101 protein-coding genes, 4 tRNA genes, 1 pseudogene and 1 riboswitch (2 of these 107 only partly in view) are annotated in these 113,037 nt (G+C 59.6%); of the genes and pseudogenes, 56 read left to right on the forward strand and 50 right to left on the reverse strand.

Features of this window, described 5'->3' with window-relative positions; genetic code table 11:
* The 5 genes from odhB to brnQ all read left to right on the forward strand — a co-directional run.
* Window positions 1–1,007, forward strand: the 3' portion of a protein-coding gene (gene odhB, locus V8J63_RS05630; protein WP_024012151.1) for a 2-oxoglutarate dehydrogenase complex dihydrolipoyllysine-residue succinyltransferase. 220 nt of this gene lie to the left of the window's left edge; 1,007 of the gene's 1,227 nt are visible here — the last part of the coding sequence; the start codon falls outside the window, past its left edge; its stop codon occupies window positions 1,005–1,007.
* Between the two features lie 108 nt (window positions 1,008–1,115).
* A complete protein-coding gene (gene lpdA / locus V8J63_RS05635; protein ID WP_016773678.1) occupies window positions 1,116–2,552 on the forward strand; it encodes a dihydrolipoyl dehydrogenase in 1,437 nt (478 codons plus the stop codon).
* 182 nt (window positions 2,553–2,734) lie between these two features.
* Complete coding sequence (sucC, locus tag V8J63_RS05640) at window positions 2,735–3,901, forward strand: ADP-forming succinate--CoA ligase subunit beta (RefSeq protein WP_016773679.1); 1,167 nt, start codon at window positions 2,735–2,737, stop codon at window positions 3,899–3,901.
* Window positions 3,901–4,785 carry a succinate--CoA ligase subunit alpha gene (gene sucD, locus V8J63_RS05645; protein WP_016773680.1) on the forward strand — a complete coding sequence of 295 codons (885 nt, stop codon included), beginning with the start codon at window positions 3,901–3,903 and terminating at the stop codon, window positions 4,783–4,785. Before sucC ends, sucD begins: the two co-directional genes overlap by 1 nt.
* Before the next feature lie 482 nt (window positions 4,786–5,267).
* Entirely contained in the window at window positions 5,268–6,581 is a 1,314-nt protein-coding gene (gene brnQ / locus V8J63_RS05650; RefSeq protein ID WP_125927002.1) for a branched-chain amino acid transport system II carrier protein, read from the forward strand.
* Between the two features lie 96 nt (window positions 6,582–6,677).
* On the opposite strand, the gene V8J63_RS05655 is transcribed toward brnQ, so the two are convergent.
* On the reverse strand, window positions 6,678–7,907 hold the full coding sequence (locus V8J63_RS05655) for a hypothetical protein (RefSeq protein WP_336463733.1): 1,230 nt from the start codon (window positions 7,905–7,907) through the stop codon (window positions 6,678–6,680).
* 232 nt (window positions 7,908–8,139) lie between these two features.
* On the opposite strand from V8J63_RS05655, the gene V8J63_RS05660 reads away from it, so the two are divergent.
* Complete coding sequence (locus tag V8J63_RS05660) at window positions 8,140–8,877, forward strand: DUF599 domain-containing protein (RefSeq protein WP_016773682.1); 738 nt, start codon at window positions 8,140–8,142, stop codon at window positions 8,875–8,877.
* A complete protein-coding gene (locus tag V8J63_RS05665; RefSeq protein ID WP_016773683.1) occupies window positions 8,877–9,278 on the forward strand; it encodes an MAPEG family protein in 402 nt (133 codons plus the stop codon). Before V8J63_RS05660 ends, V8J63_RS05665 begins: the two co-directional genes overlap by 1 nt.
* A 61-nt stretch (window positions 9,279–9,339) precedes the next feature.
* Here the strand turns inward: V8J63_RS05665 and V8J63_RS05670 are convergent, their stop codons facing one another.
* A complete protein-coding gene (locus V8J63_RS05670) occupies window positions 9,340–9,576 on the reverse strand; it encodes a hypothetical protein (protein ID WP_007959016.1) in 237 nt (78 codons plus the stop codon).
* A 158-nt stretch (window positions 9,577–9,734) separates the two neighbouring features.
* Between V8J63_RS05670 and V8J63_RS05675 the strand changes: the two genes are divergently transcribed.
* The 4 genes from V8J63_RS05675 to V8J63_RS05690 all read left to right on the forward strand — a co-directional run bounded on the left by V8J63_RS05675 (window position 9,735) and on the right by V8J63_RS05690 (window position 13,445).
* Window positions 9,735–10,211 carry a PaaI family thioesterase gene (locus V8J63_RS05675; RefSeq protein ID WP_024012154.1) on the forward strand — a complete coding sequence of 159 codons (477 nt, stop codon included), beginning with the start codon at window positions 9,735–9,737 and terminating at the stop codon, window positions 10,209–10,211.
* The gene (locus V8J63_RS05680) at window positions 10,208–10,660 is read left to right on the forward strand and encodes a PaaI family thioesterase (RefSeq protein WP_016773686.1); all 453 of its coding nucleotides are present in this window, start codon (window positions 10,208–10,210) and stop codon (window positions 10,658–10,660) included. The genes V8J63_RS05675 and V8J63_RS05680 overlap by 4 nt, the downstream gene beginning before the upstream one ends.
* Before the next feature lie 82 nt (window positions 10,661–10,742).
* A complete protein-coding gene (gene htpG, locus V8J63_RS05685; protein ID WP_336463734.1) occupies window positions 10,743–12,647 on the forward strand; it encodes a molecular chaperone HtpG in 1,905 nt (634 codons plus the stop codon).
* A gap of 69 nt (window positions 12,648–12,716) precedes the next feature.
* The gene (locus V8J63_RS05690; RefSeq protein WP_336463735.1) at window positions 12,717–13,445 is read left to right on the forward strand and encodes a dienelactone hydrolase family protein; all 729 of its coding nucleotides are present in this window, start codon (window positions 12,717–12,719) and stop codon (window positions 13,443–13,445) included.
* 200 nt (window positions 13,446–13,645) lie between these two features.
* On the opposite strand, the gene V8J63_RS05695 is transcribed toward V8J63_RS05690, so the two are convergent.
* Both V8J63_RS05695 and V8J63_RS05700 read right to left on the reverse strand, forming a co-directional pair.
* Window positions 13,646–14,512 (reverse strand): pirin family protein, encoded by an 867-nt coding sequence (locus tag V8J63_RS05695; protein WP_130902186.1) that lies wholly within the window; start codon window positions 14,510–14,512, stop codon window positions 13,646–13,648.
* 61 nt (window positions 14,513–14,573) lie between these two features.
* Window positions 14,574–14,990: an OsmC family protein gene (locus tag V8J63_RS05700; RefSeq protein ID WP_130902185.1), complete on the reverse strand. Its 417-nt coding sequence runs from the start codon at window positions 14,988–14,990 to the stop codon at window positions 14,574–14,576.
* 129 nt (window positions 14,991–15,119) lie between these two features.
* On the opposite strand from V8J63_RS05700, the gene V8J63_RS05705 reads away from it, so the two are divergent.
* The 3 genes and pseudogenes from V8J63_RS05705 to V8J63_RS27715 all read left to right on the forward strand — a co-directional run bounded on the left by V8J63_RS05705 (window position 15,120) and on the right by V8J63_RS27715 (window position 17,930).
* Entirely contained in the window at window positions 15,120–16,166 is a 1,047-nt protein-coding gene (locus V8J63_RS05705; RefSeq protein WP_130927498.1) for an amidohydrolase family protein, read from the forward strand.
* Window positions 16,167–16,304: 138 nt separating this feature from the next.
* Window positions 16,305–17,075, forward strand: a pseudogene (locus tag V8J63_RS27710) (MCP four helix bundle domain-containing protein); the annotation flags it as partial.
* Window positions 17,067–17,930: a methyl-accepting chemotaxis protein gene (locus V8J63_RS27715; RefSeq protein WP_442963513.1), complete on the forward strand. Its 864-nt coding sequence runs from the start codon at window positions 17,067–17,069 to the stop codon at window positions 17,928–17,930. The pseudogene V8J63_RS27710 and the gene V8J63_RS27715, both read left to right, overlap by 9 nt.
* A 238-nt stretch (window positions 17,931–18,168) precedes the next feature.
* On the opposite strand, the gene V8J63_RS05715 is transcribed toward V8J63_RS27715, so the two are convergent.
* The 3 genes from V8J63_RS05715 to purM are packed head-to-tail and all read right to left on the reverse strand — an operon-like array spanning window position 18,169 to window position 20,599.
* Window positions 18,169–18,882 (reverse strand): DUF3108 domain-containing protein, encoded by a 714-nt coding sequence (locus V8J63_RS05715; RefSeq protein WP_016773693.1) that lies wholly within the window; start codon window positions 18,880–18,882, stop codon window positions 18,169–18,171.
* Between the two features lie 8 nt (window positions 18,883–18,890).
* Window positions 18,891–19,541: a phosphoribosylglycinamide formyltransferase gene (purN, locus tag V8J63_RS05720; RefSeq protein WP_024012162.1), complete on the reverse strand. Its 651-nt coding sequence runs from the start codon at window positions 19,539–19,541 to the stop codon at window positions 18,891–18,893.
* Window positions 19,541–20,599: a phosphoribosylformylglycinamidine cyclo-ligase gene (gene purM / locus V8J63_RS05725; RefSeq protein ID WP_016773695.1), complete on the reverse strand. Its 1,059-nt coding sequence runs from the start codon at window positions 20,597–20,599 to the stop codon at window positions 19,541–19,543. The genes purN and purM overlap by 1 nt, the downstream gene beginning before the upstream one ends.
* A 373-nt stretch (window positions 20,600–20,972) precedes the next feature.
* Here purM and V8J63_RS05730 point away from each other — a divergent pair, with 373 nt between their 5' ends.
* The 5 genes from V8J63_RS05730 (at window position 20,973) to V8J63_RS05750 (ending at window position 25,611) form a co-directional block, all read left to right on the forward strand.
* Window positions 20,973–22,031, forward strand: a complete 1,059-nt coding sequence (locus tag V8J63_RS05730) for a DUF2066 domain-containing protein (protein ID WP_122611622.1) — start codon at window positions 20,973–20,975, stop codon at window positions 22,029–22,031.
* A 34-nt stretch (window positions 22,032–22,065) separates the two neighbouring features.
* Window positions 22,066–23,139 (forward strand): AI-2E family transporter, encoded by a 1,074-nt coding sequence (locus V8J63_RS05735; protein ID WP_016773697.1) that lies wholly within the window; start codon window positions 22,066–22,068, stop codon window positions 23,137–23,139.
* Window positions 23,140–23,345: 206 nt separating this feature from the next.
* On the forward strand, window positions 23,346–24,050 hold the full coding sequence (gene hda / locus V8J63_RS05740) for a DnaA regulatory inactivator Hda (RefSeq protein ID WP_007919828.1): 705 nt from the start codon (window positions 23,346–23,348) through the stop codon (window positions 24,048–24,050).
* Between the two features lie 191 nt (window positions 24,051–24,241).
* Window positions 24,242–24,859, forward strand: coding sequence for a C40 family peptidase (locus V8J63_RS05745; protein WP_130927494.1), 618 nt, complete (start codon window positions 24,242–24,244; stop codon window positions 24,857–24,859).
* Window positions 24,860–25,074: 215 nt separating this feature from the next.
* Window positions 25,075–25,611, forward strand: coding sequence for a C40 family peptidase (locus tag V8J63_RS05750; RefSeq protein WP_041479547.1), 537 nt, complete (start codon window positions 25,075–25,077; stop codon window positions 25,609–25,611).
* Window positions 25,612–25,739: 128 nt separating this feature from the next.
* Here the strand turns inward: V8J63_RS05750 and V8J63_RS05755 are convergent, their stop codons facing one another.
* On the reverse strand, window positions 25,740–27,053 hold the full coding sequence (locus tag V8J63_RS05755) for a PQQ-dependent sugar dehydrogenase (protein ID WP_206420823.1): 1,314 nt from the start codon (window positions 27,051–27,053) through the stop codon (window positions 25,740–25,742).
* Window positions 27,054–27,119: 66 nt separating this feature from the next.
* Window positions 27,120–27,704 (reverse strand): hypothetical protein, encoded by a 585-nt coding sequence (locus V8J63_RS05760; RefSeq protein ID WP_336463737.1) that lies wholly within the window; start codon window positions 27,702–27,704, stop codon window positions 27,120–27,122.
* Window positions 27,705–27,867: 163 nt separating this feature from the next.
* Window positions 27,868–28,097, forward strand: a riboswitch (cobalamin riboswitch).
* Between the two features lie 83 nt (window positions 28,098–28,180).
* On the opposite strand from V8J63_RS05760, the gene cobO reads away from it, so the two are divergent.
* The 14 genes from cobO to V8J63_RS05830 all read left to right on the forward strand — a co-directional run bounded on the left by cobO (window position 28,181) and on the right by V8J63_RS05830 (window position 39,721).
* Complete coding sequence (cobO, locus tag V8J63_RS05765) at window positions 28,181–28,792, forward strand: cob(I)yrinic acid a,c-diamide adenosyltransferase (protein WP_016773703.1); 612 nt, start codon at window positions 28,181–28,183, stop codon at window positions 28,790–28,792.
* The gene (locus V8J63_RS05770) at window positions 28,789–30,171 is read left to right on the forward strand and encodes a cobyrinate a,c-diamide synthase (RefSeq protein WP_130887141.1); all 1,383 of its coding nucleotides are present in this window, start codon (window positions 28,789–28,791) and stop codon (window positions 30,169–30,171) included. Before cobO ends, V8J63_RS05770 begins: the two co-directional genes overlap by 4 nt.
* Window positions 30,168–30,818 (forward strand): 5,6-dimethylbenzimidazole synthase, encoded by a 651-nt coding sequence (gene bluB / locus V8J63_RS05775; RefSeq protein ID WP_024012169.1) that lies wholly within the window; start codon window positions 30,168–30,170, stop codon window positions 30,816–30,818. The genes V8J63_RS05770 and bluB overlap by 4 nt, the downstream gene beginning before the upstream one ends.
* Window positions 30,815–31,723, forward strand: a complete 909-nt coding sequence (gene cbiB, locus V8J63_RS05780; protein WP_130902178.1) for an adenosylcobinamide-phosphate synthase CbiB — start codon at window positions 30,815–30,817, stop codon at window positions 31,721–31,723. The genes bluB and cbiB overlap by 4 nt, the downstream gene beginning before the upstream one ends.
* The gene (cobD, locus tag V8J63_RS05785; RefSeq protein ID WP_073472676.1) at window positions 31,716–32,708 is read left to right on the forward strand and encodes a threonine-phosphate decarboxylase CobD; all 993 of its coding nucleotides are present in this window, start codon (window positions 31,716–31,718) and stop codon (window positions 32,706–32,708) included. Before cbiB ends, cobD begins: the two co-directional genes overlap by 8 nt.
* Window positions 32,705–34,156, forward strand: a complete 1,452-nt coding sequence (locus V8J63_RS05790; protein ID WP_130887140.1) for a cobyric acid synthase — start codon at window positions 32,705–32,707, stop codon at window positions 34,154–34,156. Before cobD ends, V8J63_RS05790 begins: the two co-directional genes overlap by 4 nt.
* Window positions 34,157–34,276: 120 nt before the next feature.
* Entirely contained in the window at window positions 34,277–34,798 is a 522-nt protein-coding gene (gene cobU, locus V8J63_RS05795; RefSeq protein ID WP_336463738.1) for a bifunctional adenosylcobinamide kinase/adenosylcobinamide-phosphate guanylyltransferase, read from the forward strand.
* Complete coding sequence (cobT, locus tag V8J63_RS05800; protein WP_336463739.1) at window positions 34,795–35,850, forward strand: nicotinate-nucleotide--dimethylbenzimidazole phosphoribosyltransferase; 1,056 nt, start codon at window positions 34,795–34,797, stop codon at window positions 35,848–35,850. The genes cobU and cobT overlap by 4 nt, the downstream gene beginning before the upstream one ends.
* Window positions 35,847–36,422, forward strand: coding sequence for an alpha-ribazole phosphatase family protein (gene cobC / locus V8J63_RS05805; RefSeq protein WP_336342397.1), 576 nt, complete (start codon window positions 35,847–35,849; stop codon window positions 36,420–36,422). The genes cobT and cobC overlap by 4 nt, the downstream gene beginning before the upstream one ends.
* 1 nt (window position 36,423) lies before the next feature.
* Window positions 36,424–37,146 carry an adenosylcobinamide-GDP ribazoletransferase gene (locus tag V8J63_RS05810; protein ID WP_336463740.1) on the forward strand — a complete coding sequence of 241 codons (723 nt, stop codon included), beginning with the start codon at window positions 36,424–36,426 and terminating at the stop codon, window positions 37,144–37,146.
* A 175-nt stretch (window positions 37,147–37,321) separates the two neighbouring features.
* Complete coding sequence (locus tag V8J63_RS05815; protein WP_016773714.1) at window positions 37,322–37,726, forward strand: MarR family winged helix-turn-helix transcriptional regulator; 405 nt, start codon at window positions 37,322–37,324, stop codon at window positions 37,724–37,726.
* 52 nt (window positions 37,727–37,778) lie between these two features.
* Window positions 37,779–38,987 carry an MFS transporter gene (locus V8J63_RS05820; protein WP_056783951.1) on the forward strand — a complete coding sequence of 403 codons (1,209 nt, stop codon included), beginning with the start codon at window positions 37,779–37,781 and terminating at the stop codon, window positions 38,985–38,987.
* Entirely contained in the window at window positions 38,984–39,106 is a 123-nt protein-coding gene (locus V8J63_RS05825; RefSeq protein WP_024012178.1) for a hypothetical protein, read from the forward strand. Before V8J63_RS05820 ends, V8J63_RS05825 begins: the two co-directional genes overlap by 4 nt.
* Before the next feature lie 54 nt (window positions 39,107–39,160).
* Window positions 39,161–39,721, forward strand: coding sequence for a glutathione peroxidase (locus V8J63_RS05830; RefSeq protein ID WP_071171497.1), 561 nt, complete (start codon window positions 39,161–39,163; stop codon window positions 39,719–39,721).
* Between the two features lie 210 nt (window positions 39,722–39,931).
* On the opposite strand, the gene V8J63_RS05835 is transcribed toward V8J63_RS05830, so the two are convergent.
* The 3 genes from V8J63_RS05835 to V8J63_RS05845 all read right to left on the reverse strand — a co-directional run bounded on the left by V8J63_RS05835 (window position 39,932) and on the right by V8J63_RS05845 (window position 42,328).
* Window positions 39,932–41,203 carry an OmpP1/FadL family transporter gene (locus tag V8J63_RS05835; protein ID WP_130902173.1) on the reverse strand — a complete coding sequence of 424 codons (1,272 nt, stop codon included), beginning with the start codon at window positions 41,201–41,203 and terminating at the stop codon, window positions 39,932–39,934.
* A gap of 146 nt (window positions 41,204–41,349) precedes the next feature.
* On the reverse strand, window positions 41,350–41,832 hold the full coding sequence (locus V8J63_RS05840) for a hypothetical protein (protein WP_024012180.1): 483 nt from the start codon (window positions 41,830–41,832) through the stop codon (window positions 41,350–41,352).
* A 271-nt stretch (window positions 41,833–42,103) separates the two neighbouring features.
* Complete coding sequence (locus tag V8J63_RS05845; protein ID WP_016773719.1) at window positions 42,104–42,328, reverse strand: hypothetical protein; 225 nt, start codon at window positions 42,326–42,328, stop codon at window positions 42,104–42,106.
* A gap of 911 nt (window positions 42,329–43,239) precedes the next feature.
* Between V8J63_RS05845 and V8J63_RS05850 the strand changes: the two genes are divergently transcribed.
* Window positions 43,240–43,563, forward strand: coding sequence for a hypothetical protein (locus V8J63_RS05850; protein ID WP_024012181.1), 324 nt, complete (start codon window positions 43,240–43,242; stop codon window positions 43,561–43,563).
* Between the two features lie 175 nt (window positions 43,564–43,738).
* The gene (gene rmuC, locus V8J63_RS05855; protein ID WP_163012219.1) at window positions 43,739–45,103 is read left to right on the forward strand and encodes a DNA recombination protein RmuC; all 1,365 of its coding nucleotides are present in this window, start codon (window positions 43,739–43,741) and stop codon (window positions 45,101–45,103) included.
* Between the two features lie 430 nt (window positions 45,104–45,533).
* On the opposite strand, the gene V8J63_RS05860 is transcribed toward rmuC, so the two are convergent.
* Complete coding sequence (locus V8J63_RS05860) at window positions 45,534–49,004, reverse strand: hybrid sensor histidine kinase/response regulator (RefSeq protein ID WP_130927491.1); 3,471 nt, start codon at window positions 49,002–49,004, stop codon at window positions 45,534–45,536.
* Window positions 49,005–49,228: 224 nt separating this feature from the next.
* Window positions 49,229–49,771 (reverse strand): TetR/AcrR family transcriptional regulator, encoded by a 543-nt coding sequence (locus tag V8J63_RS05865; RefSeq protein WP_336463741.1) that lies wholly within the window; start codon window positions 49,769–49,771, stop codon window positions 49,229–49,231.
* Window positions 49,772–49,874: 103 nt separating this feature from the next.
* On the opposite strand from V8J63_RS05865, the gene V8J63_RS05870 reads away from it, so the two are divergent.
* The 3 genes from V8J63_RS05870 to V8J63_RS05880 all read left to right on the forward strand — a co-directional run bounded on the left by V8J63_RS05870 (window position 49,875) and on the right by V8J63_RS05880 (window position 54,297).
* The gene (locus V8J63_RS05870; RefSeq protein ID WP_125927024.1) at window positions 49,875–51,062 is read left to right on the forward strand and encodes an MFS transporter; all 1,188 of its coding nucleotides are present in this window, start codon (window positions 49,875–49,877) and stop codon (window positions 51,060–51,062) included.
* 115 nt (window positions 51,063–51,177) lie between these two features.
* A complete protein-coding gene (locus V8J63_RS05875) occupies window positions 51,178–52,329 on the forward strand; it encodes a TDT family transporter (protein WP_122698966.1) in 1,152 nt (383 codons plus the stop codon).
* Window positions 52,330–52,425: 96 nt separating this feature from the next.
* A complete protein-coding gene (locus V8J63_RS05880; protein ID WP_336463742.1) occupies window positions 52,426–54,297 on the forward strand; it encodes an MFS transporter in 1,872 nt (623 codons plus the stop codon).
* Window positions 54,298–54,411: 114 nt separating this feature from the next.
* On the opposite strand, the gene sugE is transcribed toward V8J63_RS05880, so the two are convergent.
* From sugE to rdgC, 3 genes are all read right to left on the reverse strand, one after another.
* Window positions 54,412–54,726 carry a quaternary ammonium compound efflux SMR transporter SugE gene (gene sugE, locus V8J63_RS05885; protein WP_024012188.1) on the reverse strand — a complete coding sequence of 105 codons (315 nt, stop codon included), beginning with the start codon at window positions 54,724–54,726 and terminating at the stop codon, window positions 54,412–54,414.
* A 120-nt stretch (window positions 54,727–54,846) separates the two neighbouring features.
* Window positions 54,847–55,812 carry a bile acid:sodium symporter family protein gene (locus V8J63_RS05890; protein ID WP_041479525.1) on the reverse strand — a complete coding sequence of 322 codons (966 nt, stop codon included), beginning with the start codon at window positions 55,810–55,812 and terminating at the stop codon, window positions 54,847–54,849.
* Between the two features lie 144 nt (window positions 55,813–55,956).
* Window positions 55,957–56,877 (reverse strand): recombination-associated protein RdgC, encoded by a 921-nt coding sequence (gene rdgC / locus V8J63_RS05895; RefSeq protein WP_024012190.1) that lies wholly within the window; start codon window positions 56,875–56,877, stop codon window positions 55,957–55,959.
* A gap of 159 nt (window positions 56,878–57,036) precedes the next feature.
* On the opposite strand from rdgC, the gene V8J63_RS05900 reads away from it, so the two are divergent.
* The 4 genes from V8J63_RS05900 (at window position 57,037) to V8J63_RS05915 (ending at window position 57,570) form a co-directional block, all read left to right on the forward strand.
* Window positions 57,037–57,112 (forward strand) — tRNA-Val (locus V8J63_RS05900).
* Window positions 57,113–57,131: 19 nt separating this feature from the next.
* Window positions 57,132–57,208 (forward strand) — tRNA-Asp (locus tag V8J63_RS05905).
* Between the two features lie 190 nt (window positions 57,209–57,398).
* A tRNA-Val gene (locus V8J63_RS05910) sits at window positions 57,399–57,474 on the forward strand.
* A gap of 19 nt (window positions 57,475–57,493) precedes the next feature.
* Window positions 57,494–57,570 (forward strand) — tRNA-Asp (locus tag V8J63_RS05915).
* Between the two features lie 89 nt (window positions 57,571–57,659).
* On the opposite strand, the gene V8J63_RS05920 is transcribed toward V8J63_RS05915, so the two are convergent.
* Window positions 57,660–58,829 carry a catalase family protein gene (locus tag V8J63_RS05920; protein ID WP_336463743.1) on the reverse strand — a complete coding sequence of 390 codons (1,170 nt, stop codon included), beginning with the start codon at window positions 58,827–58,829 and terminating at the stop codon, window positions 57,660–57,662.
* Window positions 58,826–60,637, reverse strand: coding sequence for a di-heme-cytochrome C peroxidase (locus V8J63_RS05925; RefSeq protein WP_336463744.1), 1,812 nt, complete (start codon window positions 60,635–60,637; stop codon window positions 58,826–58,828). The genes V8J63_RS05920 and V8J63_RS05925 overlap by 4 nt, the downstream gene beginning before the upstream one ends.
* A 269-nt stretch (window positions 60,638–60,906) precedes the next feature.
* Between V8J63_RS05925 and V8J63_RS05930 the strand changes: the two genes are divergently transcribed.
* The 8 genes from V8J63_RS05930 to V8J63_RS05965 all read left to right on the forward strand — a co-directional run bounded on the left by V8J63_RS05930 (window position 60,907) and on the right by V8J63_RS05965 (window position 70,156).
* Window positions 60,907–61,623, forward strand: coding sequence for an FKBP-type peptidyl-prolyl cis-trans isomerase (locus V8J63_RS05930; RefSeq protein WP_016773732.1), 717 nt, complete (start codon window positions 60,907–60,909; stop codon window positions 61,621–61,623).
* Window positions 61,624–61,915: 292 nt separating this feature from the next.
* Window positions 61,916–62,371, forward strand: coding sequence for a YkvA family protein (locus V8J63_RS05935; protein WP_016773733.1), 456 nt, complete (start codon window positions 61,916–61,918; stop codon window positions 62,369–62,371).
* Window positions 62,372–62,483: 112 nt separating this feature from the next.
* Window positions 62,484–62,825 (forward strand): helix-turn-helix domain-containing protein, encoded by a 342-nt coding sequence (locus V8J63_RS05940; protein ID WP_016773735.1) that lies wholly within the window; start codon window positions 62,484–62,486, stop codon window positions 62,823–62,825.
* Window positions 62,822–63,193 (forward strand): hypothetical protein, encoded by a 372-nt coding sequence (locus tag V8J63_RS05945; RefSeq protein WP_003223109.1) that lies wholly within the window; start codon window positions 62,822–62,824, stop codon window positions 63,191–63,193. Before V8J63_RS05940 ends, V8J63_RS05945 begins: the two co-directional genes overlap by 4 nt.
* Window positions 63,194–63,601, forward strand: coding sequence for a sel1 repeat family protein (locus V8J63_RS05950; RefSeq protein WP_125926977.1), 408 nt, complete (start codon window positions 63,194–63,196; stop codon window positions 63,599–63,601). It abuts the gene before it with no gap.
* Window positions 63,602–63,840: 239 nt separating this feature from the next.
* Complete coding sequence (locus V8J63_RS05955) at window positions 63,841–68,628, forward strand: RHS repeat-associated core domain-containing protein (protein ID WP_336463745.1); 4,788 nt, start codon at window positions 63,841–63,843, stop codon at window positions 68,626–68,628.
* A complete protein-coding gene (locus V8J63_RS05960) occupies window positions 68,625–69,041 on the forward strand; it encodes a hypothetical protein (protein ID WP_166554571.1) in 417 nt (138 codons plus the stop codon). The genes V8J63_RS05955 and V8J63_RS05960 overlap by 4 nt, the downstream gene beginning before the upstream one ends.
* Window positions 69,042–69,760: 719 nt before the next feature.
* Window positions 69,761–70,156 carry a hypothetical protein gene (locus V8J63_RS05965; protein WP_336463746.1) on the forward strand — a complete coding sequence of 132 codons (396 nt, stop codon included), beginning with the start codon at window positions 69,761–69,763 and terminating at the stop codon, window positions 70,154–70,156.
* A 111-nt stretch (window positions 70,157–70,267) separates the two neighbouring features.
* On the opposite strand, the gene V8J63_RS05970 is transcribed toward V8J63_RS05965, so the two are convergent.
* Together V8J63_RS05970 and V8J63_RS05975 are read right to left on the reverse strand one after the other, a co-directional pair.
* Complete coding sequence (locus V8J63_RS05970; protein ID WP_336463747.1) at window positions 70,268–72,049, reverse strand: bifunctional diguanylate cyclase/phosphodiesterase; 1,782 nt, start codon at window positions 72,047–72,049, stop codon at window positions 70,268–70,270.
* A gap of 118 nt (window positions 72,050–72,167) precedes the next feature.
* The gene (locus V8J63_RS05975; RefSeq protein WP_336463748.1) at window positions 72,168–74,252 is read right to left on the reverse strand and encodes a carboxy terminal-processing peptidase; all 2,085 of its coding nucleotides are present in this window, start codon (window positions 74,250–74,252) and stop codon (window positions 72,168–72,170) included.
* A gap of 138 nt (window positions 74,253–74,390) precedes the next feature.
* On the opposite strand from V8J63_RS05975, the gene V8J63_RS05980 reads away from it, so the two are divergent.
* On the forward strand, window positions 74,391–75,353 hold the full coding sequence (locus tag V8J63_RS05980) for a zinc-binding dehydrogenase (protein ID WP_110601207.1): 963 nt from the start codon (window positions 74,391–74,393) through the stop codon (window positions 75,351–75,353).
* Window positions 75,354–75,450: 97 nt separating this feature from the next.
* On the opposite strand, the gene V8J63_RS05985 is transcribed toward V8J63_RS05980, so the two are convergent.
* From V8J63_RS05985 to V8J63_RS06010, 6 genes are all read right to left on the reverse strand, one after another.
* Complete coding sequence (locus V8J63_RS05985) at window positions 75,451–76,104, reverse strand: HAD family hydrolase (RefSeq protein WP_110645117.1); 654 nt, start codon at window positions 76,102–76,104, stop codon at window positions 75,451–75,453.
* Window positions 76,105–76,216: 112 nt separating this feature from the next.
* Window positions 76,217–77,206: an ABC transporter ATP-binding protein gene (locus V8J63_RS05990; protein WP_110601211.1), complete on the reverse strand. Its 990-nt coding sequence runs from the start codon at window positions 77,204–77,206 to the stop codon at window positions 76,217–76,219.
* The gene (locus tag V8J63_RS05995; RefSeq protein WP_016773742.1) at window positions 77,203–78,003 is read right to left on the reverse strand and encodes an ABC transporter permease; all 801 of its coding nucleotides are present in this window, start codon (window positions 78,001–78,003) and stop codon (window positions 77,203–77,205) included. The genes V8J63_RS05990 and V8J63_RS05995 overlap by 4 nt, the downstream gene beginning before the upstream one ends.
* Entirely contained in the window at window positions 77,990–78,826 is an 837-nt protein-coding gene (locus tag V8J63_RS06000) for an ABC transporter permease (protein WP_161984092.1), read from the reverse strand. The genes V8J63_RS05995 and V8J63_RS06000 overlap by 14 nt, the downstream gene beginning before the upstream one ends.
* 5 nt (window positions 78,827–78,831) lie before the next feature.
* Window positions 78,832–79,638 carry an alkaline phosphatase family protein gene (locus V8J63_RS06005; protein ID WP_336463749.1) on the reverse strand — a complete coding sequence of 269 codons (807 nt, stop codon included), beginning with the start codon at window positions 79,636–79,638 and terminating at the stop codon, window positions 78,832–78,834.
* Between the two features lie 133 nt (window positions 79,639–79,771).
* The gene (locus tag V8J63_RS06010; RefSeq protein ID WP_336463750.1) at window positions 79,772–80,839 is read right to left on the reverse strand and encodes an ABC transporter substrate-binding protein; all 1,068 of its coding nucleotides are present in this window, start codon (window positions 80,837–80,839) and stop codon (window positions 79,772–79,774) included.
* A 352-nt stretch (window positions 80,840–81,191) separates the two neighbouring features.
* On the opposite strand from V8J63_RS06010, the gene phnR reads away from it, so the two are divergent.
* On the forward strand, window positions 81,192–81,905 hold the full coding sequence (gene phnR, locus V8J63_RS06015) for a phosphonate utilization transcriptional regulator PhnR (protein WP_336463751.1): 714 nt from the start codon (window positions 81,192–81,194) through the stop codon (window positions 81,903–81,905).
* A 36-nt stretch (window positions 81,906–81,941) separates the two neighbouring features.
* Here phnR and V8J63_RS06020 read toward each other — a convergent pair whose 3' ends face one another.
* From V8J63_RS06020 to minC, 10 genes are all read right to left on the reverse strand, one after another.
* Window positions 81,942–83,276, reverse strand: coding sequence for an amidohydrolase (locus V8J63_RS06020; RefSeq protein WP_110645121.1), 1,335 nt, complete (start codon window positions 83,274–83,276; stop codon window positions 81,942–81,944).
* Between the two features lie 63 nt (window positions 83,277–83,339).
* The gene (locus tag V8J63_RS06025; RefSeq protein ID WP_016773746.1) at window positions 83,340–85,493 is read right to left on the reverse strand and encodes a mechanosensitive ion channel family protein; all 2,154 of its coding nucleotides are present in this window, start codon (window positions 85,491–85,493) and stop codon (window positions 83,340–83,342) included.
* Between the two features lie 74 nt (window positions 85,494–85,567).
* Window positions 85,568–85,744, reverse strand: coding sequence for a hypothetical protein (locus V8J63_RS06030; RefSeq protein WP_016773747.1), 177 nt, complete (start codon window positions 85,742–85,744; stop codon window positions 85,568–85,570).
* Between the two features lie 232 nt (window positions 85,745–85,976).
* Window positions 85,977–87,266, reverse strand: coding sequence for a M18 family aminopeptidase (locus V8J63_RS06035; protein ID WP_016773748.1), 1,290 nt, complete (start codon window positions 87,264–87,266; stop codon window positions 85,977–85,979).
* Window positions 87,267–87,344: 78 nt separating this feature from the next.
* On the reverse strand, window positions 87,345–88,439 hold the full coding sequence (locus tag V8J63_RS06040; protein ID WP_336463752.1) for a hypothetical protein: 1,095 nt from the start codon (window positions 88,437–88,439) through the stop codon (window positions 87,345–87,347).
* A gap of 93 nt (window positions 88,440–88,532) precedes the next feature.
* A complete protein-coding gene (locus V8J63_RS06045; RefSeq protein ID WP_125918591.1) occupies window positions 88,533–89,375 on the reverse strand; it encodes a hypothetical protein in 843 nt (280 codons plus the stop codon).
* Window positions 89,376–89,527: 152 nt separating this feature from the next.
* A complete protein-coding gene (locus V8J63_RS06050; protein WP_313869604.1) occupies window positions 89,528–90,163 on the reverse strand; it encodes an RluA family pseudouridine synthase in 636 nt (211 codons plus the stop codon).
* Between the two features lie 90 nt (window positions 90,164–90,253).
* On the reverse strand, window positions 90,254–90,508 hold the full coding sequence (gene minE / locus V8J63_RS06055) for a cell division topological specificity factor MinE (RefSeq protein ID WP_003223146.1): 255 nt from the start codon (window positions 90,506–90,508) through the stop codon (window positions 90,254–90,256).
* Complete coding sequence (minD, locus tag V8J63_RS06060) at window positions 90,508–91,320, reverse strand: septum site-determining protein MinD (protein WP_007913953.1); 813 nt, start codon at window positions 91,318–91,320, stop codon at window positions 90,508–90,510. The genes minE and minD overlap by 1 nt, the downstream gene beginning before the upstream one ends.
* A 169-nt stretch (window positions 91,321–91,489) precedes the next feature.
* The gene (gene minC, locus V8J63_RS06065) at window positions 91,490–92,227 is read right to left on the reverse strand and encodes a septum site-determining protein MinC (protein ID WP_263469726.1); all 738 of its coding nucleotides are present in this window, start codon (window positions 92,225–92,227) and stop codon (window positions 91,490–91,492) included.
* Window positions 92,228–92,344: 117 nt separating this feature from the next.
* Between minC and V8J63_RS06070 the strand changes: the two genes are divergently transcribed.
* Window positions 92,345–93,277: a lipid A biosynthesis lauroyl acyltransferase gene (locus V8J63_RS06070; protein ID WP_041479319.1), complete on the forward strand. Its 933-nt coding sequence runs from the start codon at window positions 92,345–92,347 to the stop codon at window positions 93,275–93,277.
* A 34-nt stretch (window positions 93,278–93,311) separates the two neighbouring features.
* Window positions 93,312–94,484 carry a patatin-like phospholipase family protein gene (locus tag V8J63_RS06075; RefSeq protein ID WP_122751787.1) on the forward strand — a complete coding sequence of 391 codons (1,173 nt, stop codon included), beginning with the start codon at window positions 93,312–93,314 and terminating at the stop codon, window positions 94,482–94,484.
* Between the two features lie 91 nt (window positions 94,485–94,575).
* Here V8J63_RS06075 and V8J63_RS06080 read toward each other — a convergent pair whose 3' ends face one another.
* The 8 genes from V8J63_RS06080 to puuE all read right to left on the reverse strand — a co-directional run bounded on the left by V8J63_RS06080 (window position 94,576) and on the right by puuE (window position 102,725).
* A complete protein-coding gene (locus V8J63_RS06080) occupies window positions 94,576–95,361 on the reverse strand; it encodes an outer membrane protein OmpK (RefSeq protein ID WP_056784020.1) in 786 nt (261 codons plus the stop codon).
* Between the two features lie 371 nt (window positions 95,362–95,732).
* On the reverse strand, window positions 95,733–96,518 hold the full coding sequence (locus V8J63_RS06085; protein ID WP_336463754.1) for an outer membrane protein OmpK: 786 nt from the start codon (window positions 96,516–96,518) through the stop codon (window positions 95,733–95,735).
* 161 nt (window positions 96,519–96,679) lie between these two features.
* Window positions 96,680–98,032, reverse strand: coding sequence for a nucleobase:cation symporter-2 family protein (locus V8J63_RS06090; RefSeq protein WP_336463755.1), 1,353 nt, complete (start codon window positions 98,030–98,032; stop codon window positions 96,680–96,682).
* A 161-nt stretch (window positions 98,033–98,193) separates the two neighbouring features.
* Entirely contained in the window at window positions 98,194–99,507 is a 1,314-nt protein-coding gene (locus V8J63_RS06095; RefSeq protein ID WP_130902538.1) for a urate hydroxylase PuuD, read from the reverse strand.
* Window positions 99,508–99,558: 51 nt separating this feature from the next.
* A complete protein-coding gene (locus V8J63_RS06100) occupies window positions 99,559–100,062 on the reverse strand; it encodes an ureidoglycolate lyase (RefSeq protein ID WP_093103207.1) in 504 nt (167 codons plus the stop codon).
* A 141-nt stretch (window positions 100,063–100,203) separates the two neighbouring features.
* On the reverse strand, window positions 100,204–101,199 hold the full coding sequence (gene alc, locus V8J63_RS06105) for an allantoicase (RefSeq protein WP_016773759.1): 996 nt from the start codon (window positions 101,197–101,199) through the stop codon (window positions 100,204–100,206).
* Between the two features lie 87 nt (window positions 101,200–101,286).
* Window positions 101,287–101,802: a 2-oxo-4-hydroxy-4-carboxy-5-ureidoimidazoline decarboxylase gene (gene uraD / locus V8J63_RS06110; RefSeq protein WP_016773760.1), complete on the reverse strand. Its 516-nt coding sequence runs from the start codon at window positions 101,800–101,802 to the stop codon at window positions 101,287–101,289.
* Complete coding sequence (gene puuE / locus V8J63_RS06115) at window positions 101,799–102,725, reverse strand: allantoinase PuuE (RefSeq protein WP_336463756.1); 927 nt, start codon at window positions 102,723–102,725, stop codon at window positions 101,799–101,801. Before puuE ends, uraD begins: the two co-directional genes overlap by 4 nt.
* Before the next feature lie 420 nt (window positions 102,726–103,145).
* Between puuE and uraH the strand changes: the two genes are divergently transcribed.
* Window positions 103,146–103,499: a hydroxyisourate hydrolase gene (uraH, locus tag V8J63_RS06120; protein ID WP_024012214.1), complete on the forward strand. Its 354-nt coding sequence runs from the start codon at window positions 103,146–103,148 to the stop codon at window positions 103,497–103,499.
* Window positions 103,500–103,626: 127 nt separating this feature from the next.
* On the opposite strand, the gene V8J63_RS06125 is transcribed toward uraH, so the two are convergent.
* The 5 genes from V8J63_RS06125 to V8J63_RS06145 form a co-directional block, all read right to left on the reverse strand.
* Window positions 103,627–105,480: a hypothetical protein gene (locus V8J63_RS06125; protein ID WP_130902536.1), complete on the reverse strand. Its 1,854-nt coding sequence runs from the start codon at window positions 105,478–105,480 to the stop codon at window positions 103,627–103,629.
* A 95-nt stretch (window positions 105,481–105,575) separates the two neighbouring features.
* On the reverse strand, window positions 105,576–109,235 hold the full coding sequence (locus V8J63_RS06130; RefSeq protein ID WP_336463757.1) for a calcium-binding protein: 3,660 nt from the start codon (window positions 109,233–109,235) through the stop codon (window positions 105,576–105,578).
* Between the two features lie 61 nt (window positions 109,236–109,296).
* Window positions 109,297–109,926 carry a LysE family translocator gene (locus V8J63_RS06135; RefSeq protein ID WP_016773765.1) on the reverse strand — a complete coding sequence of 210 codons (630 nt, stop codon included), beginning with the start codon at window positions 109,924–109,926 and terminating at the stop codon, window positions 109,297–109,299.
* An 85-nt stretch (window positions 109,927–110,011) separates the two neighbouring features.
* The gene (locus tag V8J63_RS06140; RefSeq protein WP_024012217.1) at window positions 110,012–111,361 is read right to left on the reverse strand and encodes an NCS2 family permease; all 1,350 of its coding nucleotides are present in this window, start codon (window positions 111,359–111,361) and stop codon (window positions 110,012–110,014) included.
* Window positions 111,362–111,652: 291 nt separating this feature from the next.
* The gene (locus V8J63_RS06145; protein ID WP_336463758.1) at window positions 111,653–112,099 is read right to left on the reverse strand and encodes a MarR family winged helix-turn-helix transcriptional regulator; all 447 of its coding nucleotides are present in this window, start codon (window positions 112,097–112,099) and stop codon (window positions 111,653–111,655) included.
* An 81-nt stretch (window positions 112,100–112,180) separates the two neighbouring features.
* Here V8J63_RS06145 and V8J63_RS06150 point away from each other — a divergent pair, with 81 nt between their 5' ends.
* On the forward strand, window positions 112,181–113,037 hold the 5' portion of the coding sequence (locus tag V8J63_RS06150) for an aminotransferase-like domain-containing protein (protein WP_336463759.1). It continues 310 nt past the right edge of the window; the window shows 857 of its 1,167 coding nt (coding positions 1–857); it begins with the start codon at window positions 112,181–112,183; the stop codon falls past the right edge of the window.

Genomic DNA, 113,037 nt, shown 5'->3' on the forward strand with positions numbered 1-113,037 from the left:
GCTCGATCGAAGAGGGCGGCGCTGCTGCTGCCGCTCCTGCCGCCGCTGCTGCTCCGGCTGCTACTGCCGCTGCCGCACCAGCTGCTGCCGATGGCGAAGATGACCCGATCGCAGCTCCTGCCGCTCGCAAGCTGGCTGAAGAGAACGGCATCAACATCGCTTCCGTTGCCGGTACCGGCAAAGGTGGTCGTGTGACCAAGGAAGACGTGGTAGCAGCAGTTGCTGCGAAGAAAGCCGCTCCGGCTGCCGCGCCTGCCAAGGCTGCTGCTCCTTCGGCTGCTGCGCCTGTGTTCGCTGCCGGCGACCGCATCGAGAAGCGCGTACCGATGACTCGCGTACGGGCCACCGTGGCCAAGCGTCTGGTTGAAGCCCAGTCGAACATGGCGATGCTGACCACGTTCAACGAAGTCGACATGACCGAAGTCATGGCCCTGCGTTCGAAGTACAAGGACCTGTTCGAGAAGTCCCACAACGGCGTACGCCTGGGCTTCATGTCGTTCTTCGTGAAAGCGGCCACCGAAGCGCTGAAACGCTTCCCGGCTGTCAACGCGTCGATCGACGGCGGCGACATCGTTTACCACGGCTATGCGGACATCGGCGTTGCCGTTTCCAGCGACCGTGGCCTGGTGGTACCGGTTCTGCGTAACGCCGAGCTGATGAGCCTGGCTGAAATCGAAGGCGGCATCGCAACATTTGGCAAGAAAGCCCGTGACGGCAAACTGTCGATGGACGAGATGACCGGTGGTACCTTCACCATCACCAACGGTGGTACCTTCGGTTCGATGATGTCGACACCGATCGTCAACCCGCCGCAGGCAGCGATTCTGGGCATGCACAACATCATCCAGCGTCCGATGGCCATCAACGGTCAGGTCGTGATCCGTCCGATGATGTACCTGGCTCTGTCCTACGATCACCGCCTGATCGATGGCAAAGAAGCTGTGACCTTCCTGGTGACCATCAAGAACCTGCTGGAAGATCCGGCTCGTCTGTTGCTGGATATCTAAAAAGCAGCTGCAAGCTTTCAGCTACAAGCCTCAAGCTCAAGGCGAGCGGGTGGACTTGCAGCTTGAAGCTTGCGGCTTGTAGCTTTATTGCTAAAGAGGATTTTTTGAATGTCGCAGAAATTTGACGTAGTAGTGATCGGTGCCGGCCCTGGTGGCTATGTAGCGGCCATCAAGGCTGCTCAGTTGGGCCTGACCACTGCCTGCATCGAGAAGTACACCGACGCAGAGGGCAAGCAAGCCCTGGGCGGTACCTGCCTGAACGTGGGTTGCATTCCTTCCAAGGCGCTGCTCGACAGCTCGTGGAAATACAAGGAAGCCAAAGAGAGCTTCAACGTTCACGGTATCTCGACCGGCGAAGTCAAAATGGACGTCGCTGCGATGGTTGGCCGCAAGGCTGGCATCGTCAAGAACCTGACCGGCGGCGTTGCCACCCTGTTCAAGGCCAACGGCGTTACTTCGATCCAGGGCCACGGCAAGCTGCTGGCCGGCAAGAAAGTCGAAGTCACCAAGCCGGACGGTTCGGTTGAAGTCATCGAAGCGGAAAACGTCATCCTCGCGCCAGGTTCGCGTCCGATCGACATTCCACCGGCTCCGGTTGACCAGAAAGTCATCGTCGATTCGACTGGCGCTCTGGAATTCCAGTCCGTACCTAAACGTCTGGGCGTGATCGGCGCTGGCGTGATCGGTCTGGAGCTGGGTTCGGTATGGTCGCGTCTGGGTGCAGAAGTGACTGTTCTCGAAGCACTGGACACTTTCCTGATGGCAGCGGACACCGCTGTTTCCAAGGAAGCGCTGAAAACCCTGACCAAACAGGGTCTGGACATCAAGCTGGGCGCTCGCGTTACCGGTTCGAAAGTCAACGGCGAAGAAGTCGTCGTCAACTACACCGATGCCAACGGCGAACAGACCATCACTTTCGACAAGCTGATCGTAGCCGTTGGTCGCCGTCCGGTGACCACTGATCTGCTGTCTGCCGACTGCGGCGTGGAAATCGACGAGCGCGGTTTCATCGCGGTCGATGACCATTGCGTCACAGCTGTACCGGGCGTCTTCGCCATCGGTGACGTGGTTCGCGGCATGATGCTGGCCCACAAGGCCTCGGAAGAAGGCATCATGGTTGTCGAGCGCATCAAGGGCCACAAGGCTCAGATGAACTATGATTTGATCCCTTCGGTTATTTATACTCACCCGGAAATCGCGTGGGTTGGCAAAACCGAGCAGGCGCTGAAGGCCGAAGGCGTTGAAGTCAACGTCGGCACCTTCCCGTTCGCCGCTTCCGGCCGTGCCATGGCTGCCAACGATACCGGTGGTTTCGTCAAGGTCATCGCCGATGCCAAGACCGACCGCGTATTGGGCGTGCACGTGATTGGCCCGAGCGCTGCAGAACTGGTTCAGCAGGGCGCGATCGGTATGGAATTCGGCACCAGCGCTGAAGACCTGGGCATGATGGTTTTCTCCCATCCGACCCTGTCCGAAGCCTTGCACGAAGCTGCTCTGGCAGTGAATGGCGGCGCCATTCACATTGCCAACCGCAAGAAGCGTTAAGACATAATAAGAAACCACGGCGGTAGCGGCCCGTCGTGAGCCTTGCGAGCAAGACTCACCGCGGAATGTCCGCCGGACGCAGTCTTGCGTAGCCCAGCTACGCAAGCAGCAGTCACAGGTGGCGCGGCACTCAAACGAGCGCAGCGCCGAATGCGCAGTACCTAACGAAGACGGTAAAAAGCATGAATCTTCACGAGTATCAGGGTAAGCAGCTGTTCGCTGAATACGGCCTGCCAGTTTCCACTGGTTATGCAGTAGACACCCCGGAAGCAGCAGCAGAAGCTTGCGACAAGATCGGCGGCAACGAGTGGGTCGTCAAAGCCCAGGTTCACGCCGGTGGTCGCGGTAAAGCGGGCGGCGTAAAGCTGGTTCGCAGCAAAGAAGACGCCAAAGCCTTCGCACAGCAGTGGCTGGGCAAGCGTCTGGTGACTTACCAGACTGACGCCAATGGCCAGCCAGTCACCAAGATCCTGGTTGAATCGTGCACTGATATCGCTAAAGAGCTGTACCTGGGCGCTGTCGTTGACCGTTCGAGCCGTCGCATCGTGTTCATGGCTTCCACCGAAGGTGGCGTGGACATCGAGAAAATCGCTCACGACACTCCAGAAAAAATTCTCAAGGCCACTATCGATCCACTGGTTGGCGCTCAGCCATCCCAGGGTCGCGAGCTGGCATTCCAGCTGGGTCTGGAAGGCAAGCAGGTCACTCAGTTCGCCAAGATCTTCGTAGGTCTGGCCAAGCTGTTCAAAGACCACGACCTGGCTCTGCTGGAAGTGAACCCGCTGGTGATCAAGGCTGACGGCGATCTGCACTGCCTCGACGCGAAGATCAACATCGACGCCAACGCCATGTACCGTCAGCCTAAGCTGAAGGCTTTCCACGATCCGTCGCAGGACGATCCGCGCGAAGCGCACGCTGCCAAGTTCGAACTGAACTACGTAGCCCTGGAAGGCAACATCGGCTGCATGGTCAACGGTGCCGGTCTGGCCATGGGTACCATGGACATCGTCAACCTGCATGGCGGCAAGCCAGCCAACTTCCTCGACGTAGGTGGTGGCGCTACCAAGGAACGCGTTACTGAAGCGTTCAAGATCATCCTGTCCGACCAGAACGTCGCGGCAGTACTGGTCAACATCTTCGGCGGCATCGTTCGCTGCGACATGATTGCCGAAGGCATCATCGGCGCTGTGAAAGAAGTCGGCGTGAAGATCCCGGTTGTTGTTCGCCTTGAAGGCAACAACGCTGAGCTGGGCGCTAAAGTACTGGCAGAAAGCGGTTTGAATATCATCGCTGCTACCAGCCTGACCGACGCTGCTCAACAAGTTGTCAAAGCTGCGGAGGGCAAATAATGAGCGTCCTGATCAACAAAGACACCAAAGTTATCTGCCAGGGTATTACCGGTTCGCAAGGTAGTTTCCACACCCAGCAAGCCATCGAATACGGCACCAAGATGGTTGGTGGCGTAACTCCAGGCAAGGGCGGAACCGAGCACCTGGGTCTGCCAGTGTTCAACACCGTTAAAGACGCAGTAGCTGCCACTGGCGCTACCGCCAGCGTGATCTACGTTCCGGCTCCGTTCTGCAAGGACTCGATCCTGGAAGCGGCATTCGGCGGCATCAAGCTGATCGTCTGCATCACCGAAGGCATTCCTACCCTGGACATGCTGGACGCCAAAGTTAAGTGCGACGAGCTGGGCGTAGTCCTGATCGGCCCTAACTGCCCAGGCGTGATCACCCCAGGCGAATGCAAGATCGGCATCATGCCAGGTCACATTCACTTGCCAGGCAAGGTCGGTATCGTTTCGCGTTCCGGCACCCTGACCTACGAAGCTGTGAAGCAGACCACTGACGCCGGTTTCGGTCAGTCGACTTGCGTCGGCATCGGCGGTGACCCGATCCCGGGTTCGAACTTCATCGACATCCTGAAGCTGTTCCAGGAAGACCCGAAGACCGAGGCGATCGTGATGATCGGCGAGATCGGCGGTTCGGCTGAAGAAGAAGCGGCTGCCTACATCAAGGCTAACGTGACCAAGCCGGTTGTTTCCTACATCGCTGGTGTGACTGCTCCTCCGGGCAAGCGCATGGGCCATGCTGGCGCAATCATCTCTGGCGGCAAAGGCACTGCAGACGAGAAATTCGCTGCGCTGCAAGACGCAGGCGTTAAAACCGTGCGTTCGCTGGCAGACATCGGCAAGGCCTTGGCCGAGCTGACTGGCTGGGAAGTGAAGAAGTAAGCTTCGGCTGACTTTTTAGCTCCAGCAGCAAAGGCCACCTTCGGGTGGCCTTTGTCGTTTCTGGCGTATGAGAATTTTGAGCGCTGTTGTGGCGAGGGGATTTATCCCCGCTGGGCTGCGAAGCGGCCCCTATGCTAGCGTCCATGATCAGTCAGGCAGTTCCAGCTCGGATTCTTTGGGACTGCTGCGCAGTCCAGCGGGGATAAATCCCCTCGCCACAGGTTTGCTGTGATGAATACGTGTTCTCTGTATGAAAAATAGATATGTAAACGCGACACGGAAACGTCGCGTATCGGATAGTTCGCCCTCCAACAGTGCGTTTGTCAGCCAAATTCGTTAGGCTGGCCGCCATTTTTGCGTCCGCCGCCCACAAGGCAGTCACGCGCTTTAAGGGTCAGTCCCATACGGATCGACAGCATTTCCCTAATCCAACAGGGCAATCCCCCTCTAAATTCCGATTTCAGTAGTGTGGTATTTCCTTAATGAAAGTTTTGAAAGGTCAGGACATCCTGGCACTTGGTTTTATGACGTTTGCCCTGTTTGTCGGGGCCGGTAACATCATTTTCCCGCCGATCGTTGGCTTGCAGGCCGGGCCTCATGTCTGGATGGCCGCGCTGGGCTTTCTGATTACCGCCGTCGGTTTGCCGGTGGTCACCGTGGTGGCGCTGGCCAAGGTCGGCGGCGCGATGGATGCGCTGAGCAGCCCGATCGGCAAGATCGCCGGCGGTATCCTCGCGGCGGCATGCTATCTGGCTGTGGGTCCGCTGTTCGCCACTCCGCGTACCGCGACCGTTTCCTTCGAAGTGGGTCTGGCGCCATTGACCGGTGAGAGCCCGCTGGCGCTGTTCCTCTACAGCTCGGTGTACTTCCTCTTGGTGTTCTTCATTTCGCTCTACCCTGGGCGTTTGCTGGATACCGTGGGCCGCTTCCTCGCGCCGCTGAAAATCATTGCGCTGGCAGTACTGGGCATTGCCGCGTTCGCCTTGCCGGCGGGTAACATCGGTCACGGCACTCCAGAGTATGTGGCGGCACCGTTTTCCCAAGGCTTCATCAATGGTTACCTGACCATGGATACCCTCGGCGCACTGGTATTCGGCATCGTTATCGTCAACGCGATCCGCTCCCGTGGCGTCGAGTCGCCAGCGCTGATCACCCGTTACGCGATCATTGCCGGGCTGATTGCCGGCGTCGGTCTGGCGCTGGTCTACGTCAGCCTGTTCCGCCTCGGTTCCGGCAGCCATGAAGTCGCGGTCGGCGCCACCAACGGCGCGGCGGTGTTGCATGCCTACGTGCAGCACACCTTCGGTTCGCTGGGCAGCGGTTTCCTTGCGGTGCTGATCTCGCTGGCGTGTCTGGTCACGGCGGTTGGCCTGACCTGTGCCTGTGCTGAGTACTTCAGCCGTGTGCTGCCACTGTCCTACAAGACGCTGGTGATTATCCTCGCAGCGTTCTCGCTGCTGGTCTCCAACCTTGGTCTGACCAAGCTGATTGCTTTCTCGATTCCAGTACTCACCGCGATCTACCCGCCGTGCATCGTTCTGGTCGCACTGAGCTTCTGCAAGGATTTCTGGCATGAGCACGGGCGCATTCTTGGCCCGGTGATGCTGGTTTCCTTCGTTTTCGGCACCATCGACGCCCTGAAAGGCGCTGGTCTGGCCGACTGGATGCCAACTCAGCTGACCCACCTGCCGCTGAGCGAGCAGGGTCTGGCGTGGCTGGTGCCGTGCGTGATGACCCTGGTGGTGGCCGTGGTCTGCGATCGCCTGCTGGGCAAGCGCAGCGAAGTCACTGCCTGACGGGGTTCGGACCCGCCACAAGTGGGTCAGCCCCGGTTAAACAGAAATGCCCCGTATCAATCGATACGGGGCATTTTTTATCAGAGCTGATAATCCTCAGCCCAGATAACGTACGACCAGAGCTCCCACATTGACGTTGTCGCTGTCACGGCTCAGGAGTATTCGCTTGTCGGGCTGTACTGCCACCGAGATCCATTGCATACCGGGCCCCATAGAGTGAGTTACGTATCCCTTGCCATCTCCAAAGGTTGTGTCCAGTTCACCCGTTGCCAGATAGCGGCAGGCAAGCATTTGCTCCCTGGTTATTTGCCCTGTACTCCCCACCACAACCAAGCCATCCTCAGGCTCTCCACTTAGATCGAACAAAGTGCAACCGTCGGTTAATCCAAGATCAGTGACAACAGGCTTACCCTGATTGAATGCGAGATTTGGTCTACCGTTCGGGTTGTACGCGGCCATCATTGCTTTGCGTCCTTTACCCCAAACGTCGTCAGGAGATGTGTCGACTTGGCCGGCAACAAAGAAGCTGCCGTCAGCACGTAACATCAGGCTTCGTACGCTGGCCGGGTAATCCGATGGAATGTAGACGGTCCCGGTGCCATCATCGCCGAAGTCTTTATGGGGTGTTCCATCGACGTTCAGGCGCACAATCTTTCCTTCTCCAGCCCTCGAACCTGTGACTGTGATTACTCCATCCTCTGCTACTGAAACCGAAGCAATGCCCATTGCAAGATCCAGCCAGCCTTGGTTGTTGAAAGCGGTATCGAAATCTCCTTTCTGATCAAGTCTGAACAGTCGGTCGCTTTGACCGACGAGTATTTTTTCATCAGCAGTCAGTACTAACCTGGTTCTGGATTGCGACTTGATGGAAGCTTCCGGTTTTGGCAATTGCGATTCGGACTGTGGCAGGAAAGGGACGTAAACCGTCCCATCGGGACCGAAATCGCGATCTCTTTCACCATCAGCGAAGAATCTGGCAAGCGCAAATCGGGTTCCTTGGTCCTCATCATATTGATACCCAAAAAGCAGCGCCTTACCGTCTTTATAAAGACAGGCGCCAGTGCCGCTGGCTTGTCCCGAACCTGTAAACGTACCTACGATCAAACCGTTTTCGTTGAAGCCAGTATCGTTAGTACCGTCTGCCAGTAATTGCGCCAAATGAAAACTGGCCTTGCCCTCTACAAAAGTTTGTCCCACGAGAAGGATCTTTCCATCCGGGCGCAAGCCTGCGATGTTCAAAGCCTGGCTTCCCGCAGCAAATGACTCGGCGTACCCCCGGTTGCCAAACGTTGTGTCAATGGGCAGCGCAGCGTTCAAAGGTGTCATGCTCAAATCCTTGTCTGATAGGGAAGCGGTCAGTGTTCTCGTTTGAGAAAACGACCTTATGCCTCGCCATACCCTCGGCGCTACTGTCAGAGTTGACAGGTATAAGCCTTTGAAAGCTGATAGCTGCGGTCTATTTTGAATGTATTTGACTCTTCAATGAGCGTGTCTTTTTACGAGCCAACACGTCGAAACGAAGTGTTCCCTCCATCATTCCTCTTGCTCAGGACAACGAATGTCGTTCATCCAAGCCAATCTGATCCACCTGCTCGCCGCCGTCTGGTTTGTCGTCTGCTGGGGCGGTTACACCCGTTATGCCACCTGGAAGGCCCGTGATACGGCGTGTCTGGCCAGCGTGTTGCACCTTTACCGCGAAGACTGGATGCGCCGCATGCTGCTGCGTGACAACCGCATCGCCGATGCCAGCGTGATCGGCAATCTGGAGCGCAACGCCTCGTTCTTCGCATCCAGCACGCTGATCATCCTCGCCGGTATTCTCACCGTGCTCGGTGCGTCCGACCGAGCCGTGTCGTTGTTGGCGGATATTCCGATGGTGCAGCAGGCGTCGCAGGGCATGTCGGAGATCAAGTTGCTGTGCCTGGCACTGGTGTTCGTCTATGCGTTCTTTACTTTCAGCTGGTGCATGCGCCAATACAACTTCGCGGCGATTCTGGTCGGTTCAGCGCCGATGATCGGCGAGCGCCAAGTGACCGAGCAGGAACGCAAGGCCTTCGCTTCACGGGCGGCGCGGGTGATTTCGATGGCGGCCAACCAGTTCAACTTCGGCCTGCGCTCTTATTACTTCGGCATGAGCATGCTGGCGTGGTTCGTCAGCCCGTGGCTGTTCATGATCATGAGCGCGGGCGTGGTGGTGGTGTTGTATCGCCGCGAGTTTCATTCCGACGTTCTCGATGTCATGGTCTATACCCCTACAGAGGCGCCCGTCCCTGAGGCGAACAAAGAGGCTGTTTGATGAGTATTCCGTTCTGGTGTGTGTTTATCAGTGCTTTATTGATCTACGTGGCGCGCATGCCGGTGGCCAAGGCCATGAAAGAGCAGGGCGGGTATGACAATCACTTGCCTCGGCAGCAGCAGGCGCAGTTGACCGGCTTCGGTGCGAGGGCGCTGGCGGCCCATCAGAACAGCATCGAGGCCTTCATTCTGTTCGCGGTCGGTGTGCTGATGGCGCACACCACGCAAACCGCGGGTTGGCTGATCGATGCGCTGGCGATCATCTTCGTGATCTCGCGAGTGTTCTATCTGTGGTTCTATCTGGCGGATCTGGCGAAGTTGCGCAGCCTGATGTGGCTAGTTGGCTTCATCTGTTCGTTGTTGCTGATGATTAGTCCGACTTTTAGAACCGTGTTGCTCTAACCGGTAAATCGCAGGCAAAAGAAAACCCGCACTTGGCGGGTTTTCTTTCACACCACAAAGCTTATTGCTTTTTGGCGGCTTCTTCTTGAGCAGCGGCGTTCGATTCAGCCTGAGCTTTGGCAGCTTCGGCGTTTTCTTTTGCTGCGTCGTTCACTTTATCCTGAGCTTTGTTCATGTCTTGCTGAGCTTGCTCAGCATGTTGGTTGGCATCTTGAGCTTTGTCCTCGGATTTTTTATCGCAGGCAGCGAGACCGAGGGAAGCGGTCAACATCAAGGCAATAGCTAAAGTCTTACGCATGGGGTGTATCTCCTTATGGAAAATAACTACTGGCCTTAAGAACTCGGCGCTACGGGTTAAGTTCCTCAATTGTTTCAGATATATAAGTTTGTTTTATCACGGAACTTTTGCCGCTTTTCTCACTACTGGCATAAGGCCCAAACGCGAGTAATTATCACATGGCCGAAAACCCCGTTTTTGAGCGCGCGACGCGCTTTTTATCGGCATTGCGCCACTGTCAGGTCTTGGGTCTGCAAGTGCACAGTGCCTCCAGCGAAGGGCTGACGGTGATCCTGCCGTACAGCGAAAAAATCGTCGGCAATCCCGAAACCGGAGTCATCCACGGCGGTGCCATCACTTCATTGATGGACACTGCATGCGGCATGTCGACCCTGTGCGTGCTGCCGGAGTTCGAAGTCTGTCCGACCCTCGATCTGCGCATCGACTACATGCACGCCGCTGAACCGAACAAAGCGGTGTACGGTTTTGCCCAGTGCTATCGCGTCACCACCGACGTGATCTTTGCCCGTGGTTTTGCTTACCAGGACGATCCCGAGCAACCGATTGCCCACGTCGTCGGCACATTCATGCGCATGGGCATCGGTCTGAAGGGCAGCAAGGGTTTCGCGGGCGCGATCAAGGGAGCGAGCCAATGAGCAACGATCTCAGGGAGCAGCTGCAACAGGCTCACGCGCAGGGCGATTACGCGCCGCTGCTGGCGTTGATTCCTTATGCCGGGCTGATCGGTATCGAATGTTCGCGGGTTGGCGATGAGCTCTTGTTCAAGCTGCCGGCGAACAAGGACAACATTGGTAACCCTTTATTGCCGGCCATCCATGGTGGCGTGATTGCCGGCTTCATGGAGCTGGCCGCAGCCCTGCATTTGCTGATTTTCACCGGCACGCCGGGTGTGCCGAAGATCATCGATTTTTCCCTCGATTACCTGCGCGCCGGGCAGTTTCGCGACACTTGGGCCAGGTGTCAGGTCTGCCGTCAGGGCCGTCGCGTCGCTAACGTAGCGGTAACTGCCTGGCAGAGTACCGAGGCCGAACCGATCGCCACCGCCCGCGCGCACTTCAAAATTGATGAGCCCTTGAAATCCTGAACAGCGCCCCCAACTCAGATGACAACCCGCCGCAGACCATTTCGGGTCGCGGCCACTGCCATCTGATTGGAGTTTGATGACCATGAGTGTGGAAACTCAAAAGGAAACCCTGGGCTTCCAGACCGAGGTAAAGCAGCTGCTGCACCTCATGATCCATTCGCTGTATTCGAATAAGGAAATTTTCCTTCGCGAATTGATCTCGAACGCCTCTGACGCTGTCGACAAGCTGCGCTTCGAAGCCCTGGCCAAGCCTGAGTTGCTCGAAGGTGGCGCTGACCTGAAAATCCGTGTGAGCTTCGACAAGGACGCCAAGACCGTCACCCTCGAAGACAACGGTATCGGCATGAACCGTGACGATGTGATCACCCACCTGGGGACCATCGCCAAATCCGGCACCGCCGACTTCATGAAAAACCTGTCCGGCGATCAGAAGAAAGATTCGCACCTGATCGGCCAGTTCGGTGTCGGCTTCTATTCGGCCTTCATCGTCGCCGACAAGGTTGATGTTTACAGCCGTCGCGCCGGCACTGCCGCCAGCGAAGGCGTGCACTGGTCGTCGAAAGGCGAGGGCGAGTTCGAAGTCGCCACCATCGACAAGCCAGAGCGCGGCACCCGCATCGTCCTGCACCTGAAATCCGGCGAAGACGAATTCGCTGATGGCTGGCGTCTGCGCAACATCATCAAGAAGTACTCCGACCACATCGCTTTGCCGATCGAACTGCCGAAGGAAGTCACTGCGGCCGAAGGCGAAGAGGCTCCAGCCGTTGAATGGGAAACCGTCAACCGTGCCAGCGCCCTGTGGACCCGTCCGCGCACTGAAGTCAAAGACGAGGAATACCAGGAGTTCTACAAACACATCGCTCACGACTTCGAAAATCCGCTGTCGTGGAGCCACAACAAGGTTGAGGGCAAACTCGAGTACAGCTCTCTGCTGTACGTGCCGGCCCGCGCACCGTTTGACCTGTACCAGCGTGAAGCGCCGAAAGGCCTGAAGCTGTACGTGCAGCGTGTGTTTGTGATGGATCAGGCCGAGTCGTTCCTGCCGCTGTACCTGCGCTTCATCAAAGGCGTGGTCGATTCCAACGACCTGTCGCTGAACGTGTCGCGTGAGATCCTGCAGAAAGACCCGATCATCGATTCGATGAAAACCGCGCTGACCAAGCGTGTGCTCGACATGCTGGAAAAACTGGCGAAGAACGAGCCTGAGCAATACAAAGGCTTCTGGAAAAACTTCGGTCAGGTCATGAAAGAAGGCCCGGCAGAAGATTTCGCCAACAAAGAAAAAATTGCCGGTCTGCTGCGTTTCGCATCGACCCAGGGCGACGACGGCGAGCAGGTTGTCGGTCTGGCTGACTACCTGGCCCGCGCCAAGGAAAGTCAGGACAAGATCTACTACCTCACCGGCGAAACTTACGCGCAGGTCAAGAACAGCCCGCACCTGGAAGTCTTCCGCAAGAAAGGCATCGAAGTGCTGCTGCTGACCGATCGCATCGACGAGTGGCTGATGAGCTACCTCAGCGAATTCGACGGCAAGACGTTTGTCGACGTGGCGCGCGGTGACCTCGATCTGGGCAACCTGGATTCGGAAGAGGACAAGAAAGCCGCAGAAGAAGTCGCCAAGTCCAAAGAAGGCCTGGTCGAGCGTCTGAAAACTGCTCTGGGTGATTCCGTGGCTGAAGTCCGCGTATCCCATCGTCTGACCGATTCGCCGGCCATTCTGGCCATCGGCGAACAGGACCTGGGCCTTCAAATGCGCCAGATCCTCGAAGCCAGCGGGCAGAAAGTCCCGGATTCGAAGCCGATTTTCGAATTCAACCCAAGCCACCCGCTGATCGAGAAACTCGATGGCGAGCAGAGCGAAGAGCGTTTTGGCGACCTGTCGCACATCCTCTTCGATCAGGCCGCCCTGGCGGCGGGCGACAGCTTGAAGGATCCGGCCGCTTACGTGCGCCGGCTGAACAAGCTGCTGGTTGAACTGTCGGTTTGATCACGTTGTAGGAAAAACCCGCTTCGGCGGGTTTTTTCGTTCTGGTGTTTACTCAATCAGGAGTCAGAAATGAGCCAAGTCACTGTACGTTCCGTGGTCTATCAGATTGACGGCCAGGCCTATGAAGGTCGCCTGGCGTTCGATGCCGAGCATAAGGCTGCGCGCCCGGGTTTGCTGATGGCGCCGAACTGGATGGGCGTCAGCGCCGGTGCCGAAGACATCGCCAAAGCGGTAGCGGCCAAGGGTTACGTGGTGCTGATCGCGGATGTCTACGGCCAGAGCGTGCGTCCGCAGAACGCTGATGAGGCGCTGGCAGCGATGATGCCGCTCAAGGACGACCGCGCGCTGTTGCGCAAACGTCTGCAAGTGGCTTTCGAGCAATTGCAGAGCCAGGGCGAAGCCGCGGTGGATACTTCGAAACTGGCGGTGTTCGGTTTCTGCTTCGGTGGTTGCTGTGCGCTGGACCTGGCCCGCACGGGTGCGCCGGTGAAAGCGGCGGTGTCGTTCCACGGCACGCTGGATTCGCCGAACCCGGCGGATGCGAAGAACATCAAGGGCTCGGTGCTGGTGCTGCATGGCGCATCCGATCCGTTGGTGCCGAAGGAGCAACTGCCAGCGTTCGAAGAGGAAATGAACGCAGCGAAGGTCGACTGGCAACTGTTCAGCTACGGCGGCGCGGTGCACTCGTTTACCGATCCGCACGCCAACGTACCGGGCAAGATGATGTACGACGAAAAGACCGCCAAGCGCGCGTTCAAGTCGATGCATGATCTGCTGGATGAAGTGTTCAACGGTTAAAAGCGAAAAGCGAAAAACCCCTCACCCTAGCCCTCTCCCGGAGGGAGAGGGGACTGATTGGGGGGGCTCGGGAGTGGCGTCGACCTGAACGTGAATAGGCGAATCCATAATCGCCGAGATTTTTCAGGTCGATGTATAACGCAAGACACCTCACCCCAGCCCTCTCCCTCTGGGAGAGGGCTGGGGTGAGGGTAAGCGGCCTAGCGCGGTAATTCGATCCGCTCGACTTCCCCCGGCACCGTCGGCCAATCCTTGGCCGCCCACTTGCGCCGTGCCTCATCAATCGCCGCCGGATCACTAGCAACAAAATTCCAATTGATCCGTCTCGGTCCGTCCAGTGCCGCGCCGCCGAACACCACCGCGTGCACATCGCTTTCGGCAAACAGGCTCATCTCTTCGCCGGCCGGCAACACCACCAGCGCATGCGGCTCGATCGCCTCGCCATTCAACTGCGCATCCCCGCTCAACACATACACCGCGCGTTCTTCATGCTCGGCCGGAATCAGCAATGTGGTCGCGGTCTGCATCTTCACTTCCGCATACAACGTAGGAGAAAGCACCGGCACCGGCGATTCCAGGCAAAAGCCTGACCCGGCAATCATGCGAATCTGCACGCCAAGGTTATCGCTGACCGGCAACGTCGCTGCCGGGTGATGGCTGTAATGCCCCGGGCCCTGTTCGTGCGCCTTGGGCGAGGCCAGCCAGACTTGCAGGCCGTGCAGGGTGAAGGTTTCGGCGAGCAGTGGCGCAGGCGTGCGCTCGACGTGGGCGATGGCGCTGCCAGCGGTCATCCAGCTGACATCGCCGGCGCCGACCACTTGATCGGAGCCCAGACTGTCCTTGTGCTGCAATTGCCCTTCGAACAGATAGGTAAGTGTCGACAGGCCAATGTGCGGATGCTGTCGGATGTCCATACCTTTGCCCGTCGGATAAATCGTTTCGAGCATGTGGTCGAAAAACACGAAAGGCCCGACGTTGCGGCATTTGGCTGACGGCAGCGGGCGCAGAATCGGCTGGCCTTCAACGTCTTCGGCGCGCGGGCGGATGATCAGGAGTGGCGTGTCCATGGTGCATTCCAGGCTGAGCGGGTGATGCCAGAAGCATAACCCGCCGCTGGCATCGGGAGGATTATTGGCTGTCGAAGCCTTGTGGTGCGTGAGTTTCGATGCTGACTTCGCTGGTGGTCATCAATTTGTGAATCGGGCAGCGATCGGCCACACGCAGCAGTTCCTCGCGCTGGGCGTCGGTGAGTACGCCTTTAAGGGTAAGGGTGACATGCAGGGCGTATTTGCCTTTCTGTTCCTGGCTGTTGTCGCGCTTTACCTCGACTCCCACGCCTGTCAGCGGGATGTTTTTTTTCTTCGCATACATCTTCACAGTCAGCGCTTTGCAGGCGCCCAGCGCAGCGTCGAAGTAATCGTGTGGCTCTGGTGCGGTGCCTCCACCTCCGGCGGTTTTCGGTACATCGGCAAACAATTCGTGGTCGTCGATCTGGACGGTGTGACGAAAACCTTCGGCAGAGACGGTATTGACGGTAACAGTCATGGAAACCTCACAGGCGGCAGGAGAAATCGTTCGATCAAAGCAGACCTTGCAGTTATAGAGCATTCGCGGCAGTGGGCGTTCCGCTTTTCGGCAGGGATGAACCCTTGTCGTTCGGGCGCGGTCTAGGCTATGCCCATCTGCCGGAGATTACTTGTGTCCTTGTCTCGTCTGAGTCTTGCCTGTCTGCTGCTGTTCGCTGGCAGCGCCAGTGCCCGCGAATACACCTACAGCGATGCGCACCTGCATTACGTGGATTTTTTCCAGGAAAGCGCCGGCATGCAGAAATTGCTCACGGCCATGAAAGAAAATTCCATCGAGCACGTCATGATTTCCGGTATTCCCGTGGCGAAGAAATGGCATGAAGACGAACCCAAGCGCCCGCGTTATTACGCCGGCGATGACGCCGATGCCTATTGGTACAGCGCCACCGATGTGATCATTGCCGATGCGGTGCAGAAACTCGCGCCGGAGCAGCGCCAGTACTTTCATCCGTTCCTGTCCGGCTTCAATCCCAATGACAAGAATTCCGCCGCGCACATCCAGCGCATGCTCGACCTGTATCCGGGTTTGTGGCAGGGCATCGGCGAGGTGTTCACCCGGCACGATGACCTGACCGCGCTGACCTCCGGCGATACACCCCGGGCCAACAACGAGGCGATGACCAAGATCTATCACCTCGCCGCGGAAAATGATCTGCCGGTGATGCTGCATTCCAACATCACTTCCAAGCGTGAGAAAAATCCGCTGTACCTGAAGGAGGTCGAAGAGCCGCTGCGCAATCATCCGCACACGCGATTCATCTGGGCGCACGCCGGCACCAGCGCCGAGATCCATCGGCATCAGACCCAGTTGCCGTTTCTCCTGCCAACCCTGACGCGCATGCTTGAGGTTTATCCGAATCTGTTTATCGACCTGTCGTGGAGCATGCTCACGCCGTACTTGCTGGACGAGCAGGGCAAGCCCCGCGCCGAATGGCTGGCGCTGGTGGAAAAGTATCCCGAGCGCTTCATGCTCGGCTCTGACGTAGTAGGACGGTTCAACAAACTCGGTCAGGAAATGCACAGCTACAAGCCGTTTCTCGATGCGCTGCCGGAAGCGGTGGCGCGCAAAGTCGCGCGGGATAACTTCCTGGCGATATTGCCGCGCAACACGGAAAAACCCGCTGCTCCGCGCTGAAACGTCAAAGCCAGGGGTTCGGACTAGCCGCTCGTCTGCCTATCGCCTTTTCGTCTTACGCAATTTCACGGCAATGCCGATACCTTCTAAAGCAACCCGCTGCAGGCTGATGCAGCGCTTTTGGAAGGAGCCAGAGTGATGAATATCCGTAGTCTCAATATTGCCCCGCGTGCCGGTCTCGGTTTTGGCCTACTGGCCTTGATGGTGTTCGCCCTTGGCGCGTTCGCCTTGCTGCAAATGTCGAACATGCGTGCGCAGTCCGATGAAGTCGACAACAACTGGCTGCCAAGCGTGATGGCGGTCGGTGAGATGAGTCAGGACATGCTGCGCCTGCGCGCACTGACCATGCGCCTGTTGCTCAACCGTGACCCCAAGGCACTGGAGCAGAATGTCGCCAAGCTCGACGAGCTGCGCAGTGGCTTGAGCGAAGCGCAGCAGCGTTATGACGCGTTGATCGTTTTGCCGGAAGAGCGCGTATTGTTCGAACGCTTCAAGGGCACCGAGCACAAATACCTTGAGCTTCAGGCACAAGTCCTACAGCTGTCAGCGCAGAATCGGGTGGCAGACGCTTCGGCGATTCTCAATGATCAGATGAGTCCGCTGGCCGATGAAATCGCTGCCACCCTGCGTCAGCTGGTCGAGTTGAACAAGCAAAATGCCGGTCTCGCCACTGAGGCAGCGCGCTTGGTCTTCAAGCAATCGAGGCTGTGGGTTGCAGTAATGATCGCCATGGCTGCGCTGATTACCGTCGGCCTGGCGTTGCTGCTGACGCGCAGCATTGTCGTGCCGTTGTCGCAATCGCTCAGCGTGGCCGAAGTCGTGGCCGGCGGTGATTTGACCTGTGACATTCAGATCACTGGCAAAGACGAGCCGGCGCGCCTGCTGCAAGCGCTGAAAAGCATGCAGCACAATCTGCGCGACACGATCCGGCGCATTTCCGAGTCGTCGACCCAGTTGGCCTCGGCCGCCGAAGAACTCAGCAGCGTCACCGAAGATGCCACTCGCGGCTTGCATCAGCAAAGTCAGGAAATCGAACAGGCCGCCACTGCGGTCAACCAGATGACGGCGGCGGTGGAAGAGGTGGCGAACAACGCCGTGGCCACGTCTGAAGCTTCCCGCGAATCCGACCGCATCGCCCGCCAAGGGCGCGAGCAAGTGCAGCAGACGGTGACGTCGATCGAGTTTCTCGCTGGCGATGTCACCAATAATGCCGCGCAGGTCGAGGCGCTGGCACAAAAGGTTCATGGCATCAGCAAAGTGCTGGACGTGATTCGCTCGATTGCCGAACAGACCAACCTGCTCGCCCTCAACGCCGCGATCGAAGCCGCGCGCGCCGGCGATGCCGGGCGTGGCTTTGCGGTGGTGGCTGATGAAGTGCGGGCGCTGGCTCATCGCACCCAGCAGTCGACCCAGGAAATCGAGCAGATGATCGGCGGGATCCAGCAGGGCACCGATTCGGCGGTCAGTTCGATGCAGCAGAGCAACTCAAGGGCGCGCTCGACCCTCGAGCTGGCGAAGAGCGCAGGCTCGGCCCTGGACGAAATTGCCTCGGCGTTTACCTTGATTAACGAGCGCAATCTGGTCATCGCCAGCGCCTCGGAAGAGCAGGCAGCGGTGGCGCGCGAGGTGGATCGCAATCTGATGAATATTCGTGATCTGGCAATGCAGACATCGGCAGGGGCCAATCAGACCAGTGCGGCCAGTCAGGAGTTGTCGAAGTTGGCGGTGGATCTGAACGGGATGGTGGCGCGGTTTTCGGTGTGAGTTTGACCTTCAAAAGCCCCTCACCCTAACCCTCTCCCGGAGGGAGAGGGGACTAATCCTGCGATGCTTTGGAATCCATATTCGACTCGGTTTCTCAGGTCGATGGTTAGCGGCAGACACCTCGGTCGGCTCCCTCTCCCTCGGGAGAGGGCTGGGGTGAGGGGTAGGCCGCCGCGCAGTATCATCGAACAGATAAACAAAAGCCCCGCGTTCGCGGGGCTCTTTGTTCTGCTATGGATCAGCTGCCTTTAACGGTTTTGCCGTTAACCGTGCCGTCCTGGAGCATGATGTTGTACTCCTTGCCGTCAGTCTCGACCTGTTGCAGACGCACCAGCAGGTAATCCCAGTCCTTGGCGAACCACAGCACGGTGATGCGCTTGCTTTGTGTCGGATCGCGCACGCGTTCGACCTTGATCGCGTCGATCTGGCCGGCCTTGGTGTCGACCTTTTCCGAACCCAGCACGCGGAAGTCATAGGTATCGACTTCGCCATCATCAACCACCTGATAGCTCATGCTTTTCTTGCCGGCGGCAACGTCGTGCTGCAGCGCCAGTTGGTAGGTCGACTTGTCGACCATGCCACGGTTCAGCGGGATTTTCACCGCGTCGCCACGGTCGGTGCCGGTCACCAGTTTGTTGGCCCAGTCGAAGTCCAGATCAGCTTTTTTCGCTTTGCCCAGACCGCCACGTTCAAAGTGGTAGGACTGCGGCAGCAGGGTGTCCTTGTCCAGCTTCAGGGTGCTTTCTTCAGTCAGGCTGGCGATCATCATCGAGGCCTTGAAGCTGAGTTTCCAGACGCCGTTGGCTTCCTTGGTCAGGCTGCGTTCGGCGGTGCCGCTCATGGGCAGCTGCTTCCAGTCGGCGGTGTAACTTGCGGAGAACGGTTGAAGGTCCGCTGCCTGCGCGAAGGGCAGGGCGAGCAGAGCGCAAGCGAAGAGCAGGGCGCGACGCATAATATCTCCTAGTGTCGAATCAAGTGGCCGCTGGCGGCGAGTAACTGGCCGTCGAGTAAAGCACCCTGGTCACCGAGTGTCAGCCTGCCTTCGGCAAACCAGCGTACTGCCATCGGGTAGATCAGGTGTTCCTGAGCGTGGACTCGTTGCGCCAGACTCTGCGGCGTGTCATGCAACTCTACCGGTAATACTGCTTGTACGACCAGTGGTCCGCCATCGAGTTCCTCGGTGACGAAGTGCACGGAGCAGCCATGTTCCGTGTCGCCGGCCTCCAGCGCACGCTGATGAGTGTGTAACCCCTTGTATTTGGGCAGCAGCGACGGGTGGATGTTGAGCAGGCGACCCTGGTAGTGGCGCACGAAATCAGCGCTGAGAATGCGCATGAAGCCGGCCAGTACCACGAGTTTGGGGTTGAATTGGTCGATCAGTTCGATCAGTGCGGCATCGAAGGCCTCGCGGCCCTCGAATGCCTTGTGATCCAGCGAGCGTGTGGCGATACCCGCATCGCGGGCGCGTTGCAGGCCGTAGGCGTCGGCGCGGTTGGAAATCACCGCAGCAATGCGGACCGGGCTGTCGCCGGTCCGCGTGCTGTCGATCAGAGCCTGCAAGTTACTGCCGGTGCCGGACAACAGCACCACGACATCACAGGACTTTGGCATCAGTGAGCCTTGAGGTTCTTCAGCTCGACCTGCGCAGCGCCCTCGGCGGCCACGGCGATCTGACCGATGACCCAAGGCTGCTCGCCAGCGTCACGCAGAGTGTTCAGGGCCACTTCGACGTGCTCCTGAGCTACGCAGATGACCATGCCGACGCCGCAGTTCAACACGCGGTGCATTTCGGTTTCATCAACGTTGCCTTTCTCTTGCAGCCAGTCGAACACGGCCGGGCGAGTCCAGCTGGCCACATCAACTACAGCCTGAGCGCCTTTTGGCAGTACGCGCGGGATGTTGTCGAGCAGGCCGCCACCGGTGATGTGGGCCATGGCCTTCACAGCGCCAGTGTCCTTGATCAGCTTGAGCAGTGGCTTGACGTAGATGCGGGTCGGGGCCATCAGCAGGTCGGTCAGCGGTTTGCCGTCGAGCTGGGTGTTTTCGATGTCGGCGCCGGAGACTTCGATGATCTTGCGGATCAGCGAGTAGCCGTTGGAATGCGGGCCGGACGATGGCAGGGCGATCAGCGCGTCACCGGTGGCGACTTTCGAGCCATCGATGATTTCCGCCTTTTCCACGACGCCGACGCAGAAGCCGGCCAGGTCGTAGTCTTCGCCTTCATACATGCCTGGCATTTCAGCGGTTTCGCCGCCAACCAGCGAGCAACCCGACAGTTCGCAGCCAGCGCCGATGCCGGTAACCACTTGGGCAGCGGTGTCGACATTCAGTTTGCCGGTGGCGTAGTAGTCGAGGAAGAACAGCGGCTCGGCGCCGCACACCACCAGATCGTTGACGCACATGGCGACCAGGTCGATGCCGATGCTGTCGTGCTTGTTCAGGTTCAGCGCCAGACGCAGCTTGGTGCCGACGCCGTCGGTGCCGGAGACCAGCACTGGCTGCTTGTAGCCGGCCGGGATTTCGCAGAGGGCGCCGAAACCGCCCAGGCCGCCCATGACTTCCGGGCGCGCAGTGCGCTTGGCGACGCTCTTGATGCGTTCGACCAATGCTTCACCGGCGTCGATGTCTACACCGGCGTCCTTGTAGCTCAGGGAGGGTTGCTTGCTCATGATCCAGGCCTTTAGGGGAGGGGATTCAGGGGGTAACGACCGAGTTCAGCGGGAACATCGAACTCGATGGGCGATCGCCTCACGCGAGTTTCGAGGGGCCCGGCTGTTGCCGGTCTGCGAAGGCGCGCGATTTTATCAGGCTTGAGGGGCAGCGGCCATCCTCGCACCGACGGGCAGGGCCATATCGGCGGAAATTTTTTGCAATCGCAGGGTATGAGTGCCTGTATAAGGTGTGGCGATTAACCGTCTATCGTTAGGACTGTGCAAAAACTTACCGCCACCGTGTGAATGTTTTGCCAGGGGTGGGGGTCACAGCCTTGCTCAAACGGTTCACGCGGCGTGTTCCAGCCGCTCCTGTCGACGGGAATTTTCCATGCGTTTTTGTAAATTATTGTTTGTAGGCTGCCTGACGCTGGTCAGCCTGGCGAGCCATGCCGAAAACCTCAAAGGTCTGTATCAGGTGCGTCAGCCAGTCAACGGCCAGGCGCCGCAAGAGCGCGATCGCGCCACGCAGGCGGCGCTCGATACCTTGGTGCTGCGCCTGACCGGCGACCCGAAAGCCGCGCAGAACCCGGGGCTGGCGCCGATTCGCAAGGATCCGCAGCAGATCATCAGCCAGTTCGGTTTCGATGCCGGGCCACCGGAAGTGCTGAAAGTCGACTTCGATCCGGCAACCACCGAGCAGGCCTTGCGCCGGGCCGGGTTGCCGGTGTGGGGCGCCAGTCGACCGTCGATCCTCGGCTGGTGGCTGAACGATTCAACTGAAGGTGCGAGCCTGGTCGGTGACGGTCAGGCCGCAGCCGCAACGTTGCGCACGGCCGCACAACATCGCGGTTTGCCACTGCGTTTGCCACTGGCTGATCTCAGTGAGCAACTGGTCGCCACCGCACCGGCGCTGGAAAGCGCTGATCCCGCGCCTCTACGCAGTGCTTCGGAACGCTACAACGCTGACGCCTTGCTGGCGGTGCACGCGCGCGAAGAGGGCGGGCAGTGGCAGGCAAAATGGCGCTTGTGGCTCGGTGATCAGAAAGAGGCCGGCAGCGTACAGGGCGCCGATCAGGCAGCTGTCGCCGATGCGGTGATGCTGGCGGTGGCCGAGCGTCTGGCACCGCGATTTGTCGCCAAGCCCGGCGCATCGGGTCAGCAGACCCTGGAAGTGCAGGGCATGAATCTGGAGCATTATGCGGCGCTGCTGCGGTTACTCGAACCGTTCGGCGTGCGTCTGCAAAGCGTGCAGGGTGATCGGATCGTCTACCGGGTCAATGGCAGCGTCGATCAATTGCGCGCGCAATTGTCGCTGGCGAAGTTGCAGGAACTGCCGGCCGAAGCGCCGGCCCCGGTGGCGCCTGCCCAGCCAGCGGCGGATGGTACGCCTGCGGTCGCAGCGCCAACCCCGGCAGCGGCGGCACCGTCGTTGCGGTTCCGCTGGTAAGTCTTTCCTTATATAGAAGCATCAGGAGTGGTAAATGGCCGATACGCGGCGTTGGTTCTGGCTCGGTGGGGTAGTCCTGCTTTGCGCGTTTGTATGGTTGCTGCACCCGATCCTCACGCCGTTTCTGGTCGCGTTGTTGCTGGCTTATCTGTTCGACCCGCTGGTGGATCGTCTGGAACGGCTCGGGCTGTCGCGAACCTGGGGTGTGATCGCCGTGTTTGCCTTGTTCACCTTGATCGTCACGGCGTTGCTTCTGGTGCTGGTACCAATGCTCGCCAAGCAGTTGCTGCGTCTGTACGAGCTGGCGCCGCAGATGCTCGACTGGTTGCAGCACACCGCTGTGCCGTGGGCGCAAGCGAAACTGGGGCTGTCGGACGGCTTCTGGAAATTCGATAAGGTCAAAGCTGCGATCAGCGAGCACATGGGCCAGACCACCGACATCGTCGGCGTGGTGCTGAGTCAGGCGACGGCCTCGAGCCTGGCGCTGATCGGCTGGCTGGCAAACCTGGTGCTGATTCCGGTGGTGAGCTTCTACCTGCTGCGCGACTGGGACGTGATGATGGGCAAGATCCGCAGCCTGCTGCCCCGTGATCGCGAAGAGCGCGTGGTTGCGCTGGCGGGCGAGTGCCACGAAGTGCTCGGCGCGTTTGTGCGCGGGCAGTTGCTGGTGATGGTTGCGTTGGGGGTGATCTACGCGGCAGGCCTGATGATCGTCGGTCTCGAGCTGGGGCTGTTGATCGGCCTGATTGCCGGACTCGCGGCGATAGTGCCGTACATGGGTTTTGTCATTGGCATTGGCGCGGCGCTGATCGCCGGATTGTTCCAGTTCGGTGGCGATCTGTACCCGATGGTCGGGATCGTCGCAGTGTTCATGGTCGGTCAGGCACTGGAAGGCATGGTGCTGACGCCTCTACTGGTCGGGGACCGCATCGGCCTGCACCCGGTGGCGGTGATCTTCGCGATCCTTGCTGGCGGCGAGCTGTTCGGTTTCACCGGCGTTCTGCTGGCGTTGCCGGTGGCGGCGGTGATCATGGTGCTGGTGCGTCATGTCCACGACTTGTATAAGGATTCCGGGATCTACAGCGGCGTCGACGAACCCGAGCTGTGATGCGAGGGCCAGCCCGGCGCTTGGCCGGGCTGGCCCGTGTCGTGCAGGCGAGGGCGCCAGAGAATCCGTCACAAAACCGCTGCGTCAACGCAAACCTTTGATTTTGCTTGGGGTCTGTCGCATTGTGCGCTCAGCCTCACGGGTATAAACTTCGCCAACTTTACACAGAGGCCACTAACGGTTCCTTTGAGAACTGTTCAGTCAGCATGAAACCGATTCAGCTGCCCCTAGGTGTGCGTCTGCGTGACGACGCCACCTTCATCAACTACTACCCAGGCGCCAATGCCGCTGCACTCGGCTATGTCGAGCGTCTTTGCGAAGCCGACGCCGGGTGGACGGAGAGCCTGATCTACCTGTGGGGCAAGCACGGCGTCGGGCGCACGCATCTGTTGCAGGCCGCGTGCCTGCGCTTCGAGCAGATGGGCGAACCGGCGGTGTATCTGCCGCTGGCCGAGTTGATGGACCGCGGCGTGGAAATCCTCGACAACCTTGAACAGTACGAACTGGTCTGCCTGGATGACTTGCAGGTGATTGCCGGCAAGGCCGACTGGGAAGAGGCGATGTTTCATCTGTTCAACCGTCTGCGTGACAGCGGCCGGCGCCTGCTGATCGCCGCGTCCACTTCACCGCGCGAACTGCCTGTGAAGCTGGCTGACCTGAAATCCCGTCTGACCCTGGCGCTGATATTCCAGATGCGCCCGCTCTCCGATGAAGACAAATTGCGTGCGCTGCAATTGCGCGCGTCACGTCGTGGGTTGCACCTGACCGATGAAGTCGGGCACTTCATTCTCACTCGCGGCACGCGGAGCATGAGCGCGCTGTTCGATCTCCTCGAGCAGCTTGATCAGGCGTCCCTGCAAGCGCAACGCAAGCTGACCATTCCCTTCCTCAAGGAAACTCTTGGCTGGTAGTAGTGGGCTTTTGCCAGCTTTCAGGCGCCAGAAAACCCGCGTATCTGCGGCGATCCACCGGCCAGACGAGTTACGCGCTTAGATGTAAACGCGAAACCGGGAAGTCACATAAAGTTCGATTGAATTTGCAAATGAGGACGATAGCGGGCATAGTCTCGGCTTCTTTACAACTATCAGCCACGGTCGTGCCCATGCTAAAGCGCTTCGCACCCCTCGTGCCTCTCGCACTCGTTACCCTGTTATTCGGTTGTGCTGCTCATTCTCCGGTTCAAGAGCCGCCGCAACAGGTCAAGAATTCTGCTACCGCCCAGTCTTCCGTTATTTCCCAGGAAGAGCTGGACACCGAAAAAGAACTCAACCAGTTCAACGGCAGCAAGCCTTATCAGCTTCCTGTACTGGCTGACAGCATCCTCGAACGCGGCATGTCCCTGATCGGTACCCGTTACCGTTTCGGCGGTACTTCTGAAGCCGGCTTCGATTGCAGCGGTTTCATCGGTTACCTGTTCCGCGAAGAGGCCGGCATGAACCTGCCGCGCTCGACTCGCGAAATGATCAACGTTGATGCGCCACTGGTTTCGCGCAGCAACCTTGAGCCGGGTGATCTGCTGTTCTTCGCCACCAATGGTCGTCGCGGTCGTGTCAGTCACGCCGGGATCTACCTGGGTGACAACCAGTTCATTCACTCCAGCAGTCGTCGCAGCGGCGGTGTTCGCATCGACAGCCTGGGTGACAGCTACTGGAGCAAGACTTTCATCGAAGCCAAGCGTGCACTCGCCATGGCGCCGACCGTGGTCACCGCTCGCAAGTAAGCCCGAGGTCGCTGCGTTCGCGGCGACAAAACGGCACGGCAACGGAGTAGACCTAAACTTTACAAGGTGAAGTTAAAGTCTTACTTGAAGTTTGCCGCGTAGCCGCTAGAATCCTGAATTTATATTGATGGCAAACCGCCTGCGTGATGACGCAGGCGGTTTTGTTTCTGTCCATTCGGCAGAGAAAGCCGCAGCCAGATCAGGATGTTCTGCTTATGACGATGTCGGCCCGCCTCACCTTGATCCTTTGCGCCGCGCTGCTCAGCGCCTGCGCCAGCCGTACACCGCCGCCAGCCCCCGTGGTTCGCGCGCCAATCGTGTTCGCTCCTTCCCAGGCTTTTTCCCCCGTTGCTGAAGACGTGCTGTTCCGCGCCCTCGGCCTGGTCGGCACGCCGTATCGCTGGGGCGGCAACACGCCAGATTCCGGTTTCGATTGCAGTGGTCTGATCGGTTTCGTCTACCGCGACGCGGCGGGAATTTCGCTGCCACGCTCGACCCGCGAAATGATCGTCATGCAGGCGCCGAATGTCGGCAAGGAAGGCTTGCAGACCGGCGACCTGATTTTCTTCGCCACCAATGGCGGCTCGCAGGTCAGTCATGCGGGGATTTACGTCGGTGAGGGGCGCTTCGTGCATGCACCGGCCACGGGTGGCACGGTCAAGCTCGATAGCCTGTCGAAGGCCTATTGGCAGAAGGCGTATCTGAGCGCCAAGCGGGTGTTGCAGCCGGGGCAGCTGGCGCATAACCCCTAGCGCGTATGCATAACTAATTGTGGGAGCGAGCCTGCTCGCGAAGGCGGAGTGTCATTCGACAATGATTTGACTGATACACCGCTTTCGCGAGCAGGCTCGCTCCCACATTTTTTTACGTCGTGCTTAGCTTATTTGCTGGCCGACACACGCCACACTTTGTTCCCGACATCATCCGCCACCAGCAAGCCACCTTGCTGATCGATGACCACGCCAACTGGGCGGCCCAGCGCATTCTCGTCCTTGTCGAGGAAACCGGTCAGCACATCCACCGGTTGCCCGGTCGGTTTGCCGCCAGTGAACGGCACGAAAATCACCTTGTAGCCACTGTGCGGTTTGCGGTTCCACGAGCCGTGCTGGCCAATGAACGCGCCTTCCTTGAATTGCGCCGGCAAGCGGTTGCCCTCGGCGAAGGTCAGGCCCAGCGAAGCGGTGTGCGGACCGACCGCGTAATCCGGAGCGATGGCCTTGGCCACCAGATCCGGATTCTGCGGTTTGACTCGCACATCGACGTGCTGGCCATAGTAGCTGAACGGCCAGCCATAGAAGCCGCCGTCCTTGACTGACGTGATGTAGTCCGGCACCAGGTCGCTGCCGATTTCGTCACGCTCGTTGACCGCTGTCCACAAGGCGCCGCTGGTGGGTTCCCAGGCAAGGCCGTTGGGGTTGCGGATGCCCGAGGCGAAGATCCGGTGATTGCCGGTCGCCCGATCCACTTCCCAGATCGCCGCGCGGCCTTCTTCCTGATCCAGACCGTTTTCGCCGACGTTACTGTTCGAGCCGACGGTGACGTAGAGCTTGTTGCCGTCCTTGCTGGCGATGACGTTCTTGGTCCAGTGGTGATTCAGCGTGCCGCCGGGCAAGTCGACGACTTTGATCGGTTGGGTTTTGATCTCGGTGGCGCCCGGCTCGTAGTTGAAGCGCAGCAGGCGGTCGGTGTCGGCAACGTACAAATCATTGCCAACCAGCGTCATGCCAAACGGCGAATTGAGGTTCTGCAGGAACACCGTGCGGGTTTCCGCGACGCCATCGTGGTCGGCATCACGCAGCAGGGTGATGCGGTTCGGGCTGGGTACGCCGGCACCGGCCTTGCCCATGACTTTCTTCATCACCCAGCCACGAATGCCTTTGCTGTCATCGGGCTTGGGCGGCGCATTGGTTTCCGCCACCAGCACATCGCCGTTGGGCAGCACGTAGAGCCAGCGCGGGTGATCGAGGCCTTCGGCAAACGCGGCGACCTGGGTGCCGGCCGCTGCGGTCGGTTTCGCGCCGTCCGGCCAGCCCACCGCCGGGGCGATGTTGACTGTCGGGATCAGCGTCTTGTTCGGTTCGGGCAGTTTCGGTGACGGACCGGTGCCGTCGGAGACTTGCAGGCTGGAGGTTTCACCGCAGGCAGCGAGCCCGCCAGCGACGGCGATGATGAGAGCGAGTGGGGCCTTGCGCATTGCTGATCTTCCCTATGAATGCATTCCTAAACATAGAGGAGGGCGCAGGCCCGATGGTTCAACTGCTCAACCGCGGGCTTCCTTGAACAGCACGGCGATGCCCGGATGATAGTTGCCCGCGTCGCTGTGCAATTTGCGATAGGCGTAGGGGAAATACCAGGCCACGGCGCAGGTGTGTTCCTTTTGCAGGTCGTCGACCATGTCCTGCAGTTCCTCGGGGCTGGCGCTCTGCTGGACCTTTTGCGGGGCGACGAAGAGGCAGCCGAGCTTGAGATCGCTGGCGTAGCTGATGCGCTTGGCATCAGCGGTGATGTCGAGCAGGGCCTGGGTCAGGTTGAGGTTGTTGACCCGTGGCCAGCGTTGCGTGGCCTGGATGAACGCGCGGTCTTCGGCGCCAGCGATCAGCAGATCTGCGCGAGCATTGCGTTCGCCTTCTTCGTTCTGTTTGCGCGTGGCCGTGTCGTTCAGCGTGACCATTTCAGCCATCCACGCCGCTGCCGCGAGCAGACCGAGATTGGCTTTCTCGTCGTGCCAATATGGCGTGTCGTTGTCGCCGCGAACGGTGTTGTAGCGATCGATACAGTCAAACCAGCGTTCCAGCATCGGGCGCAGGAATTCCAGGCGCGGGTTGCTGATGATCATGCCTTGCATCGTCGTCATCCTTATTGTTGTAGTGGGCTTTTTTGGAAAAAGCATGGCTCTTTGATATCACTTGTCACAGTCTGGCACAAGATTGCCGCTGCACATTTGATCAGCGGCAGTTATTCGCGCGCAAAGCGCCTCTTCAATTGACGCTCCACCCCCAACCCTCTAACCTTCGCCGCTTGTTTCAGGTGCTCTGTGGCCCCGCGTCGACAGAGTGAAACAGGGAAGCCGGTGAGGGTGGTCTTCAAGCGAAGCCACGACGATCCCGGCGCTGCCCCCGCAACGGTAAATGAGTGAAAACTGCGCCTTCAGCCACTGCCTCGAAAGAAGCGGGAAGGCGCGCAGTCCGGCGAAACGCCGCTCATGAGCCCGGAGACCGGCCTGATCCATCTCAGCGGCATCACGGTGGGCGATGCCAGGCTTTTTGCCGTCTATTCTTGTGCCTGCCCGCCGTTATCCAGCCTCAACGGAGAGCTCCCCCCATGACTGATTCCCCCGAGCGTGACGAACGCCATCTGGCGCGTATGCAGCGCAAGAAAGCCGTGATCGACGAACGCATCGCCAACTCGCCCGACGAATGTGGCCTGGTGCTGGTGCTGACCGGCAATGGCAAAGGCAAAAGCAGTTCGGCGTTCGGCATGCTCGCCCGCGCCATGGGCCACGGCATGCAATGCGGCGTGGTGCAGTTCATCAAGGGCCGCAACAGCACCGGCGAAGAATTGTTTTTCCGCCGCTTCCCCGAGCAGGTGCGTTTCCACGTCATGGGCGAAGGCTTCACCTGGGAAACCCAGGATCGTCAGCGCGACATCGCCGCGGCGACCGCCGCTTGGGAAGTCTCGCGCGAATTGTTGCGCGACCCTTCGATCGGTCTGGTAGTGCTCGATGAGTTGAACATCGCCCTCAAGCACGGCTACCTCGATCTCGATCAGGTGCTCAGCGATTTGCAGGCGCGTCCGCCGATGCAGCACGTGGTGGTCACCGGTCGCGGCGCCAAGCCGGAAATGATCGAGATGGGCGACACGGTCACCGAGATGGGCATGCTCAAGCACGCCTTCCAGGCCGGGATCAAAGCGCAGAAAGGCGTCGAACTTTGAAGCAACCACGTCACTGCCCGGCGGTATTGATTGCCGCGCCGGCCTCCGGTCAGGGCAAGACCACCGTCACCGCTGCACTCGCCCGTTTGCATCGCAACCAGGGGCGCAAGGTGCGCGTGTTCAAATGCGGCCCGGACTTTCTCGACCCGATGATCCTCGAGCGCGCCAGCGGTGCGCCGGTGTATCAACTGGACATGTGGATGGTCGGCGAGCAGGAAAGTCGCCGGCTGTTGTGGGAAGCCGCCGCCGAAGCCGACCTGATTCTGATCGAGGGCGTAATGGGCCTGTTCGACGGCACGCCGTCCAGCGCTGATCTGGCGCGCCACTTCGGTGTGCCGGTGCTCGGCGTGATCGATGGCACCGCCATGGCGCAGACCTTTGGCGCCTTGGCGCTGGGCCTGGCGAAGTATCAGCCGGACTTGCCGTTCGCTGGCGTGCTGGCCAACCGCGTCGGCACCCTGCGCCATGCGCAATTGCTCGAAGGCAGCCTCACCGAAGGTTTGCGCTGGTACGGTGCGCTGTCCCGCGAGACCGGCATCGAATTGCCGAGCCGCCACCTCGGTCTGGTCCAGGCCAGCGAATTGAATGATCTGGATCTGCGTCTCGACGCGGCTGCCGATGCGCTGGCCAGCAGTTGCCAAGTCGCGCTGCCACCGGCGGTTGAATTCGCCGCGCCTGACCTCATCGCCGCCGAGCCTTTATTGAATGGTGTGCGCATCGCCGTCGCCCGCGATGAAGCCTTTGCCTTCACCTATGGCGCCAGCCTCGATCTGCTGCGGGCGATGGGCGCCGAGCTGCAATTTTTCTCGCCGATCCGCGACACGCAATTGCCCGAGGCGGACAGCCTGTATCTGCCGGGCGGCTATCCAGAGTTGCATCACGTCGCGCTGGCGCAGAACACCTCGATGCTTGCAGCAATCCGCGCGCACCACGCGGCGGGCAAGCCGTTGCTCGCCGAATGTGGCGGCATGCTTTACCTGCTTGATTCGCTGACCGACGTGGAAGGCACCCGTGCTGAGCTGGTCGGTTTGCTCAAGGGCGAGGCGGTGATGCAGAAGCGTCTGGCGGCGCTGGCGTTGCAGGCGGTTGAGCTGCCGGAAGGGGAGTTGCGTGGGCATACCTATCATCATTCGCTGACCACCACCGAGCTGACGCCTATTGCCCGTGGGCTGAGTCCCAATGGCGGGCGCGGCGCTGAGGCGGTTTATCGCGAGGGACGGATGACGGCGTCGTACGTGCACTTTTATTTCCCATCGAATCCGACTGCGATTGCGTCATTGTTTGCGCCAGACAGTGAGGCCGGCTTCGCGAGCAAGCTCGCTCCCACAATGGATGACCTGAACCCTGCGGGAGCGAGCCTGCTCGCGAAAGGGCCATGACCGACAACACATTCTCCGAAGCCGAACGCGCGGCGGTCTACAAGGCCATCGCCGAACGCCGCGACATGCGCCACTTCACCGGCGGCAGCGTCGAACCGCAGCTGCTGCGTCGTCTGCTCGAAGCCGCTCATCAAGCGCCGAGCGTCGGCCTGATGCAGCCGTGGCGCTTCATCCGCATCAGCGATCGCGCTCTGCGCGGGCAGATCCGCGATCTGGTGGAAGAAGAGCGCATCCGCACCGCCGAAGCCCTTGGCGAGCGCAGCGATGAGTTCATGCAGCTCAAGGTCGAAGGCATCAACGACTGCGCTGAGGTGCTGGTCGCGGCGCTGATGGACGATCGCGAAAAACACATCTTCGGTCGGCGCACGTTGCCGGAAATGGACATGGCCTCGTTGTCCTGCGCGATCCAGAATCTGTGGCTGGCCTCCCGCGCTGAAGGCTTGGGCATGGGCTGGGTCTCGCTGTTCGAGCCGCAAGCGTTGGCGGATTTGCTCAAGTTGCCGGCCGGTGCCAAGCCGCTGGCGGTGTTGTGTCTCGGCCCGGTCAAGGAATTCTACCCGGCGCCGATGCTGGTACTTGAAGGCTGGGCGCAGGCGCGACCGCTGAACGAGCTGCTGTACGAAAATTATTGGGGAGTGAGTCAATGAGTGTGGCGTTGCTGAGTGTCGCTGCGGTAGCGCTGGATGCGCTGCTCGGTGAACCGAAACGCTGGCATCCGCTGGTGGCGTTCGGCAATTTTGCCGGACGCATTGAGCAACGCTTCAACGCCGGCGGCCGTGGCTGGCGCAGCCATGGCGTGACCGCGTGGGTTATCGCGGTACTGCCGCTGACCTTGCTCGCCACGGCATTTTCCTGGGCGCCCTATGTCGGCTGGATTGTCGAGATTCTCGCGTTGTATTGCGCCCTCGGCATGCGCAGCCTCGGCGAACATGTTGCGCCGGTTGCGGCGGCGTTGCGCGCCGATGATCTGGACGAGGCGCGCAAGCGTGTCGGTTATCTGGTCAGCCGCCAGACCGATGAACTCGACGGCACTGCGGTTGCCCGCGCCGCGACTGAGTCGGTGCTGGAGAACGGCAGCGATGCGGTGTTCGCTGCGCTGTTCTGGTTTGTCGTCGCCGGCGCGCCGGGCGTGGTCCTGTATCGCTTGAGCAATACCCTCGATGCGATGTGGGGTTATCGCAACGAACGCTTCGAGCGTTTCGGCTGGGCGGCGGCGAAAATCGACGACGTGTTGAACTACATTCCTGCGCGTCTGGTGGCATTGACCTACGCGCTGCTCGGCAAAACCCGACTCGCGCTCAAGTGCTGGCGCACCCAGGCGCCAAAGTGGGACAGCCCCAACGCCGGCCCGGTGATGGCGGCCGGTGCCGGTGCACTGGGCGTCGAGTTGGGTGGCCCGGCGATCTATCACGGCGAACTGCATGAACGTCCGCAACTGGGCGAAGGTGCGCCGGCTGATGCCGATTCCATCGACCGTGGCTGGCAATTGGTCCAGCGCGGCGTATGGTTATGGCTGCTGATGCTTTGCCTGGGGGCGGAATTTTATGCTTGAGCACGGTGGCCGGCTGCGCAAGGCTGCACTCGATTACGGGATTGCCGAAGCCGACTGGCTCGACCTGTCCAGCGGCCTCGCGCCGTGGCCGTTCCCGATCCCGGAGATCCCGCTACGCGCCTGGGCGCGCTTGCCGGAAACCGATGACGGTCTGGAACAGGCCGCCTGCGATTATTACGGCGCCGCGCAGGTGCTGCCGGTCGCCGGCTCGCAAATGGCCATCCAGTTGCTGCCGCGTCTGCGCCGGGCCGGCAAGGTCGGCGTGTTGTCGCCGTGCTATGCCGAGCATGCCGAAGCCTGGAGGCGCAGCGGTTACATTGTCCGTGAAGTGCTCGAGCAGGAAGTCGAGTTCTTTCTCGACAGTCTTGATGTGCTGGTGGTGGTCAATCCGAACAATCCGACCGGCCTCAGCCTGACCCCGGCGCGCCTGCTCGACTGGCATGCGCGGCTGGCGCAACGTGGCGGCTGGCTGGTGGTCGACGAAGCGTTCATGGACAACACGCCGCAACTGAGCCTGGCGCCCTATGCGCATCAGGTCGGGCTGGTGGTGTTGCGTTCGTTCGGCAAGTTTTTCGGTCTGGCCGGGGTGCGCCTCGGTTTCGTTCTGGCCGAGCGCAAGTTGCTCAAACTGCTCGCCGAACAGGTCGGGCCGTGGGCGGTGAGCGGGCCGACGCGGGTGCTCGGTACGGCGTGCCTGCAAGACACCGAGGGTCACACCCGTCAGCGGATTCGCAGCGATGAAGCGAGTGAACGGTTGGCGGCGCTGCTGACCCGTTGCGGTTTTGCACCGCAGGGTGGCTGCGCGCTGTTTCAGTGGCTGATCACCGAGCACGCCGAAGCGCTGCACGAATTCCTCGCCCGGCGCGGCATCCTCCTGCGCCTGTTCAGCCACAACAGTAGTGTACGTTTCGGCCTGCCAGCGGATGCCGCGCAAGCGCTGCGTCTCGAACAGGCTTTGCAAGCTTTCACCAAGGACCATCCATGACCACTCTGATGGTGCAAGGCACCACGTCCGATGCCGGCAAAAGCACTTTGGTGACGGCGTTGTGCCGCTGGGCCACCCGCCAGGGTGTGGCGGTGGTGCCGTTCAAGCCGCAGAACATGGCGCTCAACAGCGCAGTCACCGCTGACGGCGGCGAGATCGGCCGCGCGCAGGCAGTGCAGGCGCAAGCGGCCTTTCTCGAACCCCACACCGACATGAACCCGGTGCTGCTCAAGCCCAACAGCGACACCGGCGCGCAGGTGATCATTCATGGCCGCGCGGTGACGACGATGAACGCCGTCGCCTATCACGATTACAAGGCCATCGCGATGCAAGCGGTGCTCGCCTCGCACGAGCGACTCAGCGCTGCGTATCCGCTGGTAATGGTCGAAGGCGCCGGTTCGCCGGCGGAGATCAATCTGCGCGCCGGCGACATTGCCAACATGGGCTTTGCCGAAGCGGTGGATTGCCCGGTTTTGCTGATCGCCGACATCAATCGCGGCGGCGTGTTTGCGCATTTGGTCGGCACCCTGGAATTGCTTTCGCCGAGTGAACAGGCGCGGGTCAAAGGCTTCATCATCAACCGCTTTCGCGGCGATATCGCCTTGCTGCAACCGGGCCTCGACTGGCTGGAGCAGCGCACCGGCAAATCGGTGGTCGGCGTGTTGCCCTACGTGATGGACCTGCACCTCGAGGCCGAGGACGGCATCGACCAACGCCAGACCGACAAGGCCGAGCAGGTGTTGAAAGTGGTGGTGCCGGTGCTGCCGCGCATCAGCAATCACACCGATTTCGACCCGCTGCGTCTGCACCCGCAGGTGGATCTGCAATTCGTCGGCCCGGGCCAGGCAATTCCCGCCGCCGACCTGATCATCCTGCCGGGCTCGAAAAGCGTGCGCAGTGATCTGGCTTATCTGCGCGCCAACGGCTGGGACGCGGCAATCAATCGGCATCTGCGCTACGGCGGCAAGGTGCTGGGGATTTGCGGCGGTCTGCAGATGCTCGGCGAGCAGGTGCACGATCCGCTTGGGCTCGAGGGTGCTGCCGGCTCGAGCGCCGGTCTGGGTCTGCTGGCGTTCGAAACCCAGCTCGAAGCCGAAAAGCAACTGCGCAACGTGCGCGGGCGGCTGGCACTGGAAAACGCCGCAGTCAGCGGTTACGAAATTCATGCTGGCGTAACCAGCGGGCCGGGGCTGGAAACCCCGGCGGTGCATCTGGACGACGGTCGTTGCGATGGTGCGCAAAGTGCCGATGGCCAGGTGTTCGGCACCTATCTGCATGGCTTGTTCGAATCCCCCGAGGCGAGCGCGGCGTTGTTGCGCTGGGCCGGGTTGAGTGATGTGCAGGAAGTCGATTACCACGGCTTGCGCGAACGCGACATCGAGCGGCTGGCGGATCTGGTGGAGAAGCATCTGGATACCGGGCTGTTGCGTCAGCTCTGCGGGATTTGAGTTGTCCTGGCTGGCCTCTTCGCGAGCAGGCTCGCTCCCACAGGGAACTGCGATCAACGGTGGGAGCGAGCCTGCTCGCGAAGGGGGCGGCTGCCTTACCACACATTTTTGGATGAACCCATGCTCCAACTGATCCTCGGCGGCGCCCGCTCCGGCAAGAGTCGTCTAGCGGAAAAACTCGCCAGCGACAGCCATCTGGCGGTCACCTACATCGCCACCAGCCAGCCGCTGGACGGCGAAATGAATCAACGCGTCGCCCATCATCGCGCGCGTCGCCCGGCCGAATGGGCGTTGATCGAAGAGCCGCTGGAACTGGCCCGCGTGCTGCGCGAATCCGCCGGCGCCGAGCGCTGCCTGCTGGTCGATTGCCTGACCCTGTGGCTGACCAATCTGCTGATGCTCGACGACGCCGAACGTCTCGCCTCCGAGCGTGAAGCCTTGCTCGACTGCCTGGCGTCGTTGCCGGGTGAAATCATTTTTGTCAGCAACGAGACCGGAATGGGTGTCGTGCCGCTGGGCGAATTGACTCGCCGCTATGTCGATGAAGCCGGTTGGCTGCATCAAGCTCTGGCCGAGCGCTGTCAGCGAGTTGTCCTGACCGTCGCCGGCCTGCCCCTGACTTTGAAAGGACCTGCGTTATGAGCCCGACCTGGTGGCTGAACCCGTGCAAAACCGAGAACGCCGAAATCGTTGCGCAAGCGACCGAGCGCCAGCAGCAACTGACCAAACCGGCCGGTTCGCTGGGGCGCCTTGAATCGGTGGCCGTGCACCTGGCCGGTCTGCAAGGTCAGCTCAAGCCAACGCTGGATCAAGTCTGGATCGCGATTTTCGCTGGCGACCATGGCGTGGTAGCCGAAGGCGTATCGGCTTATCCGCAGGAAGTCACCGGGCAGATGCTGCTCAACTTTGTCAGCGGCGGCGCGGCGATCAGCGTGCTGGCGCGTCAGCTCGGCGCGCAGCTGGAAGTGGTCGATCTGGGCACGGTGAATCCGGCGCTGAATCTGCCCGGCGTGCGCCATCTGAACATCGGCGCGGGAACGGCGAACTTCGCTCAGGGCGCAGCGATGACTCAGGCGCAGGGCGAATCGGCCTTGCAGGCCGGTCGCGACAGCGTCTTGCGCGCGAAAGCCGCCGGCACGCAGTTGTTCATCGGCGGCGAAATGGGCATCGGCAACACCACGGCGGCCAGTGCGCTGGCCTGCGCCTTGCTCGATTGCCCGGTGGCGCACCTCACCGGTCCCGGCACCGGGCTGAATGCCGCTGGCGTCAGCCACAAGGCGCAAGTGATCGAACGCGCGCTGGCGCTGCATGCCGCACAGCGTGGCGATGCCTTGCAGACGCTGTTCAATCTCGGCGGGTTCGAGGTTGCCGCGTTGGTTGGCGCCTATCTGGCCTGCGCGCAGGAAGGCATTGCGGTGCTGGTCGACGGCTTCATCTGCACGGTCGCGGCACTGGTCGCGGTGCGCTTGAATCCAGCCTGTCGTGAGTGGCTGTTGTTCGGCCATCGCGGTGCCGAGCCGGGCCATCGCCATGTGCTGGAAACCCTGAGCGCCGAGCCGCTGCTCGAGCTCGGCCTGCGCCTCGGCGAGGGCAGTGGCGCGGCGTTGGCGGTGCCGTTGCTGCGTCTGGCCTGTGACCTGCACGGGCAAATGGCGACATTCGCCGAAGCAGCCGTGGCGGATCGCCCGGCATGAGCCTGCGCCTGGATCTGCTGCGCCACGGCGAAACGGAACTCGGCGGCGGCTTGCGCGGCAGCCTCGACGATGCTCTGACCGCAAACGGCTGGACGCAGATGCGTGCGGCGGTGGTCGACGGCGGGCCGTGGGATCGTATCGTCAGTTCGCCATTGCAGCGCTGCGCGCGCTTCGCTGCTGAACTCGGGGAGCAACTGAACCTGTCCGTGCATCTGGACAAGGATCTGCAGGAACTGCATTTCGGCGCGTGGGAAGGGCAGAGCGCGGCGGCGCTGATGGAAACGGATGCCGAAGCGCTGGGGCTGTTCTGGGCGGATCCCTATGGCTTCACGCCACCGCAGGGGGAGCCGGTCAGCGCGTTTTCCGCGCGGGTGTTGGCGGCGGTCGCGCGATTGCACGCGGCTTACGCCGGCGAACGGATTCTGCTGGTCAGCCACGGCGGCGTGATGCGCTTGTTGCTCGCGCAGGCACGAGAGCTGCCACGTGAACAGTTGCTCAACGTCGAAGTCTGCCACGGCGCGCTGTTTGCGCTAACAGTCGCTGCGGACGGCGCGCTCAAGGAAGGTCACTGAGATGTTGCCGCTGTGGATCGCCTTGCAGTTTCTCAGCAGTCTGCCGATTCGCCTCCCGGGCATGCCCGCGCCGCAACAGCTTGGCCGTTCGCTGCTGTTTTATCCGCTGGTGGGATTGCTGTTCGGGCTGATCCTCTTCGCGTTGAATCTGTTGTTGGCCAGCGCGCCGATGTTGCTGCATGCGGCGCTGTTGCTGACCGTGTGGGTATTGCTCAGCGGCGCGCTGCATCTCGATGGCTTGGCCGACAGCGCCGATGCCTGGCTCGGCGGTTTTGGTGATCGCGAGCGCACGTTGACGATCATGAAAGATCCGCGCAGCGGGCCGATTGCGGTGGTCACGCTGGTGCTGGTGTTGTTGCTCAAATTTGCCGCACTGCTGGCATTGATCGAACAAGGGCATACCCTGGCGCTGATCATCGTGCCGGTGCTCGGGCGAGCGGCGCTGTTGGGGTTGTTTCTGACTACGCCGTATGTGCGTGCGGGTGGCTTGGGTCAGGCACTGGCCGATCATCTGCCGCGTAGAGCGGGGTGGTGGGTGCTGGGGTTGAGTGCGCTGGGCTGCGTGTTCATCGCGGGTATTGGCGCGGTGCTGATTTCGCTGGTCGGGTTTGTCTGGCTGCGGCGTTTGATGATGCGGCGGTTGGGCGGGACTACCGGGGACACGGCGGGGGCGTTGCTGGAATTGCTGGAGATGGGGGTGTTGGTGGGGCTCGCTTTGGTCTGAAGGATTTGCGGAGATGATGCCGGCCCCTTCGCGAGCAGGCTCGCTCCCACCTTCGAAATGCAATCCCCTGTGGGAGCGAGCCTGCTCGCGAAGGCGGCCTCACCGGCAACAATGATGTGCAGAGTAAACTCATCTGTAACTTGATTTAACACACTCGCGGGTATATACACGCATCATGCTTCCTTCTCAGTGTTTGTGCACCAACCTGCGTCGCGCCGCGCGTGGCGTCAGCAGGCATTACGACGGCGCTCTCGACGGCTTCGGGATCAACGTTGCCCAGTATTCTCTGCTGTGTAATCTGCAGCGGCTGGAGCAACCGAGCATTTCCGAACTGGCCGAAGCCATGGGCCTGGATCGCAGCACTCTCGGGCGCAATTTACGTGTGCTGGAGGGCGAAGGTCTGGTGGCGCTGGCCGAAGGCGAGGACATGCGCAACCGTATCGTGCGCCTCACCGAAACCGGCGTGCAGCGCCTGGCAGCAGCATTGCCGGCGTGGGAAGCGGCGCAACAGCGGCTGATCGACCGTCTCGGTGCCGAGAAGCGCGAAACTTTGCTCAAACTGCTCGACGAACTGGCCTGACGCCGGTTTTTTCGCGCTCAAGCGGGTATATACCCGCGACTGGAGAATAACAATGACATCGATGTGGCGTACGTGCGGTTGGGTGTTGCTGGGGAGTGCGCTGATCCTGGCATTGTCATTGGGCGTGCGCCACGGGTTCGGCCTGTTCCTGTCGCCAATGAGCGCGCAGTTCGGCTGGGGTCGCGAAGTGTTTGCCTTCGCCATCGCCCTGCAAAACCTGATCTGGGGCCTGGCGCAGCCATTCACCGGCGCCCTGGCCGACCGCTTCGGTGCGGCGAAAGTGGTGTTGGTCGGTGGGATCCTCTACGCGGCGGGCCTGGTGTGCATGGGCCTGTCTGATTCGGCAGTGACTCTGTCACTGAGTGCCGGCCTGCTGATCGGTATCGGTCTTTCGGGCACTTCGTTTTCGGTCATTCTTGGTGTTGTGGGTCGCGCTGTGCCGCCAGAGAAACGCAGCATGGGCATGGGTATCGCCAGCGCCGCCGGTTCGTTCGGCCAGTTTGCGATGTTACCGGGCACGCTGGGCCTGATCGGCTGGCTCGGCTGGTCGGCCGCGCTGTTGGTGCTGGGCCTGTTGGTGGCGATGATTGTGCCGCTGGTGAGCATGCTCAAGGACAAGCCGCTGCCGGTGCTTGGCCATGAACAGACTCTTTCCGAAGCGCTGCGTGAGGCCTGCTCGCACTCCGGTTTCTGGCTGCTGGCGTTCGGCTTTTTCGTCTGCGGGTTTCAGGTGGTGTTCATTGGCGTGCACTTGCCAGCGTATCTGGTCGATCAGCATCTGCCCGCCAGTGTCGGCACTACGGTGCTGGCGTTGATCGGACTGTTCAATATCTTCGGCACTTACACGGCCGGCTGGCTTGGTGGCCGCATGTCCAAACCGCGTCTGTTGACTGCGCTGTATCTGTTGCGCGCAGTGGTGATCGTGCTGTTCCTGTGGTTGCCGGTGACCACCACCACGGCTTATCTGTTCGGCATGGCCATGGGTTTCCTGTGGCTGTCGACGGTGCCGTTGACCAACGGTACGGTGGCGACCTTGTTCGGCGTGCGCAATTTGTCCATGCTCGGTGGCATTGTCTTTCTGTTCCATCAGCTCGGCTCGTTCCTTGGTGGCTGGCTGGGCGGGGTGGTGTACGACCGTACCGGGAGTTATGACTTGATCTGGCAAGTGGCGGTTCTCTTGAGCCTGCTCGCGGCGGCGCTGAACTGGCCGGTGCGCGAGCGTCCGGTGGCGCGCCTGCAAGCTGCGGCGAGTGCAGCATGAGCCGGATCTGCGCGCGATTCGCCGTGACCGCACTGGCTGCTGCGCTGTTGGCGCTGGTGTGGTGGGGCTGGCAACGCGGCGGTCTGGCGCTGATGCAGTTGGGCATGAGTATTTGCTAGATGGCAGCGTGGCGAGTAACGTCGAAGCCTGATGACTGCCCAAGGAAATTCGACATGTTGATGCGCTGGTGTGCTGTTCCCGCGTTGCTGATGGCGTTGACTGGCCTGGCCCAGGCCGCCGATTGTCCTGAGCTGCTGCAAGGCTCGCTGCCCAAGCTGCGCGCCAAGGAATCCATCGATCTGTGCAAGCAGTACGCCGACAAGCCGCTGGTGGTAGTCAATACCGCCAGCTTCTGCGGTTTCGCCCCGCAGTTCGAAGGCCTCGAGGCGCTGAACAAGCGCTACAAGGCGCAAGGGCTGGAGATGCTCGGCGTGCCGTCCAATGACTTCAAGCAGGAGTCCAAGGACAGCGCCGAAACCGCCAAGGTCTGCTACGCCAACTATGGCGTGACCTTCAACATGACCGAGCCGCAGAAGGTTCGCGGCGACGACGCCACGCATCTGTTCCAGGTGCTGGCCGCGCAGAGCAATGCGCCGAAGTGGAATTTCTACAAGTATGTGGTCGACCGGCAGGGCAAGGTGGTGGCGAGTTTTTCCAGTTTGACCAAACCGGATGATCCGGAATTTATTGCGGCGATCGAAAAGGCCATTGCCTCCAAACCGCTGAAGCCCTGATTAATGCTGTTCTCTGTGGGAGCGGGCCTGCTCGCGAAGCGATGTGTCAGTTAGCACATCAACATCTAACATACCGCCTTCGCGAGCAGGCTCGCTCCCACAAGGGTGATTTTGTCGTTCCAGTGAAAAGTTGCAGGCAAGAAAAAGCCCCGCCTCTGTAAAGAGAGCGGGGCTTTTTGGTGGGCGAGGGGTTAGCCTCGCCACGGTGCATCAGAAGCGGTAAGTCGCGCCGACACCGAAGCCGTTTGCCGAGTTTTCATACTTGGCATCGTAAGTCTGGCCACGCGCGTTTTCGTTGCGGATGTTGACCGACTCTTCTTTGAGGTACGAGTACGCGACGTCGATGGTCAGGTCGTCGGTCGGGCTCCAGCCGGCACCGATACTGAAGATGGTGCGGTCGCCAGTCGGGATACGTGGCGAGCGGTCTTCGTTATTGGTTGGCGACTGGTCGAAGGTCAGACCGGTACGCAGTACCCATTCCTTGTTCAACTGGTACGAGGTACCCACGGCGTACGCCCAGGAGTCATGCCAGTTCTGGTCTTCGTTGATCGAACCGAACTGACCGGCCAGCAGAGGCTGCACGCCGGAGTTCTTCACGGTGATCTTTTCCAGTTGGCTCCAGCGGGTCCAGGTGGTACCGGCGTAGACGTTCCAGCGATCGTTGATCGCCTGGGTGACCGACAGGTCCACGGATTCCGGCGTGGTGATCTTCAACGAAGCGTCGTACTTCTGGTTGGCGCCAACGCCCACCAGCGCCAGAGCGTTGTAGTTGACCTTGGTGTCGCCTTCGAGCTTGTAGTCGACCTTGGAGTGGTAGGTCAGGCCGACACGGGTGGTGTCGGTGGCCTGGACCAGCAAGCCGACGTTGTAGCCCAGCGCGGTGTCGTCACCCTTGATCTTGACCTTGCCGTCCGGCAGTGCCTGGGTGATCGACAGGTTGGATTCCAGCGAGCCGTCGATGCGGTTGATGGTCGGGCCGAAACCGATCGACACCTTATCGTTGAAGGCGTAGCTGACGGTTGGCTGGAAAGTGATGACTTGCACTTCGGACTTGCTGCCGAAGTAACGACCGGCGAAGCCGTTTTCGTAATCCGTGATCAGACCGAACGGTACGTACACACCGAGACCGAATGCCCAGTGGTCATCGATCGGTTTTACATAGAAGCCCATAGGTACAGCGGTGAAGGGCACCATGTCGCCTTTGTTGCTGCCGCCGTTAGGGCTGGAGCTGGCGTTGCTGATATCGGTGTGTGCATCGACAACGGCGACACCACCGGTGACTTGTTCGCGCTTGATGCGCGCCATGCCGGCCGGGTTGCCATAAACAGTGCTTGCGTCGTCGGCAGAAGAAGATCGCCCGGCAAAACCAGTCCCCATCCCACTGATGCTTTGTTCGTTGAGGGCAAAACCTGCCGCGAAGATTTGTGTGGAGGCAAGGGTAACGGCGAGGCTAAGGGTGGTTTTGAGCATGACTTTTTTCATTATTAGAACTCCTGGTGATCACCGGGGCGAAAATTACCAACATTTTCGTCCCAGCGCTATAGCCTGTATGCCTTGAGTTAGAGCGGTTTTGTAGGACAATCCGACCAAAATGGCGACCTGATGGTAGAACTTGTGAAACCGCCCGGTCAGCAAGCGACCTGATTCAGCGGTGAAACACAGGTTTGCCAGGCATAGGTGAAGTCGCGCAAACGGCCTTGCGGTTGAAAGGTCTGGCGCCAGATACGCGCCATGCCGAGCAGGTCGGTCGGAGCGGGGAGGGTGGGGTTTTGTTCTTCTACCAGCAGCCAGGCGATGGCCGTGGCGTAACGCAGGTTGACGGTCAGTTCCAGATGCGGGCCGCTGAGGAACGCATGCTGACTGGCCAGGCCGCGCACCAGGCTGGCGCGCTCCGGATCGAGCGCCAGATAATCATCCCAGAGCGCCTGATGGCGATGCTCGGCAATCCGGTATAGGCCGTGGCCACGGCGGTCATGCAGGGCAGACCCGAGGGCGGACTGGCTGGCGGCGATACCCAGCAGCAGGGATTCGGCAGTTGCGCAGTGGCGTCCCAGATAAATCAGTGTGGGACGGATCACATAGCGGCACAGTTCGCTGGCAGCGATACCCATAACACCCTCGGTTCTTGTTGTTGAGGGCGAGTCCTGAAGGGGCTTTGGCAGCAGTGGATCGACTCAGGCTCGCCGCAAGCGGGTCAAGCCGCTTGAGTTGAAGTGTAGTGTCATATTCAGCGTGTAAAGGTCTGTTTTTAAAATATTTCCGCCATCGCATCCCGGGCGTTAGATCGGAACATGCTTAGAAGCGCAGCGCTAAAAGTGAAATATCAGGCAATAAAAAGCCCCGCTTTTCAGCAGGGCTTTGCTTTTGCAGCCTGTCCGGCTTTCAGGCAACCAGTGCCTGACGGGTACGCTCGATCACGGCCTGCAGCGGTTCGGCGCTGGAGTATTGATCGGGGTACAAACGCTCGCTGTGACGAGCGATGCCGTGTTCATTGACCACAGTGAAGCTGAAGCAGCCTTTGCGGGCGGCCATGATCAGGCAGTTCATTGGAGCAAAAGCGTTGGTTAGGGTGCGAATGGCATCCTGAGTCTGGATTTGAGTAGACATAGTTATTAGGTGTTCCTACAAATGACACGGATAAGAACCGTGCAACGTTAAAACGTTCCAGTAACGTTGATCACCATTGATCGAACGAAGAACCCGACTGGAACAAAGCAGCCAGTTTGAAGCGCTGATAAATGTGCGCGCTTGGGCTGGCAGGTAGGTACTTAGGAGGACAGGCATCACAGCGAGGGCAAAGGTTCTGGGCCCGGGGTGAAGATCCTGATCAATTTGCAGGTTGGTTCGGTCAGAGTAAGTGTTCTTCGCAACGCCCTTTGTTTTCGTTCAAAGGCAGCGTCGTCGCAAGATTTACCTGGAAACCATCGAGGGGTCGTTCCCGCTTTTTTCGGCAGTGTCTTCCTGTTGGAAGTTGACCGTGGGGAGATGTTCGACCGGAATTGACTTTCAGCTTGGTACTAACGCCGCGGATAGTAACGGATCCGTTCGGGCGAAGCAAACCCCATGACCAAAAAAAGGATCACAGGGAGAGGTCGTGTCGCACCGTCCGTCGGCGTGCATGCTTTTCGCAGAGCCTCTCGGTCGCTCGCAGCTGCGCAAAATGACCCGAAAAAGCGCACGCATATAACCGGCTCACAGGTACTTGTGCACATTAGTTGCGCAGAGCGTAACGCAACTGTCACATCGATCCTGACTCCAGTCGCTGCCTGTATCAAAAGTTTAAGTCAATGAAAAATATCGTCTTTTTTTGTTGGTGAAAAAATCGTCAGTTTGACTGCGAGCCCCATTCCATAAGGCTTTGCGGGGATCGTAGAGCGGTTGTCCACTGACTTATCCACAGCTTCTGTGGATTGTCCCTAGCGCTTGCTCTAGCACGGGCGTGCCGGGTTTTTTTCGACTTTACCTGTAAGAAAAAGAGAGTAAAGTGGCGCGCCTTCCGATCTGTCCCGCAGTGCTTTATGAAGTTTCGCTCAGTATCAGACTCTGTTACCTCCAATCCGACCTCTGTTACCGCTCCCAAGCGTTTTTCCGTGCGTGTTGCCGAATGGCTGCTCGATGCGCCGCGCCTGAGCGACAGTCCCAGCGCCAAACACCTCGCCGGCCGTCTGCTCAAGCAACCGGCCCGTGAAGGTGTGGTCGCTGCACAGAGCCGCCTCGGCCAATTGATTTGCCGGGAGTGCGGCAATGCCCGTGACCGGCGTATCGGCCAGGAGCTGCTGCGTCAGGCCGCCCGTGCCGGTGACCGTCGCGCGCAGCAGGAACTCGGTCTGATCGAAGACTGAGCTGTCCAAGCCCAGACACCTTGGTTAACCTTCAGGCTTTATCCGATTGGCAGGAGTCGCTATGGCTATGGACTTGACCAGCATATTGCTTGGTCTTGCGGCAGCAGGGGTGCCGCTGCTGGCGCTGGCCTGGCAACTGCAACGCCGGGCCAGCAACGCCCAGGCCGATCTGGCCTTGCTCGAAGAGCGCCTGGCCATGGCGCAACTGGCCCAGGACGGCCTCACCGCGCAGCTTGAAGCGAGTCGCGATGAGATCGCCGACCTCGGTCAGGCTAACGCCGCCAAACAGGCAGACCTCGCCGCCCTGCGCCGCGAAGTCGAATTGCTGCAGATCGAGCGCGACGACGCCCGCGATGCCTCCCACGCCTGGAACCTCGAACGCGCCAACAAGGATGCTGAGTTACGCCGCCTGGACGCCCACGCTGCCTCGCTGAGCGCCGAACTGCGAGAGCAACAGGAAAGCCATCAACAACGTCTCAACGACCTGCAAGGCTCACGCGATGAACTGCGCGCGCAATTCGCCGAGCTGGCCGGCAAGATCTTCGATGAGCGTGAGCAGCGCTTTGCCGAAACCAGCCAGCAGCGGCTTGGGCAGTTGCTTGATCCGTTGAAAGAGCGCATCCAGTCCTTTGAAAAACGCGTTGAAGAAAGCTATCAGGCCGAAGCCCGCGAGCGCTTCTCGCTGGCCAAGGAGCTGGAGCGTTTGCAGGCGTTGAACCTGCGTCTGAGCGACGAAGCGACCAATCTGACTCGCGCGCTCAAGGGCCAGAAAACCCAGGGCAATTGGGGCGAACTGATCCTCGAGCGGGTTCTTGAGCACGCGGGTCTGGAGAAGGGCCGCGAGTATCAGACTCAGGTCAATCTCAAAGGCCCGGACGGTGAGCGCTTCCAGCCCGATGTGATCATTTATCTGCCCGGCGACAAGCAGGTGGTGGTCGACTCGAAAGTCAGTCTCACGGCCTATCAACAATATGTTGCGGCTGATGACGACACATTGGGGCAGATCGCGATCAAGCAGCACGTATTGTCGCTGCGCAATCATGTGAAAGGTCTGGCCGGCAAGGATTACAAGCGTCTGGAAGGCTTGCACAGCCTCGATTTCGTTTTGCTGTTCGTACCGATTGAAGCGGCATTTTCTGCGGCATTGCAGGCTGAGCCGTCGCTGTTTCAGGACGCTTTCGACCGCAATATCGTGATCGTCAGCCCGACTACGCTGCTGGCCACGTTGCGGGTGATCGACAGTTTGTGGAAGCAGGAACGGCAGAGCCAGAATGCCCGGGAAATCGCCGAGCGCGCGGGCTGGCTGTACGACAAGTTCGTGTTGTTTATTCAGGATCTGGACGAAGTGGGCAATCGTCTGCAGCAGCTGGACAAGGCTTACAGCTCGGCGCGTAACAAGCTCACAGAAGGGCGCGGTAATCTGGTCAGCCGCAGTGAACAGTTGAAGTTGCTCGGTGCGCGGGCGAGCAAGAGCTTGCCGGCGGATTTGCTGGAGCGGGCGATGACGGATGTTGATGGGTTGGTTGAGTTGCCTGAGTAAATTCAAAGGCTCGTTTTTTTCTGGCTGATTGGGGGCATATCCGTTGCTGCGGTCGTGGCGGCTGGCGGTTTCGCCTGACGGCGACTTACTTTTTTACAAGCGCCAAAAAAAGTAAGCAAAAAACGCTAGCTCCTGCGTTCGGCCCTCGCAGGCTCGGGTCCCTTCGCTGCGGGACTGATCCGGGCGCAGCGGCTCCGGTTTGCTTCGCTGCACCTCCTTCCGCTGTGTCTGGCTGCGCCAGACGGTCGCTGCGCTCCCACGCCCGGATCAATCCCTCCGCTCAGCCTTCCGACGTCGCCGGTGAATCAAGATCAAAAGCACTCGAGCTTGCGCTCATTGTTGAGTGGGGCGGCTGCGCCGCAGGCAGCTTCGCTGCTTTGCTTTTCTGTGGGAGCGAGCCTGCTCGCGAAGGCGTCTGCAAGATCACTCTCTACAACGGCAAATACCGACTCAGCAGTGCCCGCAACGCTGCCGGCTTCACCGGTTTGGCCAGATAATCCAGGCCCGCCGCATGCACTTGCGCTACGGTCTCCGGGCGTCCATCCGCGCTGATGACCACGCCGGGCACGGGCTCGCCCAGGCGCGTGCGCAACCACGCCATCAGCTCTGTGCCGGTATCGCCGTGGTCGAGGTGATAGTCGACCAGCGCCAGTTGTGGCCGCACACCTTCATTCAATATCGCTGCGCATTCTTCGCGATTGCGCGCCGTCCACACTTGGCAGCCCCAGCGGCTCAGCAGGCTGTTCATGCCGATCAGGATGCTGTCTTCGTTATCGATGCACAGTACCTGCGCGCCGCTGAGCAGTTTTCCGTTCAGTTCCACCGTCGCGCTAACTGGTGGCGTTTGCGTGCGGGCGATCGGCACTGTCACGCTGAACACACTGCCGCGCCCCGGCCAGGAGCGAACGCGCAGGGTATGCCCGAGCACGCGGCACAAGCCATCGGCGATCGCCAGTCCCAGGCCCAGGCCTTTTTCGGCGCGGGTCTGGTGGCTGTCGAGGCGTTTGAATTCTTCAAAAATCACCTGCTGCTTGTCTTCCGGAATGCCCGGGCCGCGATCCCAGACTTCCAGGCACAGCTCGCCACCGCGCCGACGCACGCCCAGCAGCACCGGACCCTTGGCGTAGCGGAACGCGTTGGTGAGGAAATTCTGCAGAATCCGCCGCAGCAGTTTGATGTCGCTGTCGATGCGCAATTGACTGCCACGCACCCGGAACGTGAGTTTTTGCTCTTGGGCGAGCGCCTTGAATTCCGCGCCGAGGGTGTCGAACAGTTCATTGACGACGAACGCTTTGCGATCCGGGTTGATCTTGCCGTTTTCCAGGCGCGAGATGTCCAGCAGATCGCTGATCAGGTCTTCCGCCGAACGCAGCGAGCTGTCGAGGTGTTGCACCAGCTGCTGCGCCTCTGCGCTCAAGCCTTCGTTCTGGTGAGAGAGGGCGGCGGAGAACAGCCGTGCGGCGTTCAGCGGTTGCATCAAGTCATGGCTGACGGCGGCGAGGAAACGGGTTTTCGACTGGTTGGCCGCCTCAGCATTGCCCTTGGCTTCGGTGAGCGCGACATTGAGTTGCGACAGTTCCTGGGTGCGTTCGCTGACCCGTTGCTCGAGTCCTTCGTTCGCCTCGGTCAGCGCCTGTTCGGCTTCGCGGAACGCGGTAATGTCGGTGAAACTCATGACAAATCCGCCGCCGGGCATCGGGTTGCCGATCAGCTCGATCACCCGGCCATTGGGGAACAGTCGTTCGGAAGTGTGCGCGCGACCCTGACGCATCCAGTGCAAGCGTCGCGCGACGTGCACTTCCGCTTCGCCGGGGCCGCACAAGCCGCGTTCGGCGTTGTAGCGAATGATGTCGGCAATCGGCCGGCCGACGCTGATCAGGCCGTCGGGGTAGTTGAACAGCTCCAGATAACGCCGGTTCCACGCCACCAGTTTCAGCGACTGGTCGACCACGCTGATGCCCTGGGTGATGTTCTCGATCGCGCCTTGCAGCAGCGCGCGGTTGAATTGCAGCACTTCCGAGGCTTCGTCAGCGATTCGGACTACGTCCTCCAACTGCATTTCCCGACCTTCGATGGCGGCCTTTACTACGGCGCGCGTCGAAGAAGCGCCGAGGACACCAGCCAGCAAGCGTTCGGTGTGGGCAATCCATTCGCTGTCGGCGTTCTGGTTGGGGTTGAAGCCCTTGCCCTGGCGGTAGGCGAAGCGAATGAAGCTCTGTCGCGCGCGTTCTTCGCCGACAAAACGCGCCGCCAGTTGCAGCAGATCGTCGATCTGTACCGCCAGCATCGAACGGGCATTAGGTCGCGCGCTGATTTCCTGGCCGATGAAACGCCCGGCCTGCCAGTGCTCGGAAACCCGCGTGCGCGAGAGCACCGAGACCCAAGCGAACAGGGTGAAATTACCCGCCAGCGACAGCACTACGCCTTGAGTCAGCGGGGTGATCGGCAGGTTCAGTGGATTGCTGTGCAGCCACGCCAACCCGGGGAAACTCGCCAGCGACCAGCCGAGACTGTGCGCGGCAATCGGCAGCACCAGCGTGTAAAACCACAGAAACGTCCCGGTGGCGAGGCCGGCGAACACGCCCCGGCGGTTGGCCTGTTTCCAGTACAGCGCGCCAAGCATGGCCGGCGCCAGTTGCGTCACCGCAGCGAAGGCGATCTGGCCGATGGTCGCCAGGCTCGCGGTCGAGCCAAGCAAGCGATAACTGACATAGGCCAGCAGCAGAATCACCACAATACTCACGCGGCGCACCGAGAGCATCCACTGGCGGAACACCTCGAACGGGCGCTCGGCGTTGTTGCGGCGCAACAGCCACGGCAACAGCATGTCGTTGGAAACCATGGTCGACAGCGCAACGCTGGCGACAATCACCATGCCGGTCGCTGCCGATGCGCCACCAATAAACGCCAGCATCGCCAGCGCCGGATGGGCCTGGGCCAGCGGCAGGCTGATCACGAACGAGTCGGGCAGCACATCGCTGGGCAGCATCATCTGACCGGCAAGGGCGATAGGGACTACAAACAGTGCGGCCAATGCCAGATAGGCGGGGAACACCCATTTCGCCAGACGTAGATCCTGCGGGTCGATGTTCTCCACCACGGTCACGTGAAATTGTCGCGGCAGGCAAATGATCGCCATCATCGCCACGCCTGTCTGCACCACCATCGATGGCCAGTTGATGGTTTCCTTCCAATACGCCTCAAGGCGCGGGGCGAGCATTGCCTGATTGAACAGGTCGTCGAAACCGTCATACAGACCGTACGTGACGAAGGCGCCGACGGCGAGAAAGGCGAACAGCTTGACCAGCGACTCGAACGCGATCGCCAGCACCATGCCACGGTGGTGTTCGGTGGCGTCGAGGTTGCGCGTACCGAAAACGATGGTGAACAACGCCAGCACCAGCGACACGATCAGCGCGGTGTCCTGAGCGCGGGTGCCCATGGCGTCGGCGCCGGCGCCGATCAACAGGTTCACGCCGAGGACGATGCCTTTGAGTTGCAGGGCAATATAGGGCAACACGCCGACCAGGCAGATCAGCGCCACCACCACCGCCAGCGATTGTGACTTGCCGTAGCGCGCGGCGATGAAGTCGGCGATGGAGGTGATGTTCTCCTGTTTGCTGATCATCACCATTTTCTGCAGGACCCACGGCGCGCCGACCAGCAGCAGGATCGGCCCGAGGTAGATCGGCAGGAATGACCACAGTTGTTCCGCCGCCTGACCGACCGCGCCGAAGAACGTCCAGCTGGTGCAGTAAACCGCCAGCGACAGGCTGTACACCCAGGCGCGCACCCGCGGCGGCAACGGTGTGCTGCGACGGTCGCCGTAGAAGGCGATAGCGAACATGATGGCCATGTAGGCCAGGGCAACGACGGCGATCAGCCCGGTGGACAACGACATGCAGCACTCCCGACAAAAGACTCCCCGGCACTCCTGCCCGGGGCGGACAGTCTCGCACGCGCGCGGCGGTTAGTCAGTGTCGACCAAGGTCGTGGCGTGGCGGGGTGTCGCAGGCGGGGTACCGGGTGGTTCTTGTGGTGACCGGGCGGGCCTCTTCGCGAGCAGGCTCGCTCCCACGTTCTGGAATGCATTCCGTTGTGGGAGCGAGCCTGCTCGCGAAGGCGTCAGTCCTGCCGCAATGCAATATCGACCAACCGATGCAACTCATCCACCTCCAGCGCCGCCGCCGAAAACAGGATCCGGAACACCACCGGCGCCACCACCAGATTGATCAAGCGATCGACACTCGGCGCCTTCTCATGCCGATAGCGATCGACAATGGTCTGCAACTGCGCACCAATGATCGCCACGCAATAGCCCGGCGTAGCGCTGGCCTGCACGTCGCGCATCATGTTGCGCCCGACCTCTGAACTCATCTCGTCAAGATACTGCTCGGCCCACGCACGGATATCGCCGCGCAGGCTGCCAGTGTTCGCCGGCTCGCTGTCCGGGCGCATGCGGGCGAGGGCGACGTCCGCCAGCAACGCCGCCAGATCACCCCAGCGTCGATAAATCGTCGACGGCGTAACCCCAGCGCGGGCGGCGATTTGCGGAACGGTCACGGTGGAACGCTCCTGTTCTTGCAGCAGCGCATTGACCGCCGAATGAATCGACTCCTGCACCCGGGCGCTGCGGCCACCGGGGCGTAAACCTTCTTTAATAGCCATGCGGCAGACCTTAACACAAAGAATTTGCTTTAAGCGCTGGGCGGTAGCACACTGCGCAAAAGCAAAAAATTAGCTTTTGCGGAGTATGCCCATGACCAGCCCCTTGAATAGTGTCGCTTCCCACCGGTCGAGCTTGTGGTTTCTGGCGATCACCTTACTCAGTTTTCTCGCCGCTTCCACCGCTCCGACGCCGTTGTATCACTTGTATCAGGATCAGCTGCATTTCTCGGCAGCGATGTTGACGCTGATCTTCGCCGTTTACGCTTTCAGTCTGTTGGCGGCGTTGCTGACGGTTGGTTCGCTTTCCGACCATCTCGGACGCAAACCGGTGATCTTCAGTGCCGTGCTGCTCAATGCGCTGGCGATGCTGCTGTTCATTTATGCCGACAGCGTGTCGTGGTTGATCAGCGCACGGGTGCTGCAAGGTTTCGCCACCGGCATGGCCACTGCCGTATTGAGTGCAACGCTGCTCGACACCGACCGTCAGCAGGGGCCGCTGGTCAACAGTGTCGCGCCGTTACTCGGGATGGCTTTGGGCGGTTTGGGTTGTGGCTTGCTGGCAGAATTCGCACCGGCGCCGTTGCAGCTGACCTATTGGTTGCTGTTGGCGTTGTTCGTGTTGCAGGGCGTTTATGTCTGGCGCCTGCCGGAAAGTGTCTCGCGGCAAGGTGGGGCGCTGGCGTCGTTGCGACCGACCCTGCACGTGCCGGTGCAAGCGCGTTCAACGTTGTGGCGGGTGCTGCCACTGAACACCGCAACCTGGGCGCTCGGTGGTTTTTATGCCTCGCTGGCACCGTCGTTGGTGCGCACGGCCACTGGCTCTACCTCCAATCTGATCGGTGGCGCTACGGTCGCGGCGCTCACCGTGACCGGTGCGTTGATGATTTTCATGATGCGCAATCGTCCGGCCGCTCAGGCGTTGCGGCTGGGTGCGAGCTTGCTGCCGGTCGGGCTGGTCCTGATCCTGCTCGGCGTGCATGTTGCCAGTCTGTCGTTGTTTTTCTTCGGCACACTGGTCGCTGGTTGCGGCTTTGGTTCCGGTTTCCTCGGTACGGTGCGCAGCCTGGTGCCGCTGGCCTTGCCGCATGAAAGAGCCGGGTTGATGTCGGCGTATTACGTGCTCAGTTATCTGGCGTTCTGTTTGCCGGCGTTGCTTGCCGGGCACTTGGCGCGCAGTTTCGGGTTGCTGGCGACCACTGATGGTTACGGCGTTGTGTTGATCGTGCTGGCCTTGGCTGCGCTGCTGCTCAGTCTGCGTCCGCAGACAGGCAGAGTTTGCAGCGCTCCTTGAGCGCATGTAGAGACTTATCTGCAAAACAGATAACAGTTAGAGATATTACCCGTTATATCGATATTCGATTCGGATCTACCATGGACTCAACCTCACCAGAGGACAGGAGTTCATGATGATTTGCCCTAACAGTGTCACCCCCGGCTACAAACCTTTCAGCCAGCTGCAGCATCCGCGTGAAGTGATCCGCCAGTTCACGCCGAACTGGTTCGCCGCGACCATGGGTACCGGTGTGCTGGCATTGGCGCTGGCTCAGTTACCGCTGGCCATTCCCGGATTACGCGTCGTGGCCGAGGGGCTGTGGCTGTTCAACATTCTGTTGTTCAGCTTGTTTACTGCTGCCTACGCCGCGCGCTGGATTTTGTTCTTTGACGAGGCGCGGCGGATTTTCGGTCATTCCACCGTGTCGATGTTCTTCGGCACCATTCCCATGGGCCTGGCGACGATCATTAACGGCTTTCTGTTGTTCGGCCTGCCGCGCTGGGGCGACGGTGTTATTCAACTTGTTGAAGTGTTGTGGTGGATCGATGTGGCGATGTCGCTGGCCTGCGGTGTGCTGATTCCGTACATGATGTTTACCCGCCAGGAACACAGCATCGATCAGATGACCGCGGTCTGGTTGCTGCCGGTAGTGGCGGCGGAAGTGGCAGCGGCCAGCGGCGGCTTGCTCGCCCCGCATCTGACCGACGCCCATGGGCAACTGATCGTACTGACTACCAGCTATGTGCTTTGGGCATTCTCCCTGCCGGTGGCGTTCAGCATTCTCACCATTCTGTTGCTGCGCATGGCCTTGCACAAACTGCCCCACGAAAACATGGCCGCGTCGAGCTGGCTGGCGCTGGGGCCGATCGGCACCGGTGCGCTGGGCATGTTGCTGTTGGGCGGTGAGGCACCAGCGATTTTTGCCGCGAATGGTCTGCCCGGCGTCGGTGAAATTGCTTCAGGCCTGGGTCTGGTCGCTGGGATCACGCTGTGGGGTTTTGGTCTGTGGTGGATGTTGATGGCGCTGCTGATCACCGTGCGTTATCTGCGTGACGGCATTCCGTTCAACCTCGGCTGGTGGGGCTTCACCTTCCCATTGGGCGTGTATTCGCTGGCGACGCTGAAACTGGCAAGTATCCTCAACCTGACATTTTTCAGTGTGTTCGGTACGGCGCTGGTGATTTTGTTGGCGGCAATGTGGCTGATCGTCGGCAAGCGCACCGTGCAGGGCGCGTGGCGTGGCGAGCTGTTTGTCTCGCCGTGTATTGCAGGTTTGAAGAAATAATCCGAAAAGTTTAGGTAAGGTGTGGCCTGGATCGTGGTGCGGGATTCCAATAACAAGCACCCAGGCCTCACTACCTAACATCAGGAAACACGGAAGATGAGTCACCCCTCACAGTTCAACCTGTTGCGCACCCGGCGCTTTTTGCCCTTCTTTATTACCCAGTCGCTCGGCGCGTTCAACGACAACGTGTTCAAGCAGTCGTTGATCCTCGCCATCCTCTATCGGTTGACCATCGAGGGCGATCGCTCGATCTGGGTCAACCTCTGCGCGCTGCTGTTTATCCTGCCGTTTTTCCTGTTCTCGGCGCTGGCCGGGCAGTTCGGGGAAAAATTCGCCAAGGACGCGCTGATCCGTCTGATCAAGCTCGCGGAAATCGCCATCATGGCCGTAGGATCAATCGGCTTCCTCTTCGATCATCTGTCGCTGATGCTGGTGGCACTGTTCGCCATGGGCACTCACTCGGCGTTGTTCGGCCCGGTGAAGTATTCGATCCTGCCACAGGCCTTGCGCGACGATGAACTGGTCGGCGGCAATGGTCTGGTGGAAATGGGCACGTTTCTGGCAATTCTCGCCGGCACCATCGGCGCCGGGATCATGATGTCGACCGAGCACTACGCGCCGGTAGTCTCCGCAGCGATCGTCGGCATTGCCGTGCTGGGTTATCTGGCCAGCCGCAGCATTCCGCGCGCGGCGGCCTCGTCGCCGGAAATGCGCCTGAACTGGAATATCTTCAGCCAGTCCTGGGCGACGCTGAAACTCGGTCTGGGCCAGACGCCTGCGGTGTCGCGCTCGATTGTCGGTAACTCGTGGTTCTGGTTTGTCGGGGCGATTTACCTGACGCAGATCCCGGCCTACGCCAAGGAATGGATGCACGGTGACGAAACCGTGGTCACGTTGATTTTGACGGTGTTCTCGGTAGGGATCGCGCTGGGTTCGATGCTCTGCGAGAAGCTCTCGGGGCGCAAAGTCGAGATCGGACTGGTGCCCTTTGGCTCGTTTGGCCTGACCGTGTTCGGCCTGTTGCTGTGGTGGCATTCCGGTGGGATCCCGGACAGCGTCACCGGCCATAGCTGGATTGCCGTGCTGGGCTTCGTGCACACCTGGGCGGTGTTGATCGACATCGTTGGCCTGGGCATTTTCGGCGGCTTCTATATTGTGCCGCTGTACGCGCTGATCCAGTCGCGCACGGCTGAAAACGAGCGGGCGCGGGTGATTGCCGCCAACAACATTCTCAACGCGTTGTTCATGGTGGTGTCGGCGATTGTTTCGATCATTTTGCTGAGCATCGCCAAGCTGTCGATCCCGCAACTGTTCCTGGTGGTGTCGCTGCTGAACATCGGCGTCAATGCCTACATCTTCAAGATCGTTCCGGAATTCAGCATGCGCTTCATGATCTGGCTGCTCAGCCATTCCATGTACCGCGTCGAGCACCGCAACCTTGAAGCGATCCCGGACGAGGGCGCGGCGCTGTTGGTGTGCAACCACGTGTCGTTCGTTGACGCCTTGCTCATCGGCGGTGCCGTGCGTAGGCCGATTCGCTTTGTCATGTACTACAAGATCTACAACCTGCCGGTGCTGAACTTCATCTTTCGCACGGCGGGCGCGATTCCTATCGCCGGACGCCAGGAAGACATCCAGATCTACGAAAAAGCCTTCACGCGCATTGCCCAATATCTGAAGGACGGTGAGCTGGTGTGCATTTTCCCGGAAGGCAAATTGACCGCCGATGGCGAGATCAACGAGTTTCGTGGCGGCGTGACGCGGATTCTGGAGGAGACGCCGGTGCCGGTGATTCCGCTGGCGTTGCAAGGATTGTGGGGGAGTTTCTTCAGTCGCGATCCGAACAAGGGTTTGTTCCATCGCTTGTGGTCGCGGGTGACGCTGGTGGCGGGGCCGGCGATTACCGAAGGGACGGAGCCGGCGAAGTTGCAGGTGTTGGTGGGGGAGTTGCGCGGATCTGTTAGATAGTCGGTGTATCAAAAGGCCCCTTCGCGAGCAGGCTCGCTCCCACAGTTGACCCTGTTCCAATGACGGAACGCGGTTGAACGTGGGAGCGAGCCTGCTCGCGAAGACGGTATCGGCTTAAGCGCTGACTTTAAGGCCAATCAAACCCGTGACGATCAACGCCACACTGACCAGCCGAATCAACGCCATCGATTCACCAAACAGAATGATCCCGGCGATCACCGTACCCACGGCACCGACACCGGTCCAGATCGCATACGCCGTACCCAGCGGCAATTCCTTCATCGCCAGACCGAGCAAACCAAGGCTGATGGCCATGGCGGCAACGGTCAGGGCGGTGGGGAGCGGGCGGGTGAAGCCGTCGGTGTATTTCAGGCCGACGGCCCAGCCGACTTCGAACAGGCCGGCGCAAAACAGAATGATCCAGGACATGCAGGACCTCCATCGATTGACGGGGTCGTCCCCAGATTAATGACTCGATCGAGCCGCAGGGTCGTCCCCGCGTTGCGCAATATACTGACGAGCATTAACCCGGGGATCAAGTTTTCAGCCTCAATCGGCAGCCCGCTGTGCGAGGTTGTCGCGATCTTCTTTTTCGCTCATGCGCCGGAAGTACGTCGACAGCAGTGCTCCGGAAATATTGTGCCAAACGCTGAACAGCGCGCTCGGCACCGCCGCCAGTGGCGAGAAGTGCGCACTGGCCAATGCCGCGCCCAGTCCCGAATTCTGCATGCCGACTTCCAGTGCCAGCGACTTGCGCTGAGCCAGCGGCAGGCCGAACAGGCGCCCGGTGAAGTAGCCGAGCAGATAACCGAAGCTGTTGTGCAGCATGACCACGGCCATGATCAGCAGGCCGGACTCGGCGATTTTCGCCTGACTCGCCGCGACCACGGCGGTGACAATAATCACGATGCTGACCACCGACACCAGCGGCAACACATCCACCGCATGCCGCACCTTGTCGCCGAGCAGCCGCTGCGCGACCACGCCGAGAACGATCGGCAACAGCACCACTTGCAGGATCGACCAGAACAGCTCCATGAACGATACCGGCAACCACGCCGAGGCCAGCAGCCAGATCAGTGCCGGGGTCAACAGTGGGGCGAGCAGGGTCGTGACCGCGGCAATCGCCACTGAAAGCGCCAGATCACCGCGTGCCAGCCAGGTCATCACGTTCGAAGAGGTGCCGCTCGGGCAGCAACCGACCAGAATCACCCCGACGGCGATTTCTGGCGGCAGGTGAAACACCTGGCAGAGCAACCACGCCACACCGGGCATGATCACGAAATGCGCAACCACGCCCAGCGCCACCCGCCACGGATGGCGAGCGACGGCAGCGAAGTCGTCGAGTTTGAGGGTCAGGCCCATGCCGAACATCACCAGACCCAGCAGCGGTACGATCGCGCTTTTCAGGCCGATGAACCACGCCGGTTGCAGGAAGGCCACGACGGCGAATATCAGAACCCAGTAAGCGAAGGTATTGCCGACAAAGCGGCTGAGTGCAGCCAGTGCGCGCATGGCTTGATCCTTATTTTTGGTTACACCACAAAACATTGTGGGAGCGAGCCTGCTCGCGAATGCGGTGAGCCAGACACATTAATGTTGACTGGCACACCGCATTCGCGAGCAGGCTCGCTCCCACAGGTTAGATACTCGTCAGAGTCAGATCCCCTGCGGCATCTCTTCCCCACCCAACGCTTCAACCAGTGCCGGCAGGAAGTCGCCGAAGGTCAGCATCATCAGAGTGAAGCTGGCATCCAGTTGGCCCAGGGCTTCGTCGCCACCGTCCTGTTCCGCCTGATCCTGCAACAGATCCTCGAATTTCAGGCGTTTGACGGTCATCTTGTCGTCGAGCATGAACGACAGTTTGTCCTGCCAGGCCAGCGACAGCTGAGTGACGACTTTGCCGGTGCTCAGATGCAGCTGGATTTCTTCACTGGTCAGGTCCTGACGCTTGCAACGGACGATGCCGCCGTCTTCGTGGGTGTCGCGCAGTTCGCACTCGTCCAGCACATAGAAATCGTCGGCGGCTTTCTGCGTGGTGACCCACTCGGTCATCACCGCAGTCGGTGCCATTTTCACGGTGAGCGGACGCACGGGCAGGGTGCCGATCACTTCGCGCAGGGTCGAAAGCAGGTCTTCGGCGCGTTTCGGGCTGGCCGAGTTGACCAGGATCAGGCCCTGTTTCGGCGCGATCGCGGCAAAGGTCGACGAACGACGAATGAACGCGCGCGGCAGAAACGCCTGGATGATTTCATCCTTGATCTGATCGCGTTCCTTCTTATAGACCTTGCGCATCTGCTCGGCCTCGATCTCTTCGACCTTTTCCTTGACCGCGTCACGCACGACGCTGCCCGGCAGAATGCGTTCTTCCTTGCGCGCAGAGATCAGCAGGAAATCGCCGCTGACATGCACCAGCGGCGCATCTTCGCCCTTGCCGAATGGTGCGACGAAACCGTAAGTGGTCAGCTCCTGGCTTGCACACGGCCGCGCCAGTTTGGTCGCCAGTGCAGTTTCCAGCGCCTCGGCGTCGACAGGCAGGTCTTGGGTCAGGCGATAGATCAGCAGGTTCTTGAACCACATGGGGCGAGTCACTCCTTTATACAAAGGGGGGCATTATTGTCTTCGCCGGGGCATAGGCCAACCCTTCTCTAAGCCTTTGGAAGGCCTCGGAAAATTATTTAAAAAAGTGCTTGCCAGAGGTTGGGGTGCTCCGTAGAATGCGCGCCACACCGAAGCGAAGGGTGATTAGCTCAGCTGGGAGAGCGTCTGCCTTACAAGCAGAATGTCGGCGGTTCGATCCCGTCATCACCCACCATTCGTTTCATGTGTTTAGCGCAGCGGTAGTTCAGTCGGTTAGAATACCGGCCTGTCACGCCGGGGGTCGCGGGTTCGAGTCCCGTCCGCTGCGCCATATTCGGTAACCTGGACCACTGAACGCCAGGTCGCCACGGAAAAACCCGCTGAAGCGGGTTTTTTTCTGTCTCAAGGTTGTACCCGCGGGATGTATCGTTTCACCGGTTTTCAGATTTTTTTGAAAAATATTCAATTAAATCAACACTTTACGAAAACCTGTGGCATAATGCGCCCCGTAACGAAGCGAAGGGTGATTAGCTCAGCTGGGAGAGCGTCTGCCTTACAAGCAGAATGTCGGCGGTTCGATCCCGTCATCACCCACCATTCGTTTCAAGCGTTTCGCGCAGCGGTAGTTCAGTCGGTTAGAATACCGGCCTGTCACGCCGGGGGTCGCGGGTTCGAGTCCCGTCCGCTGCGCCATATTCGGTATCTGGAACTGAACGCCAGACACCACAAAAAGCCCGCCTTGTGCGGGCTTTTTGCTGTCTGCGATTTATAAAATCGCCGCGCTACTGCGCCGCATTGCGGGCATGCCGATAATCGCTCACCGCCTCGTACACTGCCTTGCGCAAGCGATTGATCCCGCCAATCGGCCGATGCGCCTCGATGCCGAACCACGGATTGAACGACAGGTTGTCGCATTGCAGATTCAGCGCCGGCGTGTCGAAGTCCTGCGCGGGCAGGGTGATCCGCGCCACCGTTGCAAACGGTGCATCCTGCTCACGCCACTCAATGCTGGTGTCCTCGATCGGCATGTATTTGTTCGCGTCCTGGCGCTGGATCTGCAGGGCAAAACACGCCGGCACCCGATCCGTCGACAACTGTTGATTCAATGCACTGCGCAGAAAATTCGGCAGGGCGTGATTCTGTTTGGGCAGCGTATACGCCGGGCAACGCTCGGGATCCGGCACGACGCGGAATTTCGCATTGGCCTCACCGAACTTGTAGGGCGATACCGAGAAATATGTGGTCTCGGTCGGACTGTCCGGCGGCGCTGACAGCGTAGCCAGCGCGATGAATAGATGACGGACCTGCCAGGTGCGCGGATCCCATGTCGGAAAAAACGCCATGACCTTCTTGCCGTCAGCCTGCGCCGCCACATTCTGACGATACTCTGCGACATTGCTGACAAAGAAATTCGGATGGCTGAACATCACGAAATCCTGTTCATGCTGGTCCTGGCGATTGCCGAACAGTTGCTTGCCAGGAACCTCGAACAGCTTGATTGCCATCCCGCGCGCGTCGCGAATGCTGTCGAATTGCGGATAGGCATTGCCGTTGGACAACCGGATCAGCGCCTGCCAGGTCTTGCCCGGCTCGCTGAACACACCCTGTCGCAGCGATTGCGCCAGTTCCGGTAACACCTGCACTTGCGCCTTCACGCAGCCATGCGCCTTGGCGTGAGCATCGCGCAGATAACGCGTGGGTTCGCGGTGCTGGTCGACGATGCGCACTGCGGTTTGAATGATGTCCTGGGTCATCGCCGCTTCGCCTGCTGGAATCTGTTCCTGCGCCGACACCGGCCCGCGATGCTGCCAGGCAAACCACGCGGTGGCGATGGCCCAGCCGAGCAGGGCGATGACCAGCAGGATCAGCAGCGTCTTGCCAAGCAAACGCCCCAACCACAGCCAGAAACGCGCGAGTGGCGGCAGTTCTTTTTTGAATGTCGGCATGATCATGGCAACTGCGCCTCCAGTGGACCGCCCAATACTTTCAGGTATTCGAGCAGCGCCCAGCGCTCCTCGGGTTGCAAGAGTCGGCCGATCACCCCGTTGCCGCGAGCGCCGGCGCGGAATTCGTGGCCGCTGTTGTGGTTGCCGCTGATGCGCGTGTCGAACAGAAAACCGTTGGTGAAAGGCTCGGTGCGATAGCCGAGGTGGCGCGGGTCGTATTCGACCGTGCCTTTATAGAAGGTGGCGGCGCGCTCATCCTGCGGTGACAGCAACTGATAGATGCTCGGCACCGAACCGTTGTGCAGAAACGGCGCAGTCGCCCACACGCCAGCCAGCGGTCGGGCCTTGTAAGCCACTTTCTCGCGCACGCCGATCGGCAGGCCGAAACCATCCATGCGCGGTTTTTCTTCCGGCGTGATCTGCGCGTCGCGATAGGCACGGTTTTCCACGAACGCGGTGACGTAAGCCAGGCCCTTGGCCACCGACAATTGGCTCAGATCAAGCGGCTCCTTGGGTTCGGGGTGCAGTTTGACGTCCATCTTTTTCAGCTCATTGACATCCCATTGCAGTGCGCTCAGGTCGAAACGGTGACTGGCAATGTTGTTGGCCGCATTCGGATCGGTGCCGATCACCTCCACGGGAATCATGTGCAAGTGCTGCACCCAGCGTTCGCCTTCCTGCGATTGGCGCGGGACATGGCAGCCCGCGCAGTTTTCCGCGAACAGCGCGCGGCCTCTGGCGGCCAGCGGCTTGTCGATCGCACCGAACAGATCTTCCGGCCAGGTCGGCGGCTTCAGCTGCTGCAAGGTTTCTTCGATGGCGTGCAGATCACGCACGCGCACGCTGGAGGGATAGCGCGCAGCGCCTTGCAGCGGCTGACCGTTGGCGTCGAAGAAATTCAGCGTGGCACCGACGCCGAGCGCCTCGCCGATATTGCGCGCCATTGGCTGCTGGGCCGAGCCGTTCCACTGCACCCAGTCGAACGTCCACATGTCCCACAGCTGCGGGTAATCCACCGGGGCATCGGCCACGCGGTAGTTGGCAGGGGAAATCGCATCGCCAAACGTAGCGTTGGCAATCCGGCCGAACGCATCGGTGCGCCCCGGGCCTTCCTCGGTCGGATAGAGGCCGCGATGAGTGTCGTTCCAGGCCACTTTGACGAAGGTGTTCAGCGATGTCTTGAACTCGCTGCGCAATTGTTCGCGGCGCGCTTCGTAATCATCTCCGAGCACCTGGCGGGCGAAGCGCTCAAACTTCCATGGGTTGTAGTAAGTCGAGGCTAGACTGGCGACCAGGGCCTGTCCGAAACTGCCACCGCGCAAAGTAGGAACGCTGGAAGGCAACACGTGCTGTGCGGTGCCACCATCGATGCGCACGGCCTGGTCTTTGAAGCGCAACTCGCCGGTGTGGCAAGCGGCGCAGGTGATGTCCAGATAATGCTCGGAGGCGTTGCCGGGATTCTGGTGCCGGGCAAAACCGACGGGGAGGTTGCCGGGGTTGTTCGCGCTCGCTTTCTGCTGCGGGTCGACCATGAAGCCGAAACGGGCGAGATATTCAGGGGAGGCGAAGCGCTGCTCGGAGAAGGGCAATTCCAATGCCTGGAACCACTCGTAACGCAGGCCTTTGACTTGCGTACCTTGGGGCGTGAAGTAGTAGGTCTGCCGTTGCTCTTCGCTCCATTGATCCAGGTAACGTACCTGTTGCGGCGGGGTGTAGAAGGGCAATTTCGGATTGGCTACGTAATAGACGATCACCGCGAGGGCGATTACCGCCAGCATGATCAGCAGAGCGAGAATGCGGGATAAGAGGCGCAAGTTGAACATCCTTGTCGAATTGTTGCGCTGTTATGCCTGAGCGCCGCTGGCTGGGCAAGTGGCCATTACGCCAGATACTGAGTCAGGAGCCGACGAGCCTTGTCGTCCGTGAATGACAGAAGCTTCATCCAGCCGTTGCCCAAATGCGTTTTAATCCCTGAACTTATCGGAAGATTCCTGCTCTCATGCCGGTAGCCATTGGTCGTGGCGGCCTGATAAGCTCGCGGCTTTACTCGATTGCCCATTCGGCGCATGAACAAGGAAATAGCATGAAACAGCATCGGTTGGCGGCGGCGGTAGCCCTGGTTAGCCTGGTACTCGCGGGTTGTGACTCGCAGACCAGCGTAGAGCTGAAAACCCCGGCGCAAAAAGCTTCCTACGGCATCGGCCTGAACATGGGCAAAAGCCTTGCCCAGGAAGGCATGGATGATCTGGACTCCAAAGCGGTAGCCCAGGGCATCGAAGATGCCGTTGGCAAGAAAGAACAGAAGCTGAAAGATGAAGAACTGGTCGAAGCCTTCGCCTCGCTGCAAAAGCGTGCTGAAGAGCGTATGGCCAAGATGAGCGAAGAGTCGGCAGCCGCCGGCAAGAAATTCCTCGAAGAAAACGGCAAGAAAGCCGGTGTCACCACCACCGCCTCCGGCCTGCAGTACGAAGTAGTGAAGAAAGCCGATGGCCCACAGCCTAAGCCGACCGACGTCGTCACTGTTCACTACACCGGCAAGCTGACCAACGGCACCGTGTTCGACAGCTCCGTCGAGCGCGGCAGCCCGATCGATCTGCCAGTCAGTGGCGTGATCCCGGGTTGGGTTGAAGGTCTGCAACTGATGCACGTTGGCGAGAAGTACAAACTGTACATCCCTAGCGATCTGGCTTACGGCGCTCAGTCGCCAAGCCCGGCAATCCCGGCCAACTCGGTTCTGGTTTTCGACCTGGAACTGTTGGCCATCAAGGATCCGGCCAAAGAAGACGCCGCTGCCAAGTAACACGCAACGGCTCGAAAACAACGCCTCGCTTATGCGGGGCGTTGTTGCATCTGCAGGTCAGGGAAGGTAAACAGAGCGAACTGACGGCGATCAGCACAGTCATAGCTTTGAGGCTGCCCGCGCTAGACGCCCTGAGCTGCCAAGTCAATGAAATATTGGGCTTTTTTATGTGAGTAAAAAACGCCCGATCTGAGCGCAGCCCTTATGAAACGGGGCTCTCAGCGCTGAAATGCAGCTCTGTTCACAAGGTTATCCACAATTTGTGTGGATAACATTTCAACGGGAAGAATAGATGAAAGCTCCGTGGAATTTCGCTCGATTCCTGCCGTTGGCCGGTCGCCTGCTGGCCCGTGGACGCCTGCCGACCCTATTGTTTGCCGTGGCCAGCAAAGGCGCCGCGCAAGGCAATCGCTTGGGCAAACTCAAGGATGATCTGCGCTTGCTGCAGTCGTTATGCCTGGCCTACTGGCGTGGCGAGTATCGCGCGATCAGTGCCAAGTCGCTGATTTCGGTAGTGGCGGGTCTGATGTATTTCCTCAGCCCGGTCGATGCCATTCCGGATTTCATTCCCATGTTCGGCATGCTCGATGACATCGCTGTCCTCGCCTGGTTGATGAAAACCCTCGATGACGAACTCAACGCCTTCCGCCTGTGGCGCAAACGCCAGCAGCCCGAAAAGCTGGCCGTGGTTGAACGCCTCCCTGATACCCCTGAACAATTGCAGTTGCAAGGCCCGAAAAAGCCCTGACTGACCAAGACTGCCTACAGATAGATACCACTCGCGACCTTAGCCGCTGTTAGGATTACACTTCTAGGGAAAAGTGCCGACTCGCTAAGTGGTGTTGTCCTACGGGGTAGTCATGGATATTCAGATAATTGCACGCGATGGCGAACCCGAATACGCGGTTCTGCCGTGGGCTCAATATCAGGCTTTACTGAAAGCAGCAGGGATCAACGCAACACCGGCGCCGCAGCCAGCAGCGCCGCTCGCCACCTCGCCGGAGCCGATTCTTCCGGGTCTGGATCAATTACGCAGTTTGCGCGAAGGGAAGGGCATCGCCATCGAGGCGCTGGCCCGCACGGTAGGCATCAGCCCGTCTTACCTGGCCATGATCGAAAGTGGTGAGCGTCAGCCCGACGCCGCGATTCGCCGCAGCCTGGCCTGGGAACTGACGGTGCCAGGTTGGAGGGATGAATCGTGAGCGTACGCATCAGCCGTCAACATTGGGACGGATTGCTGGGGGAACTGGACCAGGCGCGTCGTCAGCGCCATCTTCTGACCTATCGAGCCTTGCTTGAGCGTTTGCAGCTGCCGACTCCGGCGATGCAGACGTTGACGGCTGCACTGGAGCATCTGGCCGCACTGGACGCCAAAGCCGAGCAGCCGTTGCGCAGTTCGCTGGTCATCAGTCAGGGCGCGAGTCGTTTGCCACGTACCGGGTTCTTTGAATGTGTCGAGCGTCTGGGGCGTTTTTCCGGGCCGTCGGATGGCGTCGCGGCGGCGTCCTGGCATGCGTCGGAAGTGGTGCGGGTCTTCGAATACGAATACCCGGAATCGGCGGAGGCCTGAGTGTTTCTGCGGCTCAAGGCGCGGGCCGGTTACTGGCTGGCCCGCCGGCTGTTTCATTGGTCGTGGTTCGTTCGCCAGCCGCGTGGCTGGCGCTGGCTTGAAGGCCAGTTCGCGCGCATGGCCAACCTCGGCGATGTCGATGCTCAAAGCTTTTATGGGCACATTCTGACTTTTCGCGGCGTCGGGTTGGGCGCGCGTGAAGAAGGCGTGCGTCTGCTGCGTCTGGCGGCGTTGGCCGGCGACGGTAAAGCCGCTTATCAAGTTGGCGTGATCAGCCTCGCCGGTACCCCGAGCAAGGCGCCGGATCACGTTGAGGCCGCTCGTTGGTGGAGCATGGCCGCCAAGGCCGGGCATCCGTTGGCCGAGCTGAAGCTGCAACAGCTGAAGGCTGGTGATTCAACGCAGTAATTCCATGTATGTCTTCTAAGTAAACGCGGCGTGAGGTTTTCCTCACGCCGCGTTTACGTTTCTGCCTGCACGTTTTTCGCTTGATGCTGGATTGCAGATTAGTCCTACATCCTTTGCCTACTCGCCTGACTTCTTTCCTCTTTGATCCCCCGCACAGTTCCCGCGACTAATTTCTTGCGCGAGGGACCGCTCATGCTTCAGCCCGTTTTTCAGTCCACCTTGTTTGCTCGCGTGTGTTGATGCAAGCCATCGCGCGCATCGAGCAGGAACTCGACAGCTTTCCGCAAACGCTCAGCCTCTACCGCAAACAGCTTGATCACTGGCTCAGTCGCAGGGCGGACCAGATCAGCGAGGCAGCAGACCTGCCATCGCTGGTGGGTATGGAGCGGATCATCCGCTTCGGCGATAGCAGTACGTCGGTCAGCAGCAGCGACGACGAATTTTCCTCCAGCGTCGTCCAGTGCCCGCACGGCGGGCTGATGCAAATCGAGAGCAAGTTCGAATCGGTCTACGACATCCCGCTGGGCAACATTTCCGTCGATGTGGTCGACGTGGATAGCGGCAAAACCGCGCCGGTCACCCTTGATCAGCAGGGCAAGGGCGAGTTCAGAGGCGACGAGGGCAAGTTCTACCGCGTTCTGGTCCACAGCGCTGTCACCTCCAGTCAAGTCGACGAGCTGTTCAAATCCTACGACGGTTTGACCGGCGAACTTGAGCGCTGGCTGCGTAGCGAGTGGCAAGGTTTCAAGCCGCAGTGGTCACAGTCGGTGGCGACCGCAGCCAGCAACGGCATGCTCGCCGGCAGTTGGGCGGCCATCGAAGGGGTATGGGACAGCCTCGGTCTGCTCTCGGAAATCCTCCAGGACCCCGGCAAGTTTGCCGAGCGTCTAGGCAGCGGCGCGGCTGAGCTGATCGAGCTGGCGCAGACCGCTCCGGATCTTATGGAAAAGCTGCAGTTGCTGGTCAGTGACGAAGCGGCGATGTGCTTGCTGCTGCGGTCGGCGAGCCTGTGGCTGGACATGCTGCCGCCCAGCGAGGTTGCCGGCAAGTCTGCTGAAGTGGCGTCGATGATGATCGTGCAACTGATCATCGATGTGTTGATCAGCGTGGTGCTGACGTTTGTCGGAGCGGGGGCGGGGATCGCTTATCTGACGCTGCGTCTGGCTGACCGCGCAACGCAGCTGTTCAACGTCGCCAAGCGTCTGGTCAAGGCGCTGTTCAGCATCGTCAACGCCTTTATTGAATACGTCGACCGCTACAAAGCCGTTGCCGCGCGGGGCATCGCCGCCGGGGTGAAAAAGGGCCGGATGCAATTGCGCTGGGATGCCAAGCGCAACGCCATGTTGAAGAAGGACGAGCCACACGACGACGCGCCCGACCAAGCAAAGAACCCCAACGGCGATGCCGCCGATTGCGTGCCCAAAACCTGCAAAAACGGCTGCCCGGTGTCGATGGTCACCGGCGAAGAACTGCTGACCCTGACCGACGCCGTGCTTGATGGCGTGTTGCCCTTCGAATTCACCCGCTTGTACCGCAGCAGCGCGGTCGAGATCGACATCGGCCTGGGTTTCGGCTGGAGCCATACGCTGGCGCATCGCCTGGCCTTCGACGGCGATGGCGTGATCTGGATCGATCATGAGAACCGCCGAACCCGCTTTCCCTTGCCCAATGTCGCGCGTCCGGCGATTCACAACAGCCTGTCGCGGGCGGCGATCTTTCTTGGCGATGAGCCGGAAGAACTGATTCTGGCGTTGGCCGGTGACAGCGCGCGGTTCTATCACTTTCGCGCCGGCCGGCTGACCGCAATCAGCGATGTCTACGGCAATCGTCTGACCCTGCAACGGGATCGCTCCGACCGCATTCAGCGTCTGGACAATGGCGCCGGCCGCTCATTGCTGTTGCGCTATGACCGCGCGCAGCTGGTGGCGATCGATTACCAAGTCTTTATCCAGGGCGAGTGGATCACCGAGCAAAACCTCGCCACCTACAGCTTCGATGCCCGGCAACGCCTGCTGGTCGCAACCAACGCGGTGGGCGACAGCGAGCGCTACGACTACGACGACCACCACGTCATCCTCCAGCGCCAGTTGACCGGCGGCGCGAGCTTCTTCTGGGAGTGGCAGCGCGAGGGCAAAGCGGCGCGCTGCGTGCGCCACTGGGCGTCGTTCTCGCAGATGAACACCCGTTACGTCTGGAACGATGACGACGCCAGCGTGACCGTGCATTACGTCGACGGTACCGAAGAAGTCTACGTCCACGACGAGCGCGCGCGGCTGGTGCGCCAGGTTGCGGCCGATGGTGGCGAGCAGCTCAAGGCCTATGACCAGCAGGGGCGCTTGATCGCCGAGCAGGATGCGTTGGGCGCGGTTACCGAATACCGCTACGACGAGGTCGGACGGCTGATCGCGCTGATTCCACCGGACGATGCACCAACGTCCTACGAGTACCGCAACGGTTTTCTCTACAAGCGTTGCCGTGGTGATGCGGTGTGGATCTACCGGCGCAACGCTGAAGGCGCCGTCACCGAAGCGGTCGATCCCGACGGCCAGGTCACCCATTACTACTACAACCTGCGCGGGCAATTGCTGTCGCTGCGTTATCCGGACAGCAGCCGCCACCGCTGGGTGTGGAACGAGCTCGGCCAGCTCATCGAAGAAACCCTGCCCGATGGCGGCGTGCGGCGCTTTTCCTACGATGCGCTGGGCCGGCGGATTACCACCCAGGACGAATTTGGTGTCGTCAGTCGTCAGCAGTGGGACGCGGCCGGCCGACTGATCCTGACGACTTCTCCTACGGGCAGCACGCGCGCCTACAGCTATGGCGCCTACGGGCAGATCACCGCTGAGCGCGATGAACTCGGGCGCATCACCCGCTATGAATATGACGATGATTTGCACCTGGTCTCGCGGCGGATCAATCCTGACGGCACCCGCGTGCAGTACCGCTATGACCATGCGCGGCTGTTGCTGACCGAGATTGAAAACGAATCGGGCGAAAAGTACCGACTGGATTACACGCCGACCGGGCTGATTCGACAGGAAACCGGGTTTGATGGGCGGCGCACGGCTTACGTCTACGACCTCAATGGTCATTTGCTGGAAAAGACCGAGTTCGGCGAGCAGGGTTTATCGCTGGTCACCCGGTACGAGCGCAACGCGGCTGGACGTTTGCTGGTCAAGACCCTGCCCGATGGGATCAAGGTACGTTATGACTATGATCGCCTTGGCCGGTTAGTTGCCGTTGACGACGGCCAGAACCATCCGCTGGCCTTCGAGTATGACCGTCAGGATCGGCTGATCACCGTGCATCAGGGCTGGGGCACCTTGCGCTACGCCTATGACGCCTGCGGCCAGCTCAAGCGGATGCGCCTGCCGGACAACAGCAAGCTCGACTATCACTACGCCAAGGGCGGTGCGCTGTCAGCCATCGACCTCAACGGCACGCCGCTGACCCGGCATGTTTATCAGTCCGGTCGCGAACAGCAACGCCAGCAGGGTCTGCTGCTCAGCGAATACTCCTACGACGATCAGGGCCGCTTGCTCGCCCACGCTGTAGGCCATCGCCACGCCTCGCTGTACCGCCGCGATTATGCCTACAGCGCCAACGGCAATCTCGAGCACATTGCCGACAGCCGCCACGGCCAGCGCACCTACGGCTACGACGCCCTCGACCGGTTGATCCGCGTACGTCACTCACGCGACGAACTGCCCGAATCCTTCGCCCATGACCCGGCCGGCAACCTGCTGATGCAGGACCGCCCCGGCCCTGCGCAGATCAAGGGCAATCGCCTGTTGATGCAGGGCGATCGTCATTACGACTACGACGCCTTCGGCAACCTGGTCCGCGAACGCCGTGGCCACGGCCAGACCCTGGTCACCGAATACCGCTACGACTGCCAGCACCGCCTGATCGGCCTGACCCGCCCCGACGGCCAGACCGCCACTTATCACTACGACGCCTTCGGCCGCCGTATCCGCAAAACCGTCGACGGCGCCGTCACCGAATTTTTCTGGCAAGGCGAACACCTCGTCGCCGAAAGCAGCACCACGCAATACCGCAGCTTCCTCTACGAACCCGGCACCTTCCGCCCACTCGCGATGCTCGACGGCAAAGGCCCGAAAAAAGCCTGCCCGTTCTACTACCAACTCGACCACCTCGGCACCCCGCAGGAACTCACCGACTACAGCGGCGAAATCGTCTGGTCCGCGCAATACGACGCCTACGGCAAAGTCGCCGCCGTCACCCTCGCTGGCGAGGATTACCTCGACCAACCGCTGCGGTTTCAGGGGCAGTATTTCGATGTTGAAAGTGGGCTGCACTACAACCGGCATCGGTATTACGACCCGAGGCTTGGGCGGTATCTGACGCCGGATCCGGTGAAGCTCGCGGGTGGGTTGAATCAGTACCAGTACGTGCCGAATCCGACGGGGTGGGTGGATCCGTTGGGGTTGAGTTGCATTTGTCCACCGTCAGCGCCGCGACGTCCGATGCGATACGAGGCTGGTCGCGTGGTCGTCGAAGAGGGGGCGCCCCCGCTGCCAAAGATGACGGCGCAGGAACGACGGGCGAGGATTGATGAAGTGGCTGAGGAGAATGCGAAACGGCGCGTTTATGAGTACGAAGAACGTTATGACATGCACACGGTAAGGAAACACGGACCCGAAATTCCTGATCATGCTCTAAAACAGCGCGCTATCGATGGCACTGATCCTCACACTGGAATCACTCCATTTCCTCCAAGGGGAAATCCCAGCTCACAGTTTCATAACTGGCGCATGCATTTGGGAGCATTGAACAAGGCGATGACGAAAGATAAACATGGCTTAATCAGACATACTGGTAAAGATCACAATGAGACTCCAATTGTCAGGTTGGAGTTGCCCGGCGCAGGGCGTGGCTGGAAGCCGAATAGGAACGATCCTGAAAACCCGATTTTGAATGAAAATATGAATTGGTTTGAGGTTAAATTCGATAAAATCAACACCCAAGAGCCATTCACGGGTTATCCCTCGGAGAAGAAATTATGATTAAAGATCCGTATTTGGACGAACTTTTTAAGCCAAGGTTTACTTGGTTTATTGGTGTCTTGGATGTTTATGATCGGGAGGAAACTCTCGGCATAGAGCTGGGCGCATATAATCCAGATATATCAGAGGATAGAGAAAGGCTAATAAGGAAGTATTGTTTGAACTTGCCCTATCTTTCATACAGGCATAAGTTCGTTTTGTTCGAGGCGTTAGAAGAAGCGCTAAGCGATTCGGCCTATGACTTTGAAAGCTTATTCGATATTGATGAAAGCGAAACCTGCAGTTGGCCTAGGGCAGAATGGTATTCGTTGGAGAGTCCCCGCTGTTTTTTTTCGGATGTGTACCGTTTAGCTGCTGAAATTTGGAGGGAGGATATTGATAAGGCTGCTCGCGAAGATAGGTCTACATGGTGATTGCCATTAGAATGTGAGGGTTATAGTCTGTTGGTGAAAGGGGCGTCAAGTTAGGCGGTTGCTCAGAATTGATAAATTAGCTGCTGCTTAAATTTTTCACGCTCTTACAATGTTGGGACGACTTGGTGGAAACGAGTTTTAATAAGCAAGAAATATTTCAAGCCATAGTCTACCGATCCGATACTCCATGTTTTACTGGCCAAACTCATTTTCACTTCAAAAATGAAACAGCAGAAGAAAATCGCTCGTAGCGTATGGTATGGACTCGAAGGGACGAGCTATGACAATGTTGCACAAGAACTTCCGTGCAAAGACCACTCGAGTCGAAAATGGGTCTCAATATATGCTAATTACAAATATTCATTCTCAGGTGATACGCATCAATATTACGATTTTATTCATAAATCGAAAAAGTTTAGGTTTTCGATTGTAGTGTTTACTTTGGCTATTAAGGAAATTGGCTCTAGCGATGGTATTGATGATCGGGATGTCGTGATATTAAACTTTGTGCCCGTTAATTCTGAGGAGGATATCTATACGGTTTTGGAACGGCTCGCGATCAATCCGGAATTATTCTGCCCCCCATGGCGGTGCGGGTATCCGATTTGATTAGTCCATTGCCACCGCCGGCGTAGAGCACACAACGCGATGTTGATGGAGTCTGTGAGCTAACGAATTCACACGAGAGTAATATGGGGCGAGCCTCATCAAACGGAAAAATGAGCATTTACAAAGTGATTTCTAGAAAAGTATGGTGGGGGCTGGAAGCTAGAAATTACACAGAGATAGCCCAAGAGATGCCTTCGCATGATCGTTCGCTTCGGAAATGGGCTGCCATTTATGCTGTGTATCACTTGAATTTTATGGATAGGCACCCAGGAGAACGCTATTACGACTTCCTTGAGGACTCCAAGAGCTCTAAGTTCGTCTTCATTGAGCTCACCGTGCCAGTTCATATTTTGGAAACCAGAGATAGTTTTGGTGCTAGCGATACCACAATTACAAAACTGAAAAAAATGGAGACGGAGGACGAAATATATGCCTTTCTTGAATTGAATGGGATCAATCCAGAGTTGTTCGTTCCCCCTTGGGCTTGCGACTATCCGATAGATTGAGAATTAGTCGTGACTACTTACTACCCTTCCGTGTCTTGAAAGAGGGGCATGTGATCGCTAGATTATGATTGTGAACTAAATGGAGTTCATGATGCGCTACTGTGCTGGGGTTTAACCAACTAGCTGTGATGTCTGGGCCGGAGGCGCTGCAGCATCGAGCAAATACACACTAAACCCCACAACCCCCTTCGCATGATGCTTAGCCTGCGAAGCCATCTCCGCAAGCTGGCTGGCATCAAGCGTTGCGCAAGCTTCAGGCCGCAGATGCACCACCCCAATCGATAACGACAACAACGCAAACTCCTGCCGCACACCCTGGCGATTCGGCGCAATAAAACATCCTGCCTCAAGGTGTTCAGGCCGATAGAAGCGGCGGCATTGGTTTTGGAAGTCGTCGAGCAGTTGGTTGAGGCGTTTGCGCCAGTCTTCGGGGCCGAGGACGAGGAGGAAGTCGTCGCCGCCGATGTGGCCGACGAAGTCGCGGGTGGGGTCGATGCGTTCGTTGAGGCATTGGGCGAGGCAGAGCAGGACTTCGTCGCCACGGCCATAGCCGTAGATGTCGTTGAAGGGTTTGAAGCTGTCGATGTCGACGTAGCAGATGATCGACTCGCGGGCCTGTTGCAGCAGGCGGGTGAGGCATTGCTGGATCGGTACGTTGCCCGGGAGCAAGGTGAGGGGATTGGCGTAGCGTGCTTGCTGGATTTTCAGTTCGGTGATCAGTTTCAGCACGTCGATCACCCGGCCGAGGCCGAGGTAACTGCCGTTGAGTGTGATGATGAAGTCTTCTTCGATGCGCTGGCGGGCGCGGCTGGTGATCAAGCGGCTGACTTGCTGCAGCGACTGGCTGATTTCCACGGCGAGGAAATCATCGTTCATCAGGCGGCTGATCGGTTTGCGCGCGAACAGATCGGTGGCAAACGGTTTGAGCAGTGCGTCCGACAGCGAGTGGCGATGGACGATGCCGCAGGGCTGGCCTTGTTCGTCGAGCACGGCGAGCGAATTGAGGTTGGCCTGGCGGCGGAAGGCTTCCAGTACCGTCGCGGTGGGCGTATCGCGTTGCACGGCGGGCTGGTCGTTGAGCAGGGCGCTGAGGTCGCTGCCTTCGTCATTCAGCGCGACGGCGCTGCTATCGTGTTTGGGCATTAAGGCGCGAGCGTCGCGGGATGGATGTTCCTGAGGGCGGCCGAGCAGGTAGCCCTGCACCAGGTCGACGCCCATTTCAGTCAGCACCGCGAGTTCTTCCGGCAACTCGATGCCCTCGGCAATCACCTGCGCGCGGGACGCTTTGGCGATTTGCAGGATCGAGCCGACAAACTCTCTTTTCAACGCATCCTGATGAATGCCATCAATGAAATGCCGGTCGATCTTCACGTAATCCGGACGCAATTCCGACCACAGGCGCAGGCTCGAATACCCTGCACCCAAGTCGTCCAGCGCAATGGAAAAACCCATCGCCCGATAGTGATGCAGAGCGGTTTGCAGCAACTGAAAGTCATCGATCGGGGTCTGCTCGGTGAGCTCGATGACCACCTGGCTCGGCGCAATGCCCAAGTCCTGCAGCAGTTGCAACGTTCGTCCGGGTTGGTGCGCGGCTTCGAGCAAGGATTCCGGCGAGACGTTGAGGAACAGCTTGCCGGGCAGTTGCTGCTCATTGAAGCGGCGACAGGCGCTTTGCCGGCAGGCGATCTCCAGTTCGCTCAATCGGCCAGCCTGTCGCGCCACGGCGAACAGGGCAATCGGCGAGTGAAGAGGGCTGTTGGACGGGCCACGGGTCAGGGCTTCGTAACCGAGAATGCGGCGTTCGGAAAGACAGATGATCGGCTGGAACAGGCTGTGTAAACCGCTTTGAGTCAGGATCGAGCTCAACGCGCTCAGCTGTTCGGTCGTGGTCATGGCAGTCTCTGGCGATAAAAAAAGGACCGGGAGCGCTTGCTCCCGGTCCTTTATTGCACGACAGAATGATGACTGTTTGATGACGATCCGGGGATCGTCAGCACTAAATTGCCATCACTTACTTCTTGGCCACCTGATTGCTCAGTTTCAGGTAATCCAGCAGCACGCGCCCGGTTTCGCTCAGGTAGGCATCGTCTTCCGGTTTGACTTTGTCCAGCTCGGCAGCGGCCAGTGCGTCTTCGTCTTCTTTCTTCAGCTCTTTGAGCGGTTCTTCGCCTTTGGCCTTGCGACGGATGTTCTCCATCGCCAGCTGCTTGGCGTCGATGTCGGCGTGCTGGGCACGACGATCGGCTTCGTTGAGGCTGACGGTTTTTTCTTCCATCAGTTTCTGCGCCAGGGCCAGCTTGTCGCGGATGAACACGAACTCGGCATCCTTGTTGGTGCGCGCGTCATGTTCGGACTTCAGCTGGGCGAGGAACGGCTTGAACGGATCGGCCGCTGGTTTGATCGCCGCGCGGATGGTGTCCCACGGCATGGCTTCCGGCAGGGCGCTTTCACCGATTTCCTTGGTGTCGATCAGCGACGGGTAGTCGATGTCCGGCAGTACGCCCTGATGCTGGGTGCTCTGCCCGGAGACACGGTAGAACTTGGCCAGGGTCAGTTTCAGTTCGCCATGGTTCAGCGGCTGAATAGTCTGCACGGTGCCTTTGCCGAAGGTCTGACCACCGATGATCAGCGCGCGGTGGTAGTCCTGCATGGCGCCGGCGAAGATTTCCGAGGCCGAGGCGGACAGGCGGTTGACCAGCAGCGCCATCGGGCCTTTGTAGAACGCGCCCGGGTTTTCGTCCTCGAGGACGTCGACACGGCCATCGGCATTACGCACCAGCACGGTCGGACCTTTGTCGATAAACAGGCTGGTCAGTTCGGTGGCTTCCTGCAGGGAGCCGCCGCCGTTGTTGCGCAGGTCGATGACCACGCCGTCGACTTTGTCCTTCTGCAGCTCGGTGAGCAGCTTCTTGACGTCGCGAGTGGTGCTCTTGTAGTCCGGATCGCCGGCACGGAATGCCTTGAAATCGAGGTAGAAGGCCGGGATCTCGATCACGCCAAGTTTGTAGTCCTTGCCGTCCTGTTTCAGGCTGAGGATCGACTTCTTCACGGCCTGGTCTTCGAGCTTCACCGCTTCACGGGTGATCGGCACGATCTTGGTGGTCTGATCGTTCGGCGCATTGCTCGCCGGGATCACTTCCAGGCGCACCACGGTGCCTTTCGGACCGCGAATCAGTTTGACCACTTCGTCCAGGCGCCAGCCGACCACGTCGACCATCTCTTTATTGCCTTGGGCAACGCCGATGATCTTGTCGGCCGGAGCGACCTGCTTGGTCTTGTCCGCCGGGCCTGCCGGCACCAGACGCACGACCTTCACTTGATCGTTGTCGCTCTGCAACACGGCACCGATGCCCTCGAGGGACAGGCTCATGTTGATGTCGAAGTTTTCCGCGTTATCCGGCGACAGATAATTGGTGTGCGGGTCGTAGGACATGGCGAAGGTGTTGATGTACGCCTGGAAGATGTCTTCGGCACGGGTCTGGTCCAGACGCGCCAGCTGATTCTTGTAGCGCTTGGTCAGGGTTTCCTGGATCTGCTTCGGGTCTTTGCCGGCGATCTTCTGGCGCAGCACTTCGTCCTTGACGCGTTTGCGCCACAGGTCGTCGAGTTCTGCGGTGGACTTGAGCCAAGGCGCGTCCTTGCGATCGATCAGCAAGGTCTCCTTGGTGTTGAAGTCCATCTTGTCGACGCCTTTGTTCAGCTCGGCAAGGGCGAAGTCCAGACGCGCCTTGACGCGGTCCAGATAGCGCTTGTAGATGGTGAACCCGGCGTTGAGGTCGCCGCTTTTGAGGAAGTCGTCGAACTGCGTCTTCCACTTGTCGAATTCGGCGATATCGCTGGCCATGAAATAGCTGCGCGACGGGTCGAGCAGCTTGATGTAGCTGTCGTAGATGATCACCGAGCGCGCATCGTCGAGCGGCGGCTTGCTGTAGTGGTGACGCTTGAGCAACTCGACGACGTTCAGGCTGGCGATGACTTCATCGCGATCAGGCTGCAACTTGTCCCAGCTGTTGGCTGCGAATGTGGTGCCCGACACCGGCAACAGGCCGATACCGATGAAAAGAGCGAGGGCGGTGCTGGGGAGCAGATGCTTCATGCTGATTCGACGCGGGGACAATTGATAACGCATATTAGGCCGTCTTTGAAGTCGCCGGTTCTTTGAGAGCCGGTCGCATAATGCAAAAAGCCCGGCGCTACAGCTTCGGGCTCAGTCCAGACTCACTATGGAGGCAGTGTGAAGGCATTGCAAGGCGTTGAAGGTCAAGTGGCATGGGTTGAAGAGCCGAGTCTTACGTGCGATGTAGGACAAGTCCGCATCCGGGTGGCGGCAGCCGGCCTCAATCGCGCCGATTTATTACAGAAAGCAGGGCTTTATCCGCCGCCACCCGGGGCCAGCCAAGTGCTTGGTCTTGAGTGCTCCGGGGTGATCAGCGAAGTCGGTGCGGGCTCGTCCTGGCAAGTCGGCGACCGGGTTTGCGCCTTGCTGGCCGGGGGCGGCATGGCCGAAGAGGTGGTCGTCGACGGACGGCACGTGCTGCCGGTGCCCGAAGGTGTTTCGCTGATCGAGGCGGCGGCATTGCCCGAGGTGTACGCCACCGTCTGGCTGAATGTGTTTCAACTTGCAGCGCTGAAACCCGGTGAGAAAATTCTCCTGCACGCCGGCGCAAGTGGAATCGGTTCAGCCGCCATTCAGCTGTGCAAAGCCTTCGGTAACCCGTGCTGGGTCAGCGTCGGTTCCGCCGAGCGCCTGGCTTACTGCGAAGCGCTGGGTGCGCAGGGCGGCGTGGTGCGTACCGATGATCTGGAGAGCCTGCGCGACTTCGGGCCGTTCGACGTGATTCTCGATCCGGTGGGCGGCAATTATTCAGCATTGAACCTCAAGCTGATGGCGCTGGACGGGCGTTGGGTGCTGATCGGTTTGATGGGCGGGCGCGAGGCGAAACTGGATCTGGCGCAGGTGTTGGCCAAGCGTGTGCAACTGCTCGGTTCAACGTTGCGCAGTCGTGGCGATCAGTTCAAGGCCGATCTGCTCAGTGATCTGGGCCAGCATGTCTGGCCGCTGTTTGCCGAGGGCCGCTTGCGTCCGCAATTGGCCAAAGCGTTTGCGGTGAAGGATGCCGAAGCAGCGTTTGCCGAACTGGCGAGCAATACGGTGGCGGGCAAGTTGGTGTTGGTGATCGATGAGGGTTTGAGCTGACAGCAAAACAAGGTCAAAAGATCGCAGCCGTCGGCAGCTCCTACAGAGGCACGCATTCCAAAAGTAGGAGCTGCCGAAGGCTGCGATCTTTTGCTTTTTATTTCCAGAGGTGGATCGGCCAGCCGGCCTTTTCGGCGTGCTCGAGTAGCACCGGATCCGGATTGACCACGTGTGGAAAATCCACTTTCAACAGCAGCGGCAAGTCATTGCGCGAATCGGAATAAAAACTCGCGCCTTCGAGGTTTTCTTCTTCGGCATCCAGCCATTCCAGCAAGCGGGTGATCTTGCCTTCGCGGTAAGTCAGGGTGCCGACGGTGTTGCCGCTGTACACGCCATGGGCGACTTCCAGGTCGATGGCCAATATCTCGTCGATGCCCAGACGATCAGCGATCGGGCGAACCAAGTGCGCACCGGATGCCGAGATCACCAGAATCCGGTCGCCGGCCTTGCGGTGGGCGGCGATGGTTTTGGTCGCGTCGCTGAAGATGATCGGCTCGATGAAATCTTCCACCCACGGGCCAACCAAGTGCTCGATTTCCTCAGGGGTGCGGCCTATCAATGGTTCGAGACTGAAGGCCATATAGTCTTCCATCGCCAGATGTCCGCGGCCGTAGGCATCCATCAGTTCCTTGTCGCGCTGCATGAACGACTCGCCATCGACCCAGCCGAGGCGGACCATCTGCTCACTCCATAGCGAGGAGCAGTCGCCGTGGATCAACGTTTCGTCCAGATCAAAAATTGCCAAAGCCATCGGTTCTCTCCGAGAACAGCTTCAAGCCATGAGGCTTCAAGCTGCAAGAATTGGAATCAAGTACGCCGCAGTCTACAACTTGAAGCTTGTAGCTCGAAGCTTGCAGCTGCTTTTATGCTACTTCGCACAAGGCCGTTGGATCGATGGAAAGTGCCAGGCGCTGTCCGTCGGGATGCAGATCGGCGGCGGAGCGGTTGAGCACATCGACCACCAGTTCCACGCCGCGTGCTTCGACGCGATAGCGAATGACGTTGCCGAGCAGGCTGTGGCTGCGGATCTGCGCGTCGAGTTCGCCGTCAAGGCTCAGTTCGATGGCCTCCGGACGGATGGCGATGCGGTGGTTGATCGGCCGTTGCAACAGCTTCGACGCAGCCTCGGCGTCGAGCAGGTTGTAGTTGCCGATGAAGCCGGCGGCAAATACATCGACCGGCGCGGTGTAGAGGGTTTCGGCGTCGCCGCTCTGGACGATCTTTCCCTGATTCATCAGGAAAATCCGGTCCGACATGGTCAGCGCTTCTTCCTGATCATGGGTGACGAAGATCGTGGTCAGGCCGAGTTCGCGCTGGATCTGACGGATCTGTTCGCGCAAGTGCTTGCGAATCCGTGCATCGAGCGCCGACAGCGGCTCATCCAGCAGCAACAAGCGCGGGCGGGTTACCAGTGAGCGGGCGAGGGCGACGCGCTGGCACTGACCACCGGACAGTTGATGCGGATAGCGGCTGGCGAAGTCGTGCAGTTCAACCAGTTTCAACACTTCTGCCACGCGCTTGTGGCTGTCATCGGCGTTGACCTTTTGCATGCGCAGGCCGAAGGCGACGTTCTGTTCGACGGTCATGTTGGGGAACAGTGCATAGCTCTGAAAGACCATGCCGATCCCGCGTTTCTGTGGGCTCAACGGCACGATGTCGACGCCGTCGAGGAGGATCTTGCCGCCATCCACCGGGGTCAGCCCGGCGATGCAACGCAGCAAAGTCGACTTGCCGCACCCGGACGGGCCGAGCAGGGTGACGAACTCGCCTTTGTTGATTTCGCAATCGATGTCGCTGAACACCGTGGTGCCGGCATAACTTTTCTGCAGGTGTTGGACGCTGACGTAGCTCATTCGCTTTTGTCCTTGTTCAAGATGTTGGCGATCCAGGTCAGGACCAGCACGAAAAAGAAATACGAAATGACCAGCGCACTGGTGAAGTGGCCGCTGCTGTTGCGCATGTTGTTCAGGTACACCTGCAGGGTTTCGTAGCGGGTGCCGACGAGGATGTTGGCGAACACGAATTCACCGAAGAGGAACGAGAACGACAGTAGCAGCGCCACCATCAGGCCTTTGCGCAGATTCGGCAGCACCACCAGAAACGCCGCTTGAAAAGTGCTGGCGCCAAGCAGTTGCGCGGCGTCCATCAGGTCGCGCAGGTTGATCGCTTGCAGGTTGTTGGTGATCGCGCGGTACATGAACGGCAGCGCCACGGTGAAGTAGCAGCCGATCAGAATCCACGGTGTGCCGACCATCGCCATCGGCCCGGAACCGTAGAGCTGCAACAGCCCCACCGAGGACACCACCGGCGGTACCGCGAAGGGCAGCAGGATGAGGATGTTCATCAGCGCATCGAGTTTCGGAAAGTAGTAATGCACGACGAACAGCAACGGCAGGATCAGCACCACCGACAGCACCAGCGCGCCGACACAGACAATCAGCGACTGACCGAATGCATGCAGAAAGCGCGGATCGCTCCACAGCTGGATGTACCACTTGAAGGTGAAACCGCTGGGCAGAATCGTTGCCGACCAACTGCTGGCGATCGAATAGACCAGCGTGCCCAGCAGCGGCAACAGCAGAATGGCGAACAGCAGATAAACCACGACGCGGTGGTAGAGGCCGGCCGGGCCGGATTCAGCGCGAGACATGGTAGCTCCTCTTCAACAGCAATTGATGCACGACGGTGACAATGGTCATCAGCGCCACGAGCACCACAGCCAGGGCGCTGGCCAGGTTCGGGTCCAGGGAAATGTCGCCGGAGACCATCGCCGCAATACGGATTGGCAGAACGTTGAAATTGCCGGTGGTCAGCGCATAAACCGTGGCGTAGGCGCCGAGGGCGTTGGCCAGCAGGATCACGAACGTGCCGAGCAACGCCGGGGTCAACACCGGCAGGCCGATGTGCCGCCAGAACTGCCAGCCGTTGGCGCCGAGCAGTGCGGCGGACTCGCGCCAGTCTTCACGCAGGGCGTCGAAAGCCGGGTAGAGCAGGAGCACGCCAAGGGGAATCTGGAAGTAGGTGTAGAGGATGATCAGGCCGGTTTTCGAATACAGGTTGAAGTCCTGAATGATCCCCGACTGCTTGAGCATGATGGTGATGCTGCCGTTGAAACCGAGCAGGATGATGAAGGCGAACGCCAGCGGCACGCCGGCAAAATTGCTGGTCATGTTGGCGAAGGCATTCACGAAGTTGCGCAGCTTCGAATCGACGCGGCGTAGTGAATATGCACCCAGCACGGCGATGATGATGCCGAATACGCTCGACCAGAAACTGATCTCCAGGCTGTACTGGATCGCCTGCCGATAGAACTTCGAACCGAAGATCTTGCTGAAGTTGGCCAGGCCCCAGCCGGACTCTTCCGATTGCAGGCTGTTGATCATCACCCAGACCAGCGGGGCGATTTCGAAGACGATAAAGAACAGCGCGAAGGGCACCAGACACAGCGCCGCGAGCCATTTGCCGCGATTCATGGCATTCACTTGAGCAGCTCCCGGCACACAGGTTTGTCGTGGGGTACGCCGAGCAGTTCGCAAATTGTGCCGCAGAGCTCGGTCTGCGTCGGCGTGGCGTCAGGGTTGAGGCTGAACGCATTGCCGAGAACGAACAGCGGCACCTGACGTTCTTCCGCCAGCAGGCCGTTGTGCGAGCGATCGTTGTTCATGCCGTGGTCGGCGGTCACCAATACCTGATAACCAGCGTCGAGCCAGCTCTGCAGATAGTCGGCGAGGGTGACGTCAGCCGAGCGCGCGCTGTTGCGGTATTGAGAGCTGTCGAGGCCGTGCTTGTGCCCGGCGTCGTCGATGTTCATCGGGTGGATCAGGAGGAAATCCGGCGCGTGGCGCAGGCGCAGGCTTTCGGCGTTGGCGAACAGGTGCGAATCCGGATAATGATCGTTCCAGTAGAAGTGGCCGTACTGGATCGGCAGCGTCGGATCGTTGGTGTGGCGGTCGCGCGCCGCCACGAACGGTGAGCGGTTATATAACTCGCTGACCCAGTGATACGCCGCAGCGGCGGTTTTCAACCCGGCATCGCGGGCGTAGTGATAGATGCTGCGCTGGTTGGACAAGCGCGAGACATTGTTGTGGACGATGCCGCTGTCGATCGGCGGCACGCCGGTGAGAATACATTCGTAAAGCGGTCGGGACAGGGCCGGCAGTTCGCACTCCAGTTGATAGAGCGCCGCGCGTCCTGCGCCAACATAAGCCTGCAGATGCCCCATGGCGTGACACGCAACCTCGTAGTTGAGGCCGTCGAGCACGACAAGGATGATGTTGTGCTTCATAGGGGCGAGAACTCCGAAAACAAATCTGGAACCAATCTGTGTAGGAGCTGCCGGAGGCTGCGATCTTTTGATGTTGCTTTTAAAGGGCAAGATCAAAAGATCGCAGCCTTCGGCAGCTCCTACAGATGAAGGATTACTTCATCTCGACGATGACTTCTTCGTTCCACTGCTGTGGCAGGGCTTTGGAGGTCTTTTCCCACGCGTCGGCGTCCTTGACCGGCGTGACCTTCTTGTACTGCTCGTTTGGCAGCAGTTTGGCTTTCACGTCTTCCGGCAGTTGCAGGTGTTCGGCGCGGATCGGCCGGGCGTTGCCGCGGGCGAGGTTGGTCTGGCCGGCGTCGCTGAAGATGTATTCGCGGGTCAGCTTGGCGGCGTTGGGGTTTTTCGCGTACTTGTTGATGATCGTGGTGTAGCCGGAAATCACCGAGCCGTCAGACGGGATCAGCACCACGTAGTCATCCGGATTGGCCATCTTGGCTTTGTAGCTGAGGCCGTTGAAATCCCAGACCACGCCGACTTCGATCTCGCCTTTTTCCATGGTGGCGATGGTCGGGTTGGCCATCGACAGGCGACCCTGTTTGGCGAGGTCGGCGAACAGCAGCAGGGCAGGCTTGATGTTTTTCTCGTCACCGCCATTGGCCAGTGCGGCGGCGAGAACGCCGTTGGCGGCCTGGGCTGCAGTGCTCACGTCGCCGATGGAAACCTTGTATTTGCCGGTCTTCAGGTCAGCCCATTTGGTCGGCACGTCGGAGCCGTTCAGTAGCTTCTTGTTGACGATGAAGGCGATGGTACCGGTGTAGGCCAGAGCCCAGTTGCCGTCCTTGTCCTTGGCCCAGTCCGGAATCTGATCCCAGGTGCTTGGTTTGTACGGTTGCACCACGCCTTGCTTGACCGCGATCGGGCCGAAGGCAGCGCCGACGTCGCCGATGTCGGCGGTGGCATTGTCTTTTTCAGCGGCGAATTTGGCGATTTCCTGGGCCGAGCTCATGTCGGTGTCGATGTGTTTCAGGCCGTATTTCTTGGCCAGATCTTCCCAGGTGCCTTTCCAGTTGGCCCAGTCATCGGGCATGCCGACGCTGTTCACGGCGCCTTCCGCCTTCGCAGCGGCTTCGAGGGTTTTCAGATCGGTGTCGGCCGCCATGGCGGCGGTGCACATAGCGATGGTCGAGCCTAACAGTGTTGCCAGGAAAAGCTGTTTCATTCCGAAGCTCCTTGGTCGTGTTCAACGCTGCGATTTGCGGTTGGTGTTGGTCTAGGTCAGCAATACCTGAGCCAATTTAGGCCGGCTGGATGACATTTTGATGTCGATGGCCTCGTGGCTGATCTTCCACCAGCCATTATCAGGAAGGTGCCAGATCAGCGTAGACCATGCTCAAAAGCCCGTGGAGCAGGGGACTTGGCCGATGTATTGCAAGCCGTGAAAGCGACCGTTCGGTAGTTTTGTCATCTGTCGGTCATCTGCACTGCCTAGGCTTGCAACATACGAAGGCGCTTTGATCGGCGTTCGGATTTGCCCCGAAACAGTGCTGGTCTAGTCCAGATAGGTAACGTTGATGCGCGATGAGGCAACGAAAGCGGTGACAGCGATTGGCCAGGTGCTGCAGGAGCAGATCAATCACGGTTTGCTGGCGGCCGGGAGCAAGCTGCCCGCTGAACGCAAGCTCAGCGAGTTGTTCGGGACGACGCGGATCACTGTGCGGGAAGCGCTGTTGCAGCTTGAGGCACAGGGGCAGATTTACCGTGAGGAGCGGCGTGGCTGGTTCGTGTCGCCGCCGCGTCTGGCTTATAACCTCATGCAGCGCAGTCACTTCCACGCCATGGTCAGTGCGCAGGGGCGCGAACCTTCGACCGAGGTGATTTCGGCGCGGTTGCAGCCGGCTTCGGCGGCGGTGTGTGCGTGGTTGCAGCTGCCGGCGTTGTCGAGCGTGATTCAGATTTGCCGCTCGCGGCGCATTGATGGGCGACTGGTGTTGTATGTGGAGCACTATCTGAATCCGCAGTTTTTTCCGGGGATTCTTGATTTCGATTTGAATCAGTCGATCACCGAGTTGTATGCGCGGCATTTCGATTTGCACTATGGGCGGGTGCGGTTTGAGATCGTGCCTACGTCTTTATCTGTCGATGCGGCGGCGGCTTTGCGGGTGTCGGTGGGGAGTCCGGGACTGAGGATTGCTCGGGTCAATTATGATCAGCATGGGCGGTTGATCGATTGTGATCTGGAGTTTTGGCGGCATGATGCGATTCACGTAGGGGTTGATGTGGTTTGATCTTCTGGTCGCTGCGCCCCCACAGTCACCCCCTCTCTACTTGCCCACCGCCGCATTCCCATACAAATAATCCGTCGCCAACGACGCCAATGTCCTCACTCCAACCACCAACGCCGATTCATCGACAAAGAACCCCGGATTGTGATTCGGCGCGGCCTTGCTCATGTCCTGATCCCGTGGCGTCACCCCAAGAAACACAAACAACCCCGGCGCTTCTTTGGCGAAGAACGAGAAATCTTCCGCGCCGCCCACCAGCGGTCCCTGCACCACGTCATCCTTGGCGGCCCACTTCAATGTCGGCAGCATTTTCTCGGTCAGTGCCGGGTTGTTAATGGTCGGGTCGTATTTTTCGATGATGGTGACGTCGGCTTTCGCGCCGCCGCTTTCGGCGATTTTCTCGATGGTCTGGCGTACGTCGCTGTGCAGTTTCTGGCGGATGCCGTAGTCGTAGGAGCGGATCGTGCCGGTCATGTCGAGCGATTCGGGGATGATGTTGTAGCGGGTGCCGCCGTTGATGGTGCCGATGCTGACCACTGACGGGTAAGAGGAAATGTCGGTGCGGCGGCTGACCACGGTTTGCAGGCCGACGATGGTTTGTGCGCCGACGGTGATCGGGTCGATGCCGTCCCAGGGGCGGCCGGCGTGGGTTTGTTTGCCGTGGATCTTGATGCGCAGGTCGTCGGAGCTGGCCAGGGTCGGGCCGGGGCGGTAGGCGATCTGGCCGGCGGGGACGCCCGCCCAGACGTGCAGGCCGAACACCGCGTCGGGTTTCGGCGATTTCATCACGCCTTCCTCGACCATCATCTTCGCGCCCCAGGTATTTTTGCCGTCGGGAATGAAGTCGCTCGGGCCTTCTTCGGCGGGCTGGAAGTAGAACACCACGGTGCCGGGCAGGGTGTCGCGCATGCCCGTCAGAATTTTCGCTGCGCTGAGCAGGATGGCGGTGTGGGCGTCGTGGCCGCAGGCGTGCATGACGTCGACTTCCTTGTCGAGATACGTGCCTTTGGCTTTCGAAGCGAACGGCAAATCGGAGACTTCCTTGACCGGCAGCGCGTCCATGTCGGCGCGCAGGGCCACGGTCGGGCCGGGCAGGGCGCCTTTCAGCACGGCTACAACGCCGGTGCGGGCGACGCCGGTTTTCACTTCCAGGCCCATGGCTTGCAGCTGTTTGGCGACCAGTTCAGCGGTGCGTTTTTCAGTGTTGCCAAGTTCTGGATGAGCGTGAAGGTCGCGGCGGGTTTCCAGCAGCTCCGGTTCGAGCTTCTGCGCCTGCTCGGCGATGCGCGTGCGGGCGCTGTCCATCGTCGCGGCACTGGCGTGGCTGGCGACCAAGGTGAGCAAAAGGGTCTGGGCAATGCGCGTCAGTTGCATGGGCTTCTCCTTGATTATTGTTGTGGGCTTCCTTGCCTGTGACTGCAACCGTGCGCCTGAGTGCTATTCCTTCGGCTGACCACCGCCGGCAGTAATCACCTGCACACTCATCCTTGGCGTCGCCAGATCCAGCCCCGCCTCATCCAGTTGCCTTTTCAGCGACAAATTGAACGCCCGGGAAACCTCCCACTGTTTGATCGGCGCAGTCTTGAACCGTGCGCGGAGGATCGCGCTGCCGGACTCGAAACTTTCCACGCCCTGAATCTCCAGCGGCGACCAGATGTTGCGGCGTTGCAGCGGATCGCTGCGCATCTTTTGGCCGACGTCGCGCATCAGTTTGATCGCGTCGTCGATTTCCATGTTGTACGGCACGGCGACGCGGAAGATGGCGTAGCCGAATTCCCGCGAGTAGTTCTTGATGCTTTTGATCTCGCTGAACGGGATGGTGTGGACGATGCCGTCGATGTCGCGCAGGCGCACGGTGCGGATGGTCAGGCCTTCGACGGTGCCGAGGTGGCCACCGACGTCGACGTAGTCGTCGATGGCCAGCGAGTCTTCGATGATGATGAACAGGCCGGTGATCAGGTCAGCGACGAGCGACTGCGCACCGAAGCCGATGGCCAGACCGATCACGCCGGCACCGGCCAGCAGCGGCGTGACGTTCATGCCCATGTTCGCCAGGGCGACGATCAGCGCGATGATGAAAATCGCCACGAACAGCACGTTGCGGATCAGCGGCATCATCGTCTGCGCGCGGGCGTTGGCCAGGCCCTTGCGCGAGCGGGTGAGGGCGTGGTGCACGGCGGTGTCGGCGAGGATCCAGATCAGCCAGGAGAAAATCAGCGTGCCGATCAGGCTGAACAGTTTGACGCTGATGTCATGGCCATCGCCTTCGGCGAACGCGATCAGCGAATGGCCCCAGACGCGCAGGCCCAGTTCGATGAAGATCAGCCACACCAGCAAATGCGTCAGGGTATAGAAGAAGTTTTTCAGGCGCTCCGAGTACAGCGCATGGCGTTTCGGCCCGCGTTGCGGTTTCAGTGAATGGCGGCGCACGAGGCCGTTGATGACCATGCACAACACCAGCAGAACCGTGCAGATCAGCGACTGGCGCAGGGCGGTGCTGGTGTCGCCGGCGGAGACGAAGGTGGCGAACAGCGAGATGCCGACCAGCACCAGTGCCGGCACGTACCAGAAGGTGCCGAGGATTTCGATGGTGTCGCTGAGGGCGCGGCGGGTCAGGCGCCGCGACAGCGGTTGGTTGCGGATCAGGTGTGCGATCGGTCGGCGGAATCGCAGAATGAACAGGCCGGTCGACAGCGCCGCGAGCACATTGGCAGTGGTCGCGGCGGTGTGCGCCAGATGCACGCCCAGGCTCTCGACCAGACGCGGATCACTCAGCGCTTCACCAAACGCGGCGAAGCTGCCGATCAGCCACAGCGGCCGAAACGCCTGATGACGCAGAATGTACAGCGCGCGATGACGGTGCGGGCCGTCGAGCAGGGAAAAGGCAATCACGCAGATCGCCGAGAAACAAGTGCCGACCACCAAAGCATACGCCAGCACCATCGCCAGGCTTTTGCCCAGTGATGACGGCAGCACGTAGCTCATGTACACCGTGATCACCAATGCGATCAGCCACGGCCCGAGCTTGCGCAGGGCAAAGCGCAGCATGTCGAGGGCCTTGGGGTGTTGCGGCAGTTCTTCGGTGAGGCCGAAGCGCAGACGCACGCGGTGACCGAGCCAGATCAGCGCGGCGGCGAGCAGGCTCCAGACCATCAGGATCACTGCGAAACCGAAGATGATCGGCAGCCATTCATTGGCCGGCAGCAGCTTGCTGGTCAGTTCGTCCTTGGCCAGATCGAATTCGTTGGACCAGCGGGTAATCGGGCTGTCGGCGCCGGAAAACTGTTTTTCGAAGTTGGCGAGGGTGCCGCCGATCAGGCCCAGCACGCCTTCTTCCGGGGTGGCCTGCGCTTTTTTCGTGGCGTCGCGCAGCTTCTTCAGATCACTGAGCAGCTGCGCGCGTTGCTTGTCGTTTTCCAGCGACTTGATCACTTCGTCCAGGGACTGGCCGAGGGGTTCCACGGCTTCAGGCTGCGGTTTGGAAGTGTTGAGCAGGCCGGGCAGACCGACTGCCTGGGCGGGTGCCAGCGGCAGCAGCGTCATCAGGCAGACAAGCAGCAGACCGGGCAAAGCAAAAAGACGAGCAAACACCAGAAGACAACCTCGCGATAGGCGGATGCGCTGGAGTGTACGAGGCCCCTTGGCGCAATGCGAGCCGGGCGCGATCATTCGTTGAGTTTGGCGAGGATCTTGTAGACCACCGTGGCGAGGATCATCAGCATGCCGATCCACATGGCGAACACCCCGGCGTTCTTGTCGCGGAAGTTGAAGCCGATGGCCAGCAGGATCATTCCGCTGAGGATGGGAATGAGCATGGCGTGGAAGGAGGACATCGAGATCATGGAGACTGCCTTGTCTGTAGAGGATTCTTGCAGTCTAGGCGGGTTTTCGAGGCAGGGTGTGATGTGGCTCAGGAATGCATCAGGCCGAGAGGATTCCGCTGTCTGCAAAGGCGCTTTCGCGAGCAGGCTCGCTCCCACAGGTTGATTGGCATTTCAAGGGGAGATGACTGGCTCCCACAATGAAATGCAGTTCAATTGTGGGAGCGAGCCTGCTCGCGAAGCTTGTCAGCCGTTACGGCAATTCACGGCTGGCATAAAACGCGCTGAGCACTTTGACCAGATGCGCCAGGTCATGGCTGCCGCACAGTTCGCGAATCGAGTGCATGGCAAAGGTCGGCAGGCCAATGTCGACGGTGCGCACACCCAGATGGCTGGCGGTGATCGGGCCAATGGTCGAACCGCAGCCCATATCGCTGCGCACCACGAAGCTTTGCACCGGGACTTCTTCGGCCATGCACAGATGGCGGAAGAAGCCGGCGGTTTCGCTATTGGTAGCGTAGCGCTGGTTGCTGTTGACCTTGATCACCGGGCCGGCGTTGAGTTTCGGGCCGTGGTTGGCATCGTGCTTGTCCGCGTAGTTGGGATGCACGCCGTGGGCGTTGTCGGCCGACACCAACAGGGATTTCTGGATGGTGCGGACGAACTCGTCGCCTTCCGGCAACAGGCGGCGCAGGGTCTGTTCGAGCATCGGGCCGTCGGCGCCGCACGCCGAGCACGAGCCGACTTCTTCGTGGTCATTACAGACCAGCACGCAGGTTTCGTCAGTCTCGGCGGTGAGCAACGCTTGCAGGCCGGCGTAGCACGACAGCAGGTTGTCCAGACGCGCACCGGCAATGAAGTCGCCGTTCAGGCCGATCACCGCCGCGCTTTGCGTGTCGTAGAAACTCAGCTCGTAGTCCAGCACCACGTCGGCGTTCAAGCCGTGTTCGCGGGCCAGTTGATCAGTGAGCACGGCGCGGAAATCGACGCGCTCGTCACCGGCGAATTGCGCCAGGATCGGCGGCAGTTCGGTCTGCGCGTTGATCGCCCAGCCCTGGTTGGCTTCACGGTTGAGGTGAATGGCCAGGTTGGGAATGATCGCGATCGGTGCCTTGAAGTCGATCAACTGGCTCTCGACCTTGCCGTCACGGCGGAAGGTCACGCGGCCGGCGAGCGACAGATCGCGGTCAAACCACGGCGCCAGCAGCGCGCCGCCGTAGACTTCGACGCCCAGCTGCCAGAAACCCTGACGCTGCAGTTCCGGTTGCGGCTTGACCCGCAGGCACGGGCTGTCGGTATGGGCGCCGACCAGACGGATACCGTCGTGCAGTGGCGAGTTGCGGCCCATTTTGATCGCGACGATCGAGGAGTCGTTACGGGTGACGTAATAGCGGCCGTTGGCCTCGGTGGACCATGGCTCGCGCTCGTCGAGGCGCACATAACCGGCGGCCTCCAGACGCTGAACGAGGCTGGCGGTGGCGTGGAACGGGGTAGGGGAGGCCTTGAGAAAGTCGATCAGGCCCTGGTTCAACTCTGCGCGCATAAGAAACTCCAGACAGCAATGGGCGGCAGTTTAACGCATCACTCGGCGCCATTGGGCAAGTGGTTTGCGCAAGCACGCTCAGGAGTGCTGATCGATGCGCTTGCGCAGGTAGGCGATGATGGCTTGTTGATCATCCTTTCTGGCGGGTTTCGGCAGGTGCTTCGGCCAGCCCTTGCCGCTGCCGAAGAAGGCCTTTTGCGCAACGCTGTCCCAACGCAGGATTTCCCGCGACGCCGATTCCCACCATTCGTGACGGCAGATCTCGTAATACGGGTGGGCAGGTGCAGCACTGCCGAACAGCAATGCCCGGCCGACTTTCTTCATGCCGCCGCGCTTTTTGCGCAGCTTCCACTTGATGCGCAGGCGCTGCCAGGTCGAGGGAACGGGCTTGCTGCGCGGAACCTCGGTGCACAGCGCTGGCAGTTCGGGGTGGAAGGCCTCGCCATGGCGGGCGAAAAAGTGTTTCTGCATGGCGTGGAAGAAGTTTTTGTCGGCGAAGTAGTGATAGACGAATTTCTTCGCTTCCTGGATCGGTTGGTCGCGAATGGCGAACGACAGTGCAATCTGTTCGATCGTATGGATGTCGAACGGGCCCTGCGTCCACTCATCGATCAGCCGGATCGACTTGTCCAGCAGCGCTGAATCGCCATCGGTGACGCCGCACAAGCCACTGTTGTAGAGCTTGAAGCTGTTCGCCGACGAAATCCCGTGGACTTGCAGGCAGCGCGCGAGTTTTTCGTAGTCCGCCCGGTTACAGACGTAACTCCAGTCATATTCGAAGCGATCCATCACGTAACGCCCGGGCGTGATCATGCTGAACAGCCGGTGCGGCGAATCGAGAAACAGCGTGTCGGTATCGACGAACAGGGTTTTTTCGGCGAGTGTCAGGCCCAGCGCAATGGCGCACGCTTTGCGGCGGTGGTGGTAGCCGTTTTCACCCTGCCACTGGATCAGGGTCTGCTCGCTCAAAGTGACGGTATCGACCGGCCAGCCGGCATAGTCCTGCGGACGATCGGTCAGCACTCGGATGCACAGTGATTCACTTGGCTGCAGTTGTGCCAGGGCGGTGAGGATGCTGAATTTCGCCTCGCGCCGATAAACGTCTTTGTCACCATAGATCAGGTAGAGCAGCTGGTGCGGTACTTTTTCCATGGGGGGGAAGGCTTCGCGCATAAGCGGCTCCATACGGCGGGGGCGCGAGTCTACCGTATTGCTCCGCTGATTTGCAGGCCGGGCACTTGCTTCAAAGTGTTGCCGGGGTGGGCGTCAACCGGTGATCAGTCTGCCACTGAGGAAGACTTCTCGGCGCTGCTTGCGACCGACGTATTCATGTTTGCTCAACTGATAGACCGCCCCGAACCTGTCTCTCGATAGACCGGGCAGCGCGCTGAGATATTGATCGACCAGGCGATCGTAGGCAGCTTCGGTAATGAACTTGTAGATATCCCGACGATAGAAGAAGCCGAGTTGAAAACCGAGTGTTTCACTTGCGTGCGCGGTCGGGCCGGCGAAGCAGTTTTCAAAGTCGATGGCTTTGAGTGGCCTTTGCGTTTGCTCGGGCACCATGATGTTGCCCACCCAGAAATCCATGTGAGTGATGTTCTTGCTGGCGAGCGAGCTGAGCAATTGGAACGCGTCGAGGATGAAAGCTTCGATGTTTGCGGGATTGCGTCTGATGCATTCGGCGCCGTCGATATGGCCTTCGAGCAGGTGAGTCAGGAGGAAAAATTCCTCGGTCAGGCCGAGTCTGCTGCGGGTATAGCCATAGCCCTTCAGCGCAGGCATCTCCACGCCCCGGCGCTGAGCTTCGAGGGAATTCATCAGTTCTTCGAGCGGCCAGTCGAAGCGCCCGTTGCGTTGCGGTTTGTTCAGACTCACCCGCACCTTTGCCTTGAACGTGTCCAATGGCTGGACCTTGGCAAAGAGTGGTGTTTCACAGGACGATAACGGTGCGCTGGCTCGGGTCAGTTTGTGCGCGCGGCGTTTTTTAATGAGCTGCTCCAGGGCTTGGCGTGCCTGGATGCTGGGTGCTTCGCTCAGGTGCAGGGTGGTGTTACCGAATGCGCACACGATGGGGTATTCGGATTGAAGTGTTTTGCTGCAGAACACGGAAGAGGCCTCCTGCCTGATATCGAAGTGCCATGATTTTATATTTGATTACAATTTTATGACAGTTCTTTACGTCAATCTATTGCCGGTGGAATTCTGGCAGGACAAAAAAAGCCCTTCGCAAGGAAGGGCTTCCAAAGTATTCACGCATTTCAGAATGGCGCCGGGCACTCGAAGCGCAGGCGTTCGCCGGTTTGCGGATGAGTGAAGCTGAGCATGCTCGCGTGCAGGCACAGACGTGGCCAGGCCGCCAGCGCTTGCTCGTGGGCGTAGAGTCCGTCACCGAGCAGCGGATGGCCGATCGACAACATGTGCACGCGCAACTGGTGCGAGCGCCCGGTGATCGGTGTCAATTCGACCCGGCACCAGTCGCCGCACCGTTCCAGCACCTTCCAGAACGTCAGCGCATGTTTGCCGAATTCGTGATCGACCACATGCCGTGGCTTGGTCGGTGGGTCGTAGCGCAGGGGCAGGTCGACGCTGCCGCTGTCCAGTTCCGGCTGACCCCAGGCCAAAGCGGTGTAGGCCTTTTCGGTTTCGCGATCATGAAACTGCCGCGACAGCTCGCGATGGGTGTCGGCATCCCGGGCCAGCAGAATGATGCCGGAGGTTTCCCAGTCCAAGCGATGAACGATGCGCGCTTCCGGGTAGCCGTTTTCCTGCAGGCGGGTAATCAGGCAGTCCTTGTTGTCGTCAGCGCGACCGGGCACCGAGAGCAGCAGGGTCGGTTTGTCGACCACCAGTACGGCGGCGTCCTGATGGATGATGCGGATGTTGGACAGCGGCATTAAAACAGCCTCGTAACAAATGCCAACGGCGGTTCAGGACCATTCCACTGGGGAATGGCCCTGAACCGCCGTCATACCTGCCGGATCGACTCAGCGATCGGGCAGGGTGATGTTGAGTTCCAGAATCGAGCAACTGCCCTGGCTTTCCAGTGCAACATGTACGTCGTCGTTGCCGATGTTGACGTACTTACGGATCACGTCGACCAGTTCCTTCTGCAAGGCTGGCAGGTAATCCGGCGTGCTGCGCTGGCCGCGCTCATGCGCCACGATGATCTGTAGACGCTCTTTCGCTACCGAGGCGGTACTTGGCTTTTTGTTGGCACGAAAGAAGTCAAAAAGGTTCATTACCTACCTCCAAACAGGCGCTCGAAGAATCCCTTCTTCTCGACATCGAGGAATCGGTGGGCTTTTTCTTTGCCCAGCAGGCGGTCGACGGTATCGCTGTAAGCCTGACCGGCATCGCTCTGGTCGTCGAGAATCACCGGCACGCCCTGGTTGGAAGCCTTGAGCACCGCCTGGGATTCCGGGATGACGCCGAGCAGGGTGACCGAGAGGATTTCCTTGACGTCTTCAACGCCGAGCATCTCGCCCTTCTCAACACGCTCCGGATGGTAGCGGGTGATCAGCAGGTGTTCCTTGATCGGGTCTTCGCCACGTTCGGCGCGGCGCGATTTGCTTGCCAGCAGGCCGAGCATGCGGTCCGAGTCACGTACCGAGGACACTTCCGGGTTAGTCACGACGATCGCTTCATCGGCGAAGTACATGGCCAGGTGCGCACCTTTCTCGATGCCCGCCGGGGAGTCGCAGACGACGAACTCGAATTGTTCCTTGAGCTCCATCAGGACTTTTTCCACGCCTTCGACGGTCAACGCGTCTTTGTCGCGGGTCTGGCTGGCCGCCAGTACGTAGAGGTTTTCCAGGCGCTTGTCTTTGATCAGTGCCTGTTGCAGGTTGGCTTCGCCGTTTACCACGTTGACGAAGTCATACACCACGCGGCGCTCGCAACCCATGATCAGGTCGAGGTTACGCAAGCCCACGTCGAAGTCGACGATCACTGTTTTGTGGCCGCGCAGAGCGAGACCGGTACCGATAGCGGCGCTGGTGGTGGTCTTACCCACACCACCCTTGCCGGATGTAACCACGAGAATCTTGGCCAAGGTGTTTCACCCCTAAGGAAGAAGGACTGTTCAGCCCCTGAAAAACATCTCTTGAAAACTACTGCAGTCGGACAGCCTTGGCTGGAATTTGGCTTTGGGCCTTTTTCCTACTTCGTTTGAGCCGTTTTCGCTACGTTTTAGAGATGCTTGGAAAATGCGGCAGTATCCGTTAAAGCCGAATGATGTTCAACACGTCGCCTGACAGGCTGACCTGGACGCCCGAGCCCCACATCGGATCGCGACGCAAATCCTCGGAGACCTTGTAATGACCGGCGATGGAGATCAGTTCAGCGCTCAATTGCTGACAGAAAATCCGTGCCTTGGTGTCACCTTTGACGCCGGCCAGCGCACGGCCGCGCATCGGGCCGTATACATGGATGTTGCCATCGGCAAGAAGTTCCGCCCCCGGACTGACCGAAGAGACCACGACCAGATCGCCACCCTGGGCATATATCTGTTGGCCACCACGTACTGGCGTGGTGATTACACGGGTCGGTTTGACGCTCGGCTCAGGCGGCTTTTCCGGCTTCTTTTTGACTTCGACTTCCGGCGTCTCCAGCGGACGCTCGCGGGCACCCGAGGGCGGTAGCACAGGGATGTCGATGGCGATGGCAGCGGCGATGTCTTCGATGCGGCTGGCACGAATGGCCAGGGTACGCAGACCGTGCTGACGGCAGACGCGCATCAGCCCCGGCAGGTCAACCGCGCCCTGATTCGGCGGCAGTTTGTCCAGCGCCAGGACCAGCGGTGCATTGCTGAAAAAATTCGGCGCCTGGGCGACTTTGGCGGCCAATTGCCGATCGAGGCTTTCGAGGTCGTTACGGGCCAGTTCCAGCACAGTGATGGCCAGCATGCTGCCCTTGAGCTGGAATACGGGATCTTGGTCTAACGGGTCGGTTTGGCTCATGTCGGCATACAACGGCTTGTCACTAAAAGTGCCGAGACTTATAACGAGAACGCCCGCGAGCCGCAAGCCGGGTCGAACGATGTAGAATGCGCGGCCACTGTATTTACGGAAGCTTTAATGGATCGCCCGCGTTTTCGAAAAGCATATCTTGCTCCGCGCTTCTGGCCGCTCTGGTGCGGCCTGGGGCTTTTGTGGCTGATCGTGCAGCTGCCGTATCCGGCGCTGCTGACCATCGGTCGAGTTTTGGGCGCGTTGATGTATCGCGTCGCCAGCGACCGGCGAACCATCGCCCGGCGCAATCTGGAATTGTGCTTCCCGGAAAAATCCGCCGCCGAGCGCAAACGCCTGCTCAAGGAAAACTTCGCCTCCACCGGCATTGCCTTTTTTGAAATGGCGATGAGCTGGTGGTGGTCGCGCGAGCGTCTGGCGAAACTGGCCCACGTCGAAGGCCTTGAACATCTGCAGAAGGCCCAGCGCGAAGGCAAAGGCGTGATCCTCATGGCCGCGCATTTCACCACGCTGGAAATCGGCGCGGCGCTGCTCGGCCAGCAGCACACCATCGACGGCATGTACCGCGAACACAAAAACCCCTTGTTCGACTTTGTCCAGCGCCGTGGCCGCGAGCGGCACAATCTCGATTCGCTGGCGGTGGAGCGCGATGACGTGCGCGGCATGCTCAAACTGCTGCGCTCGGGCCGGGCGATCTGGTATGCGCCGGATCAGGATTACGGCGCCAAGCAGAGCATCTTCGTGCCGTTGTTCGGCATTCAGGCCGCCACTGTCACTGCGACGACCAAGTTCGCGCGCCTGGGTAAAGCGCTGGTGGTGCCGTTCACGCAGGAACGTCTGGCCGACGGCAGTGGTTATCGCCTGGTGATTCATCCGCCGCTGGAAGATTTCCCCGGCGAGAGCGAGGAGGCCGATTGCATCCGCATCAATCAGTGGGTCGAGAGCGCTTTGCGTGCCTGCCCCGAGCAATACCTGTGGGCGCATCGGCGCTTCAAGAGTCGCCCGCCGGGCGAGCCGAAGCTTTATCCCAAGCGTCGTTGATTAGCCGATCTGACAAGCACCGTGGAGTGTTGCGATGAGTCCTGTTGAACCGGTCACAGGTTTGATTCTTTCCGGCGGCGGGGCTCGGGCGGCTTATCAGGTCGGGGTGCTGGCGGCGATTGCCGAGTTGCTGCCGGTCGGTGCGGACAATCCGTTTCCGGTGATCGTCGGCACCTCGGCCGGGGCGATCAATGCGGTCAGCCTGGCCAGTGGCGCCACGGATTTTCGCGCTGCCATCGAACGCCTGACTCAGTTCTGGCAGGGCTTTCGCAGCCACCGCGTGCTGCGCAGCGACTGGCCGGGCGTGATCCATCAAGCCAGCCGCTTCGTCAGCCACAGCCTGCTCGGCCTCGGTCGGCAGATGCCGGTGGCGCTGCTCAACAGTTCGCCGCTGCGCGAACTGCTCGAGGAAAAACTGCACCTGCCCGGCATCGCCGAATCCATCGCGCGCAAGCAATTGCATGCGGTGGCGGTGACTGCGTTCGGCTACGAATCGGGGCAAGCGGTGACGTTCTATCAGGGCGGCGGCACCATCGACGCCTGGCTGCGGCACCGCCGCATTGGCGTGCCGACGCAATTGTCGGTTGATCATCTGTTGGCCAGTTCAGCGATTCCGCTGTTGTTCGCGCCGGTGAAAATCGGCGAGGAATATTTCGGTGACGGCGCCGTGCGCCAGTCGGCGCCGATCAGCCCGGCACTGCATCTGGGTGCCAGTCGCGTGCTGGTGGTGGGCGTCAGCGGCAACCCGCGCGGCGTTGATCCGCAGCAGCCGCTGGAGCGCGCCTACAGCGGCCAGCAACCGACGCTGGCGCAGATCGGCGGGCACATGCTCAACAGCACGTTTATCGACAGTCTGGAGAGCGATATCGAGTTGCTGCAGCGTCTGAATCAGTTCAGTCATTTGCTCCCGGCCGGCACACCCACTCGTGCGCTGGGTGTGGCGCCGGTGGAAGTGCTGGTGATTGCGCCGAGTCAGCCGATCGACGAAATCGCCGCGCGGCATCGCCAAGAATTACCGGCGGCGTTGCGCCTGTTTCTGCGCGGGCCGGGGGCGACGAAGACGAGCGGGGCAGGGGTGCTCAGTTACCTGCTGTTCGAGGCGGGGTATTGCAGCGAGTTGATCGAGCTGGGGCGGCGGGATGCGTTGGCCAAGCGCGAGGAGCTTTGCCGGTTTTTGCGGATATCTGAAGCGGTGGCTCCTGCCTGAAATCTGCGGTGAGGCCTTCGCGAGCAGGCTCGCTCCCACATTGGAACTCGGTCTGAATGTGGGAGCGAGCCTGCTCGCGAAGCTTTTAGGGTCAGAAGTGGAACTTGACCAGGAAGCTCGTGGTGCTCTGATCGGTCTTGAAGTACTGGCTGTCCTTGATGCCGTACTTGTCCGACCAGTAGTCGTACTCGACACCGACATACAACTGCTTCTCGCCGAAATTCAGCGCCTTGCCCAGGTCATATTTGACCTGCGGGTTGAAGTGCAGGTTGGCATGGTAATCGCCCTTGGAATTGGAGTCGTTGTCGACCACCCAGTCCATGAAGCCGTCGATGAGGATGTTCGATTTGCCCACCGGGATGGTGTAGGACCACACCGGGGTGATCTGCCAGACATTGTCACCGGCGCGTGCGCCCTGGGTGTGACGCTGATAGAAGTTCAGCTGGAAGTAGTCGAAGCCCGGAATCGCCAGGTCGAAGCCCGGACCGATCAGGTACGACTCGGTATCGCCTTCACCGAACTCGTAGGTCATGGCCAGCAACACGTCAGTCACCGGACCGAAGGCCAGTTTCTGATCGAAGATCTTGCCGAACGACAGACGCGGGCTGAGCTCGCCGTAGTAGGTGTTGGAGCCGACGCCGCCATCATCCTTGCCGTTGTAGAAGATCTTGTCGATGAACAGGAAGTTGTCCCCATACTTCCAGGCATCGGCGTGCTCGAAGGTCACGGTCTGCTGAATGCGCGGGTTGACCTGGAAGTCCTTGCCATACAGGTAGGTCAGGCTGTTGTTCTGCCACTGCAGCAGGCCTTCGGCCATCGCCTGGCCGCCGGCGAACATCGATCCGGCCAGCATCAGGCTGGTGCACATACGTTTCATTCGGTTGCTCCCAAAGTAGGTGTTCCACGTTATTTTTTTAAGTTCGGCGCTCTGATGTGGCGCCTTTTTTCGTACCGCAAATTTCATCCGATCGGTCAGCTTTGAATGCTGGTAGCAAAAGCTGCGCCAAGGCTTTCGAAAAACCAAAAAACGCCCGTTCGGCTGCTGAAAAACAGTCGACGAGCGTGTTTTCGGGATGCCTCAGGACTGACCGCAGCCGGGATAAGTTGGCTTTTCGGTCAGAAATTGAATTCGGGCTTTTTTTTAGAGCGAATTCGGAAGGCCGCGGAGAATACTGACTCCTCGGCCAGCGCTCAAGTGCCCCGCAACAGAGCACCGACGACAGGCATGGCGCACGGTTGCGGGCCATCTCAGAAGTGCACCTTCAGCAGCAGGCTGGCAGTGTTCTGGTTGGTATCGAACGCGTGGCTGTTTTCGATGCCGTATTTGTTCTTCCAGTAGCTGTACTCGGTGCCGACGTATACCTGTTTCTGGCTCCAGCCCATGGCTTTGCCGAGGTCGTATTTGATCTGCGGATTGATGTGCAGGTTGGCGTGGTAGGTGCCGCGTGAGTTTTCGTCGTTGTCGACGACCCAGTCGAGGTAGCCGTCGATCAGCACATCGGAATTGCCCAGCGGGAAGCTGTAGGACCACGCGGGGGTGATCTGCCAGACACCATCGCCGGGCCGCGGGCCTTCGGTCTGACGACGGAAAATGTTCAGGGTGACGTAGTTGAAGCCGGGCACTTTCAGATCGAAGCCGGGACCGATCAGGTAGGCCTCGCTTTCGCCCTCGCCGTACTCGTAGGTCATCGCCAGCAGCACATCCTTGATCGGGCCGTACTCGATCTTGCGATCAAGGATCTTGCCGAACGACAGGCGCGGGGTGAACTCGCCGTAGAAGGTGTGCGGACCTTTGTTCGGGTCCTCCTTGCCGTTGTAGAAGATCTTGTCGACGAACAGAAAGTTGTCGCCGTACTTCCACTTGTCGGCGTGCTCGAAGGTGACCGTCTGCTGATAGGACGGGTTGATCGCGAAGTTCTTGCCGTACAGATAGCTGAGGCTGTTGCTCTGCCACAGCAGCAGATCGCCGGCCATGGCCTGACTCGCGGCCAGCAGGCCGCCACTCAACAGAACGTTGCTTTGCGTGCGGATCATCTGTTGCTCCCTGTTGTTTTTATTGTTTGAGGCACAAGCAGTTGTGTAGCCCCTGTGGGAGCGAGCCTGCTCGCGAAGCGGTTGTGTCAGTCGCCATCAATGTGAATGACACAGCGCTTTCGCGAGCAGGCTCGCTCCCACAGGTGGTGTGGTGGTTTCAATCAGTGCGCATGGCAATCATTGATCGCCGCACGCTCCTTGCCGCCGAGGATGTTGAACAGCAGGTTCAGCGTCAGCGCGCTGAGGGTGGCCATGGCGATGCCGCTGTGGGTGATCGGGCTCATCCACAGCGGCAGGTGGGCGAAGAATTCCGGACGCACCACCGGGATCAGACCCATGCCGATGCTTACCGCGACCAGCAGCTGATTGCGGCGGTCACCGATGTCGGCCTCCTGGAGGATCTTGATGCCAGTGGCGGCGACCATGCCGAACATCGCAATCGCCGCGCCGCCCAACACCGCCGGTGGAATCGATGCCACCAGAAACGCCGCTTTCGGCAACAGGCTGAGGACGATCAGCAGACCACCGGCAACGATGGTCACCGAGCGGCAGCGCACACCGGTCATCTGCACCAGACCGATGTTCTGCGCGAACGAGGAGTGGGTGAAGGTGTTGAAGAAACCGGCGAAGAACGACGCGCCGGCATCGCACAACAAACCGCGACGGAGCATGCGCGGGCAGACTTCCTGGCCGGTGATTTTGCCCAACGCTAGGAACATCCCGGTGGACTCGACGAAGATGATCACCACCACCAGACACATCGACAGAATCGGTGCCAGCTCGAATTTCGGCATGCCGAAATGCAACGGGGTGACGAACTGAACCCACGGTGCGCTGGCCATGCCGCTGAGGTCGACCATGCCGATCGCGCCGCACAGTACGTAGCCCAGGCACATGCCGATCAGCACGGAAATGTTCACCCAGAATCCGCGCATGAAGCGATGAACCAACAGGATGGTGGCCAGCACCAGCGCAGCGATGGCCAGATAAATCGGCGAACCGAATTGCGCGGCGTCGACACCGCCACCGGCCCAGTTCACGGCCACGGGGAACAACGATAAACCGATCGAGGTGATGACCGTGCCGGTCACCAGCGGCGGGAAGAAACGCACGACCTTGGACATGAACGGCGCGATCAGCATGCCGAAGAAACCGGCGGCGATCGTCGCACCAAAGATCCCTTGCAGACCGATGCCGGGCATGCCGGCCATGGCCACCATGCTGCCGACCGCAGCGAAACTGGCGCCCATCATCACCGGCATGCGAATGCCCATCGGGCCGATGCCGAGCGACTGCACGATAGTGGCGATGCCGGCGACCAGCAGGTCGGCGTTGATCAGGAAGGCGATTTCTTCACGACTCAGGCCTGCGGCCTGTCCGATGATCAGCGGCACCGCGATGGCACCGCCGTACATCAGCAGAACATGTTGCAGACCGACCAGGATCAGTTGCAAAAGGGGCAAACGCTGAATGGCGGGTGCGTCGGGGATGCGCGCTTTGGACAGCTCGGACATGCAACACCTCGGATCTTTTTTATTCTTGTGATTAACAGCTGCCGGGTTGCTTGCAGCTGTTTCTTTGCATCAGGGGAACCGCGTTTCGGCGGCTATTCGCGAGCAGGCTCGCTCCCACAGGATCTCTGTAGGCGTGAGCCTGCTCGCGATGCTTTCAACGATTAATTGGTTTGCGCTCCCTGGGCAATCCAGGCACCGATCAGGTCACGTTCCTGCTGGGTCATCTGGGTGATGTTGCCCAGTGGCATGATCTGCGTAGTGATGGCTTGCGCCTGAATGCGCGCGGCGTTCTGGCGGATCTGCTCGGGGGTGTCGAACATCACACCGGCCGGGGCTGCGCTGAACAACGGGCTGGTCGGCTTGGACGAATGGCACACCGTGCAACGCTCTTGAATCACGTTGTGCACTTTGTCGAAACCGGGGCCGGCATTCGAGGCTTGCGCGGATGCCGCCGCAGGGGCTGCGGGTGCCGCAGGTTGCGCCGCTTCGGCCGGTTTCGCGCCACCGCCCAGTGCCGTCTCCGGCAGCGGTTGGTACTCGATTTTCGCCGGTGCCTTGGCCACTTCAGGTGCAGTCGACATCGGCGTCGGGCCGGTGACGTAGGCCAGGCAGATCATGCCCACCGCTGCCACCGGCAGGGTCCAGGCAAACTTGTGGCTGTCGTGACGGGTGTTGAAGTAGTGACGCACCAATACCGCCAACACCGCGATCCCGGCCAGGATCAACCAGTTGTACTGGCTGCCGTAAGTGCTCGGGAAGTGGTTGCTGATCATGATGAACAGCACTGGCAGGGTGAAGTAGTTGTTGTGACGCGAACGCAGCAGACCCTTGGCCGGCAGGGCCGGATCCGGCGTGCGGTTCTCGGCGATCGCCGCGACCAGTGCCCGTTGCGCCGGCATGATGATGCGGAACACGTTGCCGACCATGATGGTGCCGATGATCGCGCCGACGTGCAGGTACGCACCACGACCGCTGAACACTTTGCTGAAGCCATAGGCGGCGGCAATGATCAGCACGAACAGGATGAAGCCGAGCAGGGCGGGTTTCTTGCCCAGGGCCGAATCGCAGAGGAAGTCGTAGACGAACCAGCCGACGATCAGCGAGCCGATACCGATGGCCACGCCTTCAGGACCGCTGAGGCCGCTGCCGGGTGCCACGAGGTAGAGCACCGGGTTGGAGTAGAACACCACGCACAGCAGCGCGATCCCCGACATCCAGGTGAAGTAGGCTTCCCACTTGAACCAGTGCAGGTTGTCCGGCATGGACGGTGGGGCCAGTTTGTATTTTTCCAGGTGGTAGATGCCGCCGCCGTGGATCGCCCACAGATCACCGGCCAGGCCGGTTTTCGGGTTGACGCGGTTGAGGTTGTTCTCCAGCCAGACGAAGTAGAACGACGCGCCGATCCAGGCCACGCCAGTGATCATGTGAACCCAGCGCACGCTCAGGTTCAGCCATTCCAACAGATGTGCTTCCACAGTCTTTACCTCTCGCCTGTCACTCTTGTTGTCGAGTGATCAGACCTTCTCTTATTGGTGGGGGGCGAGGATCAACCGCTCATCCTCTTTGAAAAAATGCTCATCGCAGTTATTGCCTGTGCCACTGCGATCAACCACCAGGAAGTCATCCCGCTTTTCGATCGTCAGCACCGGGTGGTGCCAGACGCCGCGATGGTAATTGATGCCCTGCCTGCCGTTGGTGACGAAGGCGCGGACCAAGCCTGATACAGGTGCATCGCCAACTGGCGCGACCACGATCAGAAAGGGGTTGCCGAGCAGCGGAATGAAAGCCTGGCTGCCCAGCGGATGGCGTTCCAGCATGCAAACGGTCAGCGGCATGTCCTGCGCGTCGGCGCGGAAAATACTGATGATCGCGTTGTCCTCAGGCTGAGCGGTTTCGACCGTCGCCAGTTTGTGGAAGCGCATGGTCGAACCGTTGTTGATCATGAAGTGATCGCTGCCGTCGGTTTCGATCACGTCACCGAAAGGGGCGAAGGCTTCTTTGGTCAGCGGTTCAATCGTCAATGTGCGCATGCTGTTCTTCTTTTCGTTGAGTGATCGTTCCCACGCTCCGCGCGGGAATGCAGCCCGTGACGCTCCGCGTCACATCCAAAGCGGACGCAGAGCGTCCAGTGATGCATCCCCACGCAGAGCGTGGGAACGATCAGTGCAGTGTTATTTAGCCACCTTGCCGAGTACACGCAGGCGGCTCACGCCACCATCCGGGAACACGTTCAGGCGGATGTGGGTAATCGGGCCGAGTGCCTTGATCTGCTCTACGAAGGTGTGTTCGGCGTGCATTTCCAGCTTCTGGCTTGGCAGCAGTTCGCGCCAGAACAGCGACTGGGTTTCGATCTGGCTGTCGGTGCCGCCCTTGACGAACGCGCCCTGGATCGAGCAGGTGTCCGGGTAGTTGCCTTTGAAGTGCAGGGTGTCGACGACGATTTTTTCGATCTCGCCCGGATGACCCAGCGCGACGATCACCCAGTCATTGCCCGGTGTGCGACGACGCGCGGTTTCCCAGCCGTCGCCCATATTGATGCCACGGCCCGGGTTGAGGATGTTGCTCATGCGGCCGAAGTGTTCGTCGGAGCAGGCGAGGGCGCGGCCACCATTGAGGGCTGCTGCCAAGTCCACTTGCTCGTTGTCGCCCACAGCGGACCAGTCGCGGAACGGAATGCCGTATACGCGCAGACGGGCAACACCACCGTCCGGGTAGATGTTGAAGCGCAGGTGGCTGAACGCTTTGTCGTTGCTGATTTCGTGGTAGTGGTGGCTGTTGCCCTGCAACTCGACGGCCGACAGCACTTCGGTCCACTGGGTGTTTTCATCCGGCTCGCCCGAGGCCAGGAAGCACGCTTCCAGCGAGGCCGATGGCGGGTAGTTGCCGGTGAAGAATGAAGTGTCGATGTCCACGCCTTTGATCGAACCCGGCACGCCCAGACGGATCACCGCGCTGTCGAAACCTTCGAAGCGCTTGCGGCGCGACTCCCAGCCGTCCATCCACTTGCCGTTGTCATCGAACACGCCCTCCTTCCATACGGCCGGGGTCGGTTGGAACAGACGATTGGCGTCTGCGAACCAGTCATCGGTGACCGAAATGATCTTGGTGCCCAGACGGGCGTCGGCCAGGTTGACGTATTTTTCGAAAGGTACGGCGTAAGCTTTCATTCTTCTTGTCTGCCTTTGATAAGTTGGCTGGGGATGCTCGCAGGGCCCTGGGCGTTTGCGCGTTCATTCACGCTCGGGCCAGGCTTGCTAAAGAGTCAGTAAACGGAACAGGGCAATCTTGTTGATCTCCGCCAGCGCGCATTTGAACTCGGCTTCCACCGAATTGTTGATGCGCGTTTCGAACGCCGCGAGGATCTGATGCCGGTTGCTGCCTTTTACCGCCATGATGAAGGGAAACTTGAACTTGGCTTTGTAGGCGTCGTTCAGCTCGGTGAAGCGCTGGAACTCTTCGGCCGTGCATTGGTGAATACCGGCGCCAGCCTGTTCATTGGTGCTGGCTTCGGTCAGTTGGCCCTGGACGGCAGCTTTGCCGGCCAGGTCCGGGTGAGCGTTGATCAGGGCCAGCTGGCTGGCATGATCGGCGCTCAACAGGATATCGCTCATGCGCTGGTGCAGGGTTTCGATCTCGTCGATCGAAGCGTCCGCACCGAGGTCGTAGGCCTTTTCGGCCACCCATGGCGAATGTTCGTAGATGTCGGCGAAGGCTTTGACGAAAGCGTCGCGGCTCAGGGTCGACGGTTGCAGGGTTTGAAAGCGGCTCATTTTGCAGTCCCTTGGTACGGGTGGGTTTCTTGCCAGTGACGCGCGATGTCGACGCGACGGCTGAACCACACCTGTTCATGACTTTTGGCGTATTCGATAAAGCGCTTGAGCGAAGCGAGGCGACCAGGACGGCCGATCAGGCGGCAGTGCAGACCGATCGAAAGCATTTTCGGCGCTTCGGCACCTTCGGCGTAAAGCACGTCGAAGGCGTCTTTGAGGTATTCGAAGAAATCGTCACCCTTGTTGAAACCCTGCACTTGCGTGAAGCGCATGTCGTTGGTGTCGAGGGTGTAGGGGATCACCAGATGCGGCTTGCCGGTCGGGTTGTTCGGCTCCCAGTAGGGCAGGTCGTCGTCGTAGGTGTCGCAGTCGTAGAGGAAACCGCCTTCTTCCATGACCAGGCGACGGGTGTTCGGCCCGGTGCGGCCGGTGTACCAGCCGAGCGGACGTTCGCCGGTCAGTTCGGTGAGGATGCGGATCGCTTCGAGCATGTGCTCGCGTTCCTGCGCTTCATCCATGTACTGATAGTCGATCCAGCGGTAGCCATGGCTGCAGATTTCATGGCCGGCCTCGACCATCGCACGGATCACGTCCGGGTGACGCTGGGCGGCCATGGCCACGGCGAAGATGGTCAGCGGAATATCTAATTCCTTGAACAGCTTCAGAATCCGCCAGACGCCGGCGCGGCTGCCATACTCGTAAAGCGATTCCATGCTCATGTTGCGCGCGCCTTGCAGCGGCTGGGCAGCGACCATTTCGGAGAGGAAGGCTTCGGATTCCTTGTCGCCGTGCAGAATGTTGCGCTCGCCGCCTTCTTCGTAATTGAGCACGAAGGACAGGGCGATCCGGGCATTGCCCGGCCAGTGTGGGTGAGGAGGGTTACTGCCGTAACCGATCAGGTCGCGTGGGTAGTCAGCGCTCACTGCAGTCTTCCTTCTTGTACGTTGACAGATTGGTGTGGCGGCCTGGCAGGCTGGCGTCACAGCGATGGGCTGATTGTATACAACTTTATTTACATTTTGTAAGCCTGAATTTTCGCATTTTTCACCGGCTGTCATCTTTTGCTGCTAACGGTTCCAGCCTGCAAGAAACCTGCCTGACCAGTCAGCTAATGAATAGAAGGTTCAATGATCAGGCGCTTTGCCTGCGAATTGACGACAAAGGCCCGGATGGCGGGGGTGAAGCGAAAAATGTCGTTTTTATTGTGTACAATTTTTTTGAAAAGTGTCTTAATCAGTCGCTCGCCGCAGCGTTTCGTGCTCTGAAACGGTGCGGTCTCCTTTTCAACTGACTTCGGGAGGCGCGAAGTCTGACCGCTTGTTGCGGCCAGGCGCGCAGAATCAATGGGACGTTTGACAACACACGTTTTGGACGCTGCACACGGTTGCCCGGGCAGCTCGATCAAGGTCGAGCTGTACCGCGTTGAAGGATCGCAGCTGGAATTGGTCGCCAGTGCGACAACCAACAGTGATGGCCGGGTCGATGCGCCGTTGCTGCAAGGCGACGATTATCGCACTGGCGTTTATCAGGTGCAGTTCCATGCCGGCGATTACTACCGCGCCCGTGGCGTACAACTGCCCGAGCCGGCGTTTCTCGATGTCGTCGTACTGCGTTTCGGCATTTCCGCCGAGCAGGAGCACTATCACGTGCCCCTGCTGATTTCGCCTTACAGCTATTCCACGTATCGGGGCAGCTGACCCCCAAGCAGCTGCCCCCACCGGGAAGCGACTGCGCATATAGCTTCTTTGGTCTTTCGCCCGCTCACACTGCGGGCTTTTTTTATGCGTTTTTACGGCGCAACTGCCGGCGCAGTCGAGTCTCGGGTCAACGCTCGCGAATAATGAACACCGAGTCTGGCGTGGACGCGACCTTCAATACGCCTCCTATCAGCCATACCACCTTGTTCCGCGTCGCTGCATCGGTCAGTGCGGTGAAGGCGTCCTGACCGATTCTGGCGGGCAAGCTCGGTTCTGTCAGTTCGTTGCCAGGAACGTGAGTCAGGCCGGCTTGACTGATTGCTCCCAGTTTCAAAAAGAAGATTTGATCGTGACCGGCGCGTTTGAATACCAGCGTCGGCATTCTGTGTTCATAGGTCAGTGGAAACAGCTCGTAACCACAGCCGACCAGCAACGCGCCGAGCAATCGCCGCAGATTCAGATCTGATGGATAGGTCTTGTAATGATTCCAGGCGGAGGAGAAGTGCTGTGGATCAAAGGTCAGGCGTTGCAATTCGCTGTCGGTCTGGGAAGGCATCGGGATAAGCCGCTTGCCCCCCAGGTCGATGTCTGGCGCTATGGCGAGCATATTCAGCGGGTCGGCAAAGTCAGGTGCTGTGGAAAACGGCAGTTGCTTCCATTGATGCAAGACGGCCTGAACGTTGATCAGGCCGGTGCCGGTAATCGTCGGGGAATGATCGGCGAGTTCGAATAACCTGCGGGCAACGGCTGTCGTTGTCGCTTGCGAAAAATCAGGGAACGCGCGAGCGACGGACGTTGCTATCGGCTCTTCGAAAAAGCGTTTGCCCGGATGGACTTCACCTGGATCGCTGCCGATTCGAAACGTCGCCACCGGCTGTTGCTCGGGGGCGTTTTTCAGCATGTTCTCGAAAGCGTCGAAACCGCTCGGGAAAAACTCGGGATGACATACGAAATACACGGTGGGCGCCGTATTCGAGCCAACCGGAACGATTGGATAATGCAGCCAGCCAAGCTGTACCGATTCGGTGTGCGCAGGTTTGTTCAGATGCCCCCAGGGAAGCCAGAAATACGGCGTCTGGTCGTTGTCAGAGGACGGATTGGCTGTCGCCGCGGTTAGCGTTTCTACGGCTTCGGCAAGTCGGGGACGCTTGCTCGGGCCAGGTGTTGCCTGATCGGTCTGTTCGCCTGGCTGGCTGGATTGGGCTGGCGTTTGCGATGGCTTCGCCCCTGGCGGTTTTTGTCGCCAGAAAACAGTGCCGGGGATTTGCTCGAAGAAAACGTCGGGTGCATTGCTCGTCGAGGCAAACGCTTGTTGGTATTCGCCATCCTTGTTTTTGCGCACCATGACCGTGCCGTCCACCGTCGTTACGAAGGTCTGCCTGAGTCTGTTGTATCGAAGGCCCTCCGTTGCCAGCTCAGGCTTGCTCAGCGTCATGGCGTCGGCAGGCGAGATGTATGAGGGCAGGTTGGGGGTGGCGGATGCAGGCCGGTTGGATAGCCTCTCGGGCCGCCGGATCTGCCAAGTCGTCTGACCCTCGAGGCGCGTCAGGGGCAGGCCGGGCACACCGGGTGCGAAGGTCAGAGGCACATGATAATTGCCTTGCCCGTCCTGCTCGACGACGAACTGGCCTTCATTAGCGATCTGAGCGTACGTGCGCTGATCCGGTCCGGTGAACAAACCTTCGTTCTGCGCCACTGGCACCAGTTCGTGGAAACGCTCTTGCGGCCAGGCGATTGCGTTACGAGTGGCGCTGAAGTTTTCCGTTGCATCCGGCAGGGCGTGAACAGTAACCGTGGGCGGTGTGCTGGCTGCGGCAGATGTGCTTGCCGCTTGACTGACGGCCGGTGAATCGATGCCCAGAAGCAGGGCGTCAGGCATGTCCAGGCCCATACGGCTGACGAGAGGCGGTGAGCCGGAATGTCCAGCATCGGGGGCATTGGGTGGTTTTACTGCAGGGACTTTTTTGGGTGACTTGGCCATGGGGAATGCTCGGTAAAAGAGCGCGCAGACGCGTGCAAATGCCGCGTAGACAGCAACGCTCGAAAAAATGGGTTTATTGACGAACGACCGGCGAACTACGCGGGAGGCACTTTCATCACAGAAACGGGGCCGAAAATGTTGGTTTGGTGGTTGCAGCGATTCACCACCCTTAAAGCAGACTTTTCGATGCGGGATTTGTCGGCACGCAATACCCAGCCATGCGCGGCAAAGTTGTAGCCCACGCGCGCGGTCTGGTCGTTAAGGCAGATAATGTTCCAGGCTTTGACTTCGTCATTGGCCAATGCGGCAAGAGCTTGCGGGAGTGCTTTTGAGGCGTCGGGCTCTTCGAAAAAACGTGCATCGAGACCATCCAGATAGACACGGTCAAAGACCAGATCGACCGTATGTACAACTCCACCGGTGGTAATAACGCGGATATGGTCTATCAAGTCCTCGCTTTCATAGACAGGCAGATAAAAAGTGGTAGTGCCGATGGAGAGCCGGTTTTCTTCCAGTTTTATATCGACTTCGCCGAGCTGCGTTGCATCAAGTTCCCAAGTGGATGAGTAGGGAAGCCGCTCTTTGGCATTGGCGAGCGCGCCAGGAGTCGAGAGTCTGATAGTCATGTCAGGCAGTACGTGGATGAGATAACTCGCACCCACTCCTTCATAGGCGTCCATGCTGGTTTGCACGGCCAGTGGTATCGGCATTGCGCAACTCCTCAAAGTGCCAAGCGAGTAACCCGCTTTCTCAGGCAGCGCATAAAAGCACTGTCGAGAACGACCCGTGAGTGGCACTTTCATCTGGGTTACCCAATGCCTCGAGACCGAGAAGTCAGTAAAGGCTGGCGGGATGTCGGTTTCCGTTGTAAGACCAGCGTTTGCAACGACACCGTCCCTGAAAATCAACACATAACGGCCGAACGGTCGAACGGCCATGGTTCGCAGGATCTTGGTGATATTGTCGTGATCGTCCTCGTTACGCGCAGCCGAGTAATAATTCAGCTTGATGGTCTTCGCGCCGAAGTGATAGACGAGATGGCAACCGACAGTCAGTCGGTATGACTTGGGTTTCTCGGAGAAAAAATGCGCCTCGGCTTTTGTCAGCTCATCACTGGTGAAGTCCAGATATATCCGGGTTATGACATCCGGACGTAAAACCGCGTAGAAAGTGTTGGCCTTGCCGGTTCTCGGTACGTAATAGCTCGCTTCCTTGCGATGTCGGATCCAGCATTCCGGCGCATAAATAATGATCGGTGTTACCGGTTTGCCACGTTTGACGAAAATTTCCGGTATATCAGCGGTGTGGCCATCCGGGATTGTTTCAGGCAGGTCAAGCCTGAAATGGCAATCATCACTGGTTATGAAAATCAGATTTTTGTTGCTCAGCTTTCTCTTGCCTTCGTATTTCTTGTAAACGTCATGAATGGTCAATACGTTTTTGGGATTGTCTTGAATTTCGAAGCCTGAGCGGATGACCAGGTCATTGCCCTCGATAGCCCAGGACTCAATCAGGTCCTTGCGCCAATTCATGACGATATAACTGGTCTGTTCACCATCATCGATGATGGAAAAACGACCAGCCACATGCGCAATGTAATATTGATCCGCACCGGCGCCTCCCGACGCTTTTGCTTTTTCGTGGGAGAGGAATATCTGATCGTCTCCGGCGCCAGCTTCAATGATGTCGCTGCCCCGTGATTTGATGACGTTGTTTTGCGCAGTGCCGGTTACTACGCTTGCTGCGCGATGGACTGTTTCAATATTTTCGATACTGTCCAGCAAACTGTGCAGGATGGATATCTTGTTATTCTCGGCATCGACATCGCTGGTGATGATCTGCAATGTTCCGGCCAGCAAATCTATGTCATAGCCAGTTCTGTTCGTATCACGAGAGGAGTAATTGCCGCCAAGTACCAGTGTGTCATTTCCTGCGCCGCCGCTCAGCGTTGAATATTCTGCAACATGGTTGTCCTTTTCGAGGAAAGCGGCTGCGTTCTCAAACAGGAACTGGTCATTGCCTTCACCGCCCGACAGTTGTTTTTTTCCTGACTTGTAATAGAACGTGTTGGGCTTTTTTTCTACACCTTTGATCGAGTCGTTACCCTCGCTGAGAAACCACAGAATGTTTTTGCCCTCTGCCGCAACTCCCAGTTCCGCGCCGGGTGTATCTTTTGTAACCCCTGCGCTTGCATCAATGATGTCATCGGTGCCTACCACTTCAGGGACATTGACCGACTCCCACGCATCCTGTTTGGTCCACCAGTTTCGTTTCCAGACCCGCGTCGGTTTCAGGCGTACATCAAACTTGCCATTGACGATGGCTTCGGTGCTCTCTTTCAAGGGGCCATCGAGTAGCGTTCTCGCGGTCTTTTTTAACTGCAATGAGTGTTGAAGTAGTGTTTTGGCCTTGATATAGCGGTTTTGAACGCTTTCGTCGACGTCCATCATGCAGAACGAAAACCATCCGCTACGCCACCGCTCATCAACGGTTAATTCGATGTAGTCATCTATGTCGTCAACAATCCGTACCGCACCGTAGACCTGCGAGCCAATGGCGAGAATCGCGCCGGCGGCAAGCCCGACGGGCCCGGCAAAGGAGAAACCGGCCATCGCGGCAGTGCCGAGAATGACGGTCATGGCTGCACTGGTAATGCTCAGGCCAGCGCTGACGTAATGATCCATAGCCTCTTTGCCGGTGGCATTCTCAGCGGCGTTCATGGACCTGACGGCGGTAAAGATGTCGAAGGGCAGCGTCAGCATGCCGCCGACCAGACCGCCCGATCGACCCAGTCTGAGTGCGAAGCGTGTTCTGGCGAAGTCCCGGTAAGCATTCTGTCCGGCTGTGAGCATCTGCGTGGCTATTTTACTGACCGTGACATCGGCCGCGATGGAGGCCAGTTCCGATGCAATGCCCGCGCTGTTTATTGCTACTTCAGCACGGTTATCGGCTTTGATCGCATCGATTACGCCACGAATCCCGATGAAAATGCCGAAGCCCTGGATGCCCAGGCTGGAGCCCAGCGTCGCGTAGCTTTTGGTCAATGCCGCCCAGCGGGGATGATGTCTGGGGACGTGCACATGTTGTAGATCGAGCGACTGTGCTGCGCTCAGAAGTTTTACCAGTTTGTCGCGGTAATTGCCGGCTACCTTTTCATTGGCATTGTTTTCCCCCAAGAGCTGAGGGGCGCCAAGCGGGCGCTGGCTGGCCATTTCAAACAGGAGCGTGGGTAACAAGTAGCTATCGCTGCCCGTTGAAGTTTTCAGAAAGTGTTCAATTTTATTGGCGTCGAACTGCAGGCTATTGATAAAAGAAAGTTTGGGTCGGCGAAAGAAGCTGTTCTTGCCATTCAATGGCTGGCCGTCAATGGTCGCGCCTAGTCCGTCGAGTGCGGTACGGGTAATCGAAATATCGCCAATTTCCAAAGGGCCGAACACTTCGTCCACCATTTGCAATTGACTCGATTTTCCATTGGTTTGGCCATGGTCGATGGTTGAAGGCTTGTATTCGTTGGACGCATAGCCCAAATCCATAATTATGACGGTATCGGAAACAGGTTGCGTGTCGGCATGTATTGCAGGGTCGGTTTGTGCTGCTGCTTCGCGTATAAGTGTGGCCATTAGAACTTCCTTGTTCCGGCAATGGTTGTTAAGGCCGAGGATATTACGTTGGCCTTTCGAGACCTGTATATCGAAGGGTTGTTGCTTTCTATTGCATATCAGGGATTGGATGTTGCTCGCACTTAATTGATTCATGAACAACATGATCCTGCCCGAGATCCATTCCGGCAGGATAATCAATAGTTACGCTTTTCAGTCAGTGGCTGCCAAGCAACGACGCCGCGCCAGCACCACCAAACAGTCCGGCACTCACCCGATTGAACCAACTCTGGCCTTTGCCGCTGCGCAAATACCGTGCGGCACCATTGGCACCCAGACCGTAAGCCAGTTTGCAGCACAGATCGAGCACTACCCAGGTCGCAATCATGATCAGTAACTGCGGCAGAAACGGTTGGTCTGCGCGGAGGAACTGTGGCAGAAACGCGGCGAAAAACAGGATGTCCTTAGGGTTGCTCGCACCCAGTACAAAAGCGCGTCCGAACAATGTGCGAAAACGCGGCACCGGTGCGGCTTCGGGTACTTCGGCGCCAGTCGATGGCTGACGCGACTGCTGCCAGCTCTGCCAGGCGAGATAAAAAAGGTACAGCGCACCGATGATTTTCAGCGCGCTGAACAACTGTTCCGAGGCCAGCAACAGAGCGCCAAGCCCCAGTGCCGAAGCGCTGAGCAGGCAGATCGAGGCGATCACGCCACCCAGGAACGCGGGGTACGACCTGCGTAAACCGTAATTCAGACTGTTGCTGATCATCAGCAATGACAGTGGCCCCGGGATCAGGATCACCACCAGTGCAGCGCCACTGAACAGCAGCCAGGTTTCCAGACTCATCGTTTTGCTCCTTTGTTGTTATCGGGATGTGCAAAAGCCCCACCGGTGAGGGTGAGGCTGGTTTGAAGCCTGAACCGCGCAGCGCTTACAGGAAGATGAACTTGGCGATGAAGATCGCGCAGAGCACCCACAGGCTGACGGAAATTTCCTTGTACTTGCCGGTGCCGGCCTTCAACGCGACGTAGGTAATAAAGCCCAGCGCGATGCCGTCGGCGACGGAGAAGGTCAGCGGCATCATGATCGCCGTGACAATCGCGGGAATGGCGTCGGTCGCCTCGTCCCATTCGATGTGGGCCATGCCGCCCATCATCAGCATCGCCACGTAAATCAGGGCACCTGCCGTGGCATAAGCGGGAATCATGCCAGCCAGCGGTGCGAAAAACATGGCCGCTATAAATAACACACCCACGGTGACGGCGGTAAGACCAGTCCGACCACCAGCGGCTACGCCGGCGGCACTTTCCACGTAACTTGTCACTGGGGGCACGCCAACCACGGCGCCGAATACGCTGGAGGCGCTGTCGGCCTTCATGGCTCGTGAAAGGTTCTCGATGCGACCGTCAGCGGCGACAAGGTTGGCGCGCTGGGCCACGCCCATCAGCGTGCCGGCGGTGTCGAACATGTGCACGAAGAGGAACGCCAGCACTACGCTGATCATGCTGACGTTGAACACGCCGGCGACGTTCATTGCCATCCAGGTCGGCGCCAGGCTCGGCGGCGCGGACATGATGCCCTCGTAGTGGACGAGACCCAGGCCCCAACCGGCGAGGGTGACGGTGATGATGCTGATCAGGATCGCGCCGAATACGCGGTGGTAACTGAGGATCGCGATCATGAGGAAGCAGATCGCGGCGAGCAACGGGCCGGGTTCGCGCAGCGAGCCAAGTTTGATCAGCGTTGCCGGGCTGTCGACGACGATGCCGGCAGTCTTCAGCCCGATCAGGCCCAGAAACAGACCGACACCGGCGCCCATGGCAAACCGCAGGCTGACCGGAATGCTGTTGAGCAGCCACTCGCGAATCCGCGAAAAGGTCAGGAACATGAACAGCACGCCGGAGACGAACACCGCGCCGAGGGCGGTTTCCCAGTTGTAGCCCATGGTGCCGACTACGGTGTAAGTGAAGAAAGCATTGAGGCCCATGCCCGGCGCCAGGCCGACCGGCCAGTTGGCGTAGAGCCCCATCAACAGGCAGCCCAATGCGGCAGCGATACAGGTGGCGACGAAGGCTGCACCGTGATCGATGCCGGCATCGGCCATGATGTTCGGGTTGACGAAGATGATGTAAGCCATGGTGATGAAGGTTGTCAGACCGGCAATCAGCTCGGTCTTCACCGTGGTGCCATGCAAGCTGAGTTTGAACAGACGCTCCAGCAGGCCATTGCGTAATGGCGGCGTGAGCTCGAGCGGCGGTGCTTCGGATTTGCGGCTTTCCACAGCGAGTACTCCTCAAGAGTTTTATTGTTATTTCCAGGGCCGGACCCATGAGGGGTGGCAGCGGCCCTTTGAGGCATACGCGAATTTGTTGACCGTGTAGTCAGGAACTCGCACGCAGTGGATTATGCTTTTGTGTACAAATAAAGCAAATATTGTTTTGGTTTTTGTCGCCGATTTTTTTGCTGATAGGGATATATGGCCATCCAGGATGGCTTCGCGAGCAGGCTCGCTCCCATCTTTGTAAAGCGTTCCCATGTGGGAGCGAGCCTGCTCGCGAAGAGGACGGTCCTGTCACACGAGATGCGTCTGACTGCCCCCAAGCGCCAGATTCACCGCCAACCACCCATTCACCGCCGCTTCCCCAGCCTCGGCAAACACCCGCTCAAGCAATTTCACCTGCTCACGGCGCAACGCCTGCTCGAACTTCGCGCCTTCCGCGGTCAGCTCAAGCAGGCGCTTACGCTTGTCCGTCTGTGAAGCGACGCTGTCGACCAGATGCATTTCTTGCAACTGGCGCAGGGGCATGTTCAACGCTTGTTTGCTCACGCCCAGCAGGGCCAGCAACTCTTTTACACTCAGGTTCGGATAGCGCGCGATGAAAAACACGATGCGCTGATGCACCCGCGAGAGTCCGCGGCGCTCGAGCATTTCATCCGCCTTGGCCGTGAACGCCTGATAGCCGAAGAAGAACGCTTCCATGGCCTGTTGCTGACTAGTGGGGTTTTTAAGGTCAAGCATGTTGACGTACTCGCTCAAGCTGTCGTAGTTTCAGTCAACCAGTTTGACTCATTTTTTACCTGCCTCGCTACGGTGACCACCATGGCTTTTTCCGAACGTGTCTCGCGCCTGAAAAGTTCTTTGATCCGAGAAATCCTCGCCGCCGCCCAGCGTCCAGAGGTGATGTCGTTTGCCGGCGGTTTGCCCGCTGAGACGATGTTGCCGAAGGTGGAGTGGGACGAGATGCCGCTGTCGCTGGGGCAGTACGGCATGAGCGAAGGCGAGCCGGCCTTGCGCGAGGCGCTGGCGGCAGAGGCGAGGGCGCTGGGCCTTGAATGCGAGGCGAGTCAGGTGCTGGTGGTCAGCGGCTCGCAGCAAACCCTGGATCTGGCGGCCAAGCTGTACATCGACAAGGGGACGGAAATTCTGTTGGAGGCGCCGACTTATCTGGCCGCGCTGCAAATCTTCCAGCTGTTCGGCGCCGATTGCCTGACTGTGGCGCAGGAAGCCGACGGACCTAACCTGGCGCAACTGCGCAAACGTCTGGAACAACACCGCCCGGCGTTTATCTACCTGATCCCGACGTTTCAGAATCCTTCTGCCGTGCGCTACAGCGAGGCCAAGCGTGCAGCGGTCGCGGCATTGCTCGATGAATTTGGCGTCACGCTGATTGAAGATGAGCCATACCGCGAACTGACTTTCGATGGTGGCAACGCGAAGCCGATTGCGGCGCGTCTGAAAACAGCCAGCTGGATCTACACCGGCACCGTCTCGAAAACCTTGCTCCCGGGTTTGCGTGTCGGTTACTTGATCGCCAGTCCGGATCTGTTCCCGCACCTGCTCAAACTCAAGCAATCGGCGGACCTGCACACCAATCGCATCGGCCAGTGGCAGGCGCTGCAATGGATCGGCTCGCAGAAGTATCAACAGCATTTGAGCGAGTTGCGGGATTTCTATCG

Source organism: Pseudomonas sp. CCNWLW23 (assembly GCF_037095675.1).
GTDB classification, from domain to species: Bacteria; Pseudomonadota; Gammaproteobacteria; order Pseudomonadales; family Pseudomonadaceae; genus Aquipseudomonas; species Aquipseudomonas atacamensis.

What these genes read in the sequence shown, in the direction of transcription:
- lpdA (WP_016773678.1), top strand. Translation starts at nt 1,116, where the DNA reads ATGTCGCAGAAATTTGACGTAGTAGTGATCGGTGCCGGCCCTGGTGGC.
- sucC (WP_016773679.1), top strand. Translation starts at nt 2,735, where the DNA reads ATGAATCTTCACGAGTATCAGGGTAAGCAGCTGTTCGCTGAATACGGC.
- sucD (WP_016773680.1), top strand. Translation starts at nt 3,901, where the DNA reads ATGAGCGTCCTGATCAACAAAGACACCAAAGTTATCTGCCAGGGTATT.
- brnQ (WP_125927002.1), top strand. Translation starts at nt 5,268, where the DNA reads ATGAAAGTTTTGAAAGGTCAGGACATCCTGGCACTTGGTTTTATGACG.
- V8J63_RS05655 (WP_336463733.1), bottom strand. Translation starts at nt 7,907, where the DNA reads ATGACACCTTTGAACGCTGCGCTGCCCATTGACACAACGTTTGGCAAC.
- V8J63_RS05660 (WP_016773682.1), top strand. Translation starts at nt 8,140, where the DNA reads ATGTCGTTCATCCAAGCCAATCTGATCCACCTGCTCGCCGCCGTCTGG.
- V8J63_RS05665 (WP_016773683.1), top strand. Translation starts at nt 8,877, where the DNA reads ATGAGTATTCCGTTCTGGTGTGTGTTTATCAGTGCTTTATTGATCTAC.
- V8J63_RS05670 (WP_007959016.1), bottom strand. Translation starts at nt 9,576, where the DNA reads ATGCGTAAGACTTTAGCTATTGCCTTGATGTTGACCGCTTCCCTCGGT.
- V8J63_RS05675 (WP_024012154.1), top strand. Translation starts at nt 9,735, where the DNA reads ATGGCCGAAAACCCCGTTTTTGAGCGCGCGACGCGCTTTTTATCGGCA.
- V8J63_RS05680 (WP_016773686.1), top strand. Translation starts at nt 10,208, where the DNA reads ATGAGCAACGATCTCAGGGAGCAGCTGCAACAGGCTCACGCGCAGGGC.
- htpG (WP_336463734.1), top strand. Translation starts at nt 10,743, where the DNA reads ATGAGTGTGGAAACTCAAAAGGAAACCCTGGGCTTCCAGACCGAGGTA.
- V8J63_RS05690 (WP_336463735.1), top strand. Translation starts at nt 12,717, where the DNA reads ATGAGCCAAGTCACTGTACGTTCCGTGGTCTATCAGATTGACGGCCAG.
- V8J63_RS05695 (WP_130902186.1), bottom strand. Translation starts at nt 14,512, where the DNA reads ATGGACACGCCACTCCTGATCATCCGCCCGCGCGCCGAAGACGTTGAA.
- V8J63_RS05700 (WP_130902185.1), bottom strand. Translation starts at nt 14,990, where the DNA reads ATGACTGTTACCGTCAATACCGTCTCTGCCGAAGGTTTTCGTCACACC.
- V8J63_RS05705 (WP_130927498.1), top strand. Translation starts at nt 15,120, where the DNA reads ATGCCCATCTGCCGGAGATTACTTGTGTCCTTGTCTCGTCTGAGTCTT.
- V8J63_RS27715 (WP_442963513.1), top strand. Translation starts at nt 17,067, where the DNA reads ATGCAGCACAATCTGCGCGACACGATCCGGCGCATTTCCGAGTCGTCG.
- V8J63_RS05715 (WP_016773693.1), bottom strand. Translation starts at nt 18,882, where the DNA reads ATGCGTCGCGCCCTGCTCTTCGCTTGCGCTCTGCTCGCCCTGCCCTTC.
- purN (WP_024012162.1), bottom strand. Translation starts at nt 19,541, where the DNA reads ATGCCAAAGTCCTGTGATGTCGTGGTGCTGTTGTCCGGCACCGGCAGT.
- purM (WP_016773695.1), bottom strand. Translation starts at nt 20,599, where the DNA reads ATGAGCAAGCAACCCTCCCTGAGCTACAAGGACGCCGGTGTAGACATC.
- V8J63_RS05730 (WP_122611622.1), top strand. Translation starts at nt 20,973, where the DNA reads ATGCGTTTTTGTAAATTATTGTTTGTAGGCTGCCTGACGCTGGTCAGC.
- V8J63_RS05735 (WP_016773697.1), top strand. Translation starts at nt 22,066, where the DNA reads ATGGCCGATACGCGGCGTTGGTTCTGGCTCGGTGGGGTAGTCCTGCTT.
- hda (WP_007919828.1), top strand. Translation starts at nt 23,346, where the DNA reads ATGAAACCGATTCAGCTGCCCCTAGGTGTGCGTCTGCGTGACGACGCC.
- V8J63_RS05745 (WP_130927494.1), top strand. Translation starts at nt 24,242, where the DNA reads ATGCTAAAGCGCTTCGCACCCCTCGTGCCTCTCGCACTCGTTACCCTG.
- V8J63_RS05750 (WP_041479547.1), top strand. Translation starts at nt 25,075, where the DNA reads ATGACGATGTCGGCCCGCCTCACCTTGATCCTTTGCGCCGCGCTGCTC.
- V8J63_RS05755 (WP_206420823.1), bottom strand. Translation starts at nt 27,053, where the DNA reads ATGCGCAAGGCCCCACTCGCTCTCATCATCGCCGTCGCTGGCGGGCTC.
- V8J63_RS05760 (WP_336463737.1), bottom strand. Translation starts at nt 27,704, where the DNA reads ATGCAAGGCATGATCATCAGCAACCCGCGCCTGGAATTCCTGCGCCCG.
- cobO (WP_016773703.1), top strand. Translation starts at nt 28,181, where the DNA reads ATGACTGATTCCCCCGAGCGTGACGAACGCCATCTGGCGCGTATGCAG.
- bluB (WP_024012169.1), top strand. Translation starts at nt 30,168, where the DNA reads ATGACCGACAACACATTCTCCGAAGCCGAACGCGCGGCGGTCTACAAG.
- cbiB (WP_130902178.1), top strand. Translation starts at nt 30,815, where the DNA reads ATGAGTGTGGCGTTGCTGAGTGTCGCTGCGGTAGCGCTGGATGCGCTG.
- cobD (WP_073472676.1), top strand. Translation starts at nt 31,716, where the DNA reads ATGCTTGAGCACGGTGGCCGGCTGCGCAAGGCTGCACTCGATTACGGG.
- V8J63_RS05790 (WP_130887140.1), top strand. Translation starts at nt 32,705, where the DNA reads ATGACCACTCTGATGGTGCAAGGCACCACGTCCGATGCCGGCAAAAGC.
- cobU (WP_336463738.1), top strand. Translation starts at nt 34,277, where the DNA reads ATGCTCCAACTGATCCTCGGCGGCGCCCGCTCCGGCAAGAGTCGTCTA.
- cobT (WP_336463739.1), top strand. Translation starts at nt 34,795, where the DNA reads ATGAGCCCGACCTGGTGGCTGAACCCGTGCAAAACCGAGAACGCCGAA.
- cobC (WP_336342397.1), top strand. Translation starts at nt 35,847, where the DNA reads ATGAGCCTGCGCCTGGATCTGCTGCGCCACGGCGAAACGGAACTCGGC.
- V8J63_RS05810 (WP_336463740.1), top strand. Translation starts at nt 36,424, where the DNA reads ATGTTGCCGCTGTGGATCGCCTTGCAGTTTCTCAGCAGTCTGCCGATT.
- V8J63_RS05815 (WP_016773714.1), top strand. Translation starts at nt 37,322, where the DNA reads ATGCTTCCTTCTCAGTGTTTGTGCACCAACCTGCGTCGCGCCGCGCGT.
- V8J63_RS05820 (WP_056783951.1), top strand. Translation starts at nt 37,779, where the DNA reads ATGACATCGATGTGGCGTACGTGCGGTTGGGTGTTGCTGGGGAGTGCG.
- V8J63_RS05825 (WP_024012178.1), top strand. Translation starts at nt 38,984, where the DNA reads ATGAGCCGGATCTGCGCGCGATTCGCCGTGACCGCACTGGCTGCTGCG.
- V8J63_RS05830 (WP_071171497.1), top strand. Translation starts at nt 39,161, where the DNA reads ATGTTGATGCGCTGGTGTGCTGTTCCCGCGTTGCTGATGGCGTTGACT.
- V8J63_RS05835 (WP_130902173.1), bottom strand. Translation starts at nt 41,203, where the DNA reads ATGAAAAAAGTCATGCTCAAAACCACCCTTAGCCTCGCCGTTACCCTT.
- V8J63_RS05840 (WP_024012180.1), bottom strand. Translation starts at nt 41,832, where the DNA reads ATGGGTATCGCTGCCAGCGAACTGTGCCGCTATGTGATCCGTCCCACA.
- V8J63_RS05845 (WP_016773719.1), bottom strand. Translation starts at nt 42,328, where the DNA reads ATGTCTACTCAAATCCAGACTCAGGATGCCATTCGCACCCTAACCAAC.
- V8J63_RS05850 (WP_024012181.1), top strand. Translation starts at nt 43,240, where the DNA reads ATGAAGTTTCGCTCAGTATCAGACTCTGTTACCTCCAATCCGACCTCT.
- V8J63_RS05860 (WP_130927491.1), bottom strand. Translation starts at nt 49,004, where the DNA reads ATGTCGTTGTCCACCGGGCTGATCGCCGTCGTTGCCCTGGCCTACATG.
- V8J63_RS05865 (WP_336463741.1), bottom strand. Translation starts at nt 49,771, where the DNA reads ATGGCTATTAAAGAAGGTTTACGCCCCGGTGGCCGCAGCGCCCGGGTG.
- V8J63_RS05875 (WP_122698966.1), top strand. Translation starts at nt 51,178, where the DNA reads ATGATTTGCCCTAACAGTGTCACCCCCGGCTACAAACCTTTCAGCCAG.
- V8J63_RS05880 (WP_336463742.1), top strand. Translation starts at nt 52,426, where the DNA reads ATGAGTCACCCCTCACAGTTCAACCTGTTGCGCACCCGGCGCTTTTTG.
- sugE (WP_024012188.1), bottom strand. Translation starts at nt 54,726, where the DNA reads ATGTCCTGGATCATTCTGTTTTGCGCCGGCCTGTTCGAAGTCGGCTGG.
- V8J63_RS05890 (WP_041479525.1), bottom strand. Translation starts at nt 55,812, where the DNA reads ATGCGCGCACTGGCTGCACTCAGCCGCTTTGTCGGCAATACCTTCGCT.
- rdgC (WP_024012190.1), bottom strand. Translation starts at nt 56,877, where the DNA reads ATGTGGTTCAAGAACCTGCTGATCTATCGCCTGACCCAAGACCTGCCT.
- V8J63_RS05920 (WP_336463743.1), bottom strand. Translation starts at nt 58,829, where the DNA reads ATGATCATGCCGACATTCAAAAAAGAACTGCCGCCACTCGCGCGTTTC.
- V8J63_RS05930 (WP_016773732.1), top strand. Translation starts at nt 60,907, where the DNA reads ATGAAACAGCATCGGTTGGCGGCGGCGGTAGCCCTGGTTAGCCTGGTA.
- V8J63_RS05935 (WP_016773733.1), top strand. Translation starts at nt 61,916, where the DNA reads ATGAAAGCTCCGTGGAATTTCGCTCGATTCCTGCCGTTGGCCGGTCGC.
- V8J63_RS05940 (WP_016773735.1), top strand. Translation starts at nt 62,484, where the DNA reads ATGGATATTCAGATAATTGCACGCGATGGCGAACCCGAATACGCGGTT.
- V8J63_RS05955 (WP_336463745.1), top strand. Translation starts at nt 63,841, where the DNA reads ATGCAAGCCATCGCGCGCATCGAGCAGGAACTCGACAGCTTTCCGCAA.
- V8J63_RS05960 (WP_166554571.1), top strand. Translation starts at nt 68,625, where the DNA reads ATGATTAAAGATCCGTATTTGGACGAACTTTTTAAGCCAAGGTTTACT.
- V8J63_RS05965 (WP_336463746.1), top strand. Translation starts at nt 69,761, where the DNA reads ATGAGCATTTACAAAGTGATTTCTAGAAAAGTATGGTGGGGGCTGGAA.
- V8J63_RS05970 (WP_336463747.1), bottom strand. Translation starts at nt 72,049, where the DNA reads ATGACCACGACCGAACAGCTGAGCGCGTTGAGCTCGATCCTGACTCAA.
- V8J63_RS05975 (WP_336463748.1), bottom strand. Translation starts at nt 74,252, where the DNA reads ATGAAGCATCTGCTCCCCAGCACCGCCCTCGCTCTTTTCATCGGTATC.
- V8J63_RS05985 (WP_110645117.1), bottom strand. Translation starts at nt 76,104, where the DNA reads ATGGCTTTGGCAATTTTTGATCTGGACGAAACGTTGATCCACGGCGAC.
- V8J63_RS05990 (WP_110601211.1), bottom strand. Translation starts at nt 77,206, where the DNA reads ATGAGCTACGTCAGCGTCCAACACCTGCAGAAAAGTTATGCCGGCACC.
- V8J63_RS05995 (WP_016773742.1), bottom strand. Translation starts at nt 78,003, where the DNA reads ATGTCTCGCGCTGAATCCGGCCCGGCCGGCCTCTACCACCGCGTCGTG.
- V8J63_RS06000 (WP_161984092.1), bottom strand. Translation starts at nt 78,826, where the DNA reads ATGAATCGCGGCAAATGGCTCGCGGCGCTGTGTCTGGTGCCCTTCGCG.
- V8J63_RS06005 (WP_336463749.1), bottom strand. Translation starts at nt 79,638, where the DNA reads ATGAAGCACAACATCATCCTTGTCGTGCTCGACGGCCTCAACTACGAG.
- V8J63_RS06010 (WP_336463750.1), bottom strand. Translation starts at nt 80,839, where the DNA reads ATGAAACAGCTTTTCCTGGCAACACTGTTAGGCTCGACCATCGCTATG.
- phnR (WP_336463751.1), top strand. Translation starts at nt 81,192, where the DNA reads ATGCGCGATGAGGCAACGAAAGCGGTGACAGCGATTGGCCAGGTGCTG.
- V8J63_RS06020 (WP_110645121.1), bottom strand. Translation starts at nt 83,276, where the DNA reads ATGCAACTGACGCGCATTGCCCAGACCCTTTTGCTCACCTTGGTCGCC.
- V8J63_RS06030 (WP_016773747.1), bottom strand. Translation starts at nt 85,744, where the DNA reads ATGATCTCGATGTCCTCCTTCCACGCCATGCTCATTCCCATCCTCAGC.
- V8J63_RS06035 (WP_016773748.1), bottom strand. Translation starts at nt 87,266, where the DNA reads ATGCGCGCAGAGTTGAACCAGGGCCTGATCGACTTTCTCAAGGCCTCC.
- V8J63_RS06040 (WP_336463752.1), bottom strand. Translation starts at nt 88,439, where the DNA reads ATGCGCGAAGCCTTCCCCCCCATGGAAAAAGTACCGCACCAGCTGCTC.
- V8J63_RS06050 (WP_313869604.1), bottom strand. Translation starts at nt 90,163, where the DNA reads ATGCCGCTGTCCAACATCCGCATCATCCATCAGGACGCCGCCGTACTG.
- minE (WP_003223146.1), bottom strand. Translation starts at nt 90,508, where the DNA reads ATGAACCTTTTTGACTTCTTTCGTGCCAACAAAAAGCCAAGTACCGCC.
- minC (WP_263469726.1), bottom strand. Translation starts at nt 92,227, where the DNA reads ATGAGCCAAACCGACCCGTTAGACCAAGATCCCGTATTCCAGCTCAAG.
- V8J63_RS06070 (WP_041479319.1), top strand. Translation starts at nt 92,345, where the DNA reads ATGGATCGCCCGCGTTTTCGAAAAGCATATCTTGCTCCGCGCTTCTGG.
- V8J63_RS06075 (WP_122751787.1), top strand. Translation starts at nt 93,312, where the DNA reads ATGAGTCCTGTTGAACCGGTCACAGGTTTGATTCTTTCCGGCGGCGGG.
- V8J63_RS06080 (WP_056784020.1), bottom strand. Translation starts at nt 95,361, where the DNA reads ATGAAACGTATGTGCACCAGCCTGATGCTGGCCGGATCGATGTTCGCC.
- V8J63_RS06085 (WP_336463754.1), bottom strand. Translation starts at nt 96,518, where the DNA reads ATGATCCGCACGCAAAGCAACGTTCTGTTGAGTGGCGGCCTGCTGGCC.
- V8J63_RS06090 (WP_336463755.1), bottom strand. Translation starts at nt 98,032, where the DNA reads ATGTCCGAGCTGTCCAAAGCGCGCATCCCCGACGCACCCGCCATTCAG.
- V8J63_RS06100 (WP_093103207.1), bottom strand. Translation starts at nt 100,062, where the DNA reads ATGCGCACATTGACGATTGAACCGCTGACCAAAGAAGCCTTCGCCCCT.
- alc (WP_016773759.1), bottom strand. Translation starts at nt 101,199, where the DNA reads ATGAAAGCTTACGCCGTACCTTTCGAAAAATACGTCAACCTGGCCGAC.
- uraD (WP_016773760.1), bottom strand. Translation starts at nt 101,802, where the DNA reads ATGAGCCGCTTTCAAACCCTGCAACCGTCGACCCTGAGCCGCGACGCT.
- uraH (WP_024012214.1), top strand. Translation starts at nt 103,146, where the DNA reads ATGGGACGTTTGACAACACACGTTTTGGACGCTGCACACGGTTGCCCG.
- V8J63_RS06125 (WP_130902536.1), bottom strand. Translation starts at nt 105,480, where the DNA reads ATGGCCAAGTCACCCAAAAAAGTCCCTGCAGTAAAACCACCCAATGCC.
- V8J63_RS06130 (WP_336463757.1), bottom strand. Translation starts at nt 109,235, where the DNA reads ATGAATCAATTAAGTGCGAGCAACATCCAATCCCTGATATGCAATAGA.
- V8J63_RS06135 (WP_016773765.1), bottom strand. Translation starts at nt 109,926, where the DNA reads ATGAGTCTGGAAACCTGGCTGCTGTTCAGTGGCGCTGCACTGGTGGTG.
- V8J63_RS06145 (WP_336463758.1), bottom strand. Translation starts at nt 112,099, where the DNA reads ATGCTTGACCTTAAAAACCCCACTAGTCAGCAACAGGCCATGGAAGCG.